Below are 87,641 nucleotides of genomic sequence, written 5' to 3'. Positions count from 1 at the left end.
CACGCAATTCAACCTTCAGCCGAACCGCTCAGCCGACCACACCTTGATCACGAAAGATCGAGGCTAGAGCCGGCATCGATGTGCTCTGGGCGCCCGACGAGGAACTGAAAGCAACCATGAACCGGTATCTTTCTGAGCCTGCTGACACCTTGCGGACCGTGGACTTTCTCCAGTTCTCCGATGAAGAGGTCGATGACGTGGCTCCACGGCCGAATCGGGGCGAGCTTGAGCCTCCCACCCTCTTCTAGGCCGTGTTTCATAAGGCTCGCGATCCATCTGCTGGTCGGCGGGGTCCGGTTGAAGAGCCTGCGCTCACATCTGTCCACTAACGATCTGGCCCGGCTGTTCGCCGATGGTGGCCGTGCGGCGGGGCGGCCGTCGCCGTTGCCACAGGCGGAGAACGACGCGGTGGTGGAGGTGGAGCGGACGGCGAACAAGTACGGCATGGTCAGCCTGGCCGGCCGGTATCTGCTGGCGGCGGAGATCTTGGGCGGGCGTCGGGTCACCGTCCGGATCGAGGAGAACACGCTGATGTTCCTCGACCCCGACACCGCCGGCTGCTGCGCACCCGCCCGAACCCGCTGATCTGGGCCAAGTGCCTGCAACTGCGTGGCGCTCGCCCGGCGGGGCCGCCGCCGGTGCCGCAGCGGTCGCCGATCACGGTGCAGCGGCGCGCGAACGCCTTCGGCGTGATCACGGTGACCCGGCAGGCCGTCTCCCTTGGCCGCCTGCACGCCGGCCAGGTTGTCACCGTGCCCGTCAGCGACACCACGCTGACCATCGACCTGGACGAGGGGCCGCGCACGGTGCACCACACCACCGATCTTCCGATCCGCAACGTCAAGGTCATTGGCCGTACAAGGTCGACCATGTTCCGAGATCACCTGTCGTCCATGTCGTGGGACAGAAACGTCAGTCCTCTCATGGGACTAGACACGGGCTAACTGCTCTGTGTGCTGTCCCGGGACGTCATGATCCTTAGTCCTGGTCGTGCCTGGTGGATGCCTCGTTAAAGTCGTCGTCGCTGGGGTGGCTGACGAAGGTGCCCTTGCCCAGGACTGTGTAGAGAGTGCCGTCGGCGATGAGGGCGTTCAGCGCTCGGCGGGCTGTTCCTTTGGACACGCCGAGTTCGACTGCCAGGCGGGGTTCTCCGGGGACTGGCATGCCGGGTCGGTACTCGCCGGCTTCGATCCTGCGCTTGATCTCGTTGACGATCGCCTGCCAGCGCAGTTCATCGGGCTTGAAGTCCATAGTGTAACAATAGGAACCCAAAGGTTCCCATTCATTCCTAGGGGTTCCTGGTGGTACCCCTAGGCAGGACTAGGAAGGTTGTCGTAGCCTGTGGACATGCAGCAAACATCCGGCTACGACCTGGGCGCTCTGCGCGCTTCGTTCCCCGGCTGGTCCCTCTTCCAAAGCGACGCGGGCACCTTCTATGCGACGCGGTGCGACGTCCGGCTCAACGACGCGGAAATCAAGGCGGGCCTTCAGCAGACAGTGAGTGCTGACGACGTGGCGACATTCGAAGCGCTCCTGCACGAGCAGAGCCTGAAGGGGTGGCGTCGTGACCGATCCAGAGCCGTGTGACAACCAGCATCCCGCCACACCTTTGCCAGGGGCGAAGCCGATCGACTGGGAGCCGAGCTCATCCCGCGCGCTCCGAGTACGGGTCCGCGCACACACCTGCTCCTGTACGTTCCCGTACTTCGAGCTGTGCACGGCGGCTGGACTGTGGTTCGTCCGGCGCTACACGGCAAAGAGCCCGGCCGTCGTCGTCGAGAGCCCCTGGACATCCGCTCACGCTGCTCAGATCCTGTGGACGCAGATTTTGACTGGTCAGGCTCGGTGACCGTACACCGCCGCCCCTCGGTCGACGAATGCGCATGCGATCCGGGCGAGTAACCTCGGCAGACGTGACCTCATCCGCGTGAAAGCGGCAGACGAACAGCCCTTCATCGTGGGCGTGCAGGTCGGCCATGGTCTCGTCCCAAGCGCGCAACCGCTGAGCCGTGTCATCGTCCCCGCGCTCTCGGGAGCGCTGTTCGCACACCGCGCGCGACACCCACAGCAGAACCACCAGCCACGGCTCAGCGCCGACCAGACACCGGACGTCGGGGATGTTGCCCATGTGCACGATCGGCACCTGCCCGGTGTCGGTGATGCGCTCGACCTGGTGGCGGTCGACGGCGTAGACGTTGCCGTAGCGGCGGGTCTCGATCAGCAGCCGCCCGGCCGTGCGCAGTTCGGCGAAGCTGATGAACTCGTACTCGCTGCCCCGCCAGGTGCTGGCCTTGAGCTTGCGCAGCAGCACGAAGCGCGGGTCCAGCGCGGTCAGCGCGGCGGTCACTGGCGGTGCCCACGCTGGAGAACTCCGCCAGCTCCGCCCCGGCCGAACACCAACCCAAGTTGTTCGAACTGCTGGCCACGACCTACCAAGCTTGCTCAGCGTCACTGGCCAAGCTCGGCGAACCCGAAGCCGCATGGATCGCCGCCGATCGGGCCATCAACGCGGGCGAGCGGGCAGGCGACCCGCTGATGATGGCCGCCGGCGCCTTCCGGCTTGGCTTCGTCTTCCTCCGGGCACGCCACTTCGACCAGGCCGAGGAGACCGCCTCCATGAGGTAGCCGTCGCCGTGGAGCTGGGCGACGGCGGCCACGCACTACGCGTAGGAACCACGATCGACAAGGCCGCCCTGTCCAACGAACGACGCGCCCGGCTACATGTCGATCTCGCCCGCGCACACGCCCAACGACGTCAGATCGACGAAGCAGTGACCGCCCTGCTGGAAGCCGAGGCCATCACCCCCGAACAACTCCACAACCACCGAGTCGTACACCAACTCGTCTCCGACCTGCTGACGATGCGAGACCCGGCCTCCCCCGACCTACCCGGGCTGGCCGAGCGAGTGGGCGCGTAGCTCATCCGTCGAGAAGGCCAAGAGCCCACGAGCCGACTCCGACGGAAAGCGCATCACGATCACAGACTCCTTGGGCGTGGTGGAAGGCCAAGCCGTGTCACTGTCCCATGTCGCTGGGAACGTTGCTTGCACGCCTCACCCGCCGCCCATAGCATGACCGGCAACCACGGCTCAATAGACGCCGCGCATCGGGGATGTTGCCCGTGTGGACGATGGGCACCTGCCCGGCCTCGATGAACTGCTGGACCTGGTGGCAACCAACGGCATCGGCGTTGTCCTACCGGCAGATCTCAACCGGCAACCGTCCAACCGCATATAACTCGGCCAGCTTCAGAGCTAACGCCCTAGCGAAGCCCATGGGCGCCGCCAGGCGCGCCTGAGAAGACAGCCCGAGCGGAGCGAGGACCTTTGTGCGGGGCGGGCGTAGATGGTTCACCGCTCAGGTGGTCAGCGGGTGGGGGCGAAGGGTCAGCGGAGCCCCGTCTCCGGGAGGCGGGGCTCCGCGCGTCAACGTCTACTTCAACAACTGCCGGGCCATCACCATGCGCTGGATCTGGTTGGTGCCCTCGTAGATTTGGGTGATTTTGGCGTCGCGCATCATGCGCTCTACCGGGAAGTCCTGGGTGTAGCCGTACCCGCCCAGCAGCTGCACCGCGTCCGTGGTGATCTCCATGGCCGCGTCCGAGGCGGCGCACTTGGCCGCGCTGGACAGGAACGTGAGGTCCTTCTGGGGCTGGCCGTGCATGGCCAGCTCCGACTTGGCCGCCGCGTGGTACGTCAACTGCCTGGCCGCCTCCAGTTTCATGGCCATGTCGGCGATCATGAACTGCAGTCCCTGGAAGTCGGCGATGGCTCGGCCGAACTGCTTGCGCTCCTTGACGTAGCCGATGGCGTAGTCCAGGGCGCCCTGGGCGATGCCCAATGCCTGGGCGGCGATGGTGACCCGGGTGTGGTCGAGGGTCGCCAGGGCGGTCTTGAAGCCGGAGCCGGGTGCGCCGATCATCCGAGTCTCGGGGATGCGTACGTTGTCGAGGATCACCTGGCGGGTCGGCGAGGCCCTGATGCCGAGCTTCCGCTCCTTCGGCCCGAAAGACACGCCTTCATCGGACTTTTCCACGACAAAGGCGGAGATGCCACGAGCACCGGCGGCCGGGTCCGTCACCGCCATCAGCGTGTAGTACTCCGACACGCCCGCGTTCGTGATCCACATCTTCGCGCCGTTGAGGACATAGTGATCACCGTCACGCACCGCGCGGGTCTTCATCGCGGCGGCGTCCGACCCGGCCTCCGCCTCTGACAGCGCGTACGAGAACATCGCGTCCCCCCGGGCCACCGGCCCCAGGTAACGCGCCTTGACCTCCTCCGAGGCCGACAGCAGCAGCGGCACGGTGCCGAGCTTGTTGACCGCGGGGATCAGCGAGGACGAGGCGCAGGCCCGCGCCACCTCCTCGATCACGATCACGGCGGCCAGCGCGTCGCCCCCGGCTCCTCCGTACTGCTCGGGCACGTGAATGGCGTGCAGGTCAGTCGCGACGAGCGCCTTGTAGACGTCCCAGGGGAACTCCCCGGCCTCGTCCGCCTCGGCGGCACGTGGGGCGATCTTCTCGTCGGCGAGGGCCCTGACCGTTTCCCTGAGCATGTCATGCTCTTCGGCGGGCGCGTACAGAGGAAAGTCCATGCCTCGAATACTAGGACGTCCGACTACTTTGTTACCAGACAGTACCGTTTGTGCCCACCCCAAGGTGGCACGAAAGGAGGTAGCGGGGAGCCGGTAGCATTGCGCGATCGGAAGGAGCTCACTCGTGCCATATCGCCTCACGGTGATCGGGACCGGATACCTGGGCATCACCCATGCGGCGTGCATGGCGGACCTCGGTTACGACGTTCTGGGTCTTGACATCGATGCTGACAAGATCCGCCGGCTCAACAGCGGTGACCTCCCCATCCACGAGCCCGGGCTGGAGCCGGTGCTCCGCCGGGGGATCGAATCCGGCCGCCTGCGCTTCACCACCTCCTACGAAGAGGTCGCGGCCTTCGGCGACGTGCACTTCGTCTGCGTGGGCACTCCCCAGAAACGCGGCGAGTACGCCGCGGACGTGTCCTACATGGACAACGCGATCACGTCGCTGGCCCCCTTTCTGGACCGTGAGTGCCTGGTCGTCGGCAAGTCCACGGTGCCGGTGGGCACCGCCGAACGGCTGGCCGGCATCCTCACCCAGCTCGCGCCGGCCGGCGTCCAGGCCGAGCTGGCCTGGAACCCCGAGTTCCTGCGCGAGGGCTTCGCCGTGCAGGACACGCTCAACCCCGACCGCATCGTGCTCGGCGTCCGCACCGAGCGGGCCGAGAAGGTGCTGCGGGAGGTCTACGAGCCGCTGGGCGAGGTGCCCGTGGTCGTCACCGACTTCCCGACGGCCGAGCTGGTCAAGTCCGCCGCCAACTCCTTCCTCGCTACCAAGATCTCCTTCATCAACGCGATGGCCGAGGTCTGTGAGGCGGCCCACGCCGACGTGCAACAACTCTCGCTCGCCCTGTCCTACGACGACCGCATCGGCGGTCGTTTTCTCAACCCGGGCCTCGGCTTCGGCGGCGGCTGCCTGCCCAAGGACATCAGGGCGTTCATGGCCCGCGCGGGAGAGCTGGGTGCGGACCAGGCGCTGACGTTCCTGCGCGAGGTGGACATGATCAACATGCGCCGCCGCGCCCGTATGGTGGACCTGGCCCGGGAGCTGGCCGGCGGCTCCTTCCACGGCTGCACCGTGGGCGTGCTCGGCGCCGCCTTCAAGCCCAACTCCGACGACATCCGCGACTCCCCCGCGCTCGACGTGGCCGTCACCATCGGCCACCAGGGCGGTCAGGTCACCGTCTACGACCCGATCGCGCTCGACAACGCCCGCAAGGCCCACCCCGAGCTCAAGTACGGCGACTCCGCCGTCGAAGCGGTCCGTGGCGCGCACGTGGTGCTGCTGCTGACCGAGTGGCAGGAGTTCGTGGACCTCGACCCTGAGGAGCTCGGCGCGGTCGTCGCCACCCGCAGGATCGTCGACGGCCGCAACGCGCTCAACTCCGAGGCCTGGCGCTCAGCGGGCTGGCACTACCGCGCACTCGGCCGCCCGTAGCACCCCAAACCCGCCCATCCTGTACGGCGAAGCACCCGGCTCATCCAGGCGGCAGGTGGCGCACCCACTGGGTGAGCACCGGCCGGTACCCCTGGCGTGCCCAGAACGGCGCCGACAGCGGATTGGGCACCGCATGGTGAAGCACCGTCGTCGCCACCCCCGAGGCGTCGAGGTGCGCGTGCGCCACCGCCACCATCGCCGCGCCGACGCCCTGCCCGCGCACGGCGGGGTCGGCGTACATCGCGCTCAGGTAGGCGATCGGTGAGGTGGTGACGGCGGAGGCGACCCATCGCGCCCGCTGCGGCGGCTCCACCATGACGATGCCCGCCACCACGCCGTCCACCTCCGCGACCCAGCACCACGAGTCGTGCATCAGGGACCCCAGGCTCTCGGCGATCCCGTTCCGCGTCGACGGCCGCATGGTGACCCAGCCGAACTGGGCGTCGTAGGCCACCAGCGCCTCGTACAGGCGTGCGACGTCCCCCGTGTCGGCCTGGGTGGCGGCGCGCATCCGCACGCGGCCCACGGCGGCCGGCAGTCCGCTCCGGACCGCACCGCTCGGCCTGGCGGCGGTCACCACCATGGGGGCGAAACCGCGCATCGTCAGGGCGCGGACGGCGGCGGTGTCGCGGCTGGGCCACTGCACCGCCAGGGCCTTGTCGGGTCCCCTCTCGCCGCTGAGGCCGGCCAGCCACCGGTCGAGGAGCGCGCCCAGGGCCGCCTCGGGGTCCCGGCCGCCGACCCGGCCCCACAGGCGGTGAACGACCAGCGGGCTCCAGGTGGCGTTCATCGTGCCGGGGTCGAGCCGGTCGACCGAGGTGAGGCCGACGGCGTCGGCGACCTCGATCGCGCCCTCGTTCGGCCCGGGGGCGGGCAGCCCGACCTGCCCGCCCGCCAACGGGTCGACGGCGCGGACACGGGCGGCGTGAGCTGCGATCACCGGGTGCACAGCGGCCACGCTAGTCCTACGCACGACAGCGGAGAAGGGCCGGTCACCCCGACGAGGCCGCGTGAGCACAGGCGGAGAAAGGCCGGTCACCCCGACGAGGCCGCCGTGAGCTCAGGCGAGCACGGGCCGGTCAGCCCGACGAAGCCGCCGTGATCGCAGGCGAAGACGGGCCGGTCAGCCTGACGAGGTCAGCGTGGCGGCTTCGGCGCGCAGCCGCTCGCCCTTGGCGTGGGCCTGCTCCTTCAGCCGCACCTGGAACTCCTCCATGCGCGCGCGCAGCCCCGCGTCACTGGCCGCGAGGATGCGTACGGCCAGCAGTCCGGCGTTGCGGGCGCCGCCGACGGCCACGGTCGCCACCGGCACCCCGGCGGGCATCTGGACGATCGACAGCAGGGAGTCCATCCCGTCGAGGTACTTCAGCGGCACCGGCACGCCGATCACCGGCAGCGGTGTCACCGAGGCCAGCATGCCGGGCAGGTGCGCCGCGCCGCCCGCCCCCGCGATGATGACCTGGACGCCGCGCGAGGCCGCCTGCCGGCCGTACTCGATCATCTCGGCCGGCATCCGGTGCGCCGACACCACGTCGACCTCGAACGGCAGGTCGAACTCCGCGACGGCCTCGGCGGCCGCCCTCATCACGGGCCAGTCGGAGTCGCTGCCCATCACGATGCCGATCGTCACACGTACTCCCCGGTGGTCAGGTGGACGGCGGCGTGGCGGGCGCGGGCGCGTACCTCGTCGAGGTCGTCGCCGACGGCGGTGACGTGGCCGATCTTGCGGCCGGGGCGCACCTGCTTGCCGTAGAAGTGCACCTTGACGCCGGGGTCGTGAGCCATCACGTGCTCGTAGCGCTTGAACACGTCGGGGTCGTCGCCGCCGAGCAGGTTGACCATGACGACGACCGGCGCGGTCATCGTGGGCGAGCCGAGCGGCAGGTCGAGCACGGCGCGCAGGTGCTGCTCGAACTGGGAGGTGAGCGCGCCCTCGATCGTCCAGTGGCCGCTGTTGTGCGGGCGCATGGCCAGCTCGTTGACCAGCAGGCCGCCGGCCGTCTGGAACATCTCCACCGCCAGCAGCCCGGTCACGCCGAGCTCGTGCGCGATGTTCAGCGCCAGGCGCTGGGCCTGGGCGGCCTCCTCGGGGTCGAGCCCGGGCGCCGGGGCGAGCACCTCGACGCAGATGCCGTCCTGCTGCACGGTCTCCACGACGGGGTAGCTGACGCCCTGGTCGTGCGGCGAGCGGGCGACGAGCACGGCCAGCTCACGTTCGAACGGCACGAACGCCTCGGCCATCAGCGGAATCCCGGCGTCGAACGCCTCGGCGACCTCGGCCTCGGTGCGGCAGATCCAGACGCCGCGGCCGTCGTAGCCGCCCCTGACCGCCTTGAGCACCATCGGCCAGCCGTGCTCGGCGGCGAACGCGACCGCCCGCTCCACGTCGGGCACCCGGGCCCAGGCCGGGCACGGCGCGCCGATCGCGGTCAGCCGCTCGCGCATGACGGCCTTGTCCTGGGCGTGTACGAGCGCGTCGGCGCCCGGGTGCACCTGGACGCCGCCGGCCGTCAGGGCTCTGATGTGCTCGGTGGGGACGTGCTCGTGGTCGAACGTGATCGCGTCGCAGCCTTTGGCGAAATCGCGCAGATCGGACAGGTCACGGTAGTCGCCGAGGCGGGTGTCGACGATCACCCGGGCGGCGCTCTCGTCAGGGGTGTTGGCCAGCACGCGGAGCTCTATGCCGAGGGCGATCGCCGACTGCTGGGTCATCCTGGCGAGCTGACCGGCGCCGACCACGCCGACGACCGGTCCGATGGGGCTGAATGCGTTCACGTAAGGTGAGCATACCCGTCCGCTTCGAGGAGGGTTCGAGCGAGATTCCGGCATGTGTTCGTAGTGGCCGCCCGGGGCAGTAAGGTACCTCGGTACGCTGAAGTGGTGTCTAGGGGAAGGCCGAGTAGGAGACGTGCGGTTCCTGAAAAGCCTGTACCAGCGGTTCGCGGCCTTGGTTCATGAGCTGACCAAGTTCGGCACTATCGGCGCCGTCGCGTTCGTGATCGACACCGGCCTGTACAACCTGTTCCTGCTCGTTGTGGACTTGGGGCCGCTCACCTCCAAGGTGTACGCCACGGTCATCTCAGCGTCCTTCGCCTACGCGGGCAACCGCTTCTGGACGTTCCGGCACCGCGAGCAGAGCGGGCTGGGCCGCGAATACTTCCTGTTCTTCCTGCTCAACGGCATCGCCCTGTTGTTCGGCGTGCTGGTGATCGGCTTCACCACCTACACCCTCAAGCTGAACGACCCGGTGAGCCTCAACATCGCCAACATCATCGGGGTCGGCCTCGGCACCCTGTTCCGCTTCTGGTCGTACAAGAAGTGGGTGTTCCTGGAGGCGACCACGCCGATCCCGGCCGAGTTGCCCGAGGCCGGGATCAGGCAGGACCGCTGACCACCCGCCGGCCGTTGTCGTCGGCCGGCCGTAGGAAGATCGCGAACTTCGCGGGGCGCCGCCGTACCAGCTCGAGCCGTCCGCCGTCGGCGGCGGCCAGGGCGCGGGCGAGCGTCAGGCCGAGGCCGGTGCCGCCGCCTCCGCTCACGCTGCGCTCGAAGATCTTGGGCGCCAGGTCGTCCGGGATGCCCGCCCCCTCGTCGGAGACCTCGATCACCACGTACTTGTCGCCGCAGGACGTCGTCACCGTGACGGTGCCGCCGCCGTGGCGCAGGGAGTTCTCCAGGAGCGTGGCGATGACCTGGCCGAACCCCCCGGTGGTCGCCAGGGCCTTGAGGTCGCGGGTGCCCGCGAGCACCAAGGTGCGGCCCACGCCGCGGAAGACCGGCTGCCACTCGGTCACCTGCTGGATGAGCACCTCGTCGAGGGCGACCGGCTCCGCCTGAGCGTGGCGCTGCCTGCGGGCCGCGGCGAGCAGCTCGTCGATCACGGCGGTGAGCCGCTCGGCCTGCACGATGGCGGCCTCGCCCTCCTCGCGCACCACCTCGGGGTGCTCGGAGGCCGCGACGATCTCCTCCAGCCGCATGGTGAGCCCGGTCAGCGGGGTGCGCAGCTGGTGGGAGGCGTCGGTGGCGAACTCGCGCTCGCGGGTGAGCAGGTCGGAGATGCGGGTGGCGCTGCGGTCCAGGACCTCGGCGACCTGGTCGAGCTCGGGGATGCCGTAGCGATGCTTGCTCGGCCGGGCGTCGCCCGAGCCGAGCCGTTCGGCGATCCCGGCCAGGTCCAGCAGGGGGAGTGTGAGCCGGCGGGACTGCACGATGGCCAGTCCCACCGCTACCGCGAGAGCCGCGACGGCCAGGGCCACGATCAGCAGCAGGCGGGCGTAGACGTCCTGCTCGATCTGGGCCCGGTCGCGGCTCACCCGGACGAATATGCCGCTGTCGGACTCGGCGTCCTCCGTCATCTGCTCCCCGGAAGGCGGCGGGGTGCCGACGATGGTGGCCTTGGGCGGGTTACCTCGTTCGAATATCTGGATGTATCGGTCCGGGTATTTCTGTTCCAGTTGCTTGGGATCGAGCGGCGTCTCCTGGATGCGGGCATACTCCACCTCCCCCACCAGGCGGGTCGCCTCCGCCCTGAGCTCCTGTGCGGCCTCGTCGACGATCAGCCGGCCGACCACGATGCCGAGCGGCACCCCGAGCAGCAGGACGGCGATGACCGCGACGACCAGGGTGGAGGAGAGCAGGCGTCGGCGCATGCGCCTACTCGCGTTCGAAGCGGAAGCCGACTCCTCGGACCGTGGTGATGTAGCGGGGCTTGGCCGCGTCGTCGCCCAGTTTGCGGCGCAGCCACGAGATGTGCATGTCGAGTGTCTTGGTGGAGCCCCACCAGTTGGTGTCCCACACCTCTCTCATGATCTGCTCGCGAGTGACCACCTTGCCCGCGTCGCGGACCAGGACTCTGAGCAGGTCGAATTCCTTGGTGGTCAGGTGCAGCTCCTTCTCTCCCATCCAGGCGCGGCGGGAGTCGGCGTCGATGCGGACCCCCTGCACCACCGGGGTCTCGGAGGTGCCGCGGCGCAGCAGCGCCCGCACCCTGGCTAGTAGTTCGGCGAGCCGGAACGGCTTGGTGACGTAGTCGTCGGCGCCGGCGTCGAGGCCGACGACGGTGTCCACCTCGTCGACGCGGGCGGTGAGGATCAGCACCGGGGTGCCGTGCCCTTCGGCACGAATCCGGCGGGCCACCTCCAGGCCGTCCATCTCAGGCAGGCCAAGGTCAAGAACGATGAGGTCGATGCCCCCCGACAGAGCCCTCTCGAGGGCCTGCGGGCCGTCGGGGCTCACCTCAACCTGATAGCCCTCTCGGCGCAACGCACGCGCGAGCGGCTCGGAAATCGAGGTGTCATCCTCGGCGAGAAGTACGCAGGTCATGAAGCGATCGTAGGACCTTAGGGGATCGTTTCCCGGGCACAGCGCACGGTTTGACTCGTCGTTGACCTATCCATTGACCTGGCCAAACACGGCTAAACATCGGTTAGTCGTGATTAAAGTACCGCGATCATCGCGGGGAAAAGCAGACGTGACCATGCCCGGGGGTGACAAGCCCAACCCTCCCGCCGGGCGTGTCGGAACCCCGAAAGCACGTCAGCCCGCCTGATAGAGCGCGAAACGCTCCAACCAGGACGGGCCTCGGGGCGGGAAATCAGTCCGCGGAGGGCGGCTCGGCGTAGCGGGCGAGGTAGAGCTGCTCCCCCAGGGTCTCGATGAGCCCCAGCTCGGTCTCGAGGTAGTCGATGTGCTTCTCCTCGTCCTCCAGGATCTCCTCGAAGATCCGGGCGGAGGTGACATCGCCCTTCTCCCTCATCAACGCGATGCCCGGCCGCAGCCGCTGCACCACCGAAAGCTCGACCTCCAGGTCGGCACGGAGCTGCTCACGGACCGTCTGGCCGATGTGCAGGGTGCCGAGCCGCTGATAGTTGGGCAGCCCCTCCAGAAAGAGGATGCGGTCGGTGAGCCGTTCGGCGTGACGCATCTCGTCGATCGACTCGTCGCGGGTATAGTCGGCGAGCTTGGTGTATCCCCAGTTCTGCTGCATCTTGGCGTGCAGAAAGTACTGGTTGATCGCCGTGAGCTCGGCCGTCAACTGCTCATTGAGCAGCTCAATGATCTGCTTGTCGCCCTGCATGAACGGGCCCCTCGTGTTATGCGGTGGTCAGTTCCTGAGATGCTCTCAGGATTGCACAGATCTTCCGCACACAAGTGGCGCAGTCGCTGCCGGCCCCCGTGGTGTCGCGCACCTGCTTGGCGCTGGTGGCGCCGCCCGCGATGCAATCGTGGACGTCGTTCTCGGTCACGGCGCGGCACACGCACACGTACATTCGGGGCCGGCCTCTCGGAAGCAGGGGATCTTTGGTAAGGCATACCTAACATAGCCTACTTAAGTAAGGCTTGCCTATGTCAGGTACGCCACAGATCCCCTGCTCAGTGACCGCGCTTGATCCACTCCTCCAGATGCGGCGCCTCGGCCCCGATCGACGTCGACTCGCCGTGCCCGGTGTGCACGACCGTCTCGGCGGGCAGCTCCAGCAGCCGGCCCCGGATCGAGTCGATGATCGTGTCGAAGGACGAGTAGGAGCGGCCGGTCGCTCCCGGGCCGCCCTTGAACAGCGTGTCGCCGCTGAACAGCACGCACACCTCGGGCGCGTACAGGCAGACCGCCCCCGGCGCGTGGCCCGGGGTGTGCAGCACCTCCAGCGAGATCCCGCCGGCCTCGATCTTCTCGCCGTCGGCGAGGGGAACGTACGGCACGCTGTCGCCGTACACCTGCGACCACAGGACCTCGTCGGCGGGGTGCAGCCGGATCGGCGCGCCGGTCAGCTCGGCGAGCTCGGCCGCCGCGTTGATGTGGTCGTTGTGCGCGTGCGTGCAGACGATGGCCTTGACCTCACGGCCGCCCACCCGCTGGGCGATGGCCTTGGCGTCGTGCGCGGCGTCGATGACGACCACCTCGCGCGCGTCGCCCGCCAGCCAGACGTTGTTGTCGACGTCCCACGTCCCGCCGTCGAGCGAGAACGTGCCGGACGTGACGACCTTGTCGATCATCAGAGGACCACCACCGAGCGCAGCACGTCGCCGCGGTGCATCTTGGCGAACGCCTCCTCGACCTGGTCGAGCCCGATCGTCTCGGTCACGAACTTGTCCAGCGGCAGCCGGTGCTGCAGGAACAGGTCGATGAGCATGGGGAAGTCACGGCTGGGCAGGCAGTCGCCGTACCACGACGACTTGAGCGAACCGCCGCGGCCGAACACGTCGAGCAGCGGCAGCTCCAGCCGCATCTCCGGGGTCGGCACACCGACCAGGACGACGGTGCCGGCCAGGTCGCGGGCGTAGAAGGCCTGCTTGTACGTCTCGGGGCGGCCCACCGCCTCGATCACCACGTCGGCGCCGTGGCCGCCGGTGAGGTCGCGGATCGCCTCGACCGGGTCGCTCGCGCCGGAGTTGACCACGTCGGTGGCGCCGAACCCGCGCGCCCACTCCAGCTTGCGGTCGTCCAGGTCCACCGCGATGATCTTGGCTGCACCGGCCAGGGACGCGCCGAGGATCGCGGCGTCGCCGACCCCGCCACAGCCGATGACCGCCACCGTGTCGCCACGGGTGACGCCGCCGGTGTTGATGGCGGCCCCGATCCCGGCCATCACGCCGCAGCCCAGCAGCCCGGCCACCGACGCGGGCGCCTCGGCCGACACCTTGGTGCACTGCCCGGCGGCGACCAGCGTCTTCTCCAGGAACGCGCCGATGCCCAGCGCGGGCGACAGCTCGGTGCCGTCGGCCAGCGTCATCTTCTGGGCGGCGTTGTGGGTGGCGAAGCAGTACCACGGCCGGCCGCGCAGGCACGCCCGGCACTGGCCGCACACGGCCCGCCAGTTGAGGATGACGAAGTCACCCGGCTCCAGCCCGGTGACGCCCTCGCCGACCGCCTCCACCGTGCCCGCGGCCTCGTGCCCGAGCAGGAAGGGGAACTCGTCGTTGATCCCGCCTTCCCGGTAGTGCAGGTCGGTGTGGCAGACCCCGCAGGCTTGGACATTGACCACCGCCTCCCCGGGACCCGGATCCGGCACGATCACCGTCTCGATGGAAACTTCCTGGCCCTTGCCCCGGGCGATGACGCCCTGCACTTCGTACGGCATGGCAGCCATCTTGGGTCAGCGGGGTGATCTCCGCAAGACATGAGGCCGCACCACGCCGAAAGCTCAGCGGTTGTCGAGCTCGCCGTCGGAGGCGTCTTCCACCAGGCGGAACAGATCCACTCGGACATCCTGGATCTTGGGGATGTCCCGCAGCACGATCTGGCCCCGGTCGCCCGCCGACTCCACGACCAGCGTGCCGCAGCCGAGCAGGCGCTCGGCGAAGGTCTGGTCGGAGCTCACGGTGTTGACCTTGGCCATCGGGATCTCGTCCGTGGACTTGTTGAGCACCCCGGTGCTGATCGTGAAGCGGTGCGTGGTGAGCACGTAGCCGGTGTTCTTCCACCGCAGGTAGGGAATGAACGACCAGATCGTCAGCAGGAGCACCGCGATGACGCCGACCGCGATCCTGGCGTAGGAGGAGTAGGCCCAGTCACCCGGGATGAAGTAGATCGCCGCACCCGCGCCCGCGGCGATGAGGATGAGGGCGAGGAAGGGGACGATGAGCCGCTTCCAATGAGGGTTGAAGGAGCGCACACGCCGCTCACCCTGCGTCAGATGGTGGTCCGGAATGGTCATGGGCAAATGGTGCCACCCTCATCGCCCTGAGGGCTATGCCGTGGGCCTAACGTGCACGACGTCGCCCGCGCTCAGCGTCGAGGTCACGCCGCCCGCCGTCACCTGGAGGTGACCAGCGGCGTCTATGCCGGTGGCCCGGCCGGTGAGTGCCGCGCCACCCGGCAGCTCGACCCGCACCTCGCGGCCGACCGTGGCCGAGACCGCCAGGTAGGCGGCGCGCAGCCCGCAGGCGTCGGCGTCGCCGGCCGCCTCCGCCCACTCGCGGTAGTGCACCTCCACCTCCCTGAGCACCGCCCTGAGCAGCGGATCGCGGTCCAGGCAGGCCGCCTTCTCGACGGCCAGCGAGGTGGCCGACGCCACGGGGAGCTCCTCCTGCTTGACCAGCACGTTGAGGCCCATGCCGACCACCACCGCGCCCTCGCTGCGCTCGGCGAGCACCCCGGCCAGCTTGCGCTCGCCGATGAGCAGGTCGTTGGGCCACTTCAGGCGTACGTCCACCTCGGCGAGCCGGCGCACGGCGGAGGCCGCGGCCACGCCGAACAGCAGCGTCAGCCAGCCGAACGCGGTGGCCGGGAGCGACGGCCTGAGCAGGACGGAGAACGTCAGGCCGGCGCGGGCCGGCACGGTCCAGGTGCGGCCCAGCCGGCCACGGCCCGCGAGCTGCTCCTCGGCGACCAGCACCGCGCCCTCCTCCGCACCGCCGTGCGCGGCGGCGGCGAGGTCGGCGTTGGTCGAGCCGGTGCTGTCGACGACCGTGATCCCGGTCCACAGCGAGCCCGGCCGGACCAGGGCGCGGTTGAGCGCCGCCTCGGACAGAGGCGGGCGGTCCAGATCGGAGTAGCGCGACATCAGTCCATCCTCTCGCACGTCCGGGCCGGTCCCACCCGGCGGGGCAGCGCGACATCACTCCGTCTTCTCCCACGTCCGGGCCGGTCCCACCCGGCCGGGCAGCGCGACATCACTCCGTCTTCTCCCACGTCCGGGCCGGTCCCACCCGGCCGGGCGGGGCAGGATATGGGGATGAGCGAGCGACCGAATGCGCGCGACCGCGCCTGCCGCCGGCTGTCCGGCCTCGGCACCGTCAACGCCGTCGTCGCCGTGCGGTCGCGGTGACCCGCCCCGGCCCCACGACCCGCGTACGCATCCGGCGGCTCACCGGGACCCGGGCCGTCGACCGGCGCGACGACCTGTCCACCGAGGAGCCGCTGGAGATCCGCCTCGCCCTGCCCGGCGGCGGGCACCGGACGGTCGCCATCACCATGCGCACCCCCGGCCACGACTTCGAGTTGGCCGCCGGGTTCCTGCTGGGCGAGGGCGTGGTGCGGCCGGGCGGCATCGCCTCCATCGCCTACTGCACCGACGAGGACCTGCTGCCCGAGGCCCGCTACAACACGGTCACCGTACGCCTGCACGGCCCGATCCCCGACCTGCCCGCGCTGGACCGTCACTTCGTCACCTCCAGCGCGTGCGGCGTCTGCGGCTCGGCCGGCCTGGACAACCTGCACGAGCGCTGCGGCCCGCTGCCCGAGGACGGGCTGCGGATCACCCCCGAAGTCCTGTACGGCCTGCCGGACGCGCTGCGCCGGGCCCAGGGGGTGTTCGGCAAGACGGGCGGCCTGCACGCGGCCGGCCTGTTCACCGCCGAAGGGGCGCAGGTGGCGGTGCGTGAGGACGTGGGCAGGCACAACACGGTGGACAAGCTGGTCGGCTGGGCAGAGCTGACCGAGCGCCTGCCGTTGTCCGGTCATATCCTCATGGTCAGCGGCAGGACCAGCTACGAGATCATGCAGAAGGCGCTGGCGGCGAACATCCCCACGGTGTGCGCGGTCTCGGCCCCCTCCTCGCTCGCCGTCGACCTGGCCAGAGAGTTCGGGATGACGCTGGTCGGGTTCCTGCGCGGCGAAGGGTGCAACGTCTACGCCGGACAGGAGCGCATATTTGTGGAATGAACTGTTCCGTTCTGCTATAGTTGGAACAGAACAAGTCGTTCCGCCAAAGGAGTTCTCATGATCCACCCCTTCCGTGTCGAAATCTCATCGGCCGACCTCGACGACCTCCAGGCCCGCCTGGCCCTGACCCGCTTCACCGACGAGATCCCCGGCACCGACCAGGGCGTCTCCGCCGCGCGGGTCAGGCGCCTGGTCACCCGGTGGCGCGACGGCTTCGACTGGCGCGCCGTGGAGGCCAGGCTCAACGCCCACCCCCAGTTCACCACCGAGATCGACGGGCAGCGCATCCACTTCCTGCACGTCCGCTCGCAGAACCCGGACGCGCTCCCCCTCATCCTCACCCACGGCTGGCCCGGCTCGATCGCCGAATACCTCGACGCCATCGAGCCCCTGTCCCAGCACTTCCACCTGGTCATCCCGTCGATGCCCGGCTACGGCTTCTCCGGCCCGACCAAGGAGCTCGGCTGGGACAACCAGCACATCGCCCGCGCCTGGGCCGAGCTGATGTCCCGCCTCGGCTACGACCGTTACGGCGCCGTCGGCAACGACGCCGGCTCGATGATCTCCCCCGAGATCGGCCGGATCGCCCCGGACCACGTCGTCGGCGTGCACGTCACCCAGATCTACTCCTTCCCCTCCGGCGACCCCGCCGAGTTCGCCGCCCTCACCGAGGAGGACCAGGCGGGCCTGGCCGTGCTCGACTGGTTCTGGAAGGAGAAGGGCGCCTTCAACGTCCTTCAGTCGCAGCAGCCGCAGACCCTCGCCCACGCCCTCGCCGACTCCCCCGCCGGCCTGGTGGGCTGGCTCGCCCAGCTCTTCGACGAGGACCTGGACGACGACTTCATCCTGACGAACGCCGCCATCTACTGGTTCACCGGCACCGCGGGCTCGGCGCTGCGCCTCTACTGGGAGAACGCACGGGCCGAGCAGCCCAAGGAGCCCACCACCGTGCCGCTGGGCCTGGCGATGGGCGAGGGCGACTTCAAGTCCATCCGGCCCTTCGCGAACCGCGACCACGCGAACATCGTCTCCTGGAAGACCCTCCCCGCCCCGGCCCACGGCCACTACACCGCCCACACGGCCACCGCCGCCCTCACCGCGGACATCCAGGCCTTCTTCGCCGACCTCACCTGACCCACCGTGAGTTCCGGCGCGGGCGCCGCGGTTGGCATACTGAAGCCTCGGCGCCCCCAAGGAGATCACGCGATGCCCCAGCAGCCCACGCTCCGACGCACCCCCCTCAACGCGGACGAACGGGCCCGGAGCGAGGCGACCTTCACTCCCCTCGTCGCCGAGCACCTGACCACCAGCGGCCGCTTCCGGATCAGCGCCGACACCCCGGAACTGGTGGAGCTCTTCCAGGCGGTGGCCCGCCGCGTCGGCGACATGCTCCACCGCCCCGTGATCAGCTACGCCAACGGCCGCTACATGGTGATCACCTTCGCCGACGAAACCCCGGGCCTCACCGGCCAGTGATCATCAGGTTCTCAAGCGCGTAGGCATCTCGATCGAAACGTTGTCGGTCGAGATGGATCACCTTGGTCCAGGGTGCCTGTCATCCGAACGCGCCTCCCAAGCGGTAGTCATCACCGGATACAACGAGACGGAGATGACGAATGGACGACGGATTCGCCGAGTACGTGGCACACCGGCATTCATGGCTGTGCCGGATGGCGTATCTCCTCGCCCGGGACTGGGGCACGGCCGAGGACCTGGTGCAGACAGCGCTGGCAAAGGCCTGGCTTGCCTGGCGGCGGATCGAGGGCAACCCTGACCCGTACGTCTATCGGATCATCGTGAACACCCACACGTCGTGGTGGCGCAGGCGCTGGCGCGGCGAGGTTCCGGCCGAAACACTCCCCGAGACGGCCGATCCACGCGACGCGGCCGCACAGGTGGACGATCGGGCCGCGCTGTGGAGCGCGATCGACACACTCTCACCACGCCAGCAGGCGGTGATCGTCCTGCACTACTTCGAGGAACGGACGCTCACCCAGGTCGCCAACATCGTCGGTTGCTCACTGGGAGCGGTGAAGAGTCAGCTCAGCCGAGCCCTCACCCGTCTTCGGGTCGATCCAGACATCCAGACCATGAATCTAGAAGAGGTTCGGCGATGAGGTCCACCGAGAATGATCTGCGACAGCTTCTGAACGAGCATGCTCAGGAGAAGAGCGCCGGCGAACCACCTGCTCATCTCGACGCGATCGTACGGCGAGGCCGCCGCATCGGCCGTACTCGGCGGGCGGTGGCGGCGGGGGCGACGGTCGCCGTAGTCGTCACCGCCGCCGGGTTGATGAACGGCCTGCTGATCGGATCACCCTCGGCGGACGTGGCGACGCTCGCTCAGTCTCCTGCGGACTCGGCCCAGGTGGAGCCCGGCCCGAAGCTGCCCGAGAAGTTCTCCGTGGTGCTGGGGGCCGAGAGATTCGACCTCCCTCTCATCCACTCCCAGCGCTTCGAGACAATGGGCGTCGCCCGGACGGTGACCTTCTCGCCGACCAGCTTCTCAACGGGGCAGAAGGTGGTCTGCGACGATCCCCAGGCTTGGGTCGTCACGGCGCAGCGGCTCAAGAGCGGCGAACTGGGCGGTTCGGCCGGACGGTGCGAGTCCTCGGTGAGCTCGCATCACGACCGGCTTTCGGCGCCCTCCGACTGGCTGAAGCGTCCGCAGTCTCTGCAGGTCTGGGTCTTCCCGGCCGACGCCCCGGTCCGGCAGGTTGCGGAGGTCGTCACGGGTTGCCCGCAGACCCCGGTGTCGAAGGGATGTGACGAGAGCGCCCAGTCCCAGGCGCTGATGCGCCCCGAAGTGCGCGAACGGCTGTCGGCCGAGGTCGGTGAGCGGCCAGGCAGGTGGGCCGTCGGAGTCTACGACCGACCTGCCCAAACCACGTCCGGGCCGAGCGGTGCACCCTCGACGGTCGTTGAACCCCCCGATGACAGCCCGATGCCGCCGACCCCCTGAGCAGCCGGAGTCCGTATCGACGTAGATCCGGCTCTCTCGACCAAGAGCGACCGGCCAGCCGCGACTTTGGTCGGAGGCGTCGGATGCCAAGGATCGATGTCCGGGCCGGCGGTGATCTCTAGCGTCGTAGGAATGACACAGACCGAACGGCCCACCCCCAGCCGGGTCCGCGAAGTCGATGCCGTGCGGGGTTTCGCGCTGGCGGGGATTCTCGTGGCGAACATCGGCTTTCTCGCCGACCCCGGGCACGCGATCGTCGGCGGCATCCCCGTGCCCGAGGACCCGGTCGCCTACACGATCTACGCGTTGGTGCTGACGAAGTTCTACGTCATCTTCTCGTTCCTGTTCGGCTACTCCTTCACCCTGCAGCTGCGGGCCGCGGAGCGGGCCGGGGCGAGCGTGCGGGCCCGTACGCTGCGGCGCTGTCTGGGGCTGTTCGTCATCGGCGTGGTGCACGGCCTGCTGCTGTGGATCGGCGACATCCTCACCCTGTACGCCTTCCTCGGGCTGATCCTGCTGGCCCTGCGCGACGTCCGGCCGCGCACCGCCGTCCGCGCCGGGGTCTGGATCATCGGCGTTCTCACCGTGTGCTACCTGCTGCTCGCGGCGCTGACCACGCTGGATCCCACCGCCGGCGCCGCCCCCGTCGCGGACCCGGCCGAGTCGGCCCGGGTGCTGGCCCTGGTCACCGGCGGGCCGCTGGACTTCCTGACGCTGCAGGTGGAGCTGTATCCGGTGCTCGCCCTGAGCATCTGGGCCTTCCAGGGGCCGACGGCGCTGGCGCTGTTCCTGTTCGGGCTGGCGGCCGGTAAGGCGAAGCTGCTGGAGGAGCCGGAGCGGTGGGCGCACCTGCTCCCCCGGATCCAGTGGATCGGCTTCGGCGTCGGCGTGCCCAGCGGGGTCTTCTACGCCTGGAAGTCCGCCGGCGAGGACGCGACGGCCCTGGTAGCGCTGGCCCTGAACAACGTGACGTCACTGCTGCTGGCCGCCGCCTACGTGGCGACCCTGCTCCGGCTGCTCAAGCGGTATCCGGCGCTCGCCGGCGCCCTCACCCCCGCCGGCCGGATGGCCGCCTCCAACTACATCGGACAGTCCGTCCTGGTCTGCCTGGTCTTCACCGGATACGGCCTGGCCCTCGCGGGGAGCGTCCCACCACTGGGCGTGATGGGCATCGCCGTGGTCATCTACACGGTCCTGCTGGGGCTCAGCGCCTGGTGGCTACGTTCCCACCGATACGGCCCAGTGGAGTACGGCCTACGCCGGCTGACGAACTGGAGTTGACCGACTGCCACCGGCTCCTCGCGACGCGCTGGACCTGAGTGGCGCACCGGGTTACTATCTGTAGTGAAGCCGCCGCTTTTCGGAGCGGTAGGAAGTGAGCCTGGGAAGATCCCTCCGGACGGTGGGGTCCCGGGCTTGCGCGTTTCACGGGCCGATTCGGTGCATCTCTGTACGTCTTTCCAGCAGCTTGAGATAACTCTCGTCTCCCAAGCGACTCGCCACCACCGCACCCGCCAGACAGTCCGCCGTCCGGAGCAGCGGCTCCGTCGCACCCGCAAGGTGATGAACACGGATGGTCAGCCCGTGTTCTGCAGGCCCGCTGCCACCCCGTTGACCGACAGCAGCAGGAGCGTCGACAGGCGGTCGCGCTCGTGCTCCGACGGGTCGCCGGTGCGGAGGGCCGTCAGGGCGCGGAGTTGCAGGTGGGAGAGGGCGTCCACGTACGGGTCGCGGAGTTGGACGGCGCGGGAGAGGACCTTGCGGTTCTCCAGGAGGCGCCGGTGCCCGGTCACCTGCAGCACCAGGGCGCGGGTGCGGTCGTACTCGGTCAGGACCTGGTCGGCGAAGTCCTTGCGGCCGCCGAGCGCCAGGTAGCGTTCGGCGATCGAGCGGTCGGTCTTGGCCAGGGACATCTCGGCGTTGTCCAGCAGGGCGTTGAACAGCGGCCATTCGGCGTAGGCCGCCCGCAGCTCGTCCAGGGAGCCGACCGACGCCAGGCCGGTGCCGAGGCCGTACCAGCCGGGGAGGTTGACGCGGGTCTGGGCCCAGGCGAAGACCCAGGGGATGGCCCGCAGGTCGTCGAGCGAGCGCGGGGCGCCGAGGCCGCGGCGGGCGGGGCGGGAGCCGAGGCGCAGGGAGCCGATCTCCTCCAGCGGGCTCACCAGGGCGAACCACTCGGGGAAGCCGGGGGCCTCGGTCAGGGCGCGGTACGCCTGCTCCGAGGCGGCGGCGACCTGCTCGGCGAGCGGGCGGAAGCGGTCGGCGGCCGCGGCGGTGCGGGAGCCGATCGTGGGGGACGAGGCCATGAGGACGGCGTTGGTGACCTGCTCCATGTGCCGGCGGGCGATCTCGGTGTGGCCGTAACGGGCGAAGATGACCTCACCCTGCTCGGTGACCTTGAAGCGGCCGGCCACCGAGCCGGGGGCCTGGGCCAGCACGGCGCGGTTGGCGGGGCCGCCGCCTCGGCCGAGCGCGCCGCCCCTGCCGTGGAACATGCGCAGCTTGACGTCGTGCTCGGCGGCCCACGCGGTGAGCTGCTCCTGCGCTTCGTACAGGCGCAGGGTGGCGGCGGCCGGGCCGAGCTCCTTGGCCGAGTCGGAGTAGCCGAGCATGATCTCCAGGCGCCGGCCGGTGTCGGCGAGGCGCTGCTGGATCTGCGGGATCTCCACCATGCCGGCGAGCACGCGCGGGGAGTTGGCCAGGTCCTCGCCGGACTCGAACAGCGGGACCACGTCCAGGACGACGCCGCGGGAGCCGAGGGCGTGGCCGGCGAGCTCATAGACGGCGGCGATGTCCTCGGCCGAGCGGGTGAAGGAGACCACGTAGCGGGAGCAGGCGGTGACGCCGAACCGCTCCTGGATCCAGGCGATGACCCGGATCGTGGCCAGCACCTCCTCGGTGCGCTCGGACAGCTCGCCGCCGGCGCGTAGCTCCTCCAGCGCGGCCGCGTGCACCTGGGAGTGCTGGCGAACCTCCAGCTCGGCCAGGTGGAAGCCGAACGTCTCCACCTGCCAGATGAGGTGCTGCAACTCTCCGTACGCCTGCCGTACGGCGTGCTGGGACAGGGACTCCTGGGCCAGGCGCAGGTCGGCGAGCAGCTCGGCGGGGGCGCGGTAGCCCAGGTCGAGGTTACGGCGGCGGGTGGCGGCGATGCGGGTGGCGACGAACAGCATCCACTGCCGGTGCGGTTCCTGCGGGGAGCGGGTGGCCAGCTCGGAGACGATCTCGGGGTGGGCGTCGACGACCGCGTCCAGCGCCGCGCGCAGCTCCGGCGAGGCGGGGGCGAACGGGGCGGCGGCCGTGAGCGTGCGGGCGATCCGGGAGCAGGCGGTCTCCAGCGCGTTGAGCACGTGCTCGGACTGGATCTGGATGGTCTCGCGGGTGACCTTGGAGGTGACGTTGGGGTTGCCGTCGCGGTCGCCGCCGATCCAGCTTCCGTAGCGGATGAAGGGCCGGGCCAGGGGCGGGCGGGTGCCGGTCGCGTCGCTGAGCGCGGCGTCCAGCGAGCGGTAGACCTGCGGTACGACCCGGAACAGCGTCTCGTCGAAGGCGGCCATGGCGGTGCGCACCTCGTCGAGCGGGTCCAGCTTGGTGTTGCGGAGCTGGGCCGTACGCCAGAGGAGGTCGATCTCCTCCAGCAGGCGGCGGGTGTCCTCGGCGCGTTCGGTGGCGCCGCGGCCGGGCGCGTTGTAGTCGGTGAGCCGGCCGCTGATGCGCTGGATGGCGGTGACGACGGCGCGCCGGCGCGCCTCGGTCGGGTGGGCGGTCAGGACGGGGTGCAGCTCCAGCCCCTCGACCAGCTCGGCGACCCGCTCCTGGCCGAGCTCGTGCACGGCCTCGGCCAGCGACTCGCGCAGCACGTGGTCGCCGGTGTCGCGTTCGCGCAGGATGCGGATGCGGTAGTGCTCCTCGGCCAGGTTGGCCAGGTGGAAGTAGCAGGTGAAGGCGCGGGCGATCTCGACGGCGCGGTCGATCTCCCAGTCGGCCGCCATGGCGGCGATCTCGTCGCTCGACGTCTCTCCTCTACGGGCGGCGATGACCGCCTTGCGGAGGCGTTCGACGTCGGCGAGCAGGTCGTCGCCACCCTGCTCGGCGATGACCTGTCCGAGCATTTTTCCGAGCAACCGCACGTCGCGGCGCAGCTCGTCCGGCATCTCGGTCACGGCAGCGCTGCGATGCTCAAAGCCCTGGTCAGTCATGCTTCGAAGCGTACATAATCCCCCAGAACCGCTGTATACCGGTCTCGGCTATTGGACTAGACCATTGCTCACGTGGGCTTTGATACCGCCGCGAGCACTTCGGGCAGCCGGGCGAAGCCGATCTTCGCGCCGAGCCGGCGGCCGAGCACTTCGGCCAGCAGACCATAGAAAGGGGCGAACGCGCACACCCACAGGGCGCCGAAGACGGCGGCCACCACGAACGGCGCGGACAGCAGCACGATGCCGAGCAGCGCGCCCATGGAGGAGGCGACCGCCTGCCCGCCCTGCCCCGGGGCCGCGCCGGTGAAGGCGTTGAGCCGCTCGGGCACGGTGTAGGGGATGACCACGCTGGTCACCGAGCCGATGCCGAACCCGACGCCCAGGGTGCCCAGACCGGCGCACAGCGCCCAGACGATCGCCTCGGGGCTGCCGGTGAACAGGCCGGCGGCGACCGCGACCGCCAGCAGCAGCGGGGCCGCGACCAGGGCGTTGGCCAGATGCCGGCCGGCCAGGTCGATGCTGAGGCCGCGTTCGGAGCCGATGGCCACGGCGTTCATCCACAGCGAGCGGCCGTCGATGCCGAACGCGTTGCCGAGCTGGAGGGCGATCATCAACCCGGCCATCGCGGTCAGGGCGATCGGCGTGCCGGGGCCGGACGGGCCGTCGCCCTGGTTGCCGATCGAGAACGCCAGCAGGGCGGTCACCACGACGGAGCTGAACCAGACGACCCGGTAGCGGGGCTCGCGCCGGATGTACTTGAGCTCCTTGGTCACCACGGCCGCCAGCGGCCCGTCGGGCAGGAAACGGTCGACCAGGCCGCTGCCCTTGCCCACGGTGCCACCCTGGGTGGAGACGTCGGGGGTGACCAGGGCCCGGCCCAGCGCCTTGATCCACAGCCAGGCGACGGCGACCACGACGAGCGCCAGGACGACGAGCTCGGCCAGGCCGACGAGACCGCCGTCGGCGATGGCGTGCGCGGCCAGCCCGGACGGGGTCCAGCGCAGCACGCTCGCGGCGCCGTGCAGCAGGGCCAGGGGGTCGCCCACGTCGCTGTTGACCAGCAGGTTGGGGAGCTGGAAGACGAGCACGGCGCCGAGCGCCGCCACGGCCAGCACGTCGCGCCCGCGCCTGGTGCGCAGCGCACTGGACAGCGAGGTGGTGACGAGCCTGGAGGCGACCAGGCAGAGCGCGAACTGCAGCAGCACCGCGAGGATGCCGAGCAGGACGCCGCCCACGCCGGCGGCGAGCCCGGCCAGCGCGCCCGCGGTGACGATCAGGGTGACGAGCGGCCACACGCCGGTGGCGGACGCGGTGAACATGCCGACCGCGAGCGTGCCCATCGACAGCGGGAACAGCGACAGCCGCGATGGGTCGAGCGTGTCGTCCAGGCCGAACGCGAGCAACGGCACGATCATCCAGCTCACCAGGAAGACGGTGAACACCACGACGACGATGTCGGCCGCGACGTCGGCGGGCGCCAGCCGGACCAGGCTCATCAGGAAGAAGCCGAGCAGCGCCAGCCCCACGGCCATGACCAGGGTGAAGGCGAAGCCGAGCTTGCGCGCCAGGTCACCGCGGAGGTTCCCGGCCAGCAGGCGCAGCTTGAGCCCGCCGAAGAGCGCGACCGTGCCGGCCACCGAGCTCACCGCTGCTCCCCGGAGCCCAGCCAGGTCAGCCCGGTGTCCCCCTGCTCGGGCGAGCGGCCGACGAGATCCAGGAAGGCCTGGTTGAGGCTGCGCCCGGCGCGCACCTCGGCCAGCGGCCCCTGGGCCACGATCTGTCCGCGGCTCATCACCGACACCCAGTCGCACAGGCGCTCGACGAGGTCCATGACGTGGCTGGAGAAGATCACGGTGGAGCCGGAGGCGGTGTAGCGTCGCAGCACCTCGGTGAGCGTCTGGGCGCTGACCGGGTCGACCCCTTCGAACGGCTCGTCCAGGAAGAGCACCGACGGGTTGTGCAGCAGCGCGGCGGCCAGGCCGATCTTCTTGCGCATGCCGGTGGAGTAGTCGACGACGAGCTTGTCTGCGGCCTCGGCCAGGTCCATCACCTGGAGCAGCTCGGTGGCGCGCCGCTCGACCTCGTCCTTGGGGATGGCGCGCAGTCTGCCGTTGTAGATCAGCAGCTCGCGGCCGGACAGCCGCTCGAACAGCCGCAGCCCTTCGGGCAGCACGCCGATGCGCGCCTTGACCTCCAGGGTGTCGCGCCAGACGGGTAAGCCGTCGATCTCGGCCTGGCCGCCGTCGGGGCGGAGCAGACCGGTGATCATGCTGAGGGTGGTCGTCTTCCCTGCGCCGTTGGGCCCGACCAGGCCGGCGAAACTGCCCGCCGGGACGATGAGATCGACGCCCGCGACCGCGACCTGTGCGCCGAATCGCTTGGTCAGGGCCGTCGTGCGAACCGCATCCGTCATGGAACCACTCTACGAGCAGGGTTTACTCTTGCGCGCATGAGTGCTCTCGACCCCATACCAGACGCACCGGACATTCACACGACGGCAGGAAAGATCGCTGATCTGGCGCGCCGGCTCGACGAGGCGGCGCACGCCGGGTCGGCGGCGGCGGTGGCCAAGCAGCACGCCAAGGGCAAGATGACGGCGCGCGAGCGGGTGCTGGCCCTGTTGGACGAGGGCTCGTTCGTGGAGTTCGACGAGTTCGCCAGGCACCGCTCGACGATGTTCGGCATGGACAAGCGCCGGCCGTACGGCGACGGAGTGATCACCGGCCACGGCACCGTCGACGGGCGGCAGGTGTGCGTGTTCTCGCAGGACGTCACCGTGTTCGGCGGCTCGCTCGGCGAGGTGTACGGCGAGAAGATCGTCAAGGTGCTGGACCTGGCGCTCAAGACCGGGTGCCCGATCATCGGGATCAACGAGGGCGGCGGTGCGCGCATCCAGGAGGGGGTCGTCGCCCTGGGCCTGTACGCCGAGATCTTCAAGCGCAACGTGCACGCCTCCGGCGTCATCCCGCAGATCTCGCTCATCATGGGCGCGGCGGCCGGCGGGCACGTCTACTCCCCCGCGCTGACGGACTTCGTCGTCATGGTGGACCAGACGTCGCAGATGTTCATCACCGGCCCCGACGTGATCAAGACGGTCACCGGCGAGGAGGTGACGTTCGAGGAGCTCGGCGGCGCCCGTACGCACAACACCAAGTCGGGGGTGGCCCACTACGAGGCCGCCGACGAGAGCGACGCGCTGGAGTACGTCAAGGCGCTGCTGTCCTATCTACCGTCGAACAACCTCGACGAGGCGCCGGAGTTCGAGGCGGCCGAGGACCTGGAGCCCGCCCCCGAGCTGGACGAGCTGATCCCGGACTCCGCCAACCAGCCGTACGACATGCGCCGGGTCATCGAGCTCGTGGTGGACGACGGGGAGTTCCTGGAGGTCCACGCACTGTTCGCGCCGAACATCGTGGTGGGGTACGGCCGGGTGGACGGGCGGCCGGTGGGGGTGGTGGCCAACCAGCCCATGCATTTCGCCGGGTGCCTGGATATCGACGCATCCGAGAAGGCCGCTCGATTTATTCGAACATGTGATGCTTTTAATATCCCGATCCTCACTTTTGTTGATGTGCCGGGATTCCTCCCTGGGACGGATCAAGAATGGAACGGAATCATCCGCCGGGGCGCCAAGCTCCTGTACGCCTACGCCGAGGCCACCGTGCCGCTGGTCACGGTGATCACCCGCAAGGCGTACGGCGGCGCGTACGACGTCATGGGGTCCAAGCACCTGGGCGCGGACGTCAACCTGGCCTGGCCCACCGCGCAGATCGCGGTCATGGGCGCGCAGGGCGCCGTCAACATCCTCTACCGGCGTGAACTGGCCGCCTCCGACACCCCGGACGCCGAGCGCGCCCGGCTGGTGACCGAGTACGAGGACACGCTGGCCAATCCTTACATCGCGGCCGAGCGCGGTTACGTGGACGCGGTGATCCGCCCGGCGGAGACCCGGACCCAGGTCGTCAGGGCGCTGCGGGCGCTGCGCAACAAGCGCGCCTCCCTGCCCGCGAAGAAGCATGGGAACATCCCGCTGTGAGCCATCACCTGCGTATCGTCCGCGGCGACGCGACCCCCGAGGAGATCGCCGCGCTCGTCGCGGTCCTCGCCGTCCGGCGAGCTCAGCCGCCACCTCCGCCGCCTCGCCGGAGCCGAACATGGCGAAACCCGGCGAGAACGATGCGTAACCCTCTCGCACCAGGGAAGTCGGCTTGGCGGATGAGCGCTCTACCGTAGATAGATCCCGGGAATCGGGTGTCAAGTTCCCCGGGAGTTGGGACTATCTAGAGAAAGTAGGCGTATATAGTCGGCCGATCAACTAACGCCGCGGCCTGGAGGACATCATGGCTATCCCAGACCTCATGCCGCATCCTGTGGCAGCAAAGTACGCCATCCTGGTGGATGTCGGTTATCTCTACGCTGCCGCAGGTGAAGTGCTGCTTGGTGCCAAGGAACGCAAGGAATATCGAGTTGCCGCCGATGAGCTCATCCAGAGCCTACAGAAACATGCAGAGGAACGTATTTCTGGAGAGCTGCTGCGGATCTATTGGTATGACGCCGCCCGTGACCGCGTGCCCACCGTCGATCAGCGCGTCATCGCCCAGCTTCCGTGGGTCAAGGTCAGGCTTGGCAACCTCAACGCGCGCGGCCAGCAGAAAGGCGTGGACGCGCAGATCAGAAGCGACCTGGAAGCCCTGGCCCGGCACCACGCCGTAACCGACACCATCCTGCTGGCCGGCGATGAGGACATGGTCCCGGCGGTGGAGGCGGCCCAGGCGTTCGGGGTGCGCATCCACCTGTGGGGGGTTGAGCCGCCTTACGGCACCAACCAGGCCGAACGCCTGGTCTGGGAGTCCGACACCGTGGAAGTGATCACTGCTGAGTTCCTGAGGCCCTTTTTCAGCCGTGCTCCCCAGCCTGTCGCCGTCACCCCGCCGGCCGCCGCGCCGTCGCCCGCCCAGGTGTTCGCCGGACGCGCCCCGGTCAAGCCGCACGTCAAGCCCGGCCAGGTGGCCAAGCTCGGCCCGAGCAGGCCGCGCGTGGAGGACGTGGGCGAGCACGTGGCACAGAAGTGGATCCTGACGCGCGGCCGCGACAACATCCGCGACCTGCTGCCGGGGCCGATCCTGCCGACGGTGATCGACACCGAGCTGCTGATCGAGGCGGAGAAGGAGCTGGGCCACTCGCTGCGCCCCTACCCGGAGGCTCGGGTGTGGCTGCGCGATGGGTTCTGGGCCCGCGTCTACCGGGAGTTCGACCTGGGAGTCGGCGTCTCGTCCAAGTGACCCGACCGGACTGTTCGAGCTGGGAGTCGGCGTCTCGTCCAAGTGACCCGACCGGATCGTTCGACCTGGGAGTCGGCGTCTCGTCCAAGTGACCCGGCCGCAGCACGCCCATGTGCGACGGCAGCGCCGAGCGAGGTGCATGAGCAACGGTTGCCGATCATGCCTGATCGCCGGGTCCGATTCCCGCCGGTCACCTGCTCCGACCTGCTGACCTGCGCTTTCACGGTGAGGTCCGATTCCCGCCGGTCGAGATGCTGACCAGCGCCTATTCTCGGAGGCATGTCACCCACAGAGCTCGACTTCGACGCCTGCTACCGGGCCGTCTCGGCCAGGGACGCCCGGTTCGACGGGCGGTTCTACACGGCGGTGACGACGACCCGTATCTACTGCCGGCCCATCTGCCCGGCGCGCACGCCCGGCGCACGCAACGTGCGCTTCTACCGGCACGCCGCCTCGGCGGAGGCCGCCGGGTTCCGGCCGTGCAAGCGCTGCCGCCCCGAGCTGTCCCCTGGTGACCCCGGGTGGGACCTGCGCGGCGACCTCATCGGCCGGGCGCTGCGGCTGATCGACGACGGCGGCGCCGACGAGGACGGCGTGGCCGGCCTGGCCAGGAGGCTGCACATCACCGAGCGCCACCTGCACCGGCTGTTCGTCACCGAACTCGGCGTCGGGCCGCTCGCCGTCGCCAGGACAAGGCGGCTGCTGCTGGCCAAGCAGTTGCTGACCGAGACGGCGCTGCCGGTGACGGACGTGGCGTTCGCCGCCGGGTTCGGCAGCGTCCGGCAGTTCAACGCGACCATGCGGGAGACGTACGGCTTCACACCGAGCGAACTGCGAGCCACGGCCGGCGGCCTGACCAGCGCGGCCCGACGCGAAGACGCAGCGACCACACCCACCACCGTGGCGGGTGCTGAAGGCGCACAAGCGGGGCCCGCTGTGCTTCGGCTTCGGCTGCACGGGCGGGAGCCGTACGACGTTGAAGGCGTTTTCACGTTTCTCGCCTCCCGCGCCATCCCCGGGCTGGAGGTGGCGGACGCGACCTCCTACAGCCGGGTCGTCCCCGGCGGCACGATCACCCTCACCCCGCAGCGCGGCCACCTGGCGCTCGACGTGAGCGTGGCCGACACCCGGCAGCTCGCCCGCATCGTGGCGCGCTGCCGCCGGCTCCTGGACCTGGACGCCGACCCGGCCGCCATCGCCGACGCGCTGGGCCGGACGTCGCTCGCCCCGCTGGTGGCGGCAAGGCCCGGCCTGCGGGTGCCGGGGACGTTCGACGGGTTCGAGCTCGCGGTGCGCGCGGTGGTGGGGCAGCAGATCTCCGTCGCGGGCGCGCGCACCCTGCTCGGCCGGATCGTCGCCACGGCCGGTGCCCGCACGGCGGACGGCCACCTCTTCCCCACCGCCGCCGAGCTGCTCGCGGCCGAGCTCGACGGGCTCGGACTGACCACCCGGCGGATCGCCACGCTCAAGGAGCTGGCGAGCCGGGTCGACGGCGGCCTGATCGACCTCGACGGCGCCCAGGACCCCGCGGAGGCGGTGCGGGAGCTGCTCGCGATCCCCGGCATCGGGCCGTGGACCGCCAGCTACATCGCACTGCGCGCGCTGCGCGACCCCGACGCCTGGCCCACCGGCGACCTGGTGCTCGACCGGCGCATGGCCGCCCTGGACATCCCCAAGGAACACCTCGAGCGGTGGCGCCCCTGGCGCGCCTACGCCGCCCTTCACCTCTGGAGCCACTCATGATCAACGCTCAGATCCTGCCCACCCCGATCGGCGAGCTGTCCGTGCTGACCCGCGACGAGGTGCTCGTCGCCGCCGGCTTCACCGCCGACCCCAAGGAGATGTACGTACGGCTCTCGCCCGCGCTGCAGGCCGAGGGCCTGGACGTGGTCGACGACCTCGGCCCGGTCGCCCAGGCGGTGCGCGCCTACTTCGACGGCGACCTCGAAGCGCTGGACGCCATCGCGGTCGAGCAGCCGGGCACACCCACGCGCAAGCGCCTCCACCAGGTGCTCCGCGAGGTCCGGCCGGGCACCACGGTGTCGTACGCCGAGCTGGCCGTACGGGCGGGCCTGCCCAGGACGGCGGCCCGCGCGGCGGGCTCGGCCTGCGCCCAGAACCTCATCGCGCCGTTCGTGCCCTGCCACCGGGTGCTGCCCACCACGGGCGGCTTCGGCGGCTACTACTACGGCGTCCCGGTCAAGGAATGGCTGCTCGCCCACGAATCAAGCAAGCACTGATATTTCACGACGAAGGGCTGGTCCGGCGGGCCAGCCCTTCGTCACGTCTCACGGCTTGACGTTGCTCTGCACCTCACCGACCGGCACATCACGCGTCACCTGCGCCTGTACGGGATCGAACTGGACATTCTGCGCCCCTCCGGTCACCGCCACCGGCCAAACACTCGTCACGGTCAGCTCGTAGACCTGGCGCGGCTGGTCGATGGAGGCACGCTCGTAACGCACCCCGCAGGTGAACTCGGCGTTCTTCGCGTACGGCTTGCCCGACGCGCCGCACCCCTTCTCCACCACCTCGGCCCGGTCCGTGCCCGCCTTGATCTTGATGTCGGAGAGGGTGGCCACCACGGTGGCGCTCATCACGCCCGGCAGCGTCGCGGTGACCGTGCGCCGCGGCTGGCCGATGTCCTCAAGCCAGACGAACGTGGGCAGGTTGACGTAGCTACTGGCGTCCGGGTTGAGCTTGATCGTGCCCTGGGGCACGGTCAGCGCGGCCCTGGCCACCTCGGCGAGTTCCTGGAAGGTGATCCCGCTGGGCGGGGTGGTGTTGGGCTCCACGAACACGAACAGTTCGAGCCCCGCCCAGCAGGCCGCGCCCTTGGGATCGCCCGCGTTGTAGGCGGGCGTCCACCACAGCCCCGGCTGCCCCACCTTGTCCTTGAACTGCTTGATGAAGGCGTTGAAGCCCTCCTCGTCACGCTGGATCCTGGAGGCGTTGGCCCGCGCGTCCGACATGAACGCCAGCATCTTCTCCGCGTCCAGTCCGGGCTCGTACCAGCAGGGGCTCTTGAGCTGGTAACCGTCGCTCTTGCCGCCCTTGGCGCCGTCGCCGGTGATGCGGATCTTGGAGTGCCGCAGGACGAGTTCCCGGGTGTTCCCGTTCTGGAAACCCTCGGACTCCACGCCTCTCGGGGGCGCGGTGGGCGGCGCGGTGCCGCCCGCGAACAGCACCGACGCGGCGACGAGCACGGGAAGCAGGCCTTTCATCAAGTGCACCCTTCCTTGCTGTGGCTGAACTGCCTGATGCGCCACACCCCGTCGTCGTCGCGGTGGGCGAGCACGATCTGGAGGTAGGGGGCGCGGCTGGAGTCGGGCTGCGGGCTGATGGGCTCGCCGGTGCTCGTGGAGACCAGCTTCATCTTCGTCTCGTCCACGCACACGTTGAGCTCGGCGCCCCGGCCCACGACCGCCTTCACCCGCAGGCGGAAGAGTCGTACGACACCGCTGACCGACTGCTTCTTGTCGGTGAAGTTGCGCACCCAGGCGGCCGCCTCACCCGCGTAGGCAGGCTCGACGCGGCGCAGATAGCGGTCGTCACCGGACATGACCGCCTCCCACGCCTCCGCGTAGTAGCCGGGGAAGAGCCGCACCAGCGCGTCGTCCCGCTCGGGCCACCGCACCCGCACCTCCAACTCCCCGCCGACGTCGATCGTGTCCGGCCGCGCGCCGGCGGTGGAGGTGGCCTTCGCCTTGCTCGGAGCCTCGCTCGCGGCCACGTCCGGCACGCTCTTCGGCCGGTAGGGCTGCTCCACCTGCCCGCACCCCGCCACCAGCAGGAGCGCCAAGCCGACTGTCATCCGTCTCATGCCGTGGACTCCCTGACGACGTGAAGGCGCCACGACGGCAGCAGCTCGTCGATCAGCGCCTCGGTTTCGGGGGCCATCCCGCCGCTGTGCGGATGGGAGGCGGATCGCCTGGTCAACCCCTCCACGACGGCACGCAGCCGGCCCAGGTCACCGGTGGCGTGCGTGGCCCGTAGCAGGTCGCGCCAGAGGCTCTCGTCGTCGGTGGCCAGCAGCAACCCGGCCCGTACGGCGGCGATGGCGGCGTCGGGGTCGCCCTCGGCGAGGCGGAGCTCGCAGAGCCGGTGCGCGGCGTCGGCGACCTCGGCCGACACGTCGTACTCCAGCTCGTCGCCCGCCAGCCACGCGTACCGGCCCTCCGGCCGCCCGCTCAGCAACGGGCCGCTGACCAGGCCGAGCGCCCTTTCCAGCAGCAGGGCGCGGGCCGTCGGATCATCGTGCGAGCGGCGTACCAGCTCGCGGAAGAGCACCCAGTCCGTGCGCACGTCCGGCCCCAGGGTGAGCCTGCCGGCCTGGTCGGTGCGCAGGTGGCGGGGGCCCAGCCAGTCGGCGACCCGGGCGATCGTGGCGTCCCTTACCATGGCCTGCACGCCGCGCGGCCACAGCACGCCGCCGAGCACCACCGGATGCACCCCGCCGGGATGCGTGGCGAGGTAGACCAGCAGCTCGGTGGCCAGCGCCATCCGCCCCTGCTCCATCGGCTCCGGCCCGACGACCTCCAGCGGGCCGAGCAGCCTGATCTCCACCGCGGGCGGGTGCAGGTCCACCAGCGGCTGCGCCTCGGGGATCACCTCGCCGTCCATCCGGTCCGCCGTACGGAACAGCTCGATCAGCGCCCGGTAGTGGCGGCGGGGCAGGAGCTGTGCCGTCACCTCGAACCCCAGCTCCGGGATCCTGGCCAGGCCGTCCTCGGTGATCTCCCACGTCCAGGTGGCGTGCGGCACGTCGCCGGTCACCACGTATCCCGCCGTGTCGTTGCGGGCGAGCAGGGCCAGCCGGCGCGCCTCCTCATGGGTGGGCGCCACCGCCGACAACAGGTAGTGGGCGTCCCGGGGCCGGCCGGTGATCCTGCCGGTGAGCACCTCCTGGCGTGGCGCGGCCGTCGCCTCCAGCTCCGGCAGCGCCGCCGCCAGGCTGCCGACGGCCCTGATCCGGTCCGGGGCGATCGCCGTCAGCTCCTCGCCGAAGCCGACGAGCGTGATCCGCATGCCGTCGGACCACCGGTTCGTGGCCAGCTCCACGGCGAGCGCGGCCAGCGCCGCCGTCGTCTGCGGGCCACGGATGTTGATCAACCCCTGCGCGGCCTCCAGGTCCACGAGCACCCGGCCGCTCTGGTCCGTGCCGATCGATACCAGCCCGGGGTACGGGGCCCCGCCCGGCTGATCCTCCAGCAGGCGGCCCTCGTGCGCCGCCAGCCGCCACACCTGCCCGCCGTCCTTGACCGTCCAGGGAACGGGCGGGTCGCCGTCCGGCGGGTGGATCCACAGGTCGAGTGTGCGCGCGGACAGGTGCGCGCCGTAGACGGTCGGCGGGGTGCGGTTCGCGGCGGCCAGCTCCGCGCCGAGCAGCCGGAGGCCGAGGTCGAGGATGCGGGCGCCGGGGGCGTCGGCGCCGAGCCGCAGCGCCACCTCCACCTCCGCCGCGTCGCCGCGTGGCCGTATGACGCGGTGGCCGAACAAGCGGTGCCAGAGCTGCTCGCGGCGCCTCCTGCCGAGCACCGCCAGCAGTCCGGCGGCGGCCAGCGACGCGCCGGCCAGGAAGTCGACAAGCTCCAGGCCGTCGGCGGCCGGCTGCATCTGGACGCTGTCCTGCGGCCGGGAGTCTCTGACCTCGGGCTTGGCGACGCCCTGTTTCTGGGTGGCCGACCGGTCGACGTGGTCCCTGACGATCGCCCGCTCGCCGCCGCCCGGCTTGGCCGGATGCTCCTCCAGCGTCTGCGTCCTGGCCTGGGTGGCGGGGACGACGTGCGTGTTGCGCGCGTCGTCCGGCATGTCGAGCACCCAGCCGGGCCTGATCAGGTCGGCCATCCGCAGGCGGGCGCCGTCGGGCTGCTCCTTGTGCTGGTTGAGCTTGAAGATCTCCGGGTAACGACGTCCGTCGCCGAGGCACTTCTCGGCGATCTCCCACAGGCTCTCGTGGTGCCGGCCGTGCGGCGGCTGCACCACGTACACCTTCTTGGACTGCCGCGCCTCCTCCGGCTGCTCCACGACCGGTGCGGTGAAGGCGACGGCGGTCATCGGCGGCGGGGCGGGCGGGGCGGCCATCGCCGCGATCGGCACGACCACGGCCCCCGCCGTGAACAGCAGCAGCACCGCGCTGACGAGCTTGTTGGCCAGCGCCTGCGTGCCGCCGGACAGCGGCACCCTGGCCGGCATCCCGACCTGGCGCACCCCCGCGTACACCTCGACCACCACGCACACGGCCAGTTGCAGCCAGGCCAGCCAGACGAACACCACCAGCACGGCCATGATCGTGCTCGGCCCGACGCTGCTGGTCAGCAGATCGAGGTCGAGCAGCTCGGGGCTGATCGGCGGCCCGGCGAACCTCAGCAGCGCGTAGGGGACACCGCCGACCAGCGCCACCAGCAGGACCAGCGCGCCGAGTCCGGCCAGCACATCGCCGGGGCCGCGCCGGGGCTGGACGCGCGGCGGCGCCTGCCTGAGCGTGCGCGGGCGCCCCTGACCGGCAGAATGCACCGGACCTCGTGCGCGCGCGGGCTCTCGCGTCGGCATGGCCTCTCCCCTCTTGCGTCCAGCGTGCTGATTCGGCGCTCTGTCATCCACTGACCCGCCTGATTCGGTCTGGCTCATCCGTCCTCGGGCGCGGCGCTCGCCTCGGGCGCCGCGCTCGCCTCGCCCTCCATCTCCGAGCCGGCGAAACCGATCGCGGCCAGGAAGAAGGCGGTCCAGCGGACCCGTACGGCGACCGTCACCAGGGTCTGCCCCTGCTCGACGGTGCAGTCGGCCGGGGTGATGCCGTCTCCGCCGTGTGCCGCGACGACCTCCTCCGCCCTGGCGCAGACCTCGGCCTGGCCCTGCATCCGGACCTCACCGGTGTCGCGCAGATGATCGACGTCGATCTGGTCGGCGCCGGCCCGCGCGGCCTGCTCGGCGATGTCGTTGGCGCGCAGCCGGGCGTTGATCGCCGATCCTCCGTCCACGAGCAGCCCGGCCAGCAGGAACACCACCACGGAGAACAACACGGTGAACACCGACATGGACCCGCGCTCCCCCAGCGGCCTGGTGAGCACCGGCACGGACCCGCGCTCCCCCCGCCTCACTTCTCCACTCTCCTGAACTCCTCCAGCGGCACCACGGCGGTGCCGGTCATCCGCTTGGACGCGCCGAAGCCGAGGAAGGCGAGGTCCAGCTCGCACGTCACCTCCGCCCGCACCTCGCCGCCCTGCTCGTAGGCGTCGCCGTCCAGGGTGACGGCCGGGCTCGCGCACCCGTCCTGGAGCGCGTCGGTGGCGATCTTCTCCGCGGCGGAGGTCGCGTCGCCGAACGTACGCTGGATCGAGGCGGCGCGGGCGGCGTCCCTGGCGGCGGCGTTGACCTCGCCCTGCGCCTCGACCAGGCGTCCGGCCCCGGCGAGGAAGAGCAGGAAGAGCAGGAACACCGGCGCCAGCATCACCGTCTCGACGGCCATGGAGCCTCGCTCGCGGCCGCGGCGGTTCATTCGCAGTCCTCTCCGCCGTCGTCCGGGCGGAAGCACTCGATCGGGCCGCCCGCGGTGGCCGTGATGGTGAAGGCGAGCTCCGGCAGCAGGGGGATGACCTGGACGGCGCTGCCGGTGACGGTGACGTGCCGCTCGTCCGGGTCCTTCTCGGCGGTGTCCACCGAGGCGCCGTCGAGCAGTTGGGGGCCGATGGCCGTCAGCACGTCCCGGGCCTTGGCCTGGGCCTCCTGCTCCCAGCCGCCGGAGTCGGCGGGAGCCGCCCTGGCGACGCGGGCCCCCTCCCTGGCCGCCGCCTCCGCCACCTGGCGGCCGTGGAACCAGAGGGTGACCTGCACGATGAGCAGCACAGTGGCCAGGATGACCGGCATGAGCAGGGCCAGCTCGATCGCCGACACCCCTCGATCACCGCGCTTCCCGATCGCCGACACTCCTCGATCACCGCGTTTCCCGATCGCCGGCGCGCCTCGGTCACCGCGCTTGGAGCGGGTCACGTGTCCCCGTCACCGCCACCGCCGCCGAACGAGTCCTGGATGTCGCCCTGCTTCTCCGTCACGAGCTGGCTGATCAGCGTGGCCAGGCCGAGGGCGACGCCGGCGATGATGGCCGTGATGATGACCCACTCGACGGCGGAGGCGCCACGGCTCGGCGCGGTGCGGGCGCGGTGCATGCGCACACTCAGGTACGCGACCAGGTAAATGATCCACGGATGGTTCATCAGGACCCCAACATCTTCATAGCGGCCGGAAAACTGAGAAAGATGACAAATCCCGCGCAGAGGAGAAGCTGGGCGACCAGCATCGACTGGGACCGTTCGCCGGCCCGGCCCTCGATCTCCGCCAGCTCGCGGCGGCGCAGGGTAGCGGCCCGGGCGGTCAGCGAGCTGCGTACCTTGGCCCCGTCGTCGGCGACCAGGCCGAGCGCGGCCGACAGGTCCCGCAGCTCGTCGATGTTGAGCTCCTCGCCGAGCTGGCCGAGCGCCTGCCAGGGCGTGATGCCGACGATCCTGGCCCCCTGCAGCGCGTCCCGGATGCGGGCCATCGCCCAGTTGGGCTGCTCGCCGCTGATCGACACGGCCATCATCAGCGCCTCGGGCACGCCCCTGCCGCCGGCGAGGTTCATCGACACCAGGTCCAGGAACGCGCCGACGACGTGCCGGAAGTCGCGTCTGCGCGCCGCGGCTTCCTTCTTGATCTGCAGGTCGGGCAGGAAGAAGAAGACGAGCGACGCGAGTACGGCCACCCAGAACGGGATGGTCGGCGAGGCGCCCCAGCCCATCAGCAGCAGCCAGCCGAACAGCACCGGAAAGGCCAGCAGCCCGCTGGCCGCGAGCAGCGCCTTGGTCGCCAGGAAGCCCTCGAACGAGCGTCCTACCAGCGCCAGGTCCGACTTGGTCGAGCGGACGTGCCAGCCACGGGAGCCGTAGAGGCGGGCCAGCCGCAGGCCGAGCCCCCGCCGGAAGGCGCTGACCTCCTCCTCCGGCAGCAGCAGGATGCGGGGCGCGTCGGAGCTCTCCCGCACCTCGTCCAGCGCGAGCAGCCTGGCCACCAGTCCCGGCCGGGCCGGGAACAGCGCCTTCAGCAGCAGGAACAGGCCGAGGCCCGCCACGCCGCCCGCCAGCACGCCCTCAACCATGGTCGCCTCCGACGAGCAGTCGCGTGGGCTTGTCGAACCTGGCCAAGCGCCGCATCCAGGCGAATCCGGCGCCGAACAGGCCGGCCACGATGACGAGCACCGCCTGGCCGAGCAGGTTGTCGTACTCGCCGACGTACTGAGGGTTGAAGATGACCAGCAGCGCGGCGAAGGCCAGTGCGGTGATCACCACGATCTGCACGCTGCGCCGGGTCGCGCGGCGTTCGGCCTCGACGCGGCGGCGCATGTCGAGCTCCTCGCGCGCCGACACGGCCAGCGCGCCGAGCACGTCGCGCAGGCCGGGGCCGCGCAGCCTGGAGTTGAGCACCAGCGCGGCCACCACCAGGTCGGCCGAGGGGTCGTCGAGCTCGTCGGCGAACAGGGCGAGCGCGTCCGGCAGCGCCATCCTGGTGTGCAGCCGGTCGACCAGCACGCGCAGATGGGGGCGGAGCGTCGGGGCCGCGGCCCTGATCGAGGACGGGATGGCCTGCTCCAGCCCGGCCGCGCCGGCGATCGTGTCGCGCAGCGACTCGGTCCAGGCGGCCAGGCCCTCCAGGCGGTGCATCGCCCCGCGCTCCTCGGCGGCGCCGCCGGACAGGCCGCGCCAGGCGAAGACCAGCGCGACGGTCCCGACGGCCACGACCGGCCAGCCGGTGACGACCAGCACCACGGTGGCCGCGACCCCGGCGACGGCGACGCGGGTGGACAGCACCTGGACCATGCGGCGCTTGGGCTGCGAAGGGCGGGGGCGCAGGCCGTACAGGGAGAGGAACAGCAGGAAGAGGCCGGCGCCGGTGAGGGCGCCGGACAGCAGCGCCAGCGGGTCGAAAGTGATCATGTCACCAGCCCCCCGGGTTGTAGCCGTAGGCGGCGAGCTCTTCCATGCAGGAGATCGGCGCGTGCGGCAGGCCGGAGCCGTCCGGGCCGGGGGCGAACACCTCGCTGGACAGCACGCGGCCGTCGCAGCCGTTGACCTCGCGGATGCTGGAGACGTAGCGGCGCAGGCTGCCGCCGCGGTGATAGTCGTTGCGCTTCTCGATGAAGACGACGAAGTCGATCGCGCCCGCGATGAGCATGTGCGTGGCCTCGATCGGGAGCCGCTCACGGGCCTGCAGGGCGTAGGTGGCGATGCGGTTGAACACTTCCATGCTGGAGTTGGCGTGGATCGTGGACAGGGAGCCGTCGTTGCCCTGGGTCATCGCGTTGAGCATGGTGACGATCTCGTCGCCGAGCACCTCGCCGACGATCACGCGGCTGGGGTTCATCCGCAGGGATCTGCGGACCAGCTCGGCCATGCTGATCTCGCCCTGGCCCTCGGAGTTGGGCAGGCGCTGCTCGAAGGCGACGACGTTCGGGTGCAGCTCGGCGAACTGGTCGAGGCCGAGCTCCAGGGCTCGTTCGACGGTGATGAGGCGCTCGCTGGGCATGATTTCGTTGGCCAGGGCGCGCAGCAGCGTCGTCTTTCCCGCGTTCGTCGAACCGGCGATCATGATGTTCTTCCGGGCGCCGATCGCCGCCGAGAGAAAACGGCCAATTTCCGGGCTTATCGTGTTATTTCCGACCAAGTCGGAAAGGAAGACTTTGCCGAGGCGGGCGCGGCGAATGGAGACGGCGGGCTTGACCGTCACGTCCATCACCGCGCTCAGTCGCGAACCGTCCGGCAGGCGCAGGTCGAGCTGTGGATTGGCGGTGTCGAACGGCCTGCTCGACAGCCCCGAATAGGCGGCCAGGATCTGGATGAGCTCGATCAGCTCCTCATCGGTCTCGGCCACCGGCTCCCGCGTGAGCTCCTGGCCGTCGGCATAGCTGACGAACACCTTGTCGCAGCCGTTGATGTCGATGTTCTCGACCTCGGGGTCGTCGAGCAGCGGCTGCAGACGCCCCACGCCGAACAGGGCCGCGTGAATGCCCGCCGCGAGCGCCTCTTCCTCCTCGACCGTGGGCGGGGTGCGGCCGAGACCGATCTCGCTGCGCGCGTGCTCCTCCAGCACCTGCGAGATCAGCGCCCGGGCGAACTGGCGCTCGTCCTCGCCCGTCATCGTGGGCAGGCCGTTGGCCTGGTCGATCCGGCGCTGGTGGGCGAGGCGGTCGCCGACCTCCTGCCGGAACCTCTTGACGAGGGAGTGATCGATCATCGGGTCCCCACCAGCCGTCCTGCGAGATCTCGTGCGGTACGGACCAGCAACGATCGGTCCAGCCGGCCGCCCCACTGGCCGCGCAGCAGCTCCGCGCCCTTCACGTCATGGGCCAGCCCGTGCACGAAGGAGACATACGGGCCGACGATCCTGCGTACGTCGTCGATCGAGGAGCGGTAGTCGCGCGGGTCGGCGATGACCACCACGCCGTGCGCCTTGGTGATGCTCAGGCGCTCGCGCAGGTGGGCCACATGATCCAGGGTCGCCCTGGTGAGCAGGACCACCTGATCGGCCTCCGCCAGCAGGTCGCCGATCTGCGGGTGCGAGCCGAGACGGCCGCAGTCGGCGATCACGTCGGCGTTCGGCATCGCGGCCAGCGACCTGCCCAGCGGGCCCCACAGCCAGGTCAGGCCCGCGGCCTGCTCCCCGTGCGTGATGCCGACCAGCACGTCCAGGCCCCCCACGATCTTCTGTGTGTGCTGGTGGATCTGCGCGGGCTCCAGGCCGCGCCGGGCCGTGGCGCCCAGCGTGAGCAGGCCCTTGCCCGGATTGAGCACACCGCCGCCGGCGGCGGGCAGCCGGTAGGCGAGGTCCCCGCCGGACGGGTCGCACTCGGCGAGGAGCACGGGCCTGGGCCAGACGGCGGCCAGGGCCGTTGCCGCGGTGGTCACCCCTGGCGCGCCCTTGTCGGCGGCCAGCACGATCAGCCCCACCTCAGCGCGCCCCGGGAAGCTCGGCCACGGCGACCTCGCCGCCGGAGGCGTACTGGAGGATGACGGGTGAGACCTGCGTCTCCACGATCACGGTGATCTGGCCGCCACCGCCGCTCCTGCCCTTGTCCCCGACGCTGAAGACCAGCGCGCTCTGCGCCAGCACCCGGCCCTCCTCCTGGCCGCCGCGCCCCGGCACATGCACCACCTGCACCCGGTCGCCGGGCTTCAGCCCCGCGGGCATCTGGCCCGGCTTGAGCGCGAGCCCCACCTTGGCCTTGCCGGGGCCGAGCTCCTTGCTGGCCGTGACGCCCATGTCGCTGGTGAGCAGGGTGCCGGGCAGGATGGTGACGGCCGCGAAGGTGTCGAGCACCCGCTGCCGCTGCGACCAGCTCACGAAGTCGATGCCGGTGTCGGCGATCTGGACCTCCTCCAGGGCCTCCGCGGTGAACTGCTGGCCGGCGCCCACCTGCTGGGTGATCCTGATCGCGGAGATGCGGTCACCGCTGCGCAGCACGAGCAGCGTCGTCGCGAGCGCTCCGCCCAGGATGAGCAGCACGGCGAGGGCGGCCAGGGCAGGCTTGCGCTCGCGCGGGGGCACGGGGAGCTTGCGCGAGGCTGGGCCTGACAACCCGGCCGTGTCGACGGCGGGTTTTTCGCTGGTCCTCATGGGTCGGGGGCTCCCATTAGTGAATTTCGGAATTCACGCCATTATGTGCATCCGGGTGGTGGAGCGGGGGTCGAATGCGAAGAACCATGCTTGTTTCGCAGGTGGCTTGGTGTCAACTCGCGATAATCAATGCCTATTGTTTCTAGCGAGTTGACGGGCATGGATTTTTCCGGGTAAGAGTCACAGGATTAACATTTGTCACTTGGTTAACTGAGGTTTTCGGATTTATGGGGTGACGTCTGGTTATATTCGGCACGACCTTAAAGGGGGATAGGGCGTCAAGTCGGACGTTCGGTGGGTCGGGGCGGGAGTTCGTGGTTTTTTAGACTTCGCTTACGGCTTGCGGGTGGCACCTGTCCACAGGGCTGGGTTCGTGGCCCGGGTTATCCACAGGCCGCGGCTTTCATGCCATTGATGTCATCCGGAGGGCTTAGCGTCGCGGCGGGCGCTACCTTGGCGCCGAGATCCGACCGAGGAGACGGCACATGCGGATCATGCTCACCGTGCTCGGCGAGGCGAGCAGTCGTGACGTCGTGATCGACGGGGACGAAGACGCGACGGTCGCGGCGGTGAGCGAGGCGCTCAGCGGCCGCGACCCGATCGCCGAGGTCGTCCGGCTGCCCCGAGCACGCGCGCCCTACGGCATGTCCACCACGGCCTCCCCCACCGGGGACACCCGCGTCCCGGGCCAGGTCCCGGGTCAGCGCCGGCCCGACGGGAACGGCTCACCCCGGCCCACCTCCGGACCCGCCGACCCTCGCCGCTTCGGCGGCCCTGGTGGCCTGAATGAGGGTCCCGGCGCTCCCGGCGGCTCTGGTCGCGGGCTCGGGCGTGAGTCCGCCGTGCTGTGGCGTAACGGGCGTCAGCTCGACCCTCGCGCCCTGGCCAAGGCCGTGCTGTACGACGGCGACAAGGTCACCCTCGATCCCCGCCTCGCCCGGATGACGATCATCGAGGAGCCGGGCGGCGTGGCGGAGATACGCGTCGTCGGCGGTCCGGCCGCCGGCGCGGTGCACCGGCTGGGGCTCGGGGTCCATGTCATCGGCTCCGATCCGATGTGCGCCATCACCGTCGCCGACGCGGCCCTCGCCCCGGAGGCGGTGACCGTACGCGTGACTCCTGACGCGATCACCGTGGAGCGCGCGCTGCGGGCGGCGCCCGGCCGGGCACCGCGCCTCAAGCTCAAGGGCAGGTGGGCCGACGAGGTCGCGGAGCTCACGGTGCGGGTGGCGGAGCGGGAGGCGGCGGAGTTCGCCTCCGAGGCCACGCGGCCCCCTCCCGAGCTGGGCTCACGGCCGCTCACCGACACCGTCGACTGGCCCGAGGACACCCTGCTGGCCTGCGGCTCGTCGCTGTTCACGCTGATGGCCATCGAGCCTCCCGACGCCCACCTGACGCCCCGGCTCGAAGGCGGCGTGGCCTACAACCGGCCGCCCCGGCTGCGGCGTCCGGAGGGCCGCCGCGCTTTCGCCCGGCCGAAGGAGCCCACCCGCAACGAAGGGATGCGGCTGCAGTTGCTGGCCGCCTTCCTGCCCGCGGTGCTCGGTCTCACCCTGGCCTACGTGCTCAAGCAGTGGTATTTCCTGCTGATGGCCCTGATGACCCCTGTCATCATGGTCGGCCAGTGGTGGAGCGACCGCCGGCACGGCAAGAAGCAGCACCGGAAGGCGCTCAAGGAATACCGGGAGCGGCTCGACGCCTTCGAGGAGACGGTCGAGCAGGCCAGGGCCGAGGACGAGCTGCTGCGCAGGTCCGACTCGCCCGACCCGGCCCAGGTGCTGCTGACCGCCATCGGCCCGCGCAGACGGCTGTGGGAGCGCAGGATCCACGATGACGACGCGCTGCGGCTGAGGGTAGGGCTCGCCGATCTGCCGGCCAACCTGGATCTCAGCGAGGAGCAGGGCGGCTCCCTCGATCCGCCGATCTGCCGGGCGGTGCCGGTGTCACTGGCCATGCGCAGGCTCGGCGTCGCGGGCGTCACCGGCCCGCGCGACCACGCCACCGGCCTGGCCTGCTGGCTCGCCGGCCAGGCCGCGACCCTGCACAGTCCGCGCGACCTGGCCATCGTGATCATCTCCGCGCATGCCGACAGCGAGCGCCGCTGGGGCTGGACGCGCTGGCTGCCGCACTGCGGGCCCCGTGGCGGTGAGGAGTGCGTGGCCCTCGTCGGCGCGGACCCGGAGTCCGCGGCCCACCGCGTCAGCGAGCTGGCCGCCCTCATCGACGAGCGTCAGAACACCGCGATCCCCGAGCTGGGCAAGATCCCCACCGGCTGGGACGACCTCGGCGGCCCGGAGCCGCCGGCCTTCTCCACCTACGACACCCGCCCCTATGACGTGCTGGTCATCCTCGACGGCGCGCAGGCCCTGCGAGGTCTGCCCAACATGCCGCAGGTCCTGCGTCAGGGCCCGCGAGCGGGCGTTTACACCCTGGCCATCGACGACGACCAGCGGCTGCTGCCGGAGGAGTGCGCCACGGTGGCCGCCTGCGACCCCGATGGCCGGGTTCACCTGCGCGGCGGCGGCCTCGACGTGATCGGCCCGGTTCTGGCTGATCTGGTGTCGCCCTCGTGGTGCGATCGCCTGGCCAGAGCCCTGTCCCCCATCCGTGACGTGAGCAGGCAGGACACGGCCGGCCAGCTTCCGGACGCGGTACGGCTGCTGGACCTGCTCGGCCTGCGCTCCCTGTCCGGCAAGGAGCTGGCCGCCCGCTGGCACGACCAGGGGTCGACCCGCGCACTGATCGGCACCGGCCCCGAAGGCCCCTTCTCGATCGATCTGAGCGTGGACGGCCCGCACGGCCTGATCGCGGGCACCACGGGCGCGGGCAAGTCGGAGCTGCTGCAGACCCTGATCTGTTCGCTGGCGGTGGCCAACCGTCCCGACCAGCTCACCTTCGTGCTGATCGACTACAAGGGCGGCGCCGCGTTCAAGGAGTGCACCCGCCTCCCGCACACCGTCGGCATGGTCAGCGACCTCGACGGCCACCTCACGCAACGCGCCCTGGACTCGCTCGGCGCCGAGATCCGACGCCGCGAACGCCTCCTCCTGGCTGCCGGCGCCAAGGACATCGAGGACTACACCGGTCATCCGCTGCCGCGGCTGGTCCTGATCATCGACGAGTTCGCGGCGCTGGTGGCGGAGCTGCCCGACTTCGTCACCGGCCTGGTCGACATCGCCCGCCGGGGCCGCTCGCTCGGCATCCACCTCATCCTGGCCACGCAGCGCCCCGCGGGCGTGGTGACGGCCGACATCCAGGCCAACACCTCCCTTCGCATCGCCCTGCGCGTCACCGAGCCCGCCGAGTCCGCCGACGTGATCGACATGCCGGATGCGGCCCACATCTCCAAGTCCACCCCCGGCCGCTGCTACGTGAAATCGGGCGCGGGCGCGGCCACGGCGGTCCAGACGGCCAGGGTGGGCGGCCGCAGCCCGAGCCTGGCCATCAGTGCCGCCGATGGCAACGGCGGGCACCCTGGCCTGGGCGGTCCCACGTGGGCCCCCGGCCAGGACGCCGCCCACGCGGACGTGCGGGTCGTGGGCGTCGACTGGCGTTCGCTCGGCAGGGCTCTGCCGGCACGGCCGGAGACCGCCGAGATGTCGGCCGTCACCGACCTGTCGCTCGTCGCGGACGCCCTGATCGAGGCCGCCCACCTGGCGGGCGTACCGGAGCAGCCCCGCCCCTGGCTGGAGCCCATCCCCGCCCAGGTGGTCCTGGCCCTTCCCACGACGGCCGCCGTGAGCCCGCCACCTCCCGCGACGGACGACCCACGCCAGCCCGCTGACTCCACCCTCCTCGACTCCGGCTCCCCCGCCTCTGGTGGGCCGGAAGCCCCGACGACCATCGTCGAGCCGTACGGCCTAGGAGGCCGGTCAGGCAAGCTGGCACCGAACGGACGGGGTAGCCGGTCGGGTGAGGTGGCGCCGTACGGACGGGGTAGCCGGTCGGGTGAGGTGGCGCCGTACGGACGGGGTAGCCGGTCGGGTGAGGTGGAGCCGCTCGCCTTCGGGGTGACGGATCGTCCCTGGGCGCAGGACCGGCGGCCGCTCACGCTCGACCTCGCCCACGGCGGCCATCTGGTGATCGCCGGGGCGGCCCGCAGCGGCAGATCCACGGCACTGCGCACGATCGCGGGCGCCATCGCGGCCTACGCCGCCCCCTCGGACGTGCACGTACACGCGATCGACTGCGGGTCCGGCGCCCTGCTGCCACTGGTGGCGATGCCGCACTGCGGCGCGGTCGTCACCCGCGACCAGTTGGACCGCGTGGAGCGCCTGCTCACCCGCCTCCGGGCCGAGGTGAGCCGCCGCCAGCAACTGCTGGCCGAAGCCGGGCACGCCTCGCTGGCCGAATACCGCCAGGCAGGCCATCGACTCCCCTGGCTGGTGCTCATGCTCGACCGCTGGGAGGGTTACGTCGCCGCGTTCGAGGGCTATGACTACGGACGCCTGCTGGAAGCACTCATGCAGTTGCTGCGCGAAGGCCCCGCGGTGGGGCTGCGCGCCGTGGTGACCGGCGACCGATCCTGCCTGATCGGCCAGATCTCCACTCTCTTCGACAACCGCCTGCTTCTCCGCCTCACCGACCCCACCGACTACGGCCTGGCCGGATTCCCCCTCAAGGGCCTGCCGACGTCGATCCCCCCGGGCCGCGCCCTGTCCCTGGGCCAGAACGGCATCGTGGAGCATCAGATCGCCCTGCTCAGCCCCGATCCGGCCGGTCCCGCCCAAGTAGCCGCACTCCAGTCCCTGGCCCGCGCCGCCGCGCACCCGGTGACCCCGCTCTTCCCGCCGACGGCGGAGTTGCCAGGTGATGTGACGACGACGCGGGCGCAGTCTCCAGACGACCCGACGACGGCGGGGGCGCGATCGCCAGGCGACCTGACGACGGCGGGGGCGGGCTCGCAAGGCGACGTGACGACGGCGGGGGCGGGCTCGCCGCACCGTCCCGGGTCGGCTCACGAGCGGTCGGTGTCTCTCGGGCGGGGGGCCTGGTTGTGGGACGGCGAGCCGCCTTTGCGTGTGGACCCGTTGCCGATGCGTATCACCGCCGGTCAGGCTCTCGCTCTGGACCCCGCGTTCCGCCCGCCGTCGCCCCTGTGGGCACTCGTGGGCGCCGGGGGCGACTCCCTCGCCCCGCTCGGGCTCGACCTGATGGCGCAAGGACCAGGTGCGGTGATCGCGGGCCCCTCACGCTCCGGCCGCTCGTCCGCCCTGATGACGGCCGCCGAGTCCCTGATCTCCCAGGGCACACCGGTCATCGCCGTCACGCCCAGACGCAGTCCGCTGAAGAGCCTGCGCACGGCCCTGGCCGTTCTCGACGCCGACGCCGCGAACCTCCGGGAACTGGTCGCGGAGCTGCACCACTACGTGGTCCTCGTGGACGACGCCGAGCTGATCGATCCCGACAGCCCCATGGGGTCGGCCCTGGAGGAGATCCTCCGCTCGGGCCGGGACGGGGACCACGCCCTCTTGCTCGCCGGCGCGACGACCGACCTGACGGTCGTCTACCGGGGATTCGCGGCCGAGACCCGCAAGTCCCGTACCGGGGTGCTGCTGTCGGTGCAGAGTCAGGCAGACGGTGACCTGTTCTCCATCCGCCTGCCACGCGGCACGGTCGGCGGCCCGCCAGGCCGCGGCCTCCTGGTCACCACCGGCAACGTCTCCCCCGTCCAGGCAGCTGTCCCGGGCAACTGACGGAGGCGTACGAGCTATTCGGCGTGCAGGCGGTGGAAGTCCGTCAGGCTCTGGCGGTAGTAGGCGAGCTCCTGCTCCAGGGCGGAGCGGGTGAAGCGCTGAGGTTCTTCCTCGCGTACGGCTTGGCTCATCGCCGTCCAGAGCTCTTCGGCCGGGAGCTCGTCGGCGTCGTCAGGGAGGAACTTCAGGGCCTCGGCCACGGCGTCCGCGGCGAAGCGCCAGTCGGCTGTGATGCTCTCGTACTGGGCGTCGTCCGAGGAGTCGGCGGCGAAGAAGAAGGACGCTTCCAGGGCGCGGTTGCCGTAGGTGACGGCGATGAGTGCCCACTGTCCCGGGTCGATCAGCTCGGACAGGCCCGAACCGAAGGTGAGGTCCTCGCTCCTGGCCTCGCTCTCCGAGGCGTAAGGCACGAGGACCTCGACATCTCCCAGGCGTACGCGCCAGGCGTCCTCCTCCTCGGTGAGCACCGCCTGCCGGCTCACGGCGGCCGGGTCGTGATCGAGGGTGTTGAAGTCCGGGCTCTGGTCGGGGTCCAGGCCGTGCGCGGTGAGGTCCAGGTAGAGGAACGCCTCGATCAGAGTGCGGGCGTGACCGGATGGGGGTGCCGGGTGAGCGTGGTCAGGCATGCTGGGCCGCCAGGTCTCGGTAGGTGTCTCTTACGATCATCAGACGGTCCAGCTGGAACCTGCCGGGTTCGGCCGCGCGCATTCCTTGGCCGCGTTCGGACCAGAACGCGTCGGCGGGCGCCTCGTCCTGGCCCGAGGGGATGAACTTGACGATCTCCTCGATGGCCGCGGCGGCGATGGCCAGGGCGTGGTGCGCCTCGTCAGGGTCGTGGATCGGCACGTTGCCGGCGGTCAGGTCGGCCACCCAGAGCCATTCGCCGGCGTCCAGCAGCTGGGAGGGCTCGTCGCCGCCGAAGGTGGGATAGCCCTGGGGCGTCACCGGGCGGTCCGGGAGGCCGAAGAGGTATTCGCGCGGCTCTTCGCACTCGCCGCAGACACCGGCGTACCGGTTGACCAACTCGCCCCCGACCGTGGTGAGACCGGTGCTCCAGTCCGTCTCCACCGACCCGCACGTTCTGCAGGGGTGCAGGTCCAGGTAGAGGTGCGCCTCATCCCTGGTGCGCGCCACCGCGAAGGCCATCGCTCATCCTCTCGTCCCGGAGTCCCGAAGTCCCGAAGTCCCGAAGCGCCGGGGTGCCGGGGTGCCACAGTCCCGGCAGTGCCGGGTTCTTTTAGTCTCGCAGCGTCTCGGTCCGGCCGGCACAAGCTCTTCCCCGTCCTCCGTGGGCGGCGGGGCTTGGTCGGAGGCCGGTCGCCGGTCCGTCTTGAGAGGCGGCGCGTGATCGGTGGTTCGGGAGTGGATCATGTCTGTGTGACGGAGGCTTCGGTTCGGCGTCCGCATACGCAGGGGCCGTCCTCCGGGCACTCCTCCGGCGGGTGCCACCCTGTCCCGTTGGTGATCAGACGCAGGAACTGCCGGTGTTCGTACGTAAGGCGGGACTTCGAGTGTTCCAGTTCGGCGATCAGCTCTGTGGCCACCTGCGGCGGGATCAGGTGGGCGATGTCCGGTCGTACGGCGAGGTCGAGCAGTGAGGTGACGCGGCCGGGCCGCTGGGTGGGGGTGGCCGTGCGGACCTGGCGTACGGCTTCGGAGAGTGCGGCGGCCGCCGCCAGCTCTGGCTGGGACGCGCCGAGGGCGCGGGACACCGCGTCGGCCGCGGCTGCCGCCGCGGCTCGCTCGTTCGCGCCGATGGTGGCGTGCGGGGCGACCTGGAAGACCAGCACGCCGTCCACGAGCGCGGGCGGCCCGGCGGGGCCTCGCGGGGAACGTACCTCCACCGGGATGGGCGGATGGCCGGGCACCAGCAGGTCCAGGAGGCCGGGGCCGGGGTGGCGGATCTGGGCGCCGGCGAGCAGGGCGCCGCGCTCGATCGCGTGCATCGCGGCCGTCACCGGCAGCTCGGCGGCCGTCATCGGCACCGCCGACGAGCCACCGAACACGGGCGAGCCCGGAGTGCCCACGGATGCGGACGAACCGGGCGTGAACTGGCCGATCGTGGACGAGTCCCGCGAAGACCCTGCAGACGATGCGGACGCCGACGGACCGGTGGCAGCCGGGGTGCCCCAGTTGATCAGGGCTTCGATCCGGTTGCGGGGCTTCGGGGGTGCTACGCGGCCCAGGTCCTGCGGGGAGGGGGGCGGGGTGTGGCCGCGGCGGGTGATGTCGGCCGCGATGGCGTCGATGGCGGCGGCGAGGTAGCGGCGGACGGCCGGGTCGGTGGCCGCCTGCCACTTGCGGGACAGGTGGGCGTGCTCGTTGAAGCGCGGCAGCAGGCAGTTGTCGGTGCCCTCGGTCGCGCCCGACGGCAGTGCGGTCCTGACCATGCCCTGGGGCCGGCCGGCCGTCGCCGCCGTCTGCTCCTGGGTGAGGTGGGTGATCTCGTGCACCATCACCGACGACACCAGGAGCGGGGGCAGCTGCGGGGAGAGGATCATGATGTGCGGGTCGTCCGAGGTGCCCGCGCGCCGATGGGATCGGCCCATCAGGCCCTCACCGGGATCGGCTATCAGCACCTTGACCTGCGCGACGGGCATGGTCGGCGACCGCATGAGCAGCGTGCGGCGGTCCCCCGCCCAGGCGGCCGTGGTCCCGGTGCCACCGAAGTCGGCCGCCGTCAGGTCCTGGCCGAGGACCTCGGCCAGGGACAGTTGCGCGGCCTGTTCGGGCCGGCCCGGCACGTCATACGGCGTGCCGGGCAGAGCCGATGAATTGCTCGCCACAGCTGAGACGGAGACGCCCTGGCCGGCGCTCGTGCCCGCGGTCGGCTGCGATGTCCCCTGGGTGTGCGGCCACTCCGCCGCCGGGCGCTCGGCGGCGGCGACGTTCCGCGTCCGCAGCTCCTCCATGACCTGCTGGGTGAAGGTGCCGGGCACCTCCGAGGTCATGAAGACCAGGTGCAGGTCGACGTCCTCCTCCTCGGCGATGGCCAGCACCTCGGGGGCGAGCGTGCTGAACGCCTCGGCGAACCCGCCGTCGGGGGTCTCGCTGTATACGGTGCCGTCGGGGAAGGCGCGATAGCGGTGCAGGCCGTCCGGCTCCCAGACCGCCACCCGGGCCACTTCCCCGCGCTCGCGTGCCTCTATGCGCGCGTCCGTGAGCTGCTGGATCAGGCCGGTGCGGGTGGAGGTGGCGGTGAACGTGGCGGTCACCGGGTGCGCCGTTCCGAACCGTACGCCTTGTTCCATCCGTTCGCGCAGCTCCGCGAGCTCGTCCTCGAACAGGGTGAGGTAGACCTCGCCGGAGGTGGCGTTCCCCCGGAAGAGCGGATCGCCGACGGCCCGCTCCAGATGGCCCGGACGGCGGGCCATGCGCTGGTAGGTCACGTCGTAGTCCACCCGGAAGCGGACGGTGTAGGTCTTTGCGCTCTTCTCGTTCTTGGTGAGCTCCTTGCGGCCTCCACCGCTGTCGGACATGCTCTCCGACGTCTGCTCCCCGGCTGACATCCCGACGCCGAGCCCGGACGAGTCTTCGGAGCCGTTCATGCCCATGCCCAGGGGACCCAGCCGGCCGCGGCCCACGGTGACGCTCCTGTTGTCCGCCCTTCTGTCGATCTCGCCCTTCTCGGCCTGGTACGGACCGCCGACGACCTCGAGGTCACTCAGGTGGGCCTCGACGGTGACGTTCAGGCCCTGGTTACGGACGCCCGGCACCGCCACCGGGACCATCACGGCGCCGCCCGGGCTGGCCATCCGGTCGAAGCGGGCGAGCAGCGTGGAATCGGCCAACCGCGCGACCACCTCGGCACCCTTCTCCGCCATCGTCTTCTGGCCGAGCATCTTGGTCAGCTGCCAGGAGACGGTTTCGTACAGCGTGGGCTTGTCCTGATCGAAGAAGAGGGACTCGACGAAGTGGCCGGCGTGCACCTCCGCGCGCCGGGGGTCCTTGACCGAGGAAGGTGCCGCGGGCCCGAGGTGGGCGGGACGGGACATGCCGCCGGGGATCCGGCGCACCAACGTCGCGCGCAGTTCCGGACTGCTGGTCGTGGTGTCACGGGCGGTCACCTTGCCCGTGCGCGCGTTGGGGCGCTCCACCTCGATGACCGGGACCATCACCTGCTCGACCTGCTCGATCCCCCGGAACAACGCCACCCGCTGCAGCGTGACCCCATCCTCGCTGCGGCCGCCGGACTCAGAGAGAGTACGGTCCGTCCCCACGCTGAGGCCGCTGCCATCGCCGTCCTCTTCGGTGTTGACGCCCACCCCGACGGCGTAGGAGACGTTGTGACTCTCCGTCTCGGTCACGATCCTGTACACGTACCGCTGCTTGATGATTCCGGCCTCGTTGGTGCGGCCGATCAGTGTCGCCCGGTCGGGGGCGACGTCCGCCAAGGGGACCAGTCTCACCCTGACGGTGACCTTCTCGGTCTGCCCGGTCTCCTCCGAGGTCAGCACCTTGTAGCTTCTCTCGAGACCGCGACGGCTCCACATGTCGCCGACCCGGATGTGGCTACGATCGCTCGCGAAGTCGACGCTCAACTGCTTGAGGAAGTTCGGGTCGTGGACCGGCGCTTCGGAAGCGTTCTGGGCCACCGTGTCCAGCACCGCGTCCAGCAGGGAGACCTCGTTGCCCTGTGCGTCGGTCAGGGCGAACGACTCGACCGCGCTCGTGCCCATCGAGTTCACCAGGGACGGGGTCAGCACGACGTCGCGGGCCCGCTCGTTGAGCTCGGCCGCTCGGCTCAACGCCTGGTCGAGCCGCTCCATGGGCTCGCGCCGGGTGCCGTCAGGCTTGCCGAGACCGGCCATCTCCCGGACGGCGCGGAGCAGGACCCGTGGAGTGTGCTGGTCGGCGAGACCCACGTCCTGGCCGGCGGCGCGGGCCGCGGCCACCTCCTTGAGGTAGCGCTGGATGAGCGGAGTGGCCAGCATCCGATCCAGGGACAGGCTGCCGTTGGTGAAGCGCTCCACCGCATCGGCCACCAGGTACAGGGGAAGGGCGAATTCGCCCTGGGCGTACAGCTGCAGGGCGTCGTACTCGGGGATCGACATCAGGCTCATGCCCTGGGAGGTGGTGTGCAGGGTCTCCCCGACGGGGGTCCGGCCGGCGGCCGTCCCCGGGAGCGCGACGCTCTCCGAGCCGGTCAGCTCGAAGTCCACCTTGGCGCGCAGGAAGTAGTGAATACCCGTCCCGATCGACAGGTCCTCGTTGCCCGCGATGTCGAGCTGCGACCTGGATGAGCCGGTGCCACCGGTGCGTGAGGGCAGGTCGATCTTCCCCCCCTCATTCGTCGTGCCACCGTCGTTCACGTCGGCCGCGCCGACGGACGCGCCCACGGACCCGTTCGAGGACTTACCCCAGAAGATGCCGGCGCTGGTGAGCCCGAACTTGATCCGCCCGGACACGTAGTGGACCGCGCCGATGACCTCCGCCTCGCCTAAGGCACCCGTCACGGACAGCGACGACCGCGTGCTCGTCTTCTGGGGCCGGATGCCCGCCTCATGCGTGTACTTCCCTCCCCGCCAGTGCGGGTGAGCGACGAGGCTGCGCGAGCTCACGGCGTTCGCGAAGTAGTGGAACGCTACCGAGTCCCCCTGCTCTTCCGAGTCCCCCTGCTCTTCCGAGTCCGTCGAGTCCGTCGACGGCTTGCTGCCCATCGCCCGTGGCAGCACCCGCGCCGCGGCGTCCACCATGTCCGGCGTGTCCATGTGCAGCAGGGTCACTCGGTCCGCCACCTTGTCGGGCAGGACCCCCACGGACCCGTTCTGCGGATGCTCAGCGGGCAGCAGGTCGGCGGCGAATCCCAGCGTGACCTGCCCGTCGGTGACGGCCAGCTGAGTTCGCTCGCCCCGGTGCCGCAGGCTGAAGATCAGCTCGTGCTCGACGTCCATCTTCGCGATGAGTCCGCCGCTCTCGCCGAGCCCGACCACGTTCCCCGTGTCGCCTGTGCTGGAGCCGATGGTCTCCGTGCTCCCCCCGCCGCCGTTCACGCCGATGTCGTGTTTCTGGCCGTCCTGCCCGGAAGCAGGAGAGTCGCCCATGCCGACCGAAGCTCCACCGCTGTACGTCCTGGACCAGCTGGTCGCCTGGCCCCTGGTGTCCGAGCCGATGGGCAGCCCGACCTGCGACGCCGAGTCGACCATCCAGATGTTGTCGATGGTGTCGAAGTTCTGCTTCAGCTGAATGTGCAGCGTGTAGAGCTCTGGCGCCCGGTTGAGCCGATGAAGCACCAGATCGACGTCGATGCCTTCCTGCGCCACGGTGTCGTAGGCGGCCATGATGCGCTGCTCGGTCAGCTGCTCGACGACCTCGATCAGGTTGAGGTGCTGGCTGATGGACTCGATGTCGCCTTTGGAGTACGTGTGCTTGTTGTTGGCGTACGTGAAGACGTCGCCGTCGATCTTCGGCACGATACCGAGGTCGCCGAGCTTCTTCAGGACCTCCTTGGCCGCGCTGTCCAGGTTGGTGAGGTTCTCGACCATGGCCGGGCCCGCGCCGCGCATCTGCCCGGGGCCGTCGCCGAACCAGTCCGGCGGCGCGAGCCTGCGTCCCTTGGGCACCCTGGGCCCGATGGTGCCGCGCAGCCGGGGGACCCCGTCACGCCCCTTCACCACCTTGCCGAACCTGTGCACGAGGGCCTCGCGGCTGACCGGCAGGCCCAGCCGGAAGGCCGCCGATTCCAGCATGCTGACCAGGGCGGTGCCGTGGACCGGCGCCAGCGTGACCGGCGGCTTCCCGGTCTTCCGTACGGTGATCGTATGGACGAGGCGGACTTCGTACCCCTGCCTGTGTCCTGTCTGGCGGAGCACGTTCGGGTAGATCGCCTGTGAGTTGGCGGTCGAGGAATCCGAGCGCGTCACTCCCCTGCCGAATTTGGCTCCTGGTCCGATCGTCGGCTCGTACTCCCCCGCGGGGCCGAGAACGTCCACGTCCGACAAGCCCGGGATCGCCGGCTCGACCGCGCCGGTGATCCCTCTCGACCTGCCGTACGACGCGTTGCCGTTCACCGCGGCGAAGTCGACGAGGACCTCTTCCTCCCACACCTCGTCGGTCGCGCCTCCCACCATCTTGCTGCGGGGCACCTCGACGAGCTCGCTCTTGATCTCCACGGTGGCGTCCTGCCGGCCGTCGACGGTGATGACACCCTGGTATCCGGTGTTGACCGCCTGGCGGAGCTTGACCTGCAACTCTTCGGTGATGATCGTGCGCAGCTGGTGGTGGGCGACGCTGCCGACCCTGGCGTACTCTCCGCCCAGCTCCTTCATCGCGGCGTCGAGCGCTTCCTCCAGGCCGGTCATGCCGCTGGGCGTCACGTTGGGCATGGCCGGGTCGCGCTTGTCCTCATCGATCGTGATGACGTCCCGGGCAGGCGGGTCGGCGTAGGGATGCGAGACCCACATCCGCTGGTTCGCGCCGTCGCCGGGCGCACCGGAGTCGACCGTGACCGTGCCTTTCCAGCCCTCCGCGTGCGAGGTGCGGATCTGCACCTTCCAGGCGGCCGAGGCGTCGAACAGCCGTGACTCCGACCGGTTGTCGACGACCGCCCCCGTCTGGGCGAAGCTTGCCGCCGCACCGGTCAAGGAGGCGTTCCGGCCCGCGTTGGGGGTGACCTTGAACTTCACCGTTTCGGCGATCGCGCGTGCCACACTGCCCTCGGGCAGGACGGCCGCCAGGGCCGCGGTGTTGAACGGGGGCGCCACGCCGACGCTGCCCGCCTCGGTCGCCCCGACGGTCCTGCCGCCCAGGGCGAACAGGCCCACCATCATCTCCGAGGCCTCGGTGTCGAGGTCGAGCACCTCGACGAGGTCGCCGACGGTGAGCCAGATGCGCAACTCGGCCGCCGACCGGCTGCTGCCGACGCGCAGCACTCCGCCTTCCGGGGAGATGATCCGCGGGAAGTCCTGGCGCAGGGCTTTCTGGAGCCCGTCAGTGGTGTACTGGTGGCCGATGTCGTTGTCCCGCAGGAGCTCGTTGACGGTGTCGGTGAGCCGGGTCAGGTGGGCGAACCGGCCGGCGGGCATCGCGGCGGACAGGCTGGCGTCGTCCGGCAGCGCCTTCGACAGCAGGTGCAGGAAGAGCTGGTGCTCCTGCCGGGCGTGCAGCGCCTGCCGCCGGGTCGCCTGCGGCTTCAGCGCCTCGCGGTAGGACTTCCGCGCCTCCTCCGCCTGGTCGAGCGCGGTCCGGTACGCGGCGGCGATCCGCTGGTGCCGCTTCTGCGTGGCCTGGTGGGCCCGCCGCTCCTTGCGAGCCTTGCGTGCGCGTTCGTACTTGTGCGCGTCGCGCTGCCTGCTCGCCCTCCGCGCGTCCTTCGCGGACTGCTGTGCTGCGGCGCCCGCCTCATCGGCTCGCTGCTCAAGGGTGGCGATCTCCTTGCGCAGGCTCTCCTCGGTGCCGGTGAAGGCGTCGATGGCCTCCTGCATCTGCAGCCGGGAGGGGATGCCGTCTGCGAGGGGCGGCGCATGGGACGGCCGGGCGGCCTGAGTCGGCGCCCACGGCGGCGACGGCTCCGCGTGACCGCGCGCGGCGATGTCCCGCGCCACCCCGTCGATGTCCACCGCGAGCAGGCGCTTCTCGGGGAGAGTCGTCGCCCGCTTCCACTGCTCGCTGAGGAACGCGTGCTCGTTGAGCCGGGCCGGCAGGCACTCGTCCTGGGTCTTCCGTCCTCGCCAGTCGGTCAGCAGCCGGCGCAGCGTCCGCCGCCTCCTGGGCGACGCCTGCTGCTGCAGGGTGTCGGTGATCTCGTGCAGCCAGACCCTGGCCACCTGATCCGCGGCCAGGCCGGGCGCGAAACGGACGACGTGCGCGGTGTCCTCTGTGCTGCCCGCCCGGACCTCGGTCTTCGCCATCAGGGTGCGGCTCAGGTCGCCGACCACCGGCCGGAAATACTGGACGTTGTCGGCGCCGATCTGTACGCGCAACGTGGAGCCGTCGCTCGACCAGGTCAGGCTCCGCACGTTCTCCTGGAGGAAATCGGCGCTCCTCAGGGTGGTGGTTGCGGCCTGGATCTCATCGAGAGTGAGGGTCGTGCCCTGCGGCCGGCCGCCGGTCACGAACCTGGTGCCCCGCAGCGGGCGCGACGTGACCGTCCCCGGCCTGCTCGTGTCCTGGTCGCCGTCGGAGGCGCTCTGACCGGTCACCGCCCTGCCGACGGCCCGGACCAGGAGCAGTGTCGCCTCCGTGCGCAGGCGTGCCAGGTCGGTGATGTTCTCGGCGCTCCGGTTCAGGGTCGCCTGGATGCCGCGCACGGCCGCGGCGGACACGACGAGGTCGCCGCCGCTGCGTGGCACGACCAGATCTCCGTCCCGGTTGGCGGTCATGGCCGAGAAGCTGGTCCCTAATGCCTCGACCAGCGCGGTGTGGGCTCTGACGGCATGGGGTGGCGCGTTGTCGGCGAGGGTCGTCGCGGCCGCCGCGGGGCGCCGTTCGCCGGGGTCCGTGCCTGGGTCGGTGGCGGGCACGGCCGGGTCGCCCTGCGCGCTGTCCGGCCCGGCGTCCGCCCGCACATCATCACCGGACCGCTGATCAGCGGACTGTCGCTCATCGGACGCCTGCTCACCCGACCGCTGGTCACTGGCCTGCTGGTCCGCAGACTGCTGGTCCGCAGACTGCTGATCGCCAGGCCGCTGGTCACTGGCCTGCTGGTCCGCGGACTGCTGGTCGGCGGCCTGCTGGCCGGCGGACTGCTGGCCGGCGGACTGCTGGCCGGCGGACTGCTGGCCGGCGGAGGACCGCCCTTGGTCGGCCGTCTGGTTCGCGGTGGGGTCGCCGGTGGTTCGGGAGGAGGAGGGCTGGGGGTCCGGGGTGGCGCTCGGGTTCGGCGCCGGGGAGGTGGTCGAGGTCTGGTCCTCGTCCCGGTCGCCGGTCGGCGTGGTCTGGCCGTCGTCGGCGGTGGTCGCCTGGCGGGTCGCCGTTCTGCTGCCGGAGGGGTCGGCGGCCGACTGCCGCGACTGCTGATCGGGCGCGGCCGATCCGCGCCTGCTCGGGTCATGCGGGTCAGGGGCGCCCGGCGCGGTCGTACGGGTGGCGGAAGGCCCGGCACCCTGCGGGGCGCCCGCAGCGGGCGTGGGGCCGGTGTTCGACGGCGGGCCGCTCGGTGGGGAGCCGTCCGGCGTGGGGCCGCCGGCGGGCGGCGGGGTCGCCGCCGCGCGCGCCGCGTCCGCCTGTGCGGCGGAGTCGTACGCGGCGGCCAGGGCGCTGGTCGGGTGGGTCAGCGCCGACAGGACGTCGGGGTTGAACGGGCTGATGGTGCCGGTACGGCCGACACCGCCGAGGAACCCGCCCATCATGGAGTCGGCGGTGAACGGGTTCTTCCACTCCCCGTAGACGACGCCGTTGGCGACGAAGCTGCCGACGGGTGAGGCGACGGCGTTGTTGAGTCCCGTGCTGAGCGCGCGCCCCGTGAAACCGGGCACGTGCCGGGTGACCCGGGAGACGGGCCCGGCCAGCCGCATGCCGACGACGGCGCCGGCGCCCGCGCCCACCACGGCGGCGCTGGTCTTCTTCCAGTCCCACTCCGTGCGGGTGCCCTTGCGCATCTGCAGATACTGGGAGATGCCGTCGATGGCGCCCTCTTCGCCGATCTCCTCGACGAGCTCTCTGCCGATGGGGCTGGCGATCAGCCGGATGAGGGCGGCGCGGCCGGTGGCGCCGTTCATGGTCGTCACGGCGGCCAGGCGGGTGGCGGCGGCGGGCCGACCGGCCGCCGCCGCGAGCCTGGCGAGCAGGCGGCTGATGGCCGAGCGGCCGGCCGCCGCGTACGGACCGATCCAGGGGGTGGCCGAGCCGGCGGTGAAGAAGGAGACGTAGAGGGCGACCGCGATCGCGACGACCGTGATCCAGAAAGTCACATTGATGGAGATCTTGGACAACTGCGTCTCGACCGCGAAGATGCTGACCTGCTGGGAGTAGCTGGTGGAGTTCCCGCGGACCCCCGCCATGCCGGCTTCCTGGCCGTACAGGTGCCTTGCCCTGGTGATGAAGTTCGCCGTGGCGGGCGCCGCCATGCCGGCCGCGATGGTGCGCGCGGCCGTGCCCGCGGGAACGTCGTACCCGGCGGTTCCGGCCGCCAGGTTCTCGTACGCCGCCGCGAGCGTGGACAGCCCGCTCTCGCTGGCGGCGGGCCACTTCTGGCCGGCCGACAGCATCGGGATCAGCCAGTTGACCACCCAGTCGGGCAGCGCCTCGGTCTCCCAGACGGGGAGTTCGTCCCTGTCGATGCGCACGACACCCTGCTGGGTCGGCTGGCCGCCCGAACCCTGGGTGTCGATCGTGCCGCCGGTCGTCACGGACGCTTCCGCTCAGAGCCCGCCCGTCGCCTCAAGCCTCGAACGTCCGTCCCATCCCTGCCCAGTCCTGGGCATTGGCGCTGTGCGCGCCGAGGGTGTTGTCGACGGAGGCGCGCATCCCGTCACCGAGCTCGGCGATGTCCTTGACGAGCTTCTCACACCGGTTGATCAGGTCCGTCGGCCCGCCGTCGCCCAGGTGGCTGGCCTGGAACGCCTGCCCCTCGGCGTGGTTGCCCCAGGGCGTGGCCTCCAGGCAGCGCAGGAGCTCGGCGGTCAGCTTGGGGACATCTCGCTCCATGTCGCCGGCCATGGTGGCCCACTGGGAGATGCCGCGGTCGACCACCGACTTGGTGAGCACTGACTCGTTCCAAGGATTCATCTCGTGTCTCCCGTCTCACCGGCGAGCAGGTCGAAGATGCCGTCCACGTCGCCGTCCATGTGCGCCTTGATCTGGTCCTGCGGGATCAGCGGCGCGAAGATCTCGGTGATGCGCTCGCGGACCCGCTCCCCGGCCCGGCCCGCGGTCTCCACGATCGTGTCGGCGAGGTGCCGCGAGTCGGGGCGGCGGAAGATGCGCGGGTCGAGGTCGAGCCGGACGAGTTCCCCCCGCGAGCCGACGGTCACCGAGACCAGGCCGTCGTGCGACTTCTCGGTCACCTGCAGTGCCTTGGCCCGCGCGTGGATCTCCGCGCCCTCGTCCCGTAGCCGCATGAACGTCGCCCGCAGTTCCTCGGCATAGGCCTGCATCCCCGCGACCGACTTGCTCGCCGACTCCATGAGACCCCCCTTCACACTTGCCACATGGGGCATTTGGGTTAGTTTCCGCCACATGAACACCAAGTAACAAGTGCCTGCCTACAAAAAACCTTGATCGCTGTGCACGAGTACGGCCTGCTCCCGGAGTTCGCCGGCCTCGGCGCGCGGCACCCAGCGGCGATAGACGCCCCGTTCGATCCGGTCGAGACCCAGGTCCACGGCGGTCCGCGCAGACCCGCCCGCGTATTCCAGCAGCAACTCGCCGTCGCGCTCGGCACACACCTGGAACGGCTCGCCGCGCCATCGGCAGACCGTGACCACGAAGTGCACCGCCGCGCACTCCGAGGCGGGCACCGGGCGCACGTGGCAGCCGGCTTCCACCTCCTCGAAGCCCTCGCGCGGCTCGGCGCTGCGCAGCCGGACCCACAGCTCCAGCGCGTGCGGCTCGGGGCTGGCCACGTAGTCGGCGCCCTGCCAGCGGGCCCGGTAGAAGGCCCAAGTCATCGCGCCTGGACCTGGATCAGCAGCCAGCGCCGCAGGTCACCGTGGTAGATCGCGCGCCGGTGCTCGGTCCCCGCCACGGTGAGCTCCCAGATCTCGGCGCCGTGCGGCAGCTCGACGCCGTAGATCCGGTATTCGCGGATGACCTGGTCGACGTTGGGCACCAGGCCCATGCCGACGAACGGCGGCTCCTCGACCACCCAGCCCGCGACCGCGTCCCTGCTCTCCTCGTCGATCCCGCCGTAGGGGGTGCGGTAGAGGTCCGGCCCCACCGGACGCCAGCGCAGCAGGTTGAGCGAGCCGGCGTCGTTGATCATCTCGGGTTGTCCCAGCGCCTCGGCCAGCACGACGGGCGTGGCGATGTGCGAGACGTCGAGCGCGTGATGGCAGTAGCCGGAGATCCGCGGCTCGCCCCCGGCCAGCAGGGCGTGGATGTCGGCGGGACCCAGCAGCTTCTGCACGACCGGCACCCCCGACCCGGGGTCGAGCAGGAGATCCTGGGCGAGGGTGGGCACGGCCAGCCGGGCCACCGTGCCGGGCTCCAGCATGAAGCCGACCGGCAGGCCCGGATTGATCGCCAGCCCCCACCTCGGGTCCGGCCAGCCCGCCGCCAGCTCCACCAGGGAGGTCGCCCGGCAGTGCACGGCCATGTCCCCGCCGGCCTCGCGCATCGCCTCGACCGAGGTGTACGCGAGCACCCAGGTCCGGTCCGGCCCTTCGGCGGTCGCCCACGCGACCGGCTCGGCGCCCGCGGCCGCGGCGGCCGTGATCGGCAGCGCGAAGTCCGCGTCGCGGAGCAGGCTCAGGCACAGGGCGTTCTGACCCGCCTCATGAGCCGCCCACAACCGCTCCTCGAAGTCGTTCCCTGGCCGCACGGCCTCACAGTAGTTCACGCGTGCCTGGCGAGCCTGGTGAGGTGGATGGGGTGCGGAACGCGTCCAGAAACTGGGATATTTGGGCCAGGGCACGCAGGGCGACCTGACGCGATGAGGGGACATGCAGACCAACAAGGACCTCTATCAGGCTCATCGGCTGATGCAGCAGCGACTGGGGATGGCGCTGCTGCAGGGCGAACCCGACGTCCCGGAGTCGCCCATGCGCCGCCAGAACGTGGCCACGTTCGGCGGCGTCCTGGTCGGCATTCTGGTCCTGGCCGTGTTCGGCATCTGGGGACTGGTGTCCCCCGGGAACGCCACCAAGCTGACCGAGCCGGGACAGTTGCTGGTCGAGGAGGAGAGCGGGGCCACCTATGTCTACAGCGCGAAGCAGCGGCGGCTGCTGCCGGTGGCCAACTACGTGTCGGCGCGGCTCGTGCTGGACGCCGGGGAGGTCCGGACGCGCAACGTGAGCGCGGCCTCCCTGACCGAGTTCGCGCGCGGGCCGGTCATCGGCATCGAAGGCGCCCCCGACTCGCTGCCCGAGCGGGAGAAGCTGGTCAAGAAGCCCTGGTCCGTGTGCGTCCATGACGGGCCCGACAAACTCGGCGAGAGCAAGTCGTACACCTCCTTGGTCGCGGGGACGGACGTCGGCGGGAAGCCGATCGGCATGAACGCGATGGTGGTCACCGACGGACGGCAGAACTGGATGATCTGGGCCGATCGCCGCATGCGAATGGACGCGAACGGCGTGCGGGCGCTCAACGCGCAGCCCAGGAAGGTGCCGTCGGCCTGGCTGAACGCGCTGCCGGCCGGGCGCGACTTCCGTGGCCCCAGGGTGGTCGGCCTCGGGCGGAAGGTGCGCGCCGGCGGCAAGGTCACCGCGGCGGTCGGCCAGATCTTCACGGTCCCGGCCGTCCCCGGCACCCCGGCCCGGTGGTACGTCCTGCTCACCGATGGGCTGGCGCCCATCTCCCCCGTGCAGGCCAGGCTCCTGCTGGAGGACCCCAACAGCAAGAAGGCGTACGGATCCCGCCCGGCGCTGCCGATCACCATCGACGCCGCCTCGGCCAACGCCTCCCCCTCGAAGCAGAACATGCTGGACCGCAGCCTGCCGACGGCCATGCCCACGATGATGGACCCGCCCGGCTCGGCGCCGCTCTGCCTGACCTACCCGAACACGCAGACGGGCTCGGTCGTGGCGAAGGTGACGGTCGGCGGCAACGGCTTCACGATGCCCACACCGACGAGCACGGGCAACCAGGACCGGTTCGACCAGGTGCTGCTCCCGCCGGGCGGCGCCGTGATCGCCGGGTTGCTCCCCGGTGAGGGCCAGCTCAGCGCGGTGACCACCTCCCTGTCGCTGATCAGCGAGCAGGGGGTGCGCTACCCGGTGCCGTCGGCGGACGTGCTCACCAAGCTCGGCTACGACGCCGCGGACGTCACACCGGTGCCCGCGAGCATCCTGCGCCTGATCCCCCAGGGGCCGACGCTGGACCCCGCGGCGGCGCTGACCCCGATGAACGTCCTGTCCGGCTAGGTGAGGCTAGAAGCCGAACTCCGGCATGAAGGAGTCTTCCAGCTTGGACGCGTCGAACTGGCTCTCCGGATTGTCGATCATGTCTGCCTTGGTGGGGTCCCAGATGACGCTGGCCTCCATGAGGTCCGGCTTGGCGCCCGACACGGCCTCCAGACCGGGCAGGTCCTGGGTGAACTGGTTGTAGGCGATGGCGGCGACCCCCAGGATCGCACCGGCTTTGAGGACGAGCTTCCAGTGGTTGGTGAAGACCGTCTTCATCGTCATGTGCAGGTTCTCCACCACGCTGATGGCCTGCGCCTCACCGGTGAGCATCGCCAGACTCGCGGTGGACCGCAGCAGCAGGATGTACGACGCCAGCGCCGTCAGGGCGACCGAGAGGGCCACACAGAACATCACCAGCGCGTGCGTGCCCTGAGCCGAGCACTTGAGCGTGTTGCCGCAGTTCATCCTGTTGCTGTCCAGCGTGGCCAGGTGCCCGTCCAGCACCTCGACCTTCTCCAGGAACGACTTGTAACTCCGGCCGGCCCAGCCCTTGTCGTTGCCGATCTCCCTGGTCAGCCGCTTCAACTCGCCGCGCAGGTAGGTCAGGTCGCTGACGCCGGCGGCGTGTTCGCTCCCGGCCGCGGCGGCGGGGGCGGCCATCGGCGGTCGCCACTCCTGCTGGGCGGCCGGCGACCCCACGGGGCCCGGCTTCGGGCCCGCGTCGATCGGGGTGGTGTTGAGCCACTGCTCGGCCCCCCTGTCCTGCTCGGCCGGGTCCGCGACCAGCAGGCCCATCATCCCGACGATCGGCGAGGCGTACGGCAGGATGAACGCCGCCGCCGATGCGCTAGCCACGGCGCCCAGGAAAACTTCAAAATCTCCTTCGTGTGCCACCGGCTCGTCTACACCTCTCTGCCGAGCACCGCCGGCGATATGTCCTCGTCCCCGCCCCAGACTCCCTCGTCCTCGGCGAGGTGCGCACCGCGCTCGCGGTCCCTGTCCTCGCCGCCCGGGGCGCCTCCCGCTCCACCGCCACCCATGGGGTAGAGCGGCATTCCACTGTTCAGCGCCTTGGAGAGACTGCCCTGGCCGGCGCCCAGGGATCCGTTGCCGGCGGCCCCGCCGGCGCCGCCGTCCGGCAGGGAGACGCCGGTACGCGCCATGGAGCCGCGCGGATCGACCGTCGTACTGTCGGGCATCTGCACCTGCGGCATGGCCGGGGTGTTCAGTCGTGGGTCGACGCCGGACAGATCGGTGCCGTCGGGCGGCTTCACCCCGCTCAGATCGGGATTCTTCAGGTCCGGCTGCTTGATCCCGTCAAGGTCCGGCTGCTTGATGTCACCGGGCGGCTTGATGTCGTCGAGGCCCGGCTGCTTGATGTCACCGGGCGGCTTGATGTCATCCGGAAGCTTCGTGTCACCGGGCGGCTTGATGTCATCCGGAAGCTTCGTGTCGTCCGGCAACTTGATGTCATCCGGAAGCTTCGTGTCGTCCGGCAGCTTGAAGTCGTCCGGCAACTTGGTGCCACCCGGCGGGTCGATGCCGCCCAGGCCGCCGCCGGTGGGGAGGCCGCCCGGGAGTTTGCCGCCGCCCCCGGTGGGGATCTTCGGCGGTTTCGGGCCGCCCTCCTCGGACGCCTTGCTCGCCTGCTCGGCCTGCTCGGTGTTGTCGGCCGCGTCGGACAGCGCCTTCTTCCACGACTCCAGCACCTTCTGGCCCTGGAGCAGCGCGTCCGCCGCGCCGTCGCGCACCGAGCGGTGCGCGACGTTGAGCCCGCCGCCGACCACGCCGAAGGTCAGCGTGTGCATGTCGATGGCCTTGGTCTTGTCGCTCATCAGCGACAGGTCCTGGCCGTAACCGCCCACGCTGGACCCCAGGTTCCTGACTCTGGAGTACGTCATGTCGAACTCGGGATCGCTGTCGCGCGGGTTGAGTCCCGGCATGGCGCCAAGCCCAGCGAACGGATCACTCGCAGATGAGGATGAGTCGGCCACAAGCCCCCCTAGTCACATCACTCCCACAAAGCTACGACAACCTCCTAGATGTCGTCCCCTAGGTATGGGAGATTAAAGGGTAAATGTGCGACCCTTGGGGCTTAAGTTCACTAATGTGAGGCTGGGGCCTGACGGCTCCTAGTCAGCCGAGCAGCAAGGGAGGGAGATCTGTGGGCGCCGAGCCGCAGACTCAAGTAAGCGAAGCCGATCTCAAGGCCGCGATCGGCCTCATCGAGGACGCCGCCACCAAGTTGCGCACCATCCAGCGGGACCTGGACACCGCGGGCGCCACTCTCAAGACCAGCTGGGTGGGCCAGTCCGAGGCCGCCTTCCACGCCGTCCACGTCAAGTGGCACGAGCGGATGGACGTGATCCTCGGCAGCCTGCACCGCCTGGCGGAGAACATCGGCTCCAGCGGCAAGAACTATGCCGCGTTCAACCAGGAGCGGGCCGAGGCGATGAACCACATCGCCCAGCTCATCAGCGCCAAGCCGCTCTAAGACCCTTCTAGGCAGACTGGAGGCCGCAGATGGCCGCGGATGACGTTTTCGATCGTACAAAAGTCAACTTCCAAGGTCTCGGCCAGGGCGAGGACGCCTTCGCCCGGGCCCACAACGGCCTGGTGGAGACCCTGGAGACACTCGAGCGGGACCTCATGGCCAAGAGCGCGATCTGGGAAGGCCAGTCCAAGACGGTCTTCAACGAGGTTCGCGAGCTGTGGAACCGCGAGGCCAGGGACATGTCGCAGTTCGTCCAGTTGCTCAAGACGAACATCAACATCACCAGCATGAACATGCAGCAGGTCGAGCGGGTCAACGCCCAGATCTTCGACGGCAAGTAGAACGACCGAGGAGCGGCACCGCCGGGGCCTGACACCAGAGGGGAAGCATGGGCAGCGATCGTGGCGTGGATCTCAGCAGGAGAGCGATCAACGCGGTCAAGACCGATCTGGAGGAGGCGCTGGCGCTGCTGCGCCCCGACAGCTCCGCCGGCTCCGGCGGCGAGGCGCAGCCGGTCCTCACCCAGTCAGGCCCGGCCGGGCGGCTGAGCGCCGACTTTGAGGCCGCGGGCGGACTCTGGCCGGCCGCCATGGGCTACCAGCAGAGTACGCGCTCGGCCGTCGGCGCGGTCACCGGCTCCTACGAGAACATCGGCATCCAGGTGGAGAACGTCTTGGAGCTGCTCAAACAGGCGTTGCAGAACTACGACGGCGCCGAGCAACCCGGCGAAAGCAGCAGGCAGGTCTGATGGGCCAGAACAGGGCGCCGATCAGGACAGAGATCGGCAGCACCGAATTCGACGGGGTGCTGTCGCTCGAACAGCTACGGGAGACGCTGGCCAAGAACAAGCCCGAGCTGCTGCGCGAGGCCGCCTCCGAGATGCTCACCGCCAAGCAGCGCCTCGACCACCTCGTCGGCGTGCTCGACAGGCATCTGCGGGCGCTGGACGAGCACTGGACGGTGGGCGAGGACGCCAAGGTGGTCAAGACCCAGCTCCGCAGGCTGCGGGAGTCCGCCGACCAGGTGTCCACCACGATCAGCGAGCAGTCGGTGGACGACAAGCAGTGCCTGGCCAACCCCTCGGGTGTCGCCCCAGCACTGGTCAGGCAGGCCCACACGCTGGCGACCTTCAGAGGCGAGAACCTGCCCGAGTCTCCGGACCGGGACGTCTCGATCCTTGAGGGCGCCACCCAGGGAGGCATGGCCGGCCTCGGCGTGGGCGCCGGGGTCGGGGTCTTCTTCGGCGGCGTGGGCGCCGGGCCCGGCGCGGTGATCGGCGCCGTCGTGGGCACGGTCGCCGGCGGCATCACCGCCGCCTTCACCGACGGCCCGTTCATGAACACGTTCGGCGACTCCAAGGAGGAGCAGGACAGGAACCTCGCGACGGAGCACATCAAGCTGCTGAGCGAGGCCACCAAGGCCAACAACCAGGTGTTCCCCGCCGAGCTCAGGACCGACATCCCCGAGTTCGAGGTCCTGGACCCGAACCTGCCGATCATGCCCGTGAGCCACGGGACGCTCCCCTCCGGCGGCCTGCCCGCGGGGCTGTCCCAGCCGTTCGGCCCGCTGGGCGGCCTGCCCGACGGCCTGTACACCCCGGGCCAGGACGGCCTGCAGGACCCCAGCCGGCACCGGATCCCCGGCTTCGACGACACCGGTCTGAACGTCACCTTCCCCGGCGACACCGACGGGACGGACGGGATCGGCACCGACGGGTCGGGCAAGAACGGCGTCGACCCTCCCGCGGGGGTGCCGAACCCCAACGGGGCGGCGGTGCCGGGCGTGCGGACCCCCGACGCCCCGACCGGCACGCTCCCGGACACCTCCGTGGGCGGCCCGACGACCTCACTGGCCGGGCTTCCCGACTCCACCTTGGCCGGTCATCCCACCGGCTACCCGTCAGGGAACCCGTCCGGCAACCCGTCGGGCGGCCCGACCGGAACAGGCTCGCCCAGCACGGGGCTCGGCAGTCCGTACGGCGGGTCGGGCGCCGGAGCGGCCGTCGGAGGCGGTGCGAGCGCCGCCCTCCTGCGCGGCTCAGGCGGCAACGGCTCCTCCCCCATGATGATCCCTCCCGGCGGCGCCAACGGAGCTCAGGAGCAGAAGGAACAGGGGCGGAGCACGTACCTCCTGGAAGACGAGGATTACTTCACAAGCGAGGTGCCCACGACGGGCCCTTACATCAGCGGTGAGTCGAGAGGCAGGGCATGAGCCGTCCAGACGACAGCGGCACGGGAACGCCCATCCCGGAGTTGGAGCTCGCCAAGGACTTTCCCGGCCTCGGCGGGGACAGCGGCCAGGGGCCCGACATCGACCACACCGGCGTCCGCGAGGTCATCTCCCGCCTGCGCGAAGAGCTGGGGACGCTGCGCGGCAGCGCGCCCGCCTCGATGAGCGCCACCTGGAGTGGGCCCGGCACGGTCGCCGAAGTGGCCGGAACGACCAACGTCGGGCCCGGGGAGACCGGCAAGTGGGAAGTGGCCCACTATTTCGGGGCGAACACCGCGCAGGCCTACGAAGTGTTCGGCACCAGCTACTACGAGCTGCTGGACCACGTCGAGAAGTGGGCGGCCGCGGTGGAGAAGGCCGTCAGTAATTACGAGAAGGGTCACGCGGACAGCAGTGCGTGAGAATCGGCGAAGGTGACGGAAAATGGCTGAGAACTGGAAGCCGATCAAGCTGTACGTCTACCTCGGCAGCAGCACACCGCCCGAGAGCACGACCCGGGAGACCGTCCTCGAGTACCTGAACAGCACCGACCCCGACGCGATCGAGCGCGCCGGGCGGAGCTATGTCGAGGCCGCCAAGCTGGTGCAGGGCGATGCCGGGGTGCAGGGCGCGGTCATGAAGGCGGCCGCGTCGCTCGCGTCCGTGTGGCGCGGCGGCGACGCCGCCCAGGCGCTGAAGGCGCTGCGGCTGCTGCACGCGAGCGCGGGCGCGCTCGGCCAGGCCATGAAGCAGACCGGCGAGCCGCTGACGAAGTACGCCGGCGAGGTCAGGCGCTACCGCACCATGGTGGCCGGCCTGCCCACCGTGACCAATCCGAACCCCGGCCTGCTCAACGGCGGCAACAACGCCGGCGGGCCGGGTGTGACCGACTGGACCACACCGCCCTTGCTCAACAGCGGCACCGGGGGCGGGCTGAACGGCACCCCGCTGCTGGCCTTCAGCGCCGACAAGGAGGCCAGGAAGCGCCTCGAAGAGCTCAACATGAAGATCTACGAGCTGAACGGCCAGATCGCCGAGGGGCTCGCCTTCCAGATGCCGAACATCACCCCGCTGGAGGTGGACACCAAGAAGGCCGACGATCTCGACCCCGGCTCCGGCACGAAGGTGCCCAGGGGGACGACCGCGTACTGGAGCGGCGACGGCACGAGCGGAGGCCCCGGCGGCAGCGACCAGAGCGGCTCATACGACTCAGACCGGCCGGGCGACGACACGCAGGGTCCCGGCGACCGGCCCGGCGGCGACGACGAGAACAAGCCGGGCCAGGACCAGGACAAGGACCAGGGCGGACGCGACCCGGGCGGGTCCGACGACCCGAACTCACCCGAACAGCCCGGCGACAACGGCACCAAGCAGCCGGAGCAGCAGCCGTCCACCCAGGATCAGGACGGCGACCGTCGGGAGGTTCCCGCGGTGATCGGCGGCGAGGACCGGCGGACCGAACTCGCCGACGCGAGCCCCACCACCACTCCCACCACGACCGCGAACCCGAACAGCACCCACATGCCCACGACCGCCTACACGCCCTCCACGCAGGTGCCCGTCAACACCGCCAACCCGTTCTCGACTCCCGGAGGGCCGAACGGCGCCACCTGGTACGGCTCCGGCGGCCCGGGCGGGGCGGCAGGGCCGGCGGTGCTGCGCGGCGGGGCGGCCTCCCCCGGAGGGGGTTTCATGGGCTATCCGCCCGGGGGCATGGGAGGAGCGCATCCCAACGAGGGCGACGAGCGTGGCCGCGAGTTCTACGACCCTGAAGGCGACGTCTATTCCTCAACGGAAAAGACCAGCCCGGAGAGGATCGGCTGACCTCGGCTCAGCGCTCCATGCGGTTGCGGATCTGGTCGAGCTGGCCCATGAGGTCGTCGAAGGTCCGGTTGTAGACGGCCTCGGCCCCCCGGACCTGGGCCATGGGCCCGTCCGGGTCGTCGGCGAAGCGCATCGGGTTCTCGTCGCCGAACGTCTCCTGCATCGCCTCGGTCACCTTGCGCCTGAGGTCGGCCGAGGCCTCGGCGATGACGAGCTGGATGCGTTCGGCGAGCTCGCCCGAGGTGAGGCGCATGGCCTTGGGGTGCAGGTGGAGGTTCTTCAGCCCGGCGCCGCCCATCTCGACCTGGACCAGGCCGTCCTGGTCCGCGGCGGTGCCGACGAGCTCGGCGAGCACCCGCTGGAGCTCGCCGGCGCGGGCCATCTGCGCGTCCGCGTTCTTGAGGACCCTGTTGAGGTCCATCGCCCCGAACTCCCGCTCAATCATCCACTTACTCCCATAAGTCACATTTTTTCCGACAATATCGACTTTCTACCCTGACAGGCCCCGGATCCAGGTGTAGACCTCCAGCACCCCGAGCGCCAGCGGGAACAGCGAGATCAGCAGCACGATGTCCACCAGGTCGCCGGCCCGCCCCCAGAACGGCGACAGCCGCCCGGACGGCAGCCACAGGCCGAGCCCGACGACGAGCAGAGCCAGCCAGAGCATGGCCATCACCACTGCGGCGGCGGCCACAGTGCCCGCGCCTGCGCTCATCGAGACGCCCACCGCCACCAGCCCGCCGAGCCCACCGCACAGCAGCCAGAGCCGCTGGCCCAGGCCGTGGAAGACGCGGGCGCGCAGCAACAGCGTCAGGCAGAGCACGACGGCCATGGAGGTGGCCATCCAGCCCGGCGTGCCGACCAGGAAGCCCAGCGCCCCGATGACGGTCAGCGCGATGCCGACGACCATGCCGGTGGCGTAGCGCCTGGCCTGCGCGGTGCGGCCGAGGACGCCGTCGCTGTCCAGCCGCTGGTTGTCGGCGCGCAGCTCCTCGGCGTTGGTCGGCAGCGTGGGCAGCGGCACCCGGGCGATCCTGAAGGACAGCGAGGGGATCAGTGGGCTGAGCGCCATGAGGATCGTGGCGGTCATGGCCATCGCGCCGGCCGCGGGCACGCCGGACACCATGACCATGGCCGCGGCGAGCGCGCCCACCACCGTGGCGATGGCCGTGCCGAGGAAGCCCGCCACGCCGTCGGCCACCAGACTGCCGCCGACCGTGGCCACCAGCGCGGTGCAGACCAGCGCGGCCAGCAGATGCGGGGCGCCGAGCCCGGCCACGCTGGATCCGCTCGCCAGACCGTACAGACCGGCGACGAAGGCGTACGGCAGCGCGGCGTAGCCGATCAGCGCGCCCGCGGCGGAGTCGCCGACCGCCCTGGACAGGGCGGCGCTCACGCCGACCAGCAGGACGGCCAGCATGCCCGCGACCACGGTCAGGCCCAGCGGCGGGCCACCGGCGAGGACGAGCGCGGGGACGCCGAGCGCGAGGATGACGGCCGCCGCGCCCGCGCCCAGGAGCCTCGTGTGGCGCGGCTCCCACTTGCCCGAGCTCTCCTTCACCCCGGTGGCCACCACGTCGGCCACGTCGTCGTAGAGCGCGGGCGGCAGGGTGAACTCGCGCGGCCGCAGGTACAGCACCTCGCCGTCGAGCACGCCGAGGGCGGCGAGCGTCTGGCCGAGGTCGAACGGCGCGCCGCCCAGCCGCTGGAGCACCCAGCCGGGCGCGCTCGCCGAGTCGCCGCCCGCCTCGCCGACCGCGCGCAGCAGTCCGGGCAGGACGTGCGGCAGCGGGATGTCGGCGGGCAGGGCCAGATCCGCCCGGCGGCGCGGCGCGACGATCGTCACATGGCACAGCGGCGGCAGCGCCTGCTGCCGGGCCTGCTGATGTCCGTGCTGCGGGTGTCCCTGCTGCTGGGGGGCCGGCTGGAAGTGCTGATGGGCGAGCGAGGTCACGGACATGCTCCAGGGGCTGACTGGCTAATCCGACATGTCGAACATATAGGGACGGTGTGTCTGGTAAGAAAGTGTTCCAGGTGACAGGAGGGTTGTCTCACCAGTGAGCATTGTCGTCGTCAGGCGCCCCGAACGCCGCCCCAGTCCGCAGCCACCCCGCGGGGAGATCCTGCTGGAGTCTCCACCGGAGATTCCGGAGATCCAGCCCGCGGGGCTCAGCGGCATCCTCATGTATCTGCCCATGCTGGCGGGCGGCGCGGCGATGGGGCTGATGTTCACCGCCAACGGCAGCTCCAGCCCGATCATGTACGTGGCCAGCGGCCTGTTCGCCGTTTCCATGCTCGGCATGACGCTCGGCCAGCTGGGCCGTAACGCGGGTGAGCGCAAGAACCGGCTCAACGGCCTGCGCCGCGACTACTTCCGCTATCTCTCTCAGATCCGCAAGAAGATCCGCAAGGCCGGTGTCCAGCAGCGCGAGGCCCTGGAGTGGAGCGGGCCCGCCCCGGACACGCTCTGGTGGATCGCGATGGGCCCGCGCCTGTGGGAGCGCCGGCCCCGCGACGACGACTTCGGCACGGTACGGCTGGGCACAGGCGTGCAGAAGCTGGCCGTACAGCTCATCCCGCCGGACTCCAAGCCCGTCGAGGACCTCGACGCGCTGACGGCGGGTGCGCTGCGCAGGTTCGTCAGGACCCACTCCACCGTGGCCGGGCTGCCGGTGGCGGTCGCGCTCGACTCCTTCGCCCGGATCCACCTCAGCGGCGACCCCCGAGCGGTGCGCGACCTGACCAGGGCCATGATCGCGCAGCTCGTCACCTTCCACTCCCCCGACGACATGCGGATCATGGTGTGCGCGAGCAAGGAGTGGATGCCGCACTGGGACTGGGTGAAGTGGCTGCCGCACGCGCTGCACCCGGAGGAGGCCGACGCGGCCGGGCAGGTGCGGCTGATGGCGGAGAGCATGGCGGAGCTCGACCAGCTCATGGGCGACGAGCTGAAGGAGCGGGCCCGGTTCCGGCCGGGGACGGCCTCGGACGCGCTGCCGTACCACGTCGTGATCGTGGACGGCGGGCTGGTGCCGCACGACTCACAGTTGGGCACCGACTCCATCCAGGGCGTCACGGTCATCGACCTGTCGGAGTCGACGGGTCAGGCCGAGGAGGCGAGCACGCTCCGGCTCGACATCCAGCCGGACGGGTTCCACATGGTGAAACTCGACCATGCGGGCAAGCGGTCGTCGAACCGGCTCGGCGATCCCGACACGCTCGACTACGCGCGGGCGGAGGGCCTGGCCAGGCAGCTCGCGCCACTGCGGTCCTCGACCGGCTCGGGCGGCGAGACGCAGGACCTGCTGGGCGCGAACACCACGCTGACCGACCTGCTCGGCGTCGGCGACCCGGCGCTGCTGCACCCCACGACGACCTGGCAGCCCAGGGCGGGCCGCAACAGGCTGCGGGTGCCGATCGGCCTGGGCAGCGACGGGCGGGTGGTCGAGCTCGACATCAAGGAGTCCGCGCAGGGCGGCATGGGCCCGCACGGCCTGGTCATCGGCGCCACCGGCTCCGGCAAGTCCGAGCTGCTGCGCACCATGGTGCTCGGCCTCGCCATCACGCACTCGTCGGAAATCCTCAACTTCGTGCTCGTCGACTTCAAGGGCGGCGCGACCTTCCTCGGCCTGGAGACGCTCTCGCACGTCTCCGCCGTGATCACCAACCTGGAGGACGAGCTCCCGCTGGTCGACCGCATGCACGACGCGCTGCACGGGGAGATGGTGCGCAGGCAGGAGCTGCTGCGCTCCTCGGGTAACTACGCGTCGCTGCGCGACTACGAGCGGGCCCGCGAGCAGGGCGCCGACCTGCGGCCGATGCCGACGCTGTTCATCGTGCTCGACGAGTTCAGCGAACTGCTGGCGGCCAAGCCGGAGTTCGTCGACCTGTTCGTGATGATCGGCCGGCTGGGCCGCTCGCTCGGCGTACACCTGCTGCTGGCCTCGCAGCGGCTGGAGGAGGGCCGGCTGCGCGGGCTCGACACCCACCTGTCCTACCGGATCGGCCTGCGGACGTTCTCCGCCATGGAGAGCCGCGTCGTGCTGGGCGTGGCCGACGCCTACGAGCTGCCCTCCGCGCCGGGCAACGGCTATCTCAAGTACGACACCACCGGCATGACGCGGTTCAAGGCCGCCTACGTCTCGGCGGCGCACCACGGCGACACCTCCCAGGTGGCCGTGGCGGACGGCCAGAACCTGATCCGGGAGGTCGTCGAGTACGGCCCCGGCTACCAGCCGCTGCCCGAGGTCACCACGCCCGTCCAGCTGAACGCGGAGCCCGACGACGAGCCCGCCGGCGGCAACCAGCGCAGCCTGCTCGACGTGGTGGTCGGCCGGCTCGCCGGACACGGCCCCGCCGCCCATCGCATCTGGCTGCCGCCGCTGTCCGAGCCGCCCACGCTGGCCCACCTGCTGCCGCCGCTGTCGGTCACCCCCCAGCACGGCCTGACCACGGCGGGCTGGCCCGGCCGCGGCAAGCTGCACGCGGTCGTCGGCATCATCGACAAACCCTTCGAGCAGCGCCGCGACCCCTTCTGGCTGGACATGTCGGGCGCCGCGGGCCATGTGGGCCTGGCGGGCGGCACGCAGAGCGGCAAGAGCACGGTGGTGCGCACGCTGGTGGCGAGCATGGCCCTCACGCACACGCCGCGCGAGGTCCAGTTCTACTGTCTCGACTTCGGCGGCGGCGCGCTCGCCTCCCTGGAAGGGCTGCCGCACGTGGGCGGCGTGGCCGCCCGCCTCGACGGCGACCGGGTCCGGCGTACGGTCGCCGAGATCAGCACGATCCTGGAGCAGCGCGAGCGGAACTTCAGCGAGCACGGCATCGAGTCGATCGTGTCCTACCGGCGCATGATCCAGGACGGCGAGATCGAGGGCGACGGCTGGGGCGACGTCTTCCTCATCGTGGACGGCTGGCTGACGCTGCGGCAGGAGTTCGACTCGCTCGAACCGATCGTCACCGACATCGCGGCGCGCGGTCTCGGCTACGGCATCCACGTGATCGCCTCCACCGCCAAGTGGTCGGAGTTCAGGCCGGGCATCCGGGACCTGTTCGGCACCAAGGTCGAGCTCAAGCTCGGCGACGCCTACGAGTCGGAGGTCAGCAGGAAGAAGGCGCAGGCGGTGCCCGAGGGGAATCCCGGGCGGGGGCTGACGAAGGACGGGTTCCACTTCCTGTCGGCGCTGCCCCGCATCGACGGGGTCCAGGAGGCGTCGAACCTGGGTCCGGGGGTCCGGGGGCTGGTGCAGGCCGTACGGGACTCCTGGAAGGGGCCTGTGGCCCCGCCGGTGCGGTTGCTGCCCGCCGTGCTGCGGGTCTCCGCGCTGCCCGCCGACGAGGAGCGGATCCCGATCGGCATCGACGAGGCCACCCTGTCGCCCGTCTCCCTCGACTTCGACGCCGACCCGCACTTCGTGGTGTTCGGCGAGAACGAGAGCGGCAAGTCGAACGTGCTGCGGCTCATCGCCGAAGGGCTGGTGCGCAGGAAGCAGCCGAGCGAGGCCATGATGATCGTCATCGACTACCGCAGGTCGCTGCTCGACTCGGCGGCGACCGAGCATCGCATCGGGTACGCCGCCTCCAGCTCCGCCGCGACCGAGCTGATCAACGACGTCAAGGGAGCGATGCTGGGCCGGCTGCCCCCGGCGGACCTGACCCCGCAGCAGCTCCGCGACCGCAGCTGGTGGCAGGGGTCGGACCTGTACATCTTCGTCGACGACTACGACCTGGTCGCGACCTCGTCCAACCCGCTGCTGCCGCTCGTGGACCTGCTCCCGCAGGCCCGCGACATCGGCCTGCACGTGGTGCTGACGCGGCAGATGGGCGGCGCGGGCCGCGCCATGTACGACCCGGTCATCCAGCGGCTGAAGGACATGGCCACGCCCGCGCTGCTCATGTCGGGCAACAAGGACGAGGGCTACCTGTTCGGCAACGTCCGTCCTCAGACCCTGCCGCCCGGCCGGGGTCATCTCGTCGACCGGCGCTACGGCGCACGCCTCATGCAGACGGCGTTCCTGGACGCCGAACCTGCTGAGGACTACTGATCATGACAGGAGACGGCCATGGCGGACCTTGACATTCACCTGTCGGCGCTGGACAAGTGCCGCACGGCCATCCACACGGCCGCCGGCCAGTACGACGAGACCCTGCGTGAGGGCAACCCCGGTGAGCTCACCTACGACGCGGACGACGAGTTGAAGAACAACCGCACCCCGGTCAGCGCCGACGCCTTCGGCGACCTGACCGACTCGGGCGCCCTGGCCGGGGCGGCCGACACCGTCTGGACGACCATGTTCAGGGAGATGAACGAGGCCCGCAGAAAGCTCGGCGAGACCGAGCGGGGCCTGAGCAACGTGGAGGAGAACATCCGCGAGGCGCACCGGGCGACGTCGTGAGCGTCTCCCACCTGCCCGGCGGCGAGAAGCTCGACGCGATGCTGAAGAAGGTCACCGGCGACCCTGACAAGATCAACGGCATCGCGACGACCTGGCGGAACCTCTCCGGCGAGATCCACGAGTTCGCCGAGGCGCTGACCGCCGCCGTCGCCGGGGTGGACAAGGCCTGGCAGGGCCGCTCGGCCGACCAGTTCGACACGTACATGCGCAAGTACGGCACCGCGGCCGAGCACCTGAAGGTGGCCCTGATCAACTCCGCCACCGGGCTCGACACCGCCGCCACCGCGCTGCGCTCGGCCAAGACCGACATCGCCACCATCTGCCGGGACCTGGCCGGCAGCGCGACCAACTACCGGACCAAGTTCCTCGCGGGCGACCCCGACGCCACGGAGGAGGACCTTCGGCCGGGGCTGCGCAAACTGGTGGACCAGGCGGTCAAGGAGGCCCAGCCGCATGTGGACGCCGCCGACAAGGCCGTGACCAAGGCCAAGAAGGACCTCAAGCAGTTCCTCGACGATCGCGAGCTGACCTTCCGCGCCATTCCCGCGGTGTCCACCCAGGAGTTCACGCCGGCGAAGGGCAGGAAGCTCGACTGGGAGCGCGACCCCGACTACCAGCAGGGGGACCGCACCTCCCCGCAGGGCGGGCGCGGCGGTCCGACGTCCGGCGCCTCCGCCTCCGGCTACGGTTACGGCCCCAGCGGCCCGCCCCCGGCAGGTGGCAGGCCCGCGCCCACCGGACAGGTCAAGGAATGGATCGACCAGGCGATCGAGATCCTGCGGCAGCATGGCATCCCGGACTCGAAGATGAACCCGGCCGACATCGCGGCGATCATCCTGCACGAGTCCGGGAACAACCCGAACGCGATCAACGAGTGGGACTCCAACGCCGCCGCCGGCACGCCGTCCAAGGGCCTGATGCAGACCATCGACCCGACCTTCAACGCCTACAGGCTGCCGGGGCCCGGCGACATCTACGACCCCGTCCAAAACATCATCGCCGGGGTGCGCTACGCCATCAGCCGCTACGGCTCGGTCTCCAACGTGCCGGGACTGAACAACGGCGACGGCGGCTACATCGGATACTGATCGGCGAGCCCGTCGGCCGGGCTCGCCGATCAGCGGCTGTCAGCCGCAGCTGGCCCAGTCGGCGCTGGTGCTGCCGGTGGTGGAGCTGCCGGAGAAACGCACGCACTTGCCCTTGGCGGGCAGCTTGACCGGCCCCGCGTAATACTCGAAGCTGCCGCTGTCGGTCTTGCTGCCGCCGCCTTGCACCTCCAGCGTGGCGCTGACCGCCGTCTTCTTGCCCACGTTCAGGGTCTTCATGGTGACCACGCAGTTCTGGCCGGCGCTGTCGCTCCAGAGCTGGTACGTCACGCCGCCCGCGAACGACTGGAAGCGCTGGACGTTGTAGCCGGAGCCGCACACCTGCGCCGGCGTGTAGGGGTTCTTCGCCTCCGCCGGAGGAGGCGTGGTCTTCGTGGGGGTCGGCTTCGGCTGAGCCGTCGTCTTCGTGGGGGTCGGCTTCGGCTGCTGCGTCGGCTTCTGGGTGGGCGTCTTCGTCGGCGTCTTGGTGGGCTGCACCGTCTTGGTGACCGTCGCGGCCGGCTTGGTCGGCTGCTTGGTCGTGGCCGCCCGCTTGGTGGTGGTGACCGTCGGCGTGGGCACCACGACCGGCTGCGTGGGGATGGCCGCCGGGCTGGTGGGCGCCGTGGTCAGATCCGGCACCTGGCCCGTGGGCGCGTCCGAAGGCCACTCGGTCGGCAGCACCAGGGGGCCCACCCCGGACTCGTCGGGGGAGGTGGTGACGGCCCACGGCGGGGTGACCTCGGTCTGCGGGGTCTCGCCCATCGGGAGGGTGTCCTCCGGGCCGGCGGTCGGCTCGGCCGAGGCGGACTCCTTGCCCGACCCCACGCCTGCCTCGGCCGCCGAGGAGGAGTTGACCTGCTGGAACTGTACGTACTCGCTGGCGCCCCACAGACCCACACCGGACAGCACCGCGATCACGCCCACCCCGGCGATCAGCGCCAAGGGCACGCGGCGGCGCGGCTTCTGCGCGGGCTGCCCGTTCGGCATCGCCTCAAGCCTGATCTGGTGGTACGGCTGCTGGTGCTGCTGCCGGTCGGGATCCGGCGGCCCCCACATCGGCTCCTCCGCCTGCTGCGGCCCCGACGGCACCGCCATGCCGTGCATGGCAGCCCCCTGCATGGGCGGCCCTTGTACGACCGGCCCCTGCAAAGGCGGTCCCTGCATAGGCGAACCCGGTACGACCGGACCCTGCATGGGCGGTTCCTGCATAGGTGGGCCCTGCATAGGTGGGCCCTGCATAGGCGAACCCGGTAAGACCGGACCCTGCATGGGCGGGCCCTGCACAGGCGGACCCTGTACGGCCGGACCGTACACGGGCGGACCCTGCACAGGCGGCCCCTGCATCGGCGGGTGCTGGTCCATCGGCGGGCCCTGGGTCCAGGAGCTCTGGGGCGGCACCATCGGCGCCGGGCCGATCGCGTCCGGGACCGGGGCCGCCAGGGCGGGACGGTCGCCGAGGAAGCCCTGCGGCGGCCCGCCCTGGACGGGCACGCCCTCGATGACGGTCTGAGCGGCGGCCGGCGGCGGCACGGAGGGCGGGCCCGTGTCGCCGAGCACCTGCATGAGGGCGCTGTAGACGGTGGGCCGCCGCGCGGTCTCCTTGGCCAGCGCCGACAGCAGCACGCCGCGCATCGGCTGGGCCTCGATGTCCACCTCGGGCTCGCCGTTCAGCACCGCGTCCCGGTCGGCGAACGGCGCCTTGCCGGTGCCCGCGAAGGTGATCGTGGCGGCCCAGGCGAAGACGTCCGCGTACGGGCCGTACTGCAGGCCGTGGAGCTGCTCGGGAGCCTGGAAGGCGACCTCGCCGGCGGGATCGCCGAGCGCGGCGTCGGTCACGCGGGGGCCGTCGGCGCCGAGAATGACGTTGTGCGGGCTGAGCGCCCGGTGCGACAGGCCCGCGAGGTGGATCGCCGACAGCGCGGTGAGCACGCCGACCGCCACCCGTTCGAGCGCGTCCCCGCTCAGCGGCCCGTCGTCCGCCACCACCTCGGCCAGGCTCCTGCCTTCGACGTGCTCGCGCACGACATAAGGCCGATCGCCCAGATATCCGGCGTCGAGCACCCTGGCCACGTAGGAGCTGGAGATCCGCTGCGCGTCCAGTTGCGGCACCGGCGCGTCAGCGACGCGGTCGGGCTCGGGCGACAGCAGCTTGATCGCGAGGAGGGGCGCGTCGTCGGATTCGCGGCCCAGGAAGATCTCTCCGCGCGGCCCCTCCGCGAGGAGCCCGACAACCCCGAAAGCGCCGATCCGCTCCGGGTCCCCAGGGCGCAACGGGTGCATGCCAAACCTCTCCGCAGAAACCATCTAATCGATCACATTCAACCAGATCCGTCACATAAGCCACGGGCGTTTCATGGTTGAATCCGACAATTCACTGTTCCGTATTCTTGCGGGCTCAGTGAGGCGAGATCAGTCGTCTTCTTGCGGGCTCAGTGAGGCGAGATCAGTCGTCCCGGCCGGCCCGCCACCCCCTGCGATGCCCCATGGGGATCACCGCGCGGGTGACCACCACGAGCAGCCCCAGCCCCATGCCGAGCCCGGCGACCAGCAGGGCCAGCCGGATCGCGTCGTGATCCACGGGCGGCGCCTGGGTCACGACGCCGGCCGGGAGCGGGCTGAGCGGAGGCGGCGCGACCACGGGGGCGTTGGCCGGCTCGAACGGCAGGATCGCGCTGACCGCGAGCATCGGGTTGACCATCCCCGCCTTCCCCCCGCTCGCGACGCCGTCGGCGGTGGTCACGATGCGCTTCAGGACCTGCGCCTGGTCCAGGGACGGGAAGCGGGCCCGTACGAGCGCGGCCACCCCGGCCACGTAGGGGGCGGCGTAACTGGTCCCCCTGAGGTCCTTGAAATAGGAGCGGCCCGGCCAGGTGGAGGTGACCCCCTGCCCGGGGCCGAGCACGGCGACGGGCGTCTTGACGTTGGAGAAGTCGGACAGGCGGCCGTTCGGCCCGGCCGCGCCCACCGCCAGCACCCCCTCGTACGAGGCGGGGTAGTCGGGGATGGGCGTGCCGTCCTCCTTCTTGATGTTGCCCGCCGCGGCCACGATCAGCGAGTCCTTGGCCAGCGCGTACGCCACGGCCTGCCGCAGCGCCGGCTGGTCGGACGTCGACACCGACACGTTGATGACCTTGGCGCCCACGTCGGCGGCCGACTTGATGGCCCGTACCAGCAGGTCGGGGTCGCCGTCCCGCTCGGCGTTGGTCTGCTTGTAGACCAGCAGCCTGGCCTCCGGCGCCATGCCGTAGAACGGCACGCCCTTGACGTGCCTGGCGCCGATGATGCCCGCCACCGCGGTCCCGTGCCCGACGCAGTCACGGATGCCGGTGCGGGTGAGATCGGCCTTGCCCGCCACGCGGAGCTGCGGATGGGTCAGGTCGACGCCGCTGTCGATGATCGCCACGGACACGCCCGCGCCGGTCGACAGCGACCAGACGCGCCTGGGGTCGAGCCGCTGCTGCGCCCACGACTCACCGACCTGCATGCTGCCTCGGGGCGGTTGACACTTCTCCGGCGCGATCGCGGGTGCGAGCGGGAGGTGCAGCCCCAGCAGGCCTGCCAGGAAGGCGTGACCGATCATGTCGGAACAGCCTAGTCCGGTCATCCGGAAGCCCCGGCCCGGACCGGGGCTTCGCGGGCGTCAGCGGGTGGCGGACTCGATGTTGCCCCGGTAGGTGTTGATGACGCGCGAGGCCTCGTTGAGCTCTTCGGACATGCGCTGGAAGGCGGTGCGGTAGTTCTGCCAGGCGCCCTGGAACTTCTGCGCTCCTGGGCCGGTCCAGGCAGTGCCGACCTTGGCCGCCTCGCGGTCCAGCGCCGCCACCGTGGCACGCACGGCCTCCGACTGCTGGGTGAACTGGGCGGCCATGGCCTGCATTTCTCCGGGATCGCCACCGAGCATGCTCTGACTCATGCGTACCTCCTGGATCGACGTGAAAGCGCCCTCACACTAAACGCGCCACTTGTCCATCGCCTGGGGTTATGCCGAGCGGCTATGGTCTTCCCGGCGCACGGGCCTGCCCTGGGCCGCTGAACCGCAGGCCAAAGCCAACACTTACACTCCGTGGAGTGCTCGCCGAGGAAGGACGGACGCCGGTGCAGAAGGTACTGATCGCCAACCGTGGAGAGATCGCCGTGCGGGTGGCCCGCGCGTGCCGGGACGCCGGCATCACCAGTGTGGCCGTCTACGCCGACCAGGATCTGGACTCCCTCCATGTCAGAGTGGCCGACGAGGCCTACTCCCTGGACGGACAGTCGCCCGCCGAGACCTACCTCGACATCCCCAAGCTGCTGCGGATCGCCGAGCGGTCCGGCGCGGACGCCGTGCACCCCGGCTACGGCTTCCTGGCGGAGAACGCCGGCTTCGCCCAGGCCGTCATCGACGCGGGCCTGACCTGGATCGGGCCGCCGCCGGCCGCCATCACCGCGCTCGGTGACAAGGTGCAGGCCAGGCACATCGCCCAGAAGGTGGGGGCGCCGCTGGTCGCGGGCACCAAGGACCCGGTCTCCGGAGCCGCCGAGGTGGTCGCCTTCGCCGAGGAGCACGGGCTGCCGATCGCCATCAAGGCGGCCTACGGCGGCGGCGGGCGCGGCATCAAGGTGGCGCGCACCCTCGACGAGGTCGCCGAGCTGTACGACTCGGCGGTGCGCGAGGCCGTGGCCGCCTTCGGCAGGGGCGAGTGCTTCGTGGAGCGCTATCTCGACCGGCCGCGCCATGTCGAGACCCAGTGCCTGGCCGACCGGTACGGCGACGTGGTCGTGGTCAGCACCCGCGACTGCTCGCTGCAGCGCCGCCACCAGAAGCTGGTGGAGGAGGCGCCCGCCCCGTTCCTGTCACGCGAGCAGCTCGACGCCCTCTACGACAGCTCCAAGGCGATCCTGCGCGAGGCCGGCTACGTCGGCGCGGGCACCTGCGAGTTCCTCGTCGGCCAGGACGGCACGATCTCCTTCCTGGAGGTCAACACCCGCCTGCAGGTCGAGCACCCGGTCTCGGAGGAGGTCACCGGGATCGACCTGGTGCGCGAGATGTTCCGGATCGCGGACGGCGAGGCGCTCGGCTACGGCGACCCGGAGGCGCGCGGCCACTCCATCGAGTTCCGGATCAACGCCGAGGACGCCGGCCGGGGTTTCCTGCCCGCGCCCGGCACGCTCACCGTGCTGCGGCCGCCGTCGGGCCCCGGCGTGCGGCTCGACGCCGGCTACGAAGCCGGGATGACGGTGCCGCAGACGTTCGACTCGCTGGTGGCCAAGCTGATCGTGACCGGCCGGACCCGGCGGGAGGCGCTGGAGCGCGCCCGCCGGGCGCTGGCCGAGTTCGAGATCGACGGCATGCCGACCGTGCTGCCGTTCCACCGCGCGGTCGTGTCGGACCCGGCCTACACTGCGGAGCCGTTCGCCATCCACACCCGGTGGATCGAGACCGAGTTCGACAACACCATCGAGCCGTACGCGGGCGACACGCAGGCGGCCGAGCCCGAGGCGCGCGAGCGGGTCACGGTCGAGGTGGGCGGCAAGCGCCTGGAGGTGGTGCTGCCGACGGGTCTGGGCACGGCGTCGGCTACGCCCTCGGCGAACAAACCCAGGCGCTCCCAGGGTGGTGGGAAGAAGACCGCCGCGAGCGGCGACTCGCTGGTCACCCCCATGCAGGGCACCATCGTCAAGGTCGTCGCGGGAGACGGTGACACGGTGGCCGAGGGCGACACCGTCGTGGTGCTGGAGGCCATGAAGATGGAGCAGCCACTGGCCGCCCACAAGTCGGGCACCATCACCGGGCTCAACGCGGCGGTCGGGCAGACCGTGACCTCCGGCGCGACGATCTGTGAGATCAAGGACGTTTGACACGCCCGTGTCAAACCAGATCGCCGGCGAAGGCTCCGCGGGCCGGTCAACGGCGGCGCTCCGATCTCCGACAGGCCACGCGCCTGGACGGCTCGGGGCGGGTAACGTGCGCAGTGAGGAACTTTGCCGACCGCCCGTTCGTCCTCATGGGCGAAGGAGGCTTGCTGCCAATGAGACATCCGCTGCGCCGAGCAGGGGCCGCAGTCGCGGCTCTGATCGCCGGTCTACTCGTCATCCTTGCGCTATCCCCTGCCGCCAACGCGGCGGCACCGCCGGACGCTCAATCCGTGGTGTCCTACTTTAAGGACAAAAAGGACCCTCTTTTTGTGGCGCCCGGCTCCACGTTGAGCTCGGACGATCAGTCGCAGATCCGGGATGCGCTCAAGGCATCCAAGAGCGATATCTATGTGGCCGCGCTGCCTGACGGCACGGTGACCGACCCCGCGACCTACGTCAAGAGCGTCGGCACCGAGCTGCAGAAGGCCAAGGCCGCCACGTCCGGCGGCCAGTGGACCCTGGTGGTGATGGACGGCCCGTCGATGTTCGCCGCGTCCAACTTCGGCCGCGCCGGCATGACCGACCAGCTCTCCAAGCTCGCCGTGCGCAACAACGACAACGTCGTGGCGGGCATGGACGACTTCATCCAGCGGGTCAACTACATGGCCGAGGGCAAGACCCGCTCCGCGCTCGACTCCGGCCCGGTGGGCGGCAGCGGTGGCGGCACCGGCGTCCTGGCGACGCTGGGCGTGCTCGCGCTGGCCGGCGGCGGCGGCTACTTCCTCTACTCCCGTAACCGGAAGAAGAAGCAGGCCATCCAGGACGCCAAGGACCTGGCCGCGGTCAAGCAGACCGTCGAGGAGGACGTCACCAAGTTCGGTGAGGAGATCACCGCGCTCGACACCGACGTCATGCTCGAAGGCGAGGGCGGCCAGCACATCGACGAGTGGCAGAAGGCTCTCGACGCCTACGAGAAGGCCAAGACGCAGCTCAACGCGGTCGAGCGGGCCGACCAGGTCCGCGAGGTGACCGGGACGCTGGAGGACGGCCGCTACTCGCTGGCCGTGGTGAAGGCCAAGGTCAACAAGCAGCCGGTGCCCGAGCGGCTCGCGCCCTGCTTCTTCAACCCGCAGCACGGCCCGTCGGTGCGCAACGTGCGCTGGGCGCCGCAGGGTGGCGTGGCGCGTGACGTGCCCGCCTGCTCGGCCGACGCCGAGGCCGTGGAGCGTGGCTTCGACCCGCAGATGCGCGAGGTCATGGTCAACGGCGAGCGCCGTCCTTACTACGACGCGGGACCCGCCTACCAGCCGTACGCCTACGGCTACTACGGCGGCTTCGGCGACATCATGACCGGCATGTTCATCGGCACGATGATGGGCCACATGATGGGCGGCATGATGATGGGCGGCATGATGGGCGGCTACGGCGGCGACATGGGCGGCGGCGGCGACTTCGGCGGCGGCGGCGACATGGGCGGCGGTGGCGACTTCGGCGGCGGTGGCGGCTGGGGCGACTTCGGTGGCGGCGACTTCGGTGGCGGCGACTGGTAGTCCCTTCTGACCCTTCGCACGATCAGGGCGTGTTCCTTCGGGAGCGCGCCCTTCGTCGTTTCGGCACCTGTCTCGGGGCAGGTCTCCCACCGTGGCTCACGATGCTCACCAAACTTCGAAATTACGTATTATCGGAAATATGAAGGTCATCACCCTCGCATCCGGACTGGTCACCGCCCTCCTCGCCCTGCTCATCGCCCCTGCCCCGCCCACGCTGGGCCCACGGACGACCGGCGACCCCGCTCTGGCCAAGCTGGTCCGGCAGGCGGCCGGGGAGCAGGGATACCGGGGCCTGTCGGTGGCCATGATCGGCGACGGCGGCATCACGCACGCGGGGGTCGGCGACACCGGCGGGCCCGATCCACGGCCCGTGGGGCCCGAGACGGCCTACGAGCTGGGCTCCATCGCCAAGGCGGCGACCGGGATGCTGCTGGCGGACCTGGCCGCCGACGGCCTGTCCCCCGACACCCAGCTCCGCGAGCTGCTGCCCGGGGTGCGGTTCTCCGACCCGGCCGTGGGCACGGTCACGCTCGCCGAGCTCTCCTCGCACCGCTCGGGCCTGCCCCGGCTGCGGCTGACGCCGATGACGTTCGCCCGGGCGTACGTCTCGACCCTCACCGGCGCCGACCCGTACGGCGCGCAGGGACCGCAGGCCGTGCTGGACGATCTGGCGGCCGTCAGCCTGCGGGACCGTGGCACGGTGAGCTACTCCAACCTCGGCGCGGCCGTGCTCGGCCTGGCGCTGGCGGAGCACGCGGGCACCGACTACGCGAGCCTGCTGCGCACGCGGATCCTCGCCCCGCTCGGCATGGACGCGACCGTGGTCCTGGCCCCGCAGGACCCGCTGCCCGCCGGGCACGCCGCCGGCCAGGACGAGAACGGCCGGCCCATGGATCCGTGGCGGGACCACGGCTCGGCGGGCGCGGGCGGCGCGGTCTGGTCCACCACCGGCGACATCGCCAAGCTGGTGCGGGCGGTCATGGAAGGCAGGGCTCCGGGCGCGGACGCGGCCACCCCGCGCTTCACCGAGAAGCCGGACCGCCGGATCGGCTACGGCTGGTTCACCACCAGGCACGGCGAGCGGGACATCACCTGGCACAACGGGGCGACCGGCGGGTTCAGCGCCTACGCCGCCTTCGACCGGGCGGCCGGGCGTGGCGTGGTGGTCATGGGCAACACCAGCAAGTCGGTCCAGCGCGTGGGCCTTCGCCTCCTGGGCGTCAGCACGCCCGGCGACGACGAACGGCCGCCGATCCAGGCGCTCGCGTTCGCCATCCTGTTCTCCTTCGCGGGCCTCGGCCTGCTCGTCTCGGCGTTCCGCAACCCCCGGCTGGACCGGCTGTCGGTGACGGGCCGGTTCCTGTGGGCGGCCCTGTTCCTCTGGCTGGCGCACGGGACCGGCGGCTGGTCGTTCGTCCCGCCGTTCGTCTGGGCCCTCGGCGCAGGCGTCCTGGCGGCGGGCACCGCCGCGGCGCTGACCCGCTGGCGTGCCATGCCGCTGAGCGGCGCACCCCTGACCTGGCGCTCCTGGCCGGGCCCGGCCCTCCCGGCCGTCCTCCTGATCGCCTTCGGCCTCGCCACGGCCCTGTGATCAGGTGCCGGCGCGCTGGACGAGGTGCGAAACGGGGCTCTGCGGTCAGGTGCTGGCGCGCAGGACGAGGTGCGGGGTGAGCAGGGTGGACATGGGGACGACCTTGCCGGCGAGCTTGTCCATGACCAGCCGGACGGCCTCGCGGCCGACCTCCTCCGCCGGGATGAGCACGGAGGTGAGCGGCGGGCTGGCCCGCTCGGCGACGTCGTCCGGGCAGATCGCGACGACGGCAACGTCCTGCGGCACCCGCCTGCCGAGCTGGCGCAGCGCGCTCAGGACATGGCCGACGGCGGCCTCGTTGTGCACGACCAGCCCGGAGAGCCCCGGCTGGTCACGCAGGAGATCGCCGACGGTTTCGTACACCTCGTCGAACGTCTCCTCGCACGGCAGCGCCACCCCGCTGACCCCGCTGCCGGCCAGCGCGGCGACGAACCCCTCCCTGGTACGGCGGGCGAAGCCGGTGCCGCGCTCGTAGACCACCGCGGGCGCGCCCAGCAGCGCGATCGTGTCGTGGCCGCGCTCGGCCAGGTGCGCGACGCACTGCGCGCCGGAGGCGGCGAAGTCGAGGTCGACGCAGGTGAGCCCGGCGGTCTCGGCGGGGAAGCCGATGAGCACGCTGGGCTTGGCCAGGTCGCGCAGCAGCGGCACCCTGCGGTCGTCGAGCTCGACGTCCATGAGGACGAACGCGTCGACGAGCGCACTGGCGGCCACCCGCCTGATCCCGTCGGTGCCCTCGTCGGCGGTCAGCAGGAGCACGTCGTGGTCGTAGGTGCGGGCGGCGGTGACCACCGCGCTGGCGAAGCGCATCAGCACCGGTACGTGCATGCCCGCGCGCAGCGGCAGCACCAGCGCGATCACGTTGGAGCGCTTGCTGGCCAGCGCTCGCGCGCCCGCGTGCGGGTGGTAGCCGAGCGTGCTGATGCTGTCGAGCACCCGCCGCCGGGTGTCGGCGGAGATGGTCCGCTTGCCGCTGAGCACGTAGGAGACGGTGCTGACCGCCACACCCGCGTGCCTGGCCACCTCCGTGATGGTGACCGAGCGCCCGGTCAAGCGCCGGGTCCGAGGTCGAGCTGGGTCAGCGTCACGCCTTCATTCTCGAACACGACATAGAGATCGTGCACCCCCGGCTCCCCCGCCAGGCGAGCGGTTAGGGCCCGCAGGTCGTAGCGGCCGGTGCGCGGCACCGGGAAGGTCACCAGCGCGCGGCCGTGGAGCGGGTCGCCGAGCCGGAGCGTGATCATCCCGCCGTCGGCGCCGCCCGCCACCACCCGGCAGGAGGCCGCGCCGGTGAGGTCGACCTGCCGGAACAGGATCCACGCACCCTCGGCCTCGGCGCGCACGGCCTCGCCGCACTCGCGGTCGGCGTCGACGAACGCGACCGCGTCGTACTCGTCGTGGTCCACCGCGCGCAGCAGGCCCGCGCGGGGCGGGATGGTCTCCCCCGCCACCTCGAAACCGGCACTGAGCCGCAGGTCGGCAGCGCTGCGGCCGACCATGAGCCGGTGCGGGGCACTTTCCACGACGAACCTGCTCCTGGTCACGTCCCAGAAGGCCAGCTCGCTCACCGGCAGGGTGAGGCGCGCGGTGCCGCTCTGGCCGGGCGCGAGCCGCAGCCGGTCGAAGCCGCGCAGCCGGCGCAGCGGCTGCTTGACCCGCGAGCGCCGCTGGTGCGTGTAGAACTGCACGACCTCGGCGCCTTCGCGGGTCCCGGTGTTGGTGACGGTGACCTCGGCGGTGAGCTCGCCGCCCGAGAGCCGGACGCGCAGGTCCGCGTAGCCGAAGGTGGTGTAGCTGAGCCCGTGGCCGAAGGGGTGGCGCGGGGTACCGCGGAAGTACAGGTAGGTGGCGTCGGCGGTGATGATGTCGTAGTCCAGCAGGTCGGGCAGCTCCTCGGCGGCGCGGTACCACGTCTGGGTGAGCCGCCCCTGCGGGTCGGCGTCGCCGAACAGCACCTCCGCCAGCGCGTGCCCGTACTCCTGCCCGCCGTGCGCGGACCACAGCACGGCCGGCGGGCCGATGCTCGTCCAGGTGAGCGGGTATCCGCTGCTGACCACCATGACGGTACGGGGGTTCGCGGCGTGCACGGCCTTGACCACGGCGTCCTGGGCGGGGGCGAGCGCCAGGGTGCTGCGGTCCTCGGTCTCGCGGCCGTTGACCAGCGGGTGGTCGCCCACCACCACGATCGCCACGTCGGCGGTGGCGGCGAGCTCGGCGGCCTGCTCGGCGCCGTTCCTGACGACGTCCATGACCAGCCGGAGCGCCTGGTCGGCGTCGTCGACCAGGCGGAGCGTGCCGT

At 70.7% G+C, this 87,641-nt stretch carries 77 protein-coding genes (1 of these 77 running past the window's edge); 32 read left to right on the top strand and 45 right to left on the bottom strand.

Going from position 1 to position 87,641, the window contains the following annotated elements:
* The first annotated feature begins 297 nt into the window (after window positions 1–297).
* Both IEY87_RS42540 and IEY87_RS42535 read left to right on the top strand, forming a co-directional pair.
* Window positions 298–585: a hypothetical protein gene (locus tag IEY87_RS42540; RefSeq protein WP_189144572.1), complete on the top strand. Its 288-nt coding sequence runs from the start codon at window positions 298–300 to the stop codon at window positions 583–585.
* Window positions 586–638: 53 nt separating this feature from the next.
* Window positions 639–944, top strand: coding sequence for a hypothetical protein (locus IEY87_RS42535; RefSeq protein WP_189144571.1), 306 nt, complete (start codon window positions 639–641; stop codon window positions 942–944).
* Between the two features lie 34 nt (window positions 945–978).
* Here IEY87_RS42535 and IEY87_RS42530 read toward each other — a convergent pair whose 3' ends face one another.
* Complete coding sequence (locus IEY87_RS42530) at window positions 979–1,251, bottom strand: GntR family transcriptional regulator (protein WP_189144570.1); 273 nt, start codon at window positions 1,249–1,251, stop codon at window positions 979–981.
* Between the two features lie 96 nt (window positions 1,252–1,347).
* On the opposite strand from IEY87_RS42530, the gene IEY87_RS42525 reads away from it, so the two are divergent.
* Window positions 1,348–1,587, top strand: coding sequence for a hypothetical protein (locus tag IEY87_RS42525; RefSeq protein ID WP_189144569.1), 240 nt, complete (start codon window positions 1,348–1,350; stop codon window positions 1,585–1,587).
* Between the two features lie 58 nt (window positions 1,588–1,645).
* Here IEY87_RS42525 and IEY87_RS42520 read toward each other — a convergent pair whose 3' ends face one another.
* Window positions 1,646–2,347 (bottom strand): hypothetical protein, encoded by a 702-nt coding sequence (locus IEY87_RS42520; RefSeq protein ID WP_189144568.1) that lies wholly within the window; start codon window positions 2,345–2,347, stop codon window positions 1,646–1,648.
* A gap of 5 nt (window positions 2,348–2,352) precedes the next feature.
* Between IEY87_RS42520 and IEY87_RS46445 the strand changes: the two genes are divergently transcribed.
* Window positions 2,353–2,625: a hypothetical protein gene (locus IEY87_RS46445; protein WP_225278195.1), complete on the top strand. Its 273-nt coding sequence runs from the start codon at window positions 2,353–2,355 to the stop codon at window positions 2,623–2,625.
* Between the two features lie 8 nt (window positions 2,626–2,633).
* A complete protein-coding gene (locus IEY87_RS46440; protein ID WP_225278194.1) occupies window positions 2,634–2,918 on the top strand; it encodes a hypothetical protein in 285 nt (94 codons plus the stop codon).
* Window positions 2,919–3,432: 514 nt separating this feature from the next.
* On the opposite strand, the gene IEY87_RS42510 is transcribed toward IEY87_RS46440, so the two are convergent.
* Window positions 3,433–4,596 (bottom strand): acyl-CoA dehydrogenase family protein, encoded by a 1,164-nt coding sequence (locus IEY87_RS42510; protein ID WP_189144567.1) that lies wholly within the window; start codon window positions 4,594–4,596, stop codon window positions 3,433–3,435.
* A 124-nt stretch (window positions 4,597–4,720) separates the two neighbouring features.
* Between IEY87_RS42510 and IEY87_RS42505 the strand changes: the two genes are divergently transcribed.
* Window positions 4,721–6,034, top strand: a complete 1,314-nt coding sequence (locus IEY87_RS42505) for a UDP-glucose dehydrogenase family protein (RefSeq protein ID WP_189144566.1) — start codon at window positions 4,721–4,723, stop codon at window positions 6,032–6,034.
* Window positions 6,035–6,074: 40 nt separating this feature from the next.
* Here IEY87_RS42505 and IEY87_RS42500 read toward each other — a convergent pair whose 3' ends face one another.
* From IEY87_RS42500 to IEY87_RS42490, 3 genes are all read right to left on the bottom strand, one after another.
* A complete protein-coding gene (locus IEY87_RS42500) occupies window positions 6,075–6,983 on the bottom strand; it encodes a GNAT family N-acetyltransferase (protein WP_189144565.1) in 909 nt (302 codons plus the stop codon).
* A gap of 174 nt (window positions 6,984–7,157) precedes the next feature.
* Entirely contained in the window at window positions 7,158–7,646 is a 489-nt protein-coding gene (purE, locus tag IEY87_RS42495) for a 5-(carboxyamino)imidazole ribonucleotide mutase (protein ID WP_189144581.1), read from the bottom strand.
* A gap of 14 nt (window positions 7,647–7,660) precedes the next feature.
* Window positions 7,661–8,809, bottom strand: a complete 1,149-nt coding sequence (locus IEY87_RS42490) for a 5-(carboxyamino)imidazole ribonucleotide synthase (protein WP_225278193.1) — start codon at window positions 8,807–8,809, stop codon at window positions 7,661–7,663.
* A 133-nt stretch (window positions 8,810–8,942) separates the two neighbouring features.
* On the opposite strand from IEY87_RS42490, the gene IEY87_RS42485 reads away from it, so the two are divergent.
* Window positions 8,943–9,425 carry a GtrA family protein gene (locus IEY87_RS42485; RefSeq protein WP_189144563.1) on the top strand — a complete coding sequence of 161 codons (483 nt, stop codon included), beginning with the start codon at window positions 8,943–8,945 and terminating at the stop codon, window positions 9,423–9,425.
* Here the strand turns inward: IEY87_RS42485 and IEY87_RS42480 are convergent.
* The 8 genes from IEY87_RS42480 to IEY87_RS42445 all read right to left on the bottom strand — a co-directional run bounded on the left by IEY87_RS42480 (window position 9,409) and on the right by IEY87_RS42445 (window position 15,537).
* Entirely contained in the window at window positions 9,409–10,683 is a 1,275-nt protein-coding gene (locus IEY87_RS42480) for an ATP-binding protein (protein ID WP_189144562.1), read from the bottom strand. The two genes, IEY87_RS42485 and IEY87_RS42480, sit on opposite strands and share 17 nt — an antisense overlap.
* A gap of 4 nt (window positions 10,684–10,687) precedes the next feature.
* The gene (locus IEY87_RS42475; protein WP_043620820.1) at window positions 10,688–11,356 is read right to left on the bottom strand and encodes a response regulator transcription factor; all 669 of its coding nucleotides are present in this window, start codon (window positions 11,354–11,356) and stop codon (window positions 10,688–10,690) included.
* A gap of 271 nt (window positions 11,357–11,627) precedes the next feature.
* Window positions 11,628–12,110: a bacterioferritin gene (bfr, locus tag IEY87_RS42470; protein WP_189144561.1), complete on the bottom strand. Its 483-nt coding sequence runs from the start codon at window positions 12,108–12,110 to the stop codon at window positions 11,628–11,630.
* Window positions 12,111–12,126: 16 nt separating this feature from the next.
* Window positions 12,127–12,303: a (2Fe-2S)-binding protein gene (locus IEY87_RS42465; protein WP_189144560.1), complete on the bottom strand. Its 177-nt coding sequence runs from the start codon at window positions 12,301–12,303 to the stop codon at window positions 12,127–12,129.
* Window positions 12,304–12,406: 103 nt separating this feature from the next.
* A complete protein-coding gene (locus tag IEY87_RS42460; RefSeq protein ID WP_189144559.1) occupies window positions 12,407–13,027 on the bottom strand; it encodes an MBL fold metallo-hydrolase in 621 nt (206 codons plus the stop codon).
* Window positions 13,027–14,112 carry an S-(hydroxymethyl)mycothiol dehydrogenase gene (locus tag IEY87_RS42455; protein ID WP_189144558.1) on the bottom strand — a complete coding sequence of 362 codons (1,086 nt, stop codon included), beginning with the start codon at window positions 14,110–14,112 and terminating at the stop codon, window positions 13,027–13,029. Before IEY87_RS42455 ends, IEY87_RS42460 begins: the two co-directional genes overlap by 1 nt.
* 63 nt (window positions 14,113–14,175) lie before the next feature.
* On the bottom strand, window positions 14,176–14,688 hold the full coding sequence (locus IEY87_RS42450) for a PH domain-containing protein (protein ID WP_189144557.1): 513 nt from the start codon (window positions 14,686–14,688) through the stop codon (window positions 14,176–14,178).
* A gap of 33 nt (window positions 14,689–14,721) precedes the next feature.
* A complete protein-coding gene (locus IEY87_RS42445; protein WP_189144556.1) occupies window positions 14,722–15,537 on the bottom strand; it encodes a biotin--[acetyl-CoA-carboxylase] ligase in 816 nt (271 codons plus the stop codon).
* 260 nt (window positions 15,538–15,797) lie between these two features.
* Here IEY87_RS42445 and fdhD point away from each other — a divergent pair, with 260 nt between their 5' ends.
* From fdhD to IEY87_RS42415, 6 genes are all read left to right on the top strand, one after another.
* Window positions 15,798–16,637, top strand: coding sequence for a formate dehydrogenase accessory sulfurtransferase FdhD (fdhD, locus tag IEY87_RS42440; protein WP_189144555.1), 840 nt, complete (start codon window positions 15,798–15,800; stop codon window positions 16,635–16,637).
* A 57-nt stretch (window positions 16,638–16,694) separates the two neighbouring features.
* Window positions 16,695–17,771, top strand: a complete 1,077-nt coding sequence (locus IEY87_RS42435) for an epoxide hydrolase family protein (protein ID WP_189144554.1) — start codon at window positions 16,695–16,697, stop codon at window positions 17,769–17,771.
* Window positions 17,772–17,843: 72 nt separating this feature from the next.
* Window positions 17,844–18,113 carry a hypothetical protein gene (locus IEY87_RS42430; RefSeq protein ID WP_189144553.1) on the top strand — a complete coding sequence of 90 codons (270 nt, stop codon included), beginning with the start codon at window positions 17,844–17,846 and terminating at the stop codon, window positions 18,111–18,113.
* 140 nt (window positions 18,114–18,253) lie between these two features.
* Entirely contained in the window at window positions 18,254–18,754 is a 501-nt protein-coding gene (locus tag IEY87_RS42425; protein WP_189144552.1) for a SigE family RNA polymerase sigma factor, read from the top strand.
* Entirely contained in the window at window positions 18,751–19,599 is an 849-nt protein-coding gene (locus IEY87_RS42420; protein WP_189144551.1) for a hypothetical protein, read from the top strand. The genes IEY87_RS42425 and IEY87_RS42420 overlap by 4 nt, the downstream gene beginning before the upstream one ends.
* A gap of 132 nt (window positions 19,600–19,731) precedes the next feature.
* Window positions 19,732–20,880, top strand: coding sequence for a DUF418 domain-containing protein (locus IEY87_RS42415; protein ID WP_189144550.1), 1,149 nt, complete (start codon window positions 19,732–19,734; stop codon window positions 20,878–20,880).
* Window positions 20,881–21,176: 296 nt separating this feature from the next.
* Here the strand turns inward: IEY87_RS42415 and IEY87_RS42410 are convergent, their stop codons facing one another.
* The 3 genes from IEY87_RS42410 to IEY87_RS42400 all read right to left on the bottom strand — a co-directional run bounded on the left by IEY87_RS42410 (window position 21,177) and on the right by IEY87_RS42400 (window position 26,211).
* Entirely contained in the window at window positions 21,177–23,798 is a 2,622-nt protein-coding gene (locus IEY87_RS42410; protein WP_225278192.1) for a phosphoenolpyruvate carboxylase, read from the bottom strand.
* Window positions 23,799–23,866: 68 nt separating this feature from the next.
* Window positions 23,867–25,444, bottom strand: coding sequence for a hypothetical protein (locus IEY87_RS42405; protein WP_225278191.1), 1,578 nt, complete (start codon window positions 25,442–25,444; stop codon window positions 23,867–23,869).
* The gene (locus IEY87_RS42400) at window positions 25,441–26,211 is read right to left on the bottom strand and encodes an ABC transporter ATP-binding protein (protein WP_189144549.1); all 771 of its coding nucleotides are present in this window, start codon (window positions 26,209–26,211) and stop codon (window positions 25,441–25,443) included. Before IEY87_RS42400 ends, IEY87_RS42405 begins: the two co-directional genes overlap by 4 nt.
* Window positions 26,212–26,247: 36 nt before the next feature.
* Between IEY87_RS42400 and IEY87_RS42395 the strand changes: the two genes are divergently transcribed.
* The 5 genes from IEY87_RS42395 to IEY87_RS42375 all read left to right on the top strand — a co-directional run bounded on the left by IEY87_RS42395 (window position 26,248) and on the right by IEY87_RS42375 (window position 31,320).
* Window positions 26,248–27,834 carry an acyl-CoA carboxylase subunit beta gene (locus IEY87_RS42395; protein ID WP_189144548.1) on the top strand — a complete coding sequence of 529 codons (1,587 nt, stop codon included), beginning with the start codon at window positions 26,248–26,250 and terminating at the stop codon, window positions 27,832–27,834.
* On the top strand, window positions 27,831–28,031 hold the full coding sequence (locus IEY87_RS42390; RefSeq protein WP_189144547.1) for an acyl-CoA carboxylase subunit epsilon: 201 nt from the start codon (window positions 27,831–27,833) through the stop codon (window positions 28,029–28,031). The genes IEY87_RS42395 and IEY87_RS42390 overlap by 4 nt, the downstream gene beginning before the upstream one ends.
* 107 nt (window positions 28,032–28,138) lie before the next feature.
* Window positions 28,139–29,080 carry an NYN domain-containing protein gene (locus tag IEY87_RS42385; RefSeq protein ID WP_189144546.1) on the top strand — a complete coding sequence of 314 codons (942 nt, stop codon included), beginning with the start codon at window positions 28,139–28,141 and terminating at the stop codon, window positions 29,078–29,080.
* A gap of 279 nt (window positions 29,081–29,359) precedes the next feature.
* Window positions 29,360–30,823, top strand: coding sequence for an AlkA N-terminal domain-containing protein (locus IEY87_RS42380; RefSeq protein WP_189144545.1), 1,464 nt, complete (start codon window positions 29,360–29,362; stop codon window positions 30,821–30,823).
* Window positions 30,820–31,320: a methylated-DNA--[protein]-cysteine S-methyltransferase gene (locus IEY87_RS42375; protein ID WP_189144544.1), complete on the top strand. Its 501-nt coding sequence runs from the start codon at window positions 30,820–30,822 to the stop codon at window positions 31,318–31,320. The genes IEY87_RS42380 and IEY87_RS42375 overlap by 4 nt, the downstream gene beginning before the upstream one ends.
* Before the next feature lie 48 nt (window positions 31,321–31,368).
* Here the strand turns inward: IEY87_RS42375 and IEY87_RS42370 are convergent, their stop codons facing one another.
* From IEY87_RS42370 to IEY87_RS42315, 12 genes are all read right to left on the bottom strand, one after another.
* Window positions 31,369–32,304, bottom strand: a complete 936-nt coding sequence (locus IEY87_RS42370; protein WP_189144543.1) for a hypothetical protein — start codon at window positions 32,302–32,304, stop codon at window positions 31,369–31,371.
* Window positions 32,304–32,903, bottom strand: a complete 600-nt coding sequence (locus tag IEY87_RS42365; protein WP_189144542.1) for a hypothetical protein — start codon at window positions 32,901–32,903, stop codon at window positions 32,304–32,306. The genes IEY87_RS42370 and IEY87_RS42365 overlap by 1 nt, the downstream gene beginning before the upstream one ends.
* Window positions 32,900–35,596, bottom strand: a complete 2,697-nt coding sequence (locus IEY87_RS46905; RefSeq protein WP_268241373.1) for a BTAD domain-containing putative transcriptional regulator — start codon at window positions 35,594–35,596, stop codon at window positions 32,900–32,902. The genes IEY87_RS42365 and IEY87_RS46905 overlap by 4 nt, the downstream gene beginning before the upstream one ends.
* 110 nt (window positions 35,597–35,706) lie before the next feature.
* Window positions 35,707–36,180 (bottom strand): Rv3654c family TadE-like protein, encoded by a 474-nt coding sequence (locus IEY87_RS42355; RefSeq protein WP_225278190.1) that lies wholly within the window; start codon window positions 36,178–36,180, stop codon window positions 35,707–35,709.
* Window positions 36,177–36,578: a TadE/TadG family type IV pilus assembly protein gene (locus IEY87_RS42350; RefSeq protein ID WP_189144541.1), complete on the bottom strand. Its 402-nt coding sequence runs from the start codon at window positions 36,576–36,578 to the stop codon at window positions 36,177–36,179. Before IEY87_RS42350 ends, IEY87_RS42355 begins: the two co-directional genes overlap by 4 nt.
* Complete coding sequence (locus IEY87_RS42345) at window positions 36,575–37,006, bottom strand: TadE family protein (protein ID WP_225278189.1); 432 nt, start codon at window positions 37,004–37,006, stop codon at window positions 36,575–36,577. The genes IEY87_RS42350 and IEY87_RS42345 overlap by 4 nt, the downstream gene beginning before the upstream one ends.
* 59 nt (window positions 37,007–37,065) lie before the next feature.
* Window positions 37,066–37,293, bottom strand: coding sequence for a hypothetical protein (locus tag IEY87_RS42340; RefSeq protein WP_189144540.1), 228 nt, complete (start codon window positions 37,291–37,293; stop codon window positions 37,066–37,068).
* Window positions 37,293–38,210 (bottom strand): type II secretion system F family protein, encoded by a 918-nt coding sequence (locus IEY87_RS42335; RefSeq protein ID WP_189144539.1) that lies wholly within the window; start codon window positions 38,208–38,210, stop codon window positions 37,293–37,295. The genes IEY87_RS42340 and IEY87_RS42335 overlap by 1 nt, the downstream gene beginning before the upstream one ends.
* On the bottom strand, window positions 38,203–39,045 hold the full coding sequence (locus tag IEY87_RS42330) for a type II secretion system F family protein (RefSeq protein WP_189144538.1): 843 nt from the start codon (window positions 39,043–39,045) through the stop codon (window positions 38,203–38,205). The genes IEY87_RS42335 and IEY87_RS42330 overlap by 8 nt, the downstream gene beginning before the upstream one ends.
* Window position 39,046: 1 nt before the next feature.
* Window positions 39,047–40,342 (bottom strand): TadA family conjugal transfer-associated ATPase, encoded by a 1,296-nt coding sequence (locus IEY87_RS42325; protein ID WP_189144537.1) that lies wholly within the window; start codon window positions 40,340–40,342, stop codon window positions 39,047–39,049.
* The gene (locus IEY87_RS42320) at window positions 40,339–41,055 is read right to left on the bottom strand and encodes a CpaE/TadZ family protein (protein WP_189144536.1); all 717 of its coding nucleotides are present in this window, start codon (window positions 41,053–41,055) and stop codon (window positions 40,339–40,341) included. Before IEY87_RS42320 ends, IEY87_RS42325 begins: the two co-directional genes overlap by 4 nt.
* Before the next feature lies 1 nt (window position 41,056).
* Window positions 41,057–41,722 carry a hypothetical protein gene (locus tag IEY87_RS42315; protein WP_189144535.1) on the bottom strand — a complete coding sequence of 222 codons (666 nt, stop codon included), beginning with the start codon at window positions 41,720–41,722 and terminating at the stop codon, window positions 41,057–41,059.
* Between the two features lie 485 nt (window positions 41,723–42,207).
* Between IEY87_RS42315 and IEY87_RS42310 the strand changes: the two genes are divergently transcribed.
* Entirely contained in the window at window positions 42,208–47,418 is a 5,211-nt protein-coding gene (locus IEY87_RS42310; protein ID WP_225278188.1) for an FtsK/SpoIIIE domain-containing protein, read from the top strand.
* Window positions 47,419–47,432: 14 nt separating this feature from the next.
* Here IEY87_RS42310 and IEY87_RS42305 read toward each other — a convergent pair whose 3' ends face one another.
* The 7 genes from IEY87_RS42305 to IEY87_RS42275 all read right to left on the bottom strand — a co-directional run bounded on the left by IEY87_RS42305 (window position 47,433) and on the right by IEY87_RS42275 (window position 60,838).
* The gene (locus IEY87_RS42305) at window positions 47,433–48,044 is read right to left on the bottom strand and encodes a hypothetical protein (protein WP_189144534.1); all 612 of its coding nucleotides are present in this window, start codon (window positions 48,042–48,044) and stop codon (window positions 47,433–47,435) included.
* Window positions 48,037–48,564, bottom strand: coding sequence for a hypothetical protein (locus IEY87_RS42300; RefSeq protein ID WP_189144533.1), 528 nt, complete (start codon window positions 48,562–48,564; stop codon window positions 48,037–48,039). The genes IEY87_RS42305 and IEY87_RS42300 overlap by 8 nt, the downstream gene beginning before the upstream one ends.
* Before the next feature lie 221 nt (window positions 48,565–48,785).
* On the bottom strand, window positions 48,786–58,706 hold the full coding sequence (locus IEY87_RS42295; protein WP_189144532.1) for a WXG100-like domain-containing protein: 9,921 nt from the start codon (window positions 58,704–58,706) through the stop codon (window positions 48,786–48,788).
* A 31-nt stretch (window positions 58,707–58,737) separates the two neighbouring features.
* Window positions 58,738–59,085 (bottom strand): hypothetical protein, encoded by a 348-nt coding sequence (locus IEY87_RS42290; RefSeq protein WP_189144531.1) that lies wholly within the window; start codon window positions 59,083–59,085, stop codon window positions 58,738–58,740.
* Window positions 59,082–59,483, bottom strand: coding sequence for a YbaB/EbfC family nucleoid-associated protein (locus IEY87_RS42285; protein ID WP_189144530.1), 402 nt, complete (start codon window positions 59,481–59,483; stop codon window positions 59,082–59,084). The genes IEY87_RS42290 and IEY87_RS42285 overlap by 4 nt, the downstream gene beginning before the upstream one ends.
* A gap of 78 nt (window positions 59,484–59,561) precedes the next feature.
* On the bottom strand, window positions 59,562–59,966 hold the full coding sequence (locus IEY87_RS42280) for a UCP033725 family protein (RefSeq protein ID WP_189144529.1): 405 nt from the start codon (window positions 59,964–59,966) through the stop codon (window positions 59,562–59,564).
* Window positions 59,963–60,838 (bottom strand): SseB family protein, encoded by an 876-nt coding sequence (locus IEY87_RS42275; protein ID WP_225278187.1) that lies wholly within the window; start codon window positions 60,836–60,838, stop codon window positions 59,963–59,965. Before IEY87_RS42275 ends, IEY87_RS42280 begins: the two co-directional genes overlap by 4 nt.
* Before the next feature lie 121 nt (window positions 60,839–60,959).
* Between IEY87_RS42275 and eccB the strand changes: the two genes are divergently transcribed.
* Entirely contained in the window at window positions 60,960–62,378 is a 1,419-nt protein-coding gene (gene eccB / locus IEY87_RS42270) for a type VII secretion protein EccB (protein WP_189144527.1), read from the top strand.
* Between the two features lie 6 nt (window positions 62,379–62,384).
* On the opposite strand, the gene IEY87_RS42265 is transcribed toward eccB, so the two are convergent.
* Together IEY87_RS42265 and IEY87_RS42260 are read right to left on the bottom strand one after the other, a co-directional pair.
* Complete coding sequence (locus tag IEY87_RS42265) at window positions 62,385–63,215, bottom strand: hypothetical protein (protein ID WP_189144526.1); 831 nt, start codon at window positions 63,213–63,215, stop codon at window positions 62,385–62,387.
* Between the two features lie 47 nt (window positions 63,216–63,262).
* A complete protein-coding gene (locus IEY87_RS42260; protein WP_189144525.1) occupies window positions 63,263–64,303 on the bottom strand; it encodes a hypothetical protein in 1,041 nt (346 codons plus the stop codon).
* Between the two features lie 221 nt (window positions 64,304–64,524).
* Between IEY87_RS42260 and IEY87_RS42255 the strand changes: the two genes are divergently transcribed.
* The 6 genes from IEY87_RS42255 to IEY87_RS42230 are packed head-to-tail and all read left to right on the top strand — an operon-like array spanning window position 64,525 to window position 68,886.
* Window positions 64,525–64,854 (top strand): WXG100 family type VII secretion target, encoded by a 330-nt coding sequence (locus IEY87_RS42255; RefSeq protein WP_189144524.1) that lies wholly within the window; start codon window positions 64,525–64,527, stop codon window positions 64,852–64,854.
* A gap of 29 nt (window positions 64,855–64,883) precedes the next feature.
* Window positions 64,884–65,195 (top strand): WXG100 family type VII secretion target, encoded by a 312-nt coding sequence (locus IEY87_RS42250; RefSeq protein ID WP_189144523.1) that lies wholly within the window; start codon window positions 64,884–64,886, stop codon window positions 65,193–65,195.
* A 47-nt stretch (window positions 65,196–65,242) separates the two neighbouring features.
* Window positions 65,243–65,602 (top strand): hypothetical protein, encoded by a 360-nt coding sequence (locus tag IEY87_RS42245; RefSeq protein ID WP_189144522.1) that lies wholly within the window; start codon window positions 65,243–65,245, stop codon window positions 65,600–65,602.
* Complete coding sequence (locus tag IEY87_RS42240) at window positions 65,602–67,065, top strand: hypothetical protein (RefSeq protein WP_189144521.1); 1,464 nt, start codon at window positions 65,602–65,604, stop codon at window positions 67,063–67,065. Before IEY87_RS42245 ends, IEY87_RS42240 begins: the two co-directional genes overlap by 1 nt.
* On the top strand, window positions 67,062–67,484 hold the full coding sequence (locus tag IEY87_RS42235) for a hypothetical protein (RefSeq protein WP_189144520.1): 423 nt from the start codon (window positions 67,062–67,064) through the stop codon (window positions 67,482–67,484). Before IEY87_RS42240 ends, IEY87_RS42235 begins: the two co-directional genes overlap by 4 nt.
* A 22-nt stretch (window positions 67,485–67,506) precedes the next feature.
* Complete coding sequence (locus IEY87_RS42230; RefSeq protein ID WP_189144519.1) at window positions 67,507–68,886, top strand: hypothetical protein; 1,380 nt, start codon at window positions 67,507–67,509, stop codon at window positions 68,884–68,886.
* A 7-nt stretch (window positions 68,887–68,893) separates the two neighbouring features.
* On the opposite strand, the gene IEY87_RS42225 is transcribed toward IEY87_RS42230, so the two are convergent.
* Together IEY87_RS42225 and eccD are read right to left on the bottom strand one after the other, a co-directional pair.
* Entirely contained in the window at window positions 68,894–69,331 is a 438-nt protein-coding gene (locus IEY87_RS42225; RefSeq protein WP_189144518.1) for a YbaB/EbfC family nucleoid-associated protein, read from the bottom strand.
* A gap of 45 nt (window positions 69,332–69,376) precedes the next feature.
* A complete protein-coding gene (gene eccD, locus IEY87_RS42220) occupies window positions 69,377–70,846 on the bottom strand; it encodes a type VII secretion integral membrane protein EccD (RefSeq protein WP_189144517.1) in 1,470 nt (489 codons plus the stop codon).
* A 97-nt stretch (window positions 70,847–70,943) separates the two neighbouring features.
* On the opposite strand from eccD, the gene eccCa reads away from it, so the two are divergent.
* Genes eccCa through IEY87_RS42205 form a run of 3 tightly spaced genes read left to right on the top strand, consistent with a single transcriptional unit; the run spans window position 70,944 to window position 76,369 of the window.
* Window positions 70,944–74,930, top strand: coding sequence for a type VII secretion protein EccCa (gene eccCa / locus IEY87_RS42215; RefSeq protein ID WP_189144516.1), 3,987 nt, complete (start codon window positions 70,944–70,946; stop codon window positions 74,928–74,930).
* Between the two features lie 18 nt (window positions 74,931–74,948).
* Window positions 74,949–75,281, top strand: coding sequence for a hypothetical protein (locus IEY87_RS42210; RefSeq protein WP_189144515.1), 333 nt, complete (start codon window positions 74,949–74,951; stop codon window positions 75,279–75,281).
* On the top strand, window positions 75,278–76,369 hold the full coding sequence (locus IEY87_RS42205; protein WP_189144514.1) for a transglycosylase SLT domain-containing protein: 1,092 nt from the start codon (window positions 75,278–75,280) through the stop codon (window positions 76,367–76,369). Before IEY87_RS42210 ends, IEY87_RS42205 begins: the two co-directional genes overlap by 4 nt.
* 39 nt (window positions 76,370–76,408) lie before the next feature.
* On the opposite strand, the gene IEY87_RS46900 is transcribed toward IEY87_RS42205, so the two are convergent.
* The 3 genes from IEY87_RS46900 to IEY87_RS42190 form a co-directional block, all read right to left on the bottom strand.
* A complete protein-coding gene (locus tag IEY87_RS46900; RefSeq protein ID WP_189144513.1) occupies window positions 76,409–78,649 on the bottom strand; it encodes a serine/threonine protein kinase in 2,241 nt (746 codons plus the stop codon).
* Window positions 78,650–78,812: 163 nt separating this feature from the next.
* Window positions 78,813–79,949 (bottom strand): S8 family serine peptidase, encoded by a 1,137-nt coding sequence (locus IEY87_RS42195; RefSeq protein ID WP_189144512.1) that lies wholly within the window; start codon window positions 79,947–79,949, stop codon window positions 78,813–78,815.
* Window positions 79,950–80,009: 60 nt separating this feature from the next.
* Entirely contained in the window at window positions 80,010–80,282 is a 273-nt protein-coding gene (locus IEY87_RS42190) for a WXG100 family type VII secretion target (RefSeq protein WP_189144511.1), read from the bottom strand.
* A 182-nt stretch (window positions 80,283–80,464) separates the two neighbouring features.
* On the opposite strand from IEY87_RS42190, the gene IEY87_RS42185 reads away from it, so the two are divergent.
* The 3 genes from IEY87_RS42185 to IEY87_RS42175 all read left to right on the top strand — a co-directional run bounded on the left by IEY87_RS42185 (window position 80,465) and on the right by IEY87_RS42175 (window position 85,345).
* Window positions 80,465–82,207 (top strand): acetyl/propionyl/methylcrotonyl-CoA carboxylase subunit alpha, encoded by a 1,743-nt coding sequence (locus IEY87_RS42185; protein ID WP_189144510.1) that lies wholly within the window; start codon window positions 80,465–80,467, stop codon window positions 82,205–82,207.
* A 407-nt stretch (window positions 82,208–82,614) separates the two neighbouring features.
* The gene (locus IEY87_RS42180; protein ID WP_225278186.1) at window positions 82,615–83,754 is read left to right on the top strand and encodes a hypothetical protein; all 1,140 of its coding nucleotides are present in this window, start codon (window positions 82,615–82,617) and stop codon (window positions 83,752–83,754) included.
* A gap of 139 nt (window positions 83,755–83,893) precedes the next feature.
* Window positions 83,894–85,345, top strand: a complete 1,452-nt coding sequence (locus IEY87_RS42175; RefSeq protein WP_189144509.1) for a serine hydrolase domain-containing protein — start codon at window positions 83,894–83,896, stop codon at window positions 85,343–85,345.
* Between the two features lie 45 nt (window positions 85,346–85,390).
* On the opposite strand, the gene IEY87_RS42170 is transcribed toward IEY87_RS42175, so the two are convergent.
* Both IEY87_RS42170 and IEY87_RS42165 read right to left on the bottom strand, forming a co-directional pair.
* Window positions 85,391–86,395, bottom strand: a complete 1,005-nt coding sequence (locus tag IEY87_RS42170; protein ID WP_189144508.1) for a LacI family DNA-binding transcriptional regulator — start codon at window positions 86,393–86,395, stop codon at window positions 85,391–85,393.
* A protein-coding gene (locus tag IEY87_RS42165) for a glycoside hydrolase family 3 protein (protein WP_189144507.1) crosses the window boundary here: on the bottom strand, window positions 86,392–87,641 show its final stretch. It continues 1,513 nt past the right edge of the window; 1,250 of the gene's 2,763 nt are visible here — the last part of the coding sequence; its start codon lies beyond the right edge, outside the window; it ends in the stop codon at window positions 86,392–86,394. The genes IEY87_RS42170 and IEY87_RS42165 overlap by 4 nt, the downstream gene beginning before the upstream one ends.

Origin of the sequence: Nonomuraea glycinis (assembly GCF_014646515.1) — a bacterium.
Classification (GTDB): domain Bacteria; phylum Actinomycetota; class Actinomycetes; order Streptosporangiales; family Streptosporangiaceae; genus Nonomuraea; species Nonomuraea glycinis.
The sequence above is the reverse complement of the archived record's forward strand: the minus strand, read 5'-3'. Positions and strand labels throughout refer to the sequence as shown.

What these genes read in the sequence shown, in the direction of transcription:
- IEY87_RS42530 (WP_189144570.1), bottom strand. Translation starts at nt 1,251, where the DNA reads ATGGACTTCAAGCCCGATGAACTGCGCTGGCAGGCGATCGTCAACGAG.
- IEY87_RS42525 (WP_189144569.1), top strand. Translation starts at nt 1,348, where the DNA reads ATGCAGCAAACATCCGGCTACGACCTGGGCGCTCTGCGCGCTTCGTTC.
- IEY87_RS42510 (WP_189144567.1), bottom strand. Translation starts at nt 4,596, where the DNA reads ATGGACTTTCCTCTGTACGCGCCCGCCGAAGAGCATGACATGCTCAGG.
- purE (WP_189144581.1), bottom strand. Translation starts at nt 7,646, where the DNA reads ATGGGCAGCGACTCCGACTGGCCCGTGATGAGGGCGGCCGCCGAGGCC.
- IEY87_RS42480 (WP_189144562.1), bottom strand. Translation starts at nt 10,683, where the DNA reads ATGCGCCGACGCCTGCTCTCCTCCACCCTGGTCGTCGCGGTCATCGCC.
- IEY87_RS42475 (WP_043620820.1), bottom strand. Translation starts at nt 11,356, where the DNA reads ATGACCTGCGTACTTCTCGCCGAGGATGACACCTCGATTTCCGAGCCG.
- bfr (WP_189144561.1), bottom strand. Translation starts at nt 12,110, where the DNA reads ATGCAGGGCGACAAGCAGATCATTGAGCTGCTCAATGAGCAGTTGACG.
- IEY87_RS42465 (WP_189144560.1), bottom strand. Translation starts at nt 12,303, where the DNA reads ATGTACGTGTGCGTGTGCCGCGCCGTGACCGAGAACGACGTCCACGAT.
- IEY87_RS42460 (WP_189144559.1), bottom strand. Translation starts at nt 13,027, where the DNA reads ATGATCGACAAGGTCGTCACGTCCGGCACGTTCTCGCTCGACGGCGGG.
- IEY87_RS42455 (WP_189144558.1), bottom strand. Translation starts at nt 14,112, where the DNA reads ATGCCGTACGAAGTGCAGGGCGTCATCGCCCGGGGCAAGGGCCAGGAA.
- IEY87_RS42450 (WP_189144557.1), bottom strand. Translation starts at nt 14,688, where the DNA reads ATGACCATTCCGGACCACCATCTGACGCAGGGTGAGCGGCGTGTGCGC.
- IEY87_RS42445 (WP_189144556.1), bottom strand. Translation starts at nt 15,537, where the DNA reads ATGTCGCGCTACTCCGATCTGGACCGCCCGCCTCTGTCCGAGGCGGCG.
- IEY87_RS42435 (WP_189144554.1), top strand. Translation starts at nt 16,695, where the DNA reads ATGATCCACCCCTTCCGTGTCGAAATCTCATCGGCCGACCTCGACGAC.
- IEY87_RS42430 (WP_189144553.1), top strand. Translation starts at nt 17,844, where the DNA reads ATGCCCCAGCAGCCCACGCTCCGACGCACCCCCCTCAACGCGGACGAA.
- IEY87_RS42425 (WP_189144552.1), top strand. Translation starts at nt 18,254, where the DNA reads ATGGACGACGGATTCGCCGAGTACGTGGCACACCGGCATTCATGGCTG.
- IEY87_RS42420 (WP_189144551.1), top strand. Translation starts at nt 18,751, where the DNA reads ATGAGGTCCACCGAGAATGATCTGCGACAGCTTCTGAACGAGCATGCT.
- IEY87_RS42415 (WP_189144550.1), top strand. Translation starts at nt 19,732, where the DNA reads ATGACACAGACCGAACGGCCCACCCCCAGCCGGGTCCGCGAAGTCGAT.
- IEY87_RS42410 (WP_225278192.1), bottom strand. Translation starts at nt 23,798, where the DNA reads ATGACTGACCAGGGCTTTGAGCATCGCAGCGCTGCCGTGACCGAGATG.
- IEY87_RS42400 (WP_189144549.1), bottom strand. Translation starts at nt 26,211, where the DNA reads ATGACGGATGCGGTTCGCACGACGGCCCTGACCAAGCGATTCGGCGCA.
- IEY87_RS42395 (WP_189144548.1), top strand. Translation starts at nt 26,248, where the DNA reads ATGAGTGCTCTCGACCCCATACCAGACGCACCGGACATTCACACGACG.
- IEY87_RS42385 (WP_189144546.1), top strand. Translation starts at nt 28,139, where the DNA reads ATGGCTATCCCAGACCTCATGCCGCATCCTGTGGCAGCAAAGTACGCC.
- IEY87_RS42380 (WP_189144545.1), top strand. Translation starts at nt 29,360, where the DNA reads ATGTCACCCACAGAGCTCGACTTCGACGCCTGCTACCGGGCCGTCTCG.
- IEY87_RS42375 (WP_189144544.1), top strand. Translation starts at nt 30,820, where the DNA reads ATGATCAACGCTCAGATCCTGCCCACCCCGATCGGCGAGCTGTCCGTG.
- IEY87_RS42370 (WP_189144543.1), bottom strand. Translation starts at nt 32,304, where the DNA reads ATGAAAGGCCTGCTTCCCGTGCTCGTCGCCGCGTCGGTGCTGTTCGCG.
- IEY87_RS42365 (WP_189144542.1), bottom strand. Translation starts at nt 32,903, where the DNA reads ATGAGACGGATGACAGTCGGCTTGGCGCTCCTGCTGGTGGCGGGGTGC.
- IEY87_RS42350 (WP_189144541.1), bottom strand. Translation starts at nt 36,578, where the DNA reads ATGAACCGCCGCGGCCGCGAGCGAGGCTCCATGGCCGTCGAGACGGTG.
- IEY87_RS42340 (WP_189144540.1), bottom strand. Translation starts at nt 37,293, where the DNA reads ATGAACCATCCGTGGATCATTTACCTGGTCGCGTACCTGAGTGTGCGC.
- IEY87_RS42335 (WP_189144539.1), bottom strand. Translation starts at nt 38,210, where the DNA reads ATGGTTGAGGGCGTGCTGGCGGGCGGCGTGGCGGGCCTCGGCCTGTTC.
- IEY87_RS42330 (WP_189144538.1), bottom strand. Translation starts at nt 39,045, where the DNA reads ATGATCACTTTCGACCCGCTGGCGCTGCTGTCCGGCGCCCTCACCGGC.
- IEY87_RS42325 (WP_189144537.1), bottom strand. Translation starts at nt 40,342, where the DNA reads ATGATCGATCACTCCCTCGTCAAGAGGTTCCGGCAGGAGGTCGGCGAC.
- IEY87_RS42315 (WP_189144535.1), bottom strand. Translation starts at nt 41,722, where the DNA reads ATGAGGACCAGCGAAAAACCCGCCGTCGACACGGCCGGGTTGTCAGGC.
- IEY87_RS42310 (WP_225278188.1), top strand. Translation starts at nt 42,208, where the DNA reads ATGCGGATCATGCTCACCGTGCTCGGCGAGGCGAGCAGTCGTGACGTC.
- IEY87_RS42305 (WP_189144534.1), bottom strand. Translation starts at nt 48,044, where the DNA reads ATGCCTGACCACGCTCACCCGGCACCCCCATCCGGTCACGCCCGCACT.
- IEY87_RS42300 (WP_189144533.1), bottom strand. Translation starts at nt 48,564, where the DNA reads ATGGCCTTCGCGGTGGCGCGCACCAGGGATGAGGCGCACCTCTACCTG.
- IEY87_RS42290 (WP_189144531.1), bottom strand. Translation starts at nt 59,085, where the DNA reads ATGAATCCTTGGAACGAGTCAGTGCTCACCAAGTCGGTGGTCGACCGC.
- IEY87_RS42285 (WP_189144530.1), bottom strand. Translation starts at nt 59,483, where the DNA reads ATGGAGTCGGCGAGCAAGTCGGTCGCGGGGATGCAGGCCTATGCCGAG.
- IEY87_RS42280 (WP_189144529.1), bottom strand. Translation starts at nt 59,966, where the DNA reads ATGACTTGGGCCTTCTACCGGGCCCGCTGGCAGGGCGCCGACTACGTG.
- eccB (WP_189144527.1), top strand. Translation starts at nt 60,960, where the DNA reads ATGCAGACCAACAAGGACCTCTATCAGGCTCATCGGCTGATGCAGCAG.
- IEY87_RS42260 (WP_189144525.1), bottom strand. Translation starts at nt 64,303, where the DNA reads ATGCCGGGACTCAACCCGCGCGACAGCGATCCCGAGTTCGACATGACG.
- IEY87_RS42250 (WP_189144523.1), top strand. Translation starts at nt 64,884, where the DNA reads ATGGCCGCGGATGACGTTTTCGATCGTACAAAAGTCAACTTCCAAGGT.
- IEY87_RS42245 (WP_189144522.1), top strand. Translation starts at nt 65,243, where the DNA reads ATGGGCAGCGATCGTGGCGTGGATCTCAGCAGGAGAGCGATCAACGCG.
- IEY87_RS42240 (WP_189144521.1), top strand. Translation starts at nt 65,602, where the DNA reads ATGGGCCAGAACAGGGCGCCGATCAGGACAGAGATCGGCAGCACCGAA.
- IEY87_RS42235 (WP_189144520.1), top strand. Translation starts at nt 67,062, where the DNA reads ATGAGCCGTCCAGACGACAGCGGCACGGGAACGCCCATCCCGGAGTTG.
- IEY87_RS42230 (WP_189144519.1), top strand. Translation starts at nt 67,507, where the DNA reads ATGGCTGAGAACTGGAAGCCGATCAAGCTGTACGTCTACCTCGGCAGC.
- IEY87_RS42225 (WP_189144518.1), bottom strand. Translation starts at nt 69,331, where the DNA reads ATGATTGAGCGGGAGTTCGGGGCGATGGACCTCAACAGGGTCCTCAAG.
- eccD (WP_189144517.1), bottom strand. Translation starts at nt 70,846, where the DNA reads ATGTCCGTGACCTCGCTCGCCCATCAGCACTTCCAGCCGGCCCCCCAG.
- IEY87_RS42210 (WP_189144515.1), top strand. Translation starts at nt 74,949, where the DNA reads ATGGCGGACCTTGACATTCACCTGTCGGCGCTGGACAAGTGCCGCACG.
- IEY87_RS46900 (WP_189144513.1), bottom strand. Translation starts at nt 78,649, where the DNA reads ATGCACCCGTTGCGCCCTGGGGACCCGGAGCGGATCGGCGCTTTCGGG.
- IEY87_RS42195 (WP_189144512.1), bottom strand. Translation starts at nt 79,949, where the DNA reads ATGATCGGTCACGCCTTCCTGGCAGGCCTGCTGGGGCTGCACCTCCCG.
- IEY87_RS42190 (WP_189144511.1), bottom strand. Translation starts at nt 80,282, where the DNA reads ATGAGTCAGAGCATGCTCGGTGGCGATCCCGGAGAAATGCAGGCCATG.
- IEY87_RS42175 (WP_189144509.1), top strand. Translation starts at nt 83,894, where the DNA reads ATGAAGGTCATCACCCTCGCATCCGGACTGGTCACCGCCCTCCTCGCC.